Origin of the sequence: Bradyrhizobium sp. Arg816, from assembly GCF_029989365.1 — a bacterium.
Lineage (GTDB): Bacteria > Pseudomonadota > Alphaproteobacteria > Rhizobiales > Xanthobacteraceae > Bradyrhizobium.
In genome coordinates, this window is sequence record NZ_JAPRAQ010000016.1 from 1 (window position 1) to 115343 (window position 115343).

Consider the following 115343-nt stretch of genomic DNA (forward strand, 5'->3'; position numbering starts at 1 on the left):
CGTGACCGGCTTACCCGCGGCGCCCGAGGGCGTGCCGGGCGGCGTGCCCGCAGCAGGCGACGACGCGCCAGCCGGCTCGCGAGTTGCAGACTTGCCGCCAGCGGGCACGCCACCGGGCGGGGTCTGAGCAACCGGCGGCTTCGGCGGTTGGCCGGGCGCAGCCGGATTCGCGTTGGGCGCAACGGTCGTCGGAGTGCCGGCCGTTGGCGCGCCAGGATGGGGCGGCAGCGTTGTGCCGGGCGCAGCCGTGGTCGGCGCCCCCGGATGCGTCGGCGCGGGCGCGCCGGGTGCATTTGCCGTCGGCGCCAAGGGCCTGCCGCCCTGCGGCGTCCCTGCCCCAGCCGGCGGCCCGCCTTGGGCGCCGGGAACCGGCAGCGTGTTGGCCTGCGGCAGCCTGGTCGGCGGTGCGGGGGGAGGCGTGCCGGTCGGCGCGACATTGGCCGGCGTCCCGGGAGGTGTCCCCGGCCTCGCCGTCGGCTGGACCGTCGCGCTCGGCGGCATCGGCGCCTTGCCCTGCTGGATCAGCGCGGCGCGCTGCGTAGCGGCTTGCGGCAACACTGGCGCTACCGGGTTGGCGCGGTCGGCAATCGTCGGCCTCAGATTGCCGGGCCCGGCCCCTCCTCCCGCTCCCGCGGGCGGGGCGGGCGGCCGGTTGATCACGGTGTTGATGACGGTGGTGTTATGGATGTTGTTGAAGACGATGTTGTTCGGCGGCGGCGCGACATAGACCGACGGCCTGACGAACACCGGGATCGGCACGAACAGCGGCTGCGGCAGCACAAACAGGCCGACCACGGGCAGCGGCGGCTCCAGCACGATGAAATCCGGCGGCGGCGGCGGCAGATAATAGACCGGCGGTGGCGGTGGCGGCGCGAAGCCGAACACGGGGTCGCCGAACAGCAGCACGGGACGGTCGACATAGACGATCTCCTCCGGCGGCGGCGGCGGCACGTCATAGTCCATCATCGCGAAAGTCGGCGGCGGCTCGAGCGGCGCGGTCAGGATTGCAAGCCTGCGCCGTGCATCGCCGGCATGCGGACCGCGCGAATAACGACGCAGATACGACCAGTAGGCGTCCGGCGTATCGGCGCGATAGGTCCGCCGCCAGGTGATCGCCTCGCGGCGCGCCGCGACGATCGCCATCACGCGCTTCGACAGCGGGTCACCGGGATAGGCCGCGAGAAATTCTTCATAGGCCGGCAACGTGTCGCGCTCGAGCGCGGCCGCATAGGCGTCCTGCACGCCGAGATCGCGGATCGGCTTGTTGCGGATCGCGGCAACTTGGTCGGGCGCGGCCTCCGGCGGCGGCGCATCGGGCCCGCGCTCGAAGAACGAGAAGGGTGCCGATATCTTCGCCTCGTTCCAGGGCACCTGCGCGCCCTTGCTGGCCTCGTTGACGCGCAGGCGGACGCGGTCGAACACCTCCGCCAGCGGCAGACCGCCGGTGCGGATCATCTCCGCCAGCGATTGCGCATAAATGCCGTACGGGCCGGGCTCTTCCGGCGCGACCGTGCCGGGCGCGGCGTTGAAGGCGATCAGCATGTTCGGATCGGGCTCGACCAGCGCCAGTCCGCTCGCGATCGGCTGGCCGCCCTCGATGAAGGGCTGCGCGCGCGCCGCGTCGAGCACGACGATGTTGGCCTTGAGCGAAATGGAAGCGAGCTGGCGGGCGTAGTCGCTGATGCGCAGGCCTTCGGTCGGGATGTCGGTGTCGCGGGCGATGTTGGTATCGACCGGGATGAAATAGTTCTCGCCGGCAAGCTGCACGCCGTAGCCGGCCAGATAGATCATCGCGACGGTGCCGGGACCCGAGGCCTGCGCCTTCTGGATGAAATCGCGAAGACTCTTGCGCAGCGTGTCGCCGTCGAGATCGCGCGCGCCGACCACGTCGAAGCCCGCCGCTTGCAGCGTCTGCGCGATCAGGCCGGCATCGTTCGCGGTCGTCGCCAGCGGCGACTTGGCGTAGGCGCCGTTGCCGACCACGAGCGCGATGCGCTTTTCCTGCTGCTGCGCGCGCGCCGGATCGGGCGCGGCCGCAGCGAAGGCCAGGATCGGCAAGAGAAAACAGATGAAGGCCTTGTAGGTCCCACGCATGGCTTGCTTGCCCGCTATCGTTGTTGAGCTGCCACCGTACATGAGACGCGCGGCCGGCTGAATGGTTGTTGAACGAAAGGCGCGGATTGAGGCGGCGGCATGGCGCCCCCGCCCCATCAAGCCCCTGCGTCAGGCCCGCGTAAGCCTCACGACCGCATCGCGGCGCGAGCCGCGCTCAGCCCTGCGCGATCAGATCGACTGTTCCCGTGGTGAGCCGGTAGATGCCGCCGACGACCTTCAGCTTGCCCTGCTCCACCGCCGCATTGAGGATCGGCGCGGCCGTCTTCAGCTTGGCGATGTTGTCGACAACATTCTGCCGGATCGCCTTGTTGAGCACGTCACCACCCTGCTGCATCGCAGCCTTGGCGGCGGGCGCGATCGCATCGACCAGCGAGGGAATGTGGCCCGGCGGCGACGTGTTGTCCTTGATCGCCTTCAGCGTCGCATCGACCGCGCCGCAGGCATCATGACCGAGCACGAGGATCAGCGGCGCGTTGAGCACGGCGACTGCGTATTCCATGCTGGCGATGGTCTCGGTGCCGGCAAAGTTTCCGGCGACGCGGCAGACAAAGAGATCGCCACGGCCCGAGTCGAAGGCATATTCCGGCGCAATGCGCGAGTCCGCGCAGCTCAGCACGGCCGCGAACGGGTTCTGCCCGCCGGCCAGCGCTTCGCGCTCGTGCTTGAAATCGTGGCGCCGCGACACGCCGTCGACGTAGCGAGCATTGCCCTCCATCAACCGCTTCAGCGCCGCATCAGGCGGCAGCACGTTCTGCGGCTTTGGCGGCAGCTTGGCCTCCTTTGCCAGTGCGCCGTTGGCGATGGCTCCGCCGGCGAAGGCCATGCCAAACGCGGCGGCGCCAAACAGCATCGCGGACCGCCGCGACGGCGCGATGTCCTGATGCAGAGATTCAGAGCACTGGTCGCACATGTGATGTTTCCCCAGGGACAGTGGACGAATGGAAGCGTTGCGAGGATAGGTCCGCCGATGTGAAGAAATCACCAATGATAAATGATGCAACTGATGATTGCTGCACCGCGAACCATGCTGCAAAGCCGCAACGGTCGCTCGCCTCGCGCGCGATGACTGCACGAGCTTGCGCTCGTCTGCATATGTTTGCAATCGGCCGCTAAAGCTTGAACCGGAAAAAGCGCAGCAATTTTCCCTTGCGACAAACGCGGCACGCATTTGCGCGTAGATCAGGCCCCAACAACGATCCACGGCACGATGACGATTCTTCTAAATCTCATCGCGCTCTAGAGCTGCTGCACGTCCACCACGCCCGCGACCGCCTTGATCGCGCCGGCGATCTGCGGCGAGACCTTGAAGCGGCCGGGCAGCTTCATCTCGACCTCGGTCTCGAGGTCGAGCATCATCACCAGCGAGACCTCGCCGTCGCCGTTCGAGCGCGGCGCGATGCCGGGACTGCCGACTTTTGGCGCGGCGCCGTTCGAGGCCGCCATATCGGGTCCGGCCAGTCGCTTGGCGATCGACTCCAGCGGCTTGGTGTCGCGCACGAAGATGCGCAGGCCCTTCTGCGTCTTGGCGGCGGCGTCATCGAGCGGCTCGGCATGCAGCACGCGGGCGCGGACGTCCTCGCCCTGCAATTCCGCGCCCAACTGGAGCAGCACGGCGGCGCCCGGCTCGAGCACATCGCGGTATTGCGCGAGGCCTTCGGAGAACAGCACCGCCTCGAAGTGGCCCGTGGGATCAGACAGCCCCATGATGCCCATCTTGTTGCCGGTCTTGGTGCGCCGCTCCATGCGCGACACCACGGTGGCCGCGACCTTGCCGGCGGTGGCGCCGGTCTTCACCGCGCGCGAGAACTCGGCCCAGCTCTGCACGCGCAGGCGCTTCAGGACAATCGCGTAATCGTCGAGCGGATGGCCCGACAGGAAGAATCCGATCGCGTCGTATTCGCGGCGCAACCGCTCGGCCGGCAGCCAGGGCTCGATCTGCGGCAGCATGATGGTCGGCGCGTCCGCCGACATGCCGAACATGTCGTTCTGGCCGATGGTCTCGGCCTGATGCGCACGCTGGCAGGCGGCCAGGATCGAGTCAGCGCCGGCAAAGACCCGCGCCCTGTTCGGCTCCAGCGTGTCGAAGGCGCCGGCGGCAGCGAGGCTTTCGATGATGCGCTTGTTGATCGCGCGCGGATTGACCCGCGCGGCGAAGTCGGCGAGCGAGGTGAACAGCCCGCGCCTGGTCCGCTCCTCGATGATCTGCTCGATCGCCTGGATGCCGACGCCCTTGAGCGCGGCAAGCGCGTAGTAGATCGTCTTGTCGCCGACCTCGAAGGTCGGGCCTGAGCGGTTGATGTTCGGCGGCTCGACCTTGATGCCGAGGCGCTGCGCCTCGGAACGGAATTCGGAGAGCTTGTCGGTGTTGTTGAGATCGAGCGTCATCGACGCCGCGATGAACTCCACCGGGTAATGCGCCTTCATATAGGCGGTGTGGTAGGACACCAGCGCGTAGGCCGCCGCGTGGCTCTTGTTGAAGCCGTAGTCGGCGAACTTTGCGAGCAGCTCGAAGATGGTCTCGGCCTGCCCCTTCGGCACGCCGTTCTTGACCGCGCCGGCGACGAAGATGTCGCGCTGCTTGTCCATCTCGGCGCGGATCTTCTTGCCCATGGCGCGGCGCAGCAGGTCGGCGTCGCCGAGCGAATAGCCCGACATCACCTGCGCGATCTGCATCACCTGTTCCTGGTAGATGATGACGCCGAAGGTCTCCTTCAGGATCGGCTCCAGCACCGGATGCAGATATTCCGGCTCCTCGTCGCCGTGCTTGCGCGAGCAATAGGTCGGGATGTTCGCCATCGGGCCCGGGCGATAGAGCGCGACCAGCGCGATGATGTCCTCGAAACGGTCGGGGCGCATGTCGACCAGCGCGCGCCGCATGCCCTGGCTTTCAACCTGGAACACGCCGACCACCTCGCCCCGCGCCAGCATCTGGTAGCTTTCGGCATCGTCGATCGGCAGCGTCGCGAGATCGATGTCGATGTTGCGCGGCTTCAGGAGCTTCACCGCGACGTCGAGCACGGTCAGCGTCTTCAGGCCGAGGAAGTCGAACTTCACGAGCCCGGCCGGCTCCACCCATTTCATGTTGAACTGGGTCACCGGCATGTCCGACTTGGGATCGCGGTACATCGGCACGAGTTCGCTCAAAGGGCGATCGCCGATCACGATGCCGGCCGCATGCGTCGAGGCGTGGCGGGTCAGGCCTTCGAGGCGCTGCGCGATGTCGAAGGCGCGCGCCACCACCGGGTCTTCATCGCGGAACGCCTGAAGCTTCGGCTCGCTCTCGATCGCGGCGGCCAGCGTCACCGGCGCGGCCGGATTCTGCGGCACCAGCTTGGTCAACTTGTCGACCTGGCCATAAGGCATCTGCAGCACGCGGCCGACGTCGCGCAGCACGCCGCGCGCCTGCAGCGTACCGAAGGTGATGATTTGCGCGACCTGGTCGCGACCGTAGCGTTCCTGGACGTACCTGATCACCTCGCCGCGGCGGTCCTGGCAGAAATCGATGTCGAAGTCCGGCATCGAGACGCGTTCCGGATTGAGGAAGCGTTCGAACAGCAGGCCGAACTTGATCGGGTCGAGGTCGGTGATGGTCAGCGCCCAGGCGACCAGAGAGCCGGCGCCCGAACCGCGCCCCGGTCCGACCGGAATCCCTTGGCCCTTCGCCCATTTGATGAAGTCCGACACGATCAGGAAGTAGCCCGCGTACTTCATGCGCATGATGACGTCGAGCTCGAACGCCAGGCGCTTGTCGTAGTCCTCTTCCGTGGTGCCCTGCGACAGGCCGTGCACGCGCAGGCGATTGGCGAGCCCCTCCTCCGCCTGGCGCTTCAGCTCGGCCGCCTCGACCGACGCGGCGTCGGAGCTTGCGGCGGCGCCGACCGTGAAGAACGGCAGGATCGGCTTGCGCGTCATCGGGCGGAACGAGCAGCGCTCGGCGATCTCCACCGTCGAGGCCAGCGCCTCCGGAATGTCGGCGAACAGCACCGCCATCTCGGCGCGGGTCTTGAAGCGGTGATCGGGCGTGAGCTGAACGCGATCGGACTCGGCGATCAGCCGCCCGCCGGCGATGCAGAGCAGCGCATCGTGCGCCTCGTAATCGTCGGTCGAAGCGAAATACGGCTCGTTGGTCGCAACCAGCGGCAGGCCCTTTGCGTAGGCGATGTCGATCAGCCCGCTTTCGACGCGGCGCTCCTTGTCGATGTTGTGGCGCTGCAATTCGACATAGAGGCGGTCGCCGAACAGGCCGGCGAGACGCTCGCAGCGCGTCGCCGCAATTTCGGCCTGCCCGCTGGCAAGCGCGAGCGAGATCGGACCGTCAGGGCCGCCCGTGAGTGCGACCAAGCCTTCGGTCTCACCGTCGAGCCAATCGAACTTGATGAACGGCGCGTGGCTGTCAGGCGATTCGAGGAACGCACGCGAGTTCAGCCGCATCAGGCTGCGATAGCCGCGCTCCTGGGCCGCCAGCAACACCACACGCGACGGCAGCAGCGCATTGCGCGCATTGGGATCCTGGTCGCCGAAATCGATCGCGAGCTCGCAGCCGACGATCGGCTGGATGCCGGAGCCCGCCATCTTGTCGGAGAACTCCAGCGCGCCGAACATGTTGTCGGTGTCGGTCAGCGCCAGTGCGGGCTGGTGGTCTTTTTTCGCGAGCTCGGCGAGCTTGGCGATCTTGATCGAGCCCTTGAGCAGCGAATAGGCCGAGTGAACGTGAAGGTGGACAAATCCGGCGCTCGGCATGGTCGCGTGACGGCCTCTTGCAGATGAGATGGAGCGGTCGCCGGCTCCAGGGGGATCATGAGGACATCCAGCCGACTCGCCTCACAATGGTGGGGCGTCACCGCTTCAGAGTCCACGCCGGAGCGACCGATCGGCCGCGTCGTCCCGCTTTTCCCCAAGGGCACTCCTGAGGGGGCAAGTCGGGTTCCCGAGCATCGGTTTACAAAACCGAAGCTCTAGAGCTGCGGAATCACCTGCGCCCAGATTGCGATCATCCCGACGAACAGCGAGATCGAGGCGAGTGCGGCGGCTTCTTCCACGAAAATCCTGAACATGGCTTGCTCCATCACCAGAACGTATGAAGAACATTGTTCTCATTTCGTTCTTGAGAGTCAAGCCGTCTCAGCCACCTCGAAATGGGATGGTTAACTCGCTGAATTCAAACAATAAAAAAGCCCCGGCCAACGGCCGGGGCTTCGACAACCGCTCCACGGAGAGCGATCAGTCTCAGTCGTTTGCTTAGTAGCGACCGATCAGCGGGCCGCCGAACTTGTAGTTCAGGCGAACGAGACCCATGTCGACGTCCTGGCGGATGCGCTCCGAGCCGGCGAAGCCAGCGAAGGTCACGTCCTTGTCGGACAGGAAGATGTGGTTGTACTCGACGCCAACCGACCAGTTCGGCGCGAAGCCGTATTCGAGGCCGGCACCGACCGTGCCACCCCAGCGGCTGTCGCTGGACGAGGAGAGCAGCGCGCCCGCCGTGCTGGAGATCTCGTACTTGTTGCTGACCACAGCCGCACCGCCCTTGACGTAGACCAGGACGTTGTTCCAGGCGTAGCCAACCTGACCGGTGATCAGACCGAACGCATCGATCTTGGTGCGGTTGCGGGTGGCGAACAGCGCGCTGGTGTTGTCGCCCGAGAAATCGGCCCAGTTGCCCTGGCCTTCCACGCCGAACACCCACTGGCCGGACTGCCAGCGATAGCCGATCTGACCACCGACCGTGCCGCCCGTCGCATCGTGCGAACCTTCGCGGCCAACGCCGACGAAATCCCAGGTCGCGTGCGACGAACCGCCGCCGCCGTTGATGCCGATGTAGAAGCCGCTCCAGTCATAGACGGTCGCGATCATCGCAGGCGCCTTGGTGTAAGGCCGCGCAGCGAGGTCAGCAGCCAGCGCCGGCGCAGTCGCGCTCAACGCGACAAGGCTCACAGCAGCAAGCAACAGATTCTTGTTCATTTGATTCCCGTTCCAGTTTCGTCGTTAGGCCCCCGGGCCGTGGCGTCGTCATATCAGCGCTCGACGGAATTGCTGTAACTCCGACGCAACAGTCGGAGCCAAAGGGCTGTGCTGCGTTAATGAATGTTTAGCAGCGCGCGCGGGAAACCCTTTGAAACAAGGGTTTTCATGAGTTCCAATGTCGACTACACGACGTATGCTGCATCTGTGCTTGGACACCTGATGCACGCACGATTGTGTGATTGGAGATTGATATGCGTAGACAGATTGCCCTCCCCATTGTCGCCACACTTTCGCTCGCAATCGCCACATTCGCGCTCACGCTGAGTGCCAGCACGCCCGCACGCGCATTCGGCACGCATCACGCGTTCTGCCTGACCGGCCAGGAATGGCCGGGGCTGAGCAATTGCACGTTCGACAGTTACGCACAGTGTCAGGCAAGCTCGTCGGGCCGCGCGCTGACCTGCATCGCGAATCCGTATTTCACCGGCCAGAGCGACGATCCCTACGCCTATCAGAATCGTCCGCGCGCGCAGACACCGGGCTATTCACCCGGCTACTACCCGCCGCGCTGAGATGCGCCGCGCCCGCTTCGCGCTCGTCACCATCGGCCTGCTCTTCTCGGGCGTGCCGGCGCACGCGCAGACCTACGATCCCAGCTATCCCGTCTGCATGCAGATCTACGGCCCTGTCGGCTATTTCGACTGCCGCTACACTTCGCTCGAACAGTGCAGATTTCTCGCCGTCGGCCGCTCCGCGAGCTGCACGGTGAATCCGTACTTTCCGCAGAAGAAACCGGGAGCTCCTCGCCGATCGAGGCGCATCGACTAGTGTCACGCGCCAATCGGGACGCTGATATGCGGCGCGCCCTGCGTTGGGTCTCTGGTGTTGACGCCGGCTGATCCCGGTTTAAGTACGACAACAAATCTTGCAGGGGTGGCGACGTTCGCTGGGCTGGTTCCCGTTGACGCCACCAATGCAGGACACATGACGACCTCGCCTCACGCGACCTCGCCCCCCGCCTCAGCGCCCCCTCACCTCGCCATCGTCCTGTTCTCGCTCGCGATGGGTGGCTTTGCGATCGGAACCACCGAATTCGCATCGATGAGCTTGCTGCCGTTCTTCGCTGCCGACCTCGGGATCGACGAGCCGGCCGCGGGGCACGCGATCAGTGCCTACGCGCTCGGCGTGGTGCTGGGCGCGCCGCTGATCGCCGTGCTTGGCGCGCGGTTCGCCCGGCGCACCCAGTTGCTGGCCCTGATGGCCGTGTTCGCGCTCGGCAACGCGCTCACCGCGCTCGCGCCGGGCTTCGGCTGGATGATCGCGGCGCGATTTCTGTCGGGATTGCCGCACGGCGCCTATTTCGGCATCGCCGCGCTGGTCGCGGCCTCGCTCGTTCCGCAACACCGCCGCTCGCAGGCGATCGGCCAGGTGATGCTCGGCCTGACCTCTGCCACGATCATCGGTGTGCCCTTGGCCAATCTGATCGGCCAGGCGGTCGGCTGGCGCGCGAGCTTCGGCCTCGTATCGTTGCTGGCGTTGATCACGGTCCTGCTGTGCGCTCTGTTCGCGCCGCGCGACCAGGGCGGCCAATCGGATCCGCGGCGAGAGCTTGCGGCGCTCAGAAGCGGCCGCGTCTGGATCACGCTCGCGATCGGCGCCATCGGCTTCGGCGGCATGTTCGCCGTCTACACCTATCTCGCTACGACCCTGATCGAGGTCACCAAGGTCAGCCCCGCGGTCATTCCGTTCTTTCTCGCCGTGTTCGGCATCGGCGCCACGCTCGGCAATCTGTTCGTGCCACGCTTTGCGGACCGCGCGCTGATGCCGACGGCAGGCGTCATCCTGCTGTTTTCAGCGGGCGCGCTCTCGGTGTTTCCGCTTGCCGCCGGCAATCCCTGGCTGCTGGCGGCCGACGTCTTCGCGATCGGCGCCAGCGTCTCGCTCGGAGCCGTCCTGCAGACGCGGCTGATGGACGTCGCAGGAGACGCACAGGGGCTCGCTGCTGCGCTCAACCATTCGGCGTTCAACACCGCCAATGCGCTCGGCCCGTTCCTGGGCGGCCTTGCCATACGCGAGGGGTTGGGCTGGACCTCCACCGGTCCCGTCGGAGCCGCGCTCGCGCTTCTTGGCTTCCTGATCTGGATCGTCGCCTGGCGCGACACTGGGCCCGCGCCTGTCGAGATCACTCCAGCGAGCGACGGAGCTTCGCTGAAGAACGCTCCCACGAGGCCGGCGCCACCGCTGGCGCCGGATGACCGAAGCCGTTCGGATGCCGTCAGGGATCCCGTGGCTTGAGCGGCAGCTCAGCTCTGCCAGGGCGTATTGCGGATGCGCGTACACGCGTTGGGCTTGCGGAAGCTGGGATCGTGATCCTCGATGTAGTCGAAATTCACCGTCCCAAACGTCGTCTGGGGTTTCTTCAGGGCTGAACAGGTCTGCACCTTCAGGAACTCGTTCTTGAAATCACCGCGCGGAAACGCCGATATCACCTGGTCGCGCTGCTCCGGCGTGTAGTCGTCATAGCCAACGCCCACGACATCCACCAGGACGCCTGCGTTCGTCAGGGCGATTTCCGGCCTCATATGTTGCGGGATGCCGGGGGTGGTATGCAATGCGATCGCTTCCCACACCAGATCGGCCTGCGGCTCGGCAATGCCGCGCGCGCGGAGGAAGTCGCGCGCGGCGTCGGCCCCGTCGACCTCAAATCGTTTCGTCGCCGTATGGTAATGATCGACAAGGCCGAGGTCGTGAAACAGCGCCGCGACATAGAGCAGTTCGGCATCGAATTTCAGCTTCTGACGCAGCCCCTTCATCGCGCCGAACACGTAGACGCGAACCGAATGGTTGAACAGCAACTCGTCTTCGTAACTGCGCACCAGCTCGGTGGCTTCGCGCGCCAGCTTGCTGTCGGGGATTTTGACGCCGGAAATCACGCTCGTCATTTTCAAGCTCCTGCTTTGCATCTGTTTCGGCCGATGCCGTTCTTGGGCCGTCAGGCGGCCTTCTCGACGGCGGCCTGCGGCGTTCTACGGAAGCTGATCGCCATGCGATTATACGTGTTCATCAGACCGATCGCGATGGTGAGGTCGACGAGCTCACGCTCCTCGAAGACCGCGCGCGCGGCTTCATAGGCCTGATCCGGCACGCCGGTATCGGCGACGCGGGTCACCGTTTCGGCCCATGCGAGGGCGGCGCGCTCGCGCGCGTCGAACAGATTGCCGGCTTCCTCCCACGCCTGCAGCAGCGCGAGCTTTTCGATCTTCACCCCACTCTTGAGCAGATCGCGCATATGCATGTCGAGGCAATAGGCGCAGTTGTTGATCTGGGATACGCGCAGGTAGACGAGGTTGACCAGCGCCACTGGAAGATTGCTCTGCATGATGTAGCCGTAGACGCCGCCCAACGCTTTCACGCCGGCCGGCGCGATACGGTCGTAGTCGAGACGCTTGGTCATTGTCCTGCTCCTTGATGATCGATGCCCGGCCCTAGTCTCCCCCCATAGATGCCCCTGCCATGGTCCACAGAAAAGCACCAAGAACGCACGAAACTCGTGTACCAAGGGGCATGACCAAACCGCTGCGGCTGGAACTGGATCGCTCTGCGAAGACGCCGCTGGCCGAGCAGATCCATGGGGGCATCAGGGCCGCCATCTCGAGCGGCGTGCTCGCACCCGGAGCGCGCCTGCCCTCCTGGCAGGATCTGGCAGCCCAGCTTGGCGTCGCGCGGGGCACCGTGCGCGCGGCATATGAAAAGCTGGCCTCCGCCCAACTGATCGTCGCGTCACGCGCAACTGGAACGCATGTCGCGGATCGGCCGTCCTTTCCCGTTCGGAAGGACAAGGCCCCGGCCCCCGGCTCGTTCATGGAGATGTACCAGGAGCTCACGGCGGGGCCGGCGATCTTCCAGATGGGCGTGCCTGCGCAAGAGACTTTTCCTGCCACGCTGCTCGCAAGGATGCGCGCGCAGGCGGTTCGCGTCGAAATGAGCGCGCCGGCGATCTATCCGGATCCGCGCGGCGAGCTCGACTTGCGACGCGAGATCGCAGCCTACCTTGCGCTGGCGCGCGGGATCGAGTGCACGCCGTCGCAGATCATCATCACCAGCGGCTTCAGCGGCGGCCTCGGATTGGCGCTCCGTGTCCTCGGCCCCGAGCCAAAGACGAAGGTCTGGGTGGAGAATCCGGGCTTTCCCTTCACGCGGCACGGTCTCGCGCTTGCAAGACTGTCGATCGCGCCGATCCCGGTCGACGCTGACGGCATCGATGTCGATTACGGCCTGAAACATGCTCCCGACGCCGCGCTCGTCGTCGTGACGCCCGGACAGCAGGCGCCACTCGGATCCACATTGTCGCTGGCAAGGCGTTCGCGCCTGCTCGACTGGGCCACCCGGCGCAAGGCGTGGGTGATCGAGGATGACTATCTCAGCGAGCTTCAGCTCAAGGGCCGGGCCACGCCGGCACTCGCCTCGCTCGATCGCGCGGGCCGCGTCATCCACATCGGCTCTTTCAGCAAGACCGTCACCCCTGCCCTGCGGCTCGGCTTTGTCGTTGCGCCGGCGGCTCTCGCATCGCGATTTGCCGAAGCCGCGGCTTGCCTCGCACCGGCGCCCGGGCCCGCGGTGCAGCTCGCCACCGCCGATTTCATGCGCGAGGGCCATTATCTGCGGCATCTCCGGCGCACGAAGCGGGTCTATGCCGCGCAAGGCGATGCGTTGCTGAAAGAGCTTCGGACGCGCACCGCCAACGTTGCGCTTGCCGGATTGGCCGCGGTCCTGCGACTGCCGGATGGAGCGCCCGATCTCGCCATCGCCAGGGAAGCGGCATCGTTCGGACTGGCGCCTACTCCGCTGTCGCTGTGGTATGCGTCCACGGCTTCGGCGCGCCCCGGTCTGTTGCTGGGTATCGCCACATCGCCGCAAAAGCGGATCGAAGCGTCCTGCGACAGGCTCTTCGAAATCATCGATCGTCTGACGTGACGAACGCCCGTGCAGGTCTTTCGAGAAAGCACGGCGTCACGTTCCGTGACCCCGCAATCGCCGTTGGTGTGAATTTGCGTGATATAGCTGCGACGCGCCGCCCGACGCAATAACGCCGGCCGGCATGCCACCGAAAGTTGTATGCGCGCCGATCATCATGTAACGTCGGTGTGTATCTTCACCGCGCGTGGCCCAGTCGTTACATGCTTGCCCGTATTTTGTTTTTCGTGGCCATGCTGCTTCCATGCGCACTGCATGCCGAGGAAACGCCTTCCGAAAAGGCCGGATTTGCGCGCAAGCTGACGATCTACCTTGCCAAGGGGGCACCGGACGCGTGCGGTCCTGGCTGCGACCGCTGGATCGCCATCGAGGGCGAGATCGATGGGGACGCCAGCCAGCGCATTCGCCGTTTCCTGGCCGGCGTCAAGGACACGCAACGTCCGATCTACCTTCATTCGCCCGGCGGGAACGTGGAGCAGTCCTACGTCATCGGCCGGCTGCTGCGCAGTCGCAAGGCGGTCGCCCGGGTCGGCCGGACGATCGCGACGGCGTGCGCCGCCGGCACGCAGGTGGACGCCGCATGCCTGAAGACCAAGGCCGCCGGCGGCGAGGTCGAGGCGGAGCTCACGACCTATCATGCGATGTGCAACTCGGCCTGCGGCTACCTGTTTCTCGGGGCGACATCACGCGAGGTCGCTCCCGACGCCGCCCTGGCGGTCCATAACTCCAGGCTGGTCCTCGTCTTTCACGGGCATCCGGCGCCGCAGGCGGTCGCGGAATACAGGCAGCGCCGGATCGCGAACGCCGACCGCGACCGAGCTGCATTCATCGCGGCGATGGGGATCAGCCGCGAGCTCGACGGTCTCATCCGTACCGTGAAGTTCGAAAACCTGCATATGCTGACGCGACCCGAGCTCTATCGTTTCGGAATCGACACCCGACCGTTTGCCGAGGGGATGTGGAGGCTGGAGAAGGCAACGCGGCCGTTCATCAGCAAGATCGCAGTGATGAAGAAGGAGAGCGGCTCCTCGTTCCGAACGATGGAATGGCGCATGTTCTGCGAAACCAGGAATCGCATGCCGCTGATGTTCGCGGGCGAGATCGACGAGGCGAGCGTCGGCAAAAGTACGGTCATGATGACGGCAGACGCCGACAAGGACCAGGAAGCCGGAGGGTTTCCGGTGCGAGCCGCAAAGTACGAGATGTGGAGCGGCAGCATCGACCCTGACATGGTCAAGGCGATCATGGCCTCCCGCTCCCTCCATGTCCGGCGCACCACGCCGATGCCGGACGAAAAGGTGGACGTCGCGAAATTCGACATCGACCTGACGGGCCTGGCGTCGATGCGGACTGAGCTTGCGGCGGCGTGCTCGTCAGTCGCGGCAAAGCCGAACGGTCCCTGGCCGGCGAGCCCTCGGCCAGCAATTCCGCTGCCGAACGTCACCGCACCGCCTTCGGCAGCGCCGTCGCCGTAAGCGCAGGAGCGCAATTCGAAGGCCCGTGGCATAACGTAGCTTCACTCTGGGGCCGTTGCTGACTTCGCCTGCACCACCTCGGAAATACGCATTGGGCCCACGAGCGGATCTGTACGCCACCGGCTGAATGGACGAACCCGTCACCTTAAGGAGAACTCAGGGAACAAGCACCGCTGGCATTAATCCTGTCGGCAGCGGTACAAACTGATTCTGCTGCCCCCGAGCCATCGCCAGGATCGCCAATGCAATTGCAAGGACCGCCAAGAGTCTGGCCATCAATCAAATCCGCTGAAGATCTTGTTGGTACGTACGAGATGATCTTGGCTTTGCGCTCCTTTGGAAAGGCAATCGTTCGACAGCGACTGGGATCGACCGGTCACAATCAATACATGCATGCCGAAGAAACCAGCACCGTGAACATGTCGACGTCGAACTCGCTCTCCAGGCTAAGTCCGAACCGCTCCAGCCATTTATCCTGAGCCAGGTAGGCCAACTTCTCTCGCGCCTGTGGGCAATCAAATTTGAGCCTTCCAACATTCTGAAGGTGATGGACCATTTCGTGTACCAGGACCGATTGGTCGGTCGGCGAAGTGCCGCCCCAATCATCAGGAAGCAGGATCGTTCTCGTCTCGTTGTCGTAAAGTGCCACAACCCCGCGCTGCCCATCGCTTTCCATGAAGCCTTGCGAAAAAGTACGGTCTCTTGCGCGCAACCTCGCAAGCTCCATCTTCGACGCAAATTCAACGACGGGACGCTGTTTGATGGCAGGCAGGTCGAAATTCGATGAGAGCCAAGTCACAATGTCATCGAACTGGGCTTCCGCAAGTTGCGCTGCATCGGAATGCAACGAAACCGAACGCGACTTGGCGGACGCGCTGCGCTCCGAAGCATATTCGCAATCGGCTTTGGTGGACGTGGCTAACGTTAGGGAAGCTATCGCCGCGACCAAGAGGAATTGCTTGAACATGACCCTCTCCTCAGAGGCTGTTCGAAAAGAAACTCTTCAAAAAATCAGTCGGCCGTTGAATGGCTGGAACATAGCATTCGCCTGGCGACGTCGTTGTGAACCCATTCACATCCAAAGAACTCACAACGCCGGTCACATGCTGGTGAGCGGCGCGCCTCGTACTTGCTTCCTTCAGGTGATGTTGAGAACTATTGCGAGCAGAGCTCCATCGCCCGCTCTTCTTGAGTTACTTTGCGGCCTGCTGCGGCTGGGGTGGCGGCGGTTTGGGGACCGACGTCAGCATGCGAATCTTCCATTGCCCGTCCTCACGAACATCGAGAGCGGTCCAAACAACGGTGAAGTCTATGGGAGCGCCTGTCTCGCTGCTGCCAGTCACGCGAGATTCGCCGGTGACCAGAGCCATGTTTTCTGACAATGGCTGAACCTCGGTCGTCTTGACCTCGAGGCGACTAACTCCCGCCTTGAAAGCGTTCTCATAGTATCTGGTATTGTCCACTACGCCGTCTTCAGTCACTCGCATATAGTTCTTGGTATAAAGCGTAGTAATGCCGGCGGCGTCCTTGTTGCTGAAGTATTGCTCGTATGCTGAACCTATCTTTCCAACTTCCTCCTTGAGATTTTGATCTGACGCAGTCGCGGGAATTGCAGATAGTAACAGCGAGATAAATACAGCTCCAAATCTGCGCATGATGTCACTCCCTACTGTTGATACCTCGCCAGCCGAGAGGTCGCGCCTTTGCGGACCCCACTGTTTGCTCGAACTTTATTGGTTCGTCTTCATGGTGGCAGCAGAGCGGCCGCGATTCCGCCGCCAGGGTCAGGCGGCCGCACGAACAGAAAGCGGGAGGTCGCCGGTATTTCCGCGTCATCTCTGCCGTCCTGGCCGATCAGGATCAATCCGGCTCCGCCGTTTGCCACGTTGAAAACCACCGGCTCTCCGCTCCACGTCTTGATTGGCTGCATTCCCACGATGAGGAATTCGCCCATGGGCTGATCAAGATATTGAAGGCGCAATTGGGGACCGACCTCCGCTGCCGCAAGTTCAAAGCCGAGCTGTCGGGCCCGCGCGTAAATGACGGCCAGAGGCACGCTATCGGTTTTAAAGCCGAGCTCGACAGCGGATACCGCCACAAGCGCCACGTCTATCTTGTTGGCACTGACGGTGAAGGCCGGTCGAGCCAGAACTTCCGCGGCCAGCCCACCGATATTGCAACCTACGGCATCCAATGCATTGCGCAACGCAATGGAGTTGCCAAAGGTGCCGACTGCAATCGTCCTCCATGTCGAAACATCGCGGGCGGCCCCGATGAGTTTTTGCGGCAAATCAACCGCACGAACTTTGCCGAGCTTCAGTTGATTCTGTAACACGTCGCGCGCCGAGCATTGTCCCCACGCCTCGGGCGCGACCTGAAGCAGGGAAGCGGCACAGAGCAATGCAACCATCAGACAATGCCTGCCCCGCCCCGCGATGGGATGGTGATTTGGTGCGGCACGATCCGCATGGCTCGTCAGAATGCACATGTCGAAGATCGACTTGTTGCAAAGTTCGACTGAAAAAACCCGCCTCCGAGTCAATGGGAAGAACGGAGGCCCAATGAAAAACATTGTCCGACCGCACTCAAAAGGGGGGCCGGAGGCGGGGCACTATTGGCTCAAGTATTCCAATTTCAAATGAACGGGCGGCAGTCCGTAAGCCCGATCGCCCGTCGCATCAAACCGAAAACGGAATGACGTTGCTGAAACTAGCACCACGAGTCCGACGGTTCAATCTGCAACTCTGCCCACCAGCGTGCATAACGCGCTTCGCCGCGATCACATTCCTCGCGCCGTCGCGCGCCCGCCGGCCGCGCCCTCACCTGCATCGTCACTTCGTTTTTCACAGGGCAAAGTGACGATCCCCATGCCGGTCACAATCGGACGCACGTAGACGCCAGTGTATTCGCCGAGCCATCCTTGGGCGCGTTAAATGCGCTGCGCTTGCCTTGCTCCGCGGGGCTCCCTTGGCATCTGTCATTGCTGCCGGCCAACGGTTTCACTATCGACCCGCTTGATGGCCGGTGGATTCCACACGCCGGTCAATGCGTCCGACTTTGGCGCATAAAGGCGCATGGTGAGGTTGAACGGGCCTTTGGGCGCGGGCAGCCAGTTGGCTTCGCGATCGCCGCCGGGATTGTCATTCTGGAAGTAGAGTGTGAGCGACCCGTCGGCGTCGCGCTTGAACGGCATCCAGCTGCTCACCGCAAAGCGATTGAGTGGATTGGCAACCTGGAAGCCTTCATCGTCATACAGGGTGATTGACCAGAATGCCTCGACCGGCGGCACTGCGTCCTTGGCTAAGCGGACGATGTATTTGTTTGCGCCGTCGAGCGGCTTGCCGTTTTCATCGCCAACACTGTTCGGGTAGATCGCGTCCTCCGGCAGATTCGCGCCGAGTCCAAGCTGGGCGACGATCGCGCGCTTCAAGTAGTAGTTCCCGTAAACGCCCATCGTGTCCGTGTTCATGGACCAGTGATTTGCGACGCGCGCCAGCGTTGGGATTTTCCATGCCATCAGTTTCTGCGCCTGAGCCGGCGCATCCTCGATCGCTTTCCGTACCGTGGCATCGGCTTTGGTCATATCGAAGTTCTTGCCCGGTTCGAGCCCTATCCGCGCCATGCGCGCGATGATCGGCTCATCTGTGATGTGTGGCGGGTGGACCTTGGATAGCTCCGCCGCATAGGCAAAAAACTTATCGCCTGCCATCGTGTCGACTTGCAGCTTCGGCGGCGTCTTGACGTCAACGTTGGGATCGATCGTCTGTGTCACGGCGACCGGGGGCTTACCCCATCCAGATAGCGGTGTGATCTTGTACCCCTTCTGCACCTCGTGAACCGGAGCATAGTCGGCAGGACCATCGGTCTTGGTGCGCCCGATGATCCAGACATAAGGCGTCGGCGCGTCGATACGCGCGAAGCCCGCCGGCACGTTTCCGTTCCAGCCCGGCGGCACGACCAGGAAATTCGCTGCCTTGGTGCCTGTCGTACGCCATCCCGGCGACGCGAACACATCGGTCCACATGTCGAGCATCGGCAGCAGGTAGTAGCGGCCACCGGTATCAGGAACCGAAACGACCATGGGTTCGCGGGTCAGGTCGAGCCAAGCGCTCGAATACAGCGTGTCGAAATTGGGCCGCACCACCACCTTCATGTCTGCGGTCGGGTAGGCCTGGATATTGTCGAACGTGTTCGGAGGACCGCCTATTGCCGCAGTTTTAGGATCGGAATTGATGAGCTGCTTGCGCGTCAGGTCCATCGTCACGAGCGGATAGAAGTAAACATACGCCTCCGCAGCGATCGCTTGTGCCTCTTCCGCCGAAATCGATTGGGCGGCGCTCGGGGTCGAGGTTGGCACCATGAAAATCAGACCTGACAGGATCGCAGCAAGCGACGACAGTTGCCTTTTCATGAAGGTCCTCCCGAATATCCCTGCACCGGCGACCAATGGTCCCTGGGGATGAAATAGCACCCCGCTTTGGGGCTTTTCCCCACCTTCCAACTCAGGCAAAGAACGGACGGTGGGTAAGCCAGCTAAGAAGCGAAGCGCCGCGTTCTGGTTTGATTTAGATCAAAGGACGTCCGCTCTGGGTCCACGGGCGGTATTGCTCTGACCGATCGCGGCGCTCCCGCTTGCCCCTCGGAAGCTGGCACTTGGCGATTGTGAGCCGACGCCCGAGACCGGCGTGTAGATGACGAGCTTAGCGCCGGATCGTGATTGGCCTGAATGCTTTCCTGTTCAAGAGGCGTCTAGCTCTCACCTCATTCATTGCTCCCGCACGCCTCCCTTCCTCAGCCCACCGACAATGTCGTCGATCTCACGCCGAAACTGCGGGTTAGTTGAGAATGCATAAACAAGTTGACCGTACGCCTGCACGGTGAAGTTTGGTCGAACCTTGTTCAATTCGGCTAACGCCTGCCGGGCCTGCTCCAATTGCCCGGTAGTTCCGTAAGCCGAGACCAAATCTACATAGGCGTACCAGTACGAGTTGTTCAGATTGACCGAGCGCCTGCATTCCTCAATGGCTTCTCCATATTCGTGCAGATGCAAGTGTGCATGGCAGAGCCAGAAACGCCAAAGAAAAGCAAAAGGATCTTTGGGACTGAGACGGAGAGCCAACTGGGCCGGGGAGAAGGCTTCGCGCGCCCGCCCGGAGGCGATAAGTGTGATTGCTTTACTACCGTAGGCAGCTGGATAATTTGGATCAATTTCGAGCGCAGCATCGTATTCAGCCGATGCCTCCTCAGGGTGTCCAAAGAGAAGAATGTTTCCCTTGATCGCATGAGCCCTCGCGCTTGCCGAGCTTTTGGACAGAACTCTGTCGATGAGGTCGATCGCTTGCTTTTTGTCTTCAACAACGGACGCAGACCATCCGTTATTCACATCCGCAGCTAAACACTGCGCTTTCCCAACCATGGCCTCAACGTTGTCCGGATCGAGCCGTAGCGCGCTGTCGAACAAGTCCTTTGCTTGAGCATTTTCTGTCTTCTGCCGCGTCTCATAGAACTTTGCCCAGCCGCGCATACTGAAGTCCATGGCGTCAGGATTGCGTGATCGGTCTGTTTCGCTACGACGGCTTTCGGCCTGGATCAGTTCAACGTTGAGCGAGCGGGCGAGCCGCACCGTGATCTGGTCCTGCAAGGCCGCGACATTGGTACGATCGCCGTCGAAACGATCCGACCAGACGTCGCGCCCGCTCGGAAGATCAGTAAGGGATACGTTGACCCGGACCTGATCCCCGTTGCGCCGCACCGCGCCTTGGACTGCCCAGCGGATACCAAGGTCCTTGCCGAGCGCCCTAAAGTCGATCTGCTTGTTCTTGTATGTAAAGGCCGTTCCGCGTCCGATGACGAACGCGCCGGGCATTTGCGCGAGGTCGGTCGTCAGATCGGTCGCAATGCCATCAGCGAAATAGTCCTGCTCCGGATCGTTATTGAGGTTCGCGAACGGCAGGACGACGAGAGATAACCGGGGAGCGATGTCGGGCCGTACCGTAGCCTCCATCTGGGTCCTTTGCTTTTCCGGAAAAGCGTCCGTGCGAAGGGTCTTCCACGCATTCCAATACCCGACGAAGCCCCCCGCGATCGCGCCGACGGCGGCAATCGAGGCAAGCGCCCCGCCGATTAACTGCAATCGTGCCCGCAGGCGCCTCTTTAGATTGCGATCGGACGGCGGTTTCCCCGGTTGCTCCTTATCGGATGTCGCTTTGTCCGGTTGCTCGTCGGACATCGGTTTGTCCGGTGGGTCGTTGGATACTTCCGAGTTCGTCACCGTTGCCTCCCCGCAGGGGCCAAACGCCCGGATTCCGAAGAGTAGCAAATCTTCGCGTCTTCGTTTTGGTCAGGGTTGCAGACTAAGTTTACCTCCGCTCAGGTTGTTGCTTGGCAAGCGACGGTTCTTCCGCTTGCGAAGCCTGAACCTGGATCACGCCACTGAAGACGAACCTTCATCGAGATTGAACCGGAGGTTCGCTCCTCAAACGTCGCTCGATACATGCCTCTTGGACAGTTTACACAGCTATGGAGGTAGCCCATGCCGATCGTTCAATTTACTCGCTTCAAGACCGACAAGGTCGAGGAAACGGTCCAGATCATCAGGCAGGCGAAGAAGATCTTTGAAAAACACGGTGCCGAATTTCTTCGGCTCTCCCGTTTCCACACCGGTCCCTGGGCAGGAGAGTTGCTGGTTACGACGCGCTACTCCAGTTGGGAAGTTTACGGCAAGGTGCAGGAGGCCGTTTCAAAGGACCCGGAGTTTGCGCAGGTGCAGGCTGAAGGAATGAAGATTGCCGAACTACAGGGCCGTAACATCGCCGTCAGCATCGATCTCTAGTCGGGGCGCCGCCCCGCAAACCACAATAAGCGCGGAGGCCACGGGACATATGCCGGTGGCCTTCCCGATCTGATTGCAACGTTCTACGCCCTAGACTGGCGTGTAGATCACGAGCTTCAGCGCGGGATCGTCATTGGCCTGAAAACTCGTGTGCTCGAAATGGAGCACGCCCAGAGTCGGATGAGACATCGTCTTGAGGCCCGAGGCGGTGCTGCGGATCTCGTGGGCTTCCCACCATTTGACGAATTCCGGGCTGCCCTGCCGCAGCCGTGTCAGCAACTCCGCAAAGGCGGGATCGCCGGCCCAGACGTCGTGGGTGGCGCGAAACATCGCGACCATGCGCTTGGCGACCTCCGCCCAGCCCGCGCCGTAAGCCTTGCGCGTCTGCTTGTTGGTCATCATCAGGAGCATCGTGTTGCGATCCTCCTCTGGCAACCGGCCGAACGCAAAAACCTGCTCGGCGGCGTCGTTCCAGGCCAGCACGTCCCAGCGCCGCCCGGTGATATAGGCCGGATGCGGCAGGCTCTCGATCAGCCGCAGGATCGGCAGCGGCACGATCTCGCGCACGAACGCCCGCTTGTCGCCGTCGCGCGCCAGCGCCTTGAGATGCGCATGCTCGGTCTTGCTCAGGCGCAGCGCACGGGCGAGTGCGTCGACGGTCGTGACCGAGGGGCTGACGGTGCGGCCCTGCTCGAGCCGGATGTACCAGTCGACACCGATGCCGGCGAGCTGGGCGACCTCCTCGCGGCGCAGGCCCGCGGTGCGCCGGCGGCTGCCCGCGGGAAGACCGACCGTCTTCGGCGTCAGCTTTTCGCGGCGGGACCGCAGGAAGTCGCCGAATTCGATGCGGCGCGGGTCGGCCATGACGAGCGTCCTCGATGGAGGGCCTGAAGAATACTAGGATAATACCAGGCCTTCCTGACCTTTCCAAGACGGCGCATATGCCCGTTCACCCGACTTTGAGGTGAACATCATGAAAGCTGCCGTACTCAAATCCTTCGGATCGCCGCTGGTGATCGAGAATGTGCCGGAGCCGGTGCTCGGCACCGGCGAGGTCATCGTCGACGTCGTCGCCACGCGCGTCCTGTCCTACATGAACGAGGTTTTCAGCGGGATGCGAAACTACGCGCTCGACCTGCCGATCATCCCGGGTCCCGGCGGCATCGGCCGGGTGCGCGCGATCGGCCCGGACGCGACCAAGCTCGCCGTTGGCGACTGGGTGTTCTGCGACCCGACGGTGCGTTCGCGCGATGACATCGTGGCGCCCGATATCGCCCTGCAAGGGCTCACGGCCGCCGGCCCCGGCGGTATGCGCCTGCAACGGCATTTTCGCCACGGCTCCTATGCCGAGCGGATGCGCGTGCCGACCGAGAACGTGAAACGGCTTGGCGCGCTCACGTCCGCGGAAGCCTCGCAATGGTGCGCGATGGGGACGGCGCTGGTGCCCTATGGCGGCTTCCTCGCCGCCAACCTTCAGCCCGGCGAGACCGTGCTGGTGAGCGGCGCCACCGGCAATTTCGGCAGCGCGGCCGTCTCCGTCGCGCTCGCGATGGGCGCGGCCTGCGTGGTCGCGCCCGGTCGCAACGACAGGATTTTGGCCGACCTCGTCCGCCGCTTCGGCGATCGGGTGAAGCCGGTGAAACTCACCGGCAACGAGAGCGACGACTGCGAAAGCATGAAGCGCGCCGCACCGGGGCCGATCGACTGCGTGTTCGACATCATGCCGCCCTCGGTCAGCACGACCGTCGTACGCGCGGCGATCATGACGGTGCGCGCTTACGGCCGCGTCGTGCTGATGGGCGGTGTCGGCATGGCGGGCGGCGCCGGCCTCGAGCTGCCCTACCCCTGGATCATGCGCAACTGCATCAGCATCCACGGCGTCTGGATGTATCCGCCGGATGCAGCGAGCCGCCTGATCGCGCTGGTGCGCGCCGGACTGTTGCGGCTGGAGGAGTACGAGACCACGGCCTTCGACCTCGACCATGCCAACGACGCCGTGGCACATGCGGCCGCCAATGGCGGACCGTTCAAATTGACGGTGATCAGGCCGTAACGGCCCCTCCGCTGCGGCGATGCGCCGTCGCAGCCGATAGGCCCGACATGTCAAATGGCTGGAAGGCGTCACCCCGATCGTAGCCGGCCAAGGCCGGCTACTGTGCATGGGGTTGTTTTCGCACTTTTTATTATTCGAGCTCGACGACCTGGCCGTTCGACAGCGACACGCGCCGGTCCATGCGGCCGGCCAGCTCCATGTTGTGGGTCGCGATCAGCATGGAGACCTTGGTCGCCTTGACCAGCTGCATCAGGGCCTGGAAGACGTGATCGGCCGTGTGCGGATCGAGGTTGCCGGTCGGCTCGTCCGCGAAGAGCACCCGCGGCGCGTTGGCCACCGCGCGCGCGATGGCGACGCGCTGCTGCTCGCCGCCCGACAGTTCCGCGGGCCGATGGGTGATGCGGTCGCCGAGGCCGAGATAGCCGAGGATCTCCTTGGCGCGCTTGACGCTCTCCGACTTCTTCAGGCCGCGGATCATCTGCGGCATCATCACGTTCTCGAGCGCCGAGAACTCCGGCAGCAGCCGGTGCGACTGGTAGACGAAGCCGATATCGGTGCGGCGAAGCTGGGTACGCTCGATATCGGGCAGCTGCGAGGTCGGCGCACCATTGACATAGACCTCGCCGGAATCGGGCGCCTCGAGCAGCCCTGCGATGTGCAGCAACGTCGATTTGCCCGAGCCCGACGGCGCGACCAACGCCACCGATTGCCCGGCCCACAGCGCGAGCTTGGCGTTGTCGAGGATCGTCAGCGGCACCTCGCCCTGCAAGTACTGCCGCTTTATCTCGTGGAGATAAATGACCGGTACATCTTCCGCCCCCTGCTGGCTCTCCATCAGCCCCTCACTCGTACCGCAGCGCTTCGACGGGATCGAGGCGCGCGGCGCGCCACGACGGGTACAGCGTCGCAAGGAACGACAGCGTCAGCGCCATGATGACGACCGCCGTGGTCTCGCCGACGTCGATCTCGGCGGGCAGCTTCGACAGGAAGTAGAGCTCCGGCGAGAACAGCTCGGTGCTGGTCAGCCAGGACAGGAATTGCCTGATGGACTCGATGTTGAGACAGATCACGAGGCCGACGAAAAAGCCGACCAGGGTACCGACCACGCCGATCGAGGCGCCCGTGATCAGGAAGACGCGCATGATCGAGCCTTGCGAGGCGCCCATCGTGCGCAGGATCGCGATGTCGCTGCCCTTGTCCTTCACCAGCATGATCAGGCCGGAGACGATGTTGAGCGCGGCCACCAGCACGATCATGGTCAGGATCAGGAACATCACGTTGCGCTCGACCTGGAGCGCGTTGAAGAAGGTCGAGTTGCGCTGCCGCCAGTCGACCAGGAACACCGGCCGGCCCGCGGCCTCCGTCACCGCCTTGCGGAAGGCGTCGATCTTGTCGGGGTTGGTGGTGAACACCTCGATCGAGGTGACGTCGTTGCTGCGGTTGAAATAGGCCTGAGCTTCGGCCAGTGGCATGAACACGAAGCCGAGATCGTATTCGGACATGCCGATCTCGAACACCGCCACGATCTTGTAAGGTTTTATGCGCGGTGTCGTGCCCATCGGGGTGACCGCGCCCTTCGGCGCCACCAGCGTCACGCTGTCGCCGGCATGCAAGGACAGCTGGTCGGCGAGGCGGCGGCCGATCGCGACCCCCTGCCCGTCGTCAAAACCCTCGAGCGAGCCCTGCTTGATGTTCTTGGCGATCGAGGTGAGGTTGTTGAGGTCGTCGGAGCGGATGCCACGCACCAGGACGCCCGAGGCGTTCCACGGCGAGGACGCCAGCGCCTGGCCGTCGACCACGGGCGCTGCGAGCCGGATGCCCTGGACCTGGCTGAGGCGGTCGGCGACGTCCTTCCAGTCGGTCAGGGGCGATTCCAGCGGCTGCACCAGGATGTGGCCGTTGAGGCCCAAAATCTTGTCGAGCAGCTCCTTGCGAAAGCCGTTCATCACCGCCATCACGATGATCAGCGTCGCCACGCCCAGCATGATGCCGAGGAAGGAGAACCCGGCGATGACCGAGATGAATCCCTCCTTGCGGCGCGCCCGCAGATAGCGCGCCGACAGCATCCACTCGAATGGCGCAAAAGGCGCGGTTTGCTTGGTCTCGGTCATGGTCTCATCCATCGCTCGATAATCCCATGATTCGGGGTCAATTGTGGCCGGATTGGCGGCCGCGATATCGCGCGATGAACAATATTCAGCCGACCAGCCGCGCGACCGCGTCCGCAGGCGACATCGTCTCGCGGGAGCCGTCACTGCGCTTCTTGATCTCGACCTTGCCCTCGGCGAGGCCCTTCGGCCCGATCGTGATCTGCCAGGGGATGCCGATCAGGTCGGCGGCGGCGAATTTGGCGCCGGCCCGCTGGTCGGTGTCGTCGTAAAGCACGTCGACGCCCTTGGCGGTGAGCTCGGCATAGAGCTTCTCGCAGGCCGCATCGACCGCGGCATCGCCCTGCTTGAGATTGAGAATCGACACGCGGAACGGGGCCACCGCCTCCGGCCATTTGATGCCGGCATCGTCATGGCAGGCCTCGATGATGGCACCTAACAGGCGCGAGACGCCGACCCCGTAGGAGCCGCCATGGATCGGCACGTCGACGCCGTCGGGGCCCGCAACCAGCGCCTTCATCGCGTCGGAATATTTCGTGCCGAAATAGAAGATCTGCCCGACCTCGATGCCGCGGGTGTTCACCCGCTTGTCCGCAGGCACTTCCTGCTCGAAGCGCGCGGCGTCGTGGACGTCTTCCGTCGCCGCATAGACCGAGGTCCATTGCTTGATGATCGGCGTCAGGTCGCCGTCATAGTCGACGTCCTCGCCCGGCACCGGCAGGTTCAGCACGTCGCGATTGATGAACACGCCAGATTCGCCGGTCTCGGCGAGCACGATGAACTCGTGGCTGAGATCGCCGCCGATCGGGCCGGTCTCGGCGCGCATCGGGATCGCCTTCAGCCCCATCCGCGCGAAGGTGCGCAAATAGGCCACGAACATCTTGTTGTAGGCGACGCGCGCGGCGGCCTCGTTGAGGTCGAAGGAATAGGCGTCCTTCATCAGGAACTCGCGGCCGCGCATCACGCCGAAACGCGGACGCTGCTCGTCGCGGAATTTCCATTGGATATGATAGAGATTCAGCGGCAGGTTCTTGTACGACTTGACGTAGGCGCGGAAGATCTCGGTGATCATTTCCTCGTTGGTCGGCCCGTACAGCAGCTCGCGTTTGTGGCGGTCGGCGATGCGCAGCATTTCCGGGCCGTAGGCGTCATAGCGGCCGCTCTCGCGCCAGAGGTCCGCGAGCTGGAGCGTCGGCATCAGGAGTTCCAGCGCGCCGGAACGGTCCTGCTCCTCGCGCACGATCTGCTCGATCTTCTTAAGCACGCGGAAGCCGAGCGGCAGCCAGGCATAGATGCCGGCCGCCTCCTGCCGGATCATGCCGGCGCGCAGCATCAGCCGATGCGAGACGATCTCCGCCTCTTTCGGATTTTCCTTCAGGATGGGCAGAAAGAATCGCGACAACCGCATGGCAATACTCTGGGAATCAGTGATCGCCTGCAGTGAAAGCGGATTGGGAGCGAAAACACAAGACCGGGAATGAGGAAAAGCCGCTAAGGCGGCGGAATTCCTGTCATTTTTCCGTTGCCTTCAGGTTCAGCATGAACCGCACCGGCACGCTTTAAGGTAGCCCCAGATCGAGCTCGTCCTCCAGCGTGACCTTCTCGAAATCGGTCACCAGAGCGTCGATCCGCACATGCCAGCGACCGGCGAAGGGAAGCTCGACCTTGCGCACGTGCCAATAGCCGTCCGGCTCGAGCGAGGCGCCCCGGTCCATCGGCTCGATGCCACGCTCCGGCAGGCTCAGGGTCAGCGTCACCTCCTTCGCGATCAGCGGCGTGGCCTCGCCGGTCATCAGCTGGAGCACAAAATCGTCGAGCCCGGCCTTGCCCGGCGAGACCAGCACCTGGAACATCGCCCTGTCGCTGTGGATGTGGATCGCCAGCGGCGTCTCGGGAATGATCGTCCGCGGCGGCGGCGTGAAGCGCCAGCCGGCGACGACGGCAAGGATGGCGAGTGCGATCGCGCCTTCCAGCAGGATCGAGCGCTTGAGCGCGGGCGTCCCTTTCTCGTCCTGGGCCAGGGCCGGTGTCAGCCTGAACCGATTGAGCGCGGCGAGCGCCAGCAATCCTGTGACCAATGCAAGCTTGATCGAGAGGATGAGTCCGTAGCGGGTCTCGACCAGCGCCACCGGCTTTTCGAGCTGAACGATCGCGAGTGCGAGGCCGGTCAAGGCCAGCACGCCGACCGCCAGCGCAGCGATGCGGGAAAAGCGGTTCACGACGGGAAGCGTCGCGGTCGTCGGCTTCGACACCAGCGCGACCAGCGGGGCGAGAGCACCGATCCAGATGGTGACGCCGAGACCGTGGAGAAAGATCGCCGGCCGGGTCAACGCCTCCGGCGGGGCCGTTGCGGCGTGCCCGGTCATGGCAAGCGACAGGCCGACGCCGACGAGCGCGATGATCGCAAGAGCGCGCGCATACCATGCGCTGCGCAGCGCCATCAACGCGAGCAGCATCGCAGCAATCGCAACCAGCAGCGCGGGGCCGGCGCTGGTCGCGAACGCGACCTTCCAGGGGGCGGCCGTCGCGAGAGCCGCTGGCAGCAGCCCGAGAAGATCGAGGCCCAACGCACCAACGGACGCTGCGGCGCTCGGAATGCCGATGGCGAGCGCTACGCGCGGAACGGTCATGCCCGTCGTCGACCACGCAACCCAGCGCGCAAAGAACACGCCACCGACACCGACGAACAGCCCGACATAGAGACCGACCCGCGCCAGCCAGATCAGCACGTTCAACCCGCGATCCGCATTGGCGGGAGGTTGCGTCCCCGTCGGCATGCCGATCGAGAAGATCACCGATCCCGCGACGGGATGGCCATCCTGCGAGATCACGCGATAGCTGACGACCGCAGTGCCCTGCGGCAGGTCGGGCGGCATCGCGACCGAGATCGTTTCGCCCGACGCGCTGACGCGCGCATCGTCCCGCGCCCTACCCGCGCCGTCGATCAGTTGGATTGCGCCCGGCGTCACCGCCTCGTTGAAGCGCAGTTCCACCGCCTTCGGCGCGCTCGCAAGCATGCTCCCGCTCGCCGGCTCGACCGCGACGAGCGCCGCATGTGCCGACGCGCCGGTTGTGAAGCCGACAATGCAGAGGAGCGTCGCGAGCGCGGCGAGCAGGCGCATCAGGGCTTTGGCAGCAGCTTCACGCCCGGCGCCGGCGATTTGCCCTCATGCGAATGCCCCGCCCCGTCCGCCGGGATCTCGATCCAGCGGCTGACGCCAGTCTCGCACTCCTGAACGACAGGAAAATACAGCGTCGTGTCGGGCTTCAGGCTGTTGGTCAGGAAGCTGCTGATGACGAACTCGTCGTAATTGTGATCCGGCAGCTTGCCGCCGGACCAGGCCACCTCCCTGACGCCGGTGGAAAGCTTGTTGCCGTGATAGTCGTATTCATTGGCGTACTTGCCTTCGACGACATCAACGCTCCAGCCCGCCTTCGGCATCGGCTTCACCGCGATCACACCTTCCGGAATCTGCACCCTGATCTTCACCGTGGGCGAACCCGCGCAGCCGTGCGGCACGGCGAAGACGGCCTTGTAGTAGGAACCAACCGTCGCCTGCTTGGTCTCGAGCGTGATATGCGCCGATGCCGGCGACGCCGCCAGCACGGCGATCAGGAACAGGCAGGATTTCTTCGACATGTTTGGGTCCTTCTACATCGTCACTTGATCAGGATCGGCGATTCCACGCTGACATGATCGGCCTCGGAGATCGAAATTCCGAGACCCAGCATCCAGCGTCCGGGCGTCAATTGCGCGACCTTCACGTGCCAGCTGTCCTCGCCGTCGCGCAAGGCCTCGACCGGCGCGAGCTTCCGGCCGGACTGCGTGTCCACGAGCGTCACCGACACGGCTTTGGCCGTGAGCGGCGTCTCGTCCGTGGTTTCGAGCTGGATGGCGATCTCGACCGGGCCGGCGCGGCCCGGCGAGACCGTGACATTGGCCATGGCCTTCTCGGTGTGCAGATGCGTGAAGAAGCTGTCGTCGTCCGTCGCCGCCGCAAGCGGTGTCGCGGCAACCGACAGCAACGCAGCCATCGCGAGCGCAAGGCCTGTGAGGGATCGACGCGAGATCATCGGAGACTTGATCAGCTTCATCACATTTTCATTCCCGAATGATCCGGCATTTTCTTCATCATGTGCCCGCCATCGCCGGGCGCCTGCGCACCGACGCCCTGGACGTCGAGGGAGACGGCGACCTTGCCGGCCTTCTCGAACTCCAGCGTCACCGGTACCTTGTCACCCTGCTTGAACGGACCCTTCAGCTCCTGGAGCATCAGATGATTGCCGCCGGGCGCGAGCTTCACCGTCTTGCCGGCATCGATCACAAGCCCCTTGTCGAGCGGACGCATCTTCATCACACCGTTGTCCATCGCCATCTCATGGACCTCGGTCTTTCCCGCGATGTCGGCGGAAACGCTGACCAGCCTGTCCGCCGTTGTCCCCTTGTTCTCGATGGTGAGATAGCCGCCGGCGACCTTGGCGCCGCCCGGCGTCGCGCGGCTCCAGGCCTGCGAGATGACGAGATCGCCGGCCTTGACGTCCTCGGCCGCCGCTGGCGCTGTGCAGAGCGCGAGAGCGAATGCTGCGAGCAGCAGATCTTTCAACATGGTCTTCATATCGGTATTCCCGTTTGCAGATTGAATGTCAGTGTGTGGCGAGCTGTTGGCCCGACCATTTTTCGAGATCGGCCATCTCGGCCGAGCCTTCGATCGTCGTGATTGTCCCGTCCCGGGAGATGAGCATGGTACGGGGAATGTCGCCCTGCCAGGCGGGATCGATCTCGAACCTCAAACGCTCGACAAAACCATCGTTGAAGATGAAGTTCTCGGTCGACGACAGCCCCGCCTTGTCAAGCATCGACTGCGTTGCCGCGGGCAGGTTCGGCACGAGATCGGCGCTGATCGTGACCACGTCGATCCCGGGATGGTCCTTCGCAAACTGCCCGAGCAGCGGCAGCTCGACCTTGCAGGGCCCGCAGGTCACGCCCCAGAAATGCACGAGCGTCGGGCGGCCCGCATGCCCCCTAAGGACGCCTTGCCAGGTGCCGCGCTCGAACGGTTTCAGGGCCGGCGCTGCTCCGAGCGTGGCCGCTGACGCGATCAGGATACCCAGACCCAGAATGGCTGCAAATCCACGTTTCATGGCTGGTCCTCGATTGCTGTGAGCCGATAGCCATCCGCTTTCGTCATCCATGACAAATAGACCTGTCGGCCATTGGAAACGAGCAAGGGATGATCGGAGGTGTCGGTCGTGCTCGATATCGTCTTCGGCGGCGACCAGCTCTCGCCGTCGTCGCGGGAAATCATCATCTGGACCGAGGTCTTCTCGCCGTCGAACTCCTTCCAGACCATCACCGTTCCCGCCGCACCTGCGAGCACGTAAGGACGCGTCGGATTGCGGCTCGGCTGCCCCAGCGCCATGGGCGCAGAGAAGGTGCGGCCTTCGTCGCGCGAGTGGGCGTAGAACAATCCCTTGCGCGCCTTGCCGTTCGTGTACCAGGCGACGTGATAGGTCCCATTCGGCGCAACGGTGAGGCTCGGTCCGTGATGCGGGCAGGCGTTGATCTGCCAATCGTCATTGCTGACCCGATGGATTTCACCCGGCGTCGAGACGTCGGCGAAGGTCATGACCGCGTGATCGCGCACGCCGCCCTCGAAGATATTTCTGAAGATCACCGCCGGCCGCCCGGGCGCCGCGAATGTCAGCCCCAACCGGCAGCATTCGCAAGTGTTGTCACGCGCAAGCTTCGCCTCAGTATAGGTGGCGCCGCCGTCGCGCGACGAGGCAAAGAACAGCCCTGCTCCCTCGTACTTCCGTCCCGCCTCCTTCGCGGGAACGCGATTGCGCTTGTCCAGCCACGCCGCGAAGACCGTTCCATCCTGATCGAGCGCCAGCGCTTCAAAACGTTGGCTCTCATTGTTGGCGGTGATGGGCTTCAGCTCCGCAAAGCTCTTCCCGCCGTCGGCTGAGCGTGTGTAGAGCACCTGGCCGTTGAAAGCCTCATCCCTGAAGATCGAGAATGCGAGCGCGATGCCGCCCTTGCGATCGACCACGATCTTCGGCCGCGCATCCGGCCCCCAGTCGAGGTTCAGCCGCTTCGTCGTGACCTGGACGGGAGCCGAGAAACTGCGCCCCTCATCCTGCGAACTCGCAACGGAAACCTGCCCGCCCGCCATCCAGACCAGCCACAGCGTTCCGTCCGGTCCGAATGCGGGCGTCACTTTGGTCGCGCAGCGCAGTGTCGGCTCTTCGCACGCCGCTTCGGACGTGTGCTGACCATGCATCTGCGCGAGCGCCGCACCTTGCAATAAGGCGAGAGCAGCTATCCCGAGCAAGCCATTTCGGACCATGGCCCTATTCCCTTCGAGAGCCCGGATCATCTGAATGCCACCTTCATACCCGCAACGAACAGGCGCGGCGAGCCCGCGTAGATCGATCCCGTCGTGTTTGCGAGCACGCTCGCAGGATTTTGAAGGCCGGCCGCCGTCACCGTATTGGCGATGTTGTTTGCCGACGCGACGTAGGTACGGTCGAAAACATTCCTGACTTCAAGGAACAGGTTCAGGGATCTGAAGGTGTCGGACACCAGTTCGGTCTTGTAGTGGACGTTCAAATTGACCAGCTCATAACCCGGCGCCTTCAGCAGATTTGCATTGTCCATGTAGAAGGAGTCCTTCCACTGGACTTCCACGAAGCCACCGAGACCTGCCAGTGGCCCGGCAAATTCGTCGTAGCCGACCCGGGCTGTCAGCTCGTTGGGCGAGATGCCGGGGATCTTGTTGCCGGCCCGGTTGAAGCTGAAGACCGCACCATTGGTGATGTTCTCGACATACTCGGTATAGACCTCGTCGAGGTAGGTGTACGCCGCCATGAACCGCCAGCCCGGAGAGAACTTCCAGTCGGCCGCAAGCTCGATGCCGCGATGCTCCGAGCGCGGCGCATTGAACGTGTAGCTCGTGTTAGGTGAATTGACAGGCGTTGCCTGCGATACAAGTTCGTCGCGAAAGAACTCGTAAAAGCCCGTCGCGCTGACTTTGAGCGTGTTGTTCGGTATCCAGTCGAAACCGAGGTCGTAGCCCAGATTTTTCTGAGCCTGGAGCTGGGTATTGTTGCCCGACTGCCCACTCGGCAGGACAAACAGGTTCGAAACCTGCGGAGTGCCGTACCCCGTAGCAACCCGCCCCCTGAGCAGCCACTCGTTGTTCACCGCATAGAGCAACGCTAGTTCAGGCGCAGTGTTCTGGAATTGCCTGTCCGCGGTCGTCAGCGTCGTCGTGGTAATGCCTGTGGGGCCAGCGTACGCATACGCAGTGTTGATCCCCTTGAGAACGGTAGTTTCCCAGCCGATGCCTGCGACAGCCGTCAAGGATGTCGTCAGCTTGAGCTCTTCCCGCGCGCGAACGCCGTAATTGGTCGTCTGGCTATAAAGATTGCTCGACAGACTGCCGAGTGTGGCATTGCCCCCCGGCATGACGTTCCGCGTGTCGCTCGAGGCCGTCAGGGTGTTGTAGAAGGCACCGAAGAACGTGGTCGATTCCAGGCCGATAATCTCGCCCCGCTTGGTGACGTCGCTCATGAAATTGTACGAGGGAAAATCTCCGATCGCGCTGGTCGTGCCGGTCGGCTGATTGATGTTCCTGTCGTCGAACACGAACTGGTTGCGCCAGGTCGTGGTGTTGTCGAAATCGTGCTCCCAGCGGCCGCCGACGATGGTGCGGCGGTCGTTGCGGCCAAGCCCGGCCTGCACGGCCGTCTCCTTGTCGGTTCCAGCGGTTGCATTGAAGCCGTTGTTGAACAGTGTGACCGTGCCGCATCCGGCAGCGGCCGAGACGCCGGTCGCACAGCCCTGCTGGAAAGGGTTTTGATAGTACTGGTTCAGCGACTGCCGGATCGGCAACCGCGCGCTGAGGTCGTTGTTGATGATCTTGACCGTGAAGCGGTCGTCGGGCGTCGCCTTGAGCGTGCCGAGGAAGTTGACGGTCTGCGTATTGAACCAGCTGTTGCCGATATAGCCGTCGCCTCGCGTGTCGCTTGCGAACAGCGAGCCCTCGAAGTTCCCGACCTTCTTGCCGGCCGCGAAGTAATTGTTGAGATAGCCGTAGCTGCCGCCGTCGACGCCATATTCGACGCCGTCGATCGTGCCGCCCGGCCGTGTCCGGAAATTGAGCGCGCCGCCGGTCGCATAATTGCCGTAGAGCGCCGACGAGGGGCCGCGGATCACGTCGATGGCGGCATAGGCGCGCGGATCGATCAGGTCACTGCGCGATAGGCCGTCCGGCTGCGTCACCGGAAAACCGTCGTCGAAGATCACGAGATTGCGGATGCCGAAGCCGTTGCGGGCGTTGGAGCCGCGGATCGAGATGCCGATATCGCGGGGTCCGTTGCCCTGCTTCACCGATATGCCGGGGCTCTCGCGCAGCACGTCGGCCACGGTAACCGCCGGCCGGTTGTCGAACTGGCTGCGATAGATGGTCGTCTCGGTCTGGCCGGTTGGTGCCTGATTGAGACCGTCTCGCGCCGCGCTGGCCGTCACGGCCCGGTTTGGGGTCGATGCGCTGACGCCCGCACTCGGCGTAACGGGCCTCGCGGCGCGGCCGGCCGAAGCGGATCGCGGCCGCGAAGGCCGGGTGACTGGTTTGGCACGGCCAGTCTGCGGCGCCTCAACGGTCACCGCCGGCAGTTCCGTGTTCGTGCTTTGAGCAAAGACTCCGCTCGACGACGCAAGCAGCGCGGCCTGGACCGCGACGACGCTCACGCCACGGCGGGCATGACAACGTAACATGGGGCATTCCTGACGCCGGCTTTCTCTCCGGCCATTCGACAGCATCGATCGCCTACGGACGGACCGCGGCAATCACGAGGGTCGTCAGGAAAATTGAGGTGGCGCGCGCGCCTGGCCGCTTGTGCCCTTATGGATCGCGACGGCGGATACATCCGCCGCATGCCACACCACGCGCGCGGCGTGGCGGAAGGGAATGGCGAGCGCAACGTGCGGCGGCGAATCGAGCGATGCGCCTGCCTGCGCCAGGCAGCACAGCGCGCACGCGGCGCCATGTGCGGTCGGCGCGCCGGTTTGGTCGTTCAGACCGCCCTGCTCGCTGGCGCTGTGGCAGATGACGCCGGCAGACAACGGATCGGCCACGGCCTGGCCGGCCGCCAGACAGGCGGCAATCGGCGCCAGCACCTGCATCACCAAAGCGAGCAGGACCAGGGGTAGGAATTTTTGCAGCCGTGCGCGCATCCGCCGAACCATTCGTTCGCCTACGAACTAAACACCTCGCCGAGACCTGAGTCGAGGTCAGTTCCGCCGGCTTCTTGGCCCACCGCAAATTTCTCGAAAACTGTGGTCGGGCCGCCCCACCGAGGGGAAGACCGGCATTTGAGGCAGTCCGGCAATCCTGCCCCATCCACAGATTTCTTATATTTGTCATATGCTTACAAGGAAAACAGCCCGATCATTTCGTCAGCTGCTCTAATTTTGAACAATCGTTGCTGAAAATGATGACAAGTGAGAAAAGTTGATCTAGCATCCCTCTTGCTCAGGCCTGACCGTGAGGTCGAAGTCTGGTGGTCCAAGTCTCGGGAGGAGCCCCTGGCGCGCAAAACGCAGCGTCGCCCCGTCAATCAAGAGCAAATCTTAGAATCGGGGATAATAGGGTCGACACAATTTTCGAGCGGGGCTAGGGCCCCGCTCTTTTTTTGCCCGCAAGTCTTCTTTTGCCCGCATGGCTTCGATGCCGATGAGCGCTCCCTCTAATCCAATCGAAAACAGCTTCGAACTCGCAGCATCGCGTTGCGCGGATCTCACGCCACTCGTTTACCAACGGCTGTTCGAACAGCATCCCGAAACGCAGACCATGTTCCGCTCGCAGGGCAGCGAGCTGGTGATGGGATCGATGCTTGCGCTGACGATCGAGGCGATCCTCGACTTCGCTGGTGAGCGTCGGGGCCACTTCAGGCTGATCGCCTGCGAGGTCGCCTCGCACGATGGCTACGGCACTCCGCGCGAGCTGTTCATCGCGTTCTTCGCCGTCATCAGGGATACGCTGCGCGACCTGCTCGGCGACGAATGGTCGCCGGACATCGCACAGGCCTGGGACCGGCTGCTCGCCGAGATCGACGCCTTCGCCACCATTCCGGCCTGACGCTTTGCGCTGCACCAACACAAGCTGCGGCGATCTCGCGATCGATTGCAGATTGAGTGGCAGGAACTCTTGTGAGAGACTTTCGGACATCGGTCGCGCAATCAATGACGCGCCGACGAAAATTTTATGGGAGCGAGCGATGTCCGGGACGAAAGATTTCTCGACGACGAGGCGCGATCTTCTTCAGGCGGCGGCGACCGCCGGCGCCGCGACTGCCCTTCTCGGCAGCATGGGCATAAACCCCGCCCTTGCAGCCGAGGTCGGACGATCCGAGAAGCCGCTGAAGGCGGCCTTCTCCAATGCGGGCCTCCAGGCCACCTGGTGCGCCCAAGGCAAACAGGCGGCGGAATTCTGGGGCAAGCTGTTCAATGTCGAGGTGACCTGGTTCGATGGCCAGCTCGATGCGGTGAAGCAGCGCGCGGCGATCGACAACATGGCCTCGCAAAAATGGGACTTCGTCGCGATCCAGGCCTTCGGCATCGGCACCCTCACCCAGCCCGTGCAGAAGATGATCGATGCCGGCACGCCGGTGATCGACATGGACACGCTGATTGCCCCGCTCGACCAGATCAACGTCCACTCCTTCCTTGCCCCCGACAACGAGTTCATGGGCGCCTCGGTGACGCAGGCGCTGTGCAACGCCATGGGCGGCAAAGGCAAGATCATCATGACGCAGGGCGCGCTCGGCCATACCGGCGCGCAAGGCCGGGCCAAAGGCTTCAACACCGTCGTCAAGCAGTTCCCGAACATCGAGGTGCTCGACACCCAGCCCGCCGACTGGGACGTGTCGAAAACCGCGCGACTCTGGGAAACCTATCTGACCAAATATCCGCAGATCGACGCGGCATTCTTCCACAATGACGACATGGCGCTCGCCGCCGCCAACATCATGAAGGCGCGCAATCGCACCAACATCCTGATCGGCGGCGTCGATGCGATGCCACCGGCGATCCAGGCGGTGAGCGAAGGCCGCATGTTCGCGACCGTACGCAATCCGTCCTGCCGCATCCATGGCGGCGCCATCATCGCGGGCGTTTCCGCCGTGGTCGGCGGCGAGAAGAGCGGACAGGGCATTCCCAAGAACGTCGTCACCGACGGCCCGGTCGTGACCAAGGCCAACGCCGCCGGGATGCAGTGGATGCAGGATCACTTCCTGATCTGAGCCTCCATGCGAGAGGATCGTTCGCCCATCCTGGAACTACTGGGCATCACGAAGAGCTTCGGCGGCGTCGAGGCGCTTCGTGGTGTCGACTTCGCGCTCTCACCCGGCGAGATCCACGGTCTCGTCGGCGAGAACGGCGCGGGCAAAAGCACGCTGATGAAGATCATCGCCGGCGTGCACAGCGAATTCTCTGGCCGCTTCCTGATCGACGGGAAGGAGACGCATTTCCGCTCCGCCCGCGATGCGCACGCGGCCGGCATCGCCATGGTGCATCAGGAGCTCTCCGTCGCGCCCGATCTTACCGTCGCCGAGAACGTGTTCCTGGGCAACCAGCCGACCAACCGGTTCGGCCTCGTGCAATGGCGGCGCATGGCGCGCGAGGCCGGCGAGCAGCTCGCCCGATTCGGCATCGACGTCGATCCGATGTCCAGGCTCGGCGACCTCCCGATCGGGCTGCAGCAGCTGATCGAAATCGCCCGCGTGCTGTTCTCCGGCGCCCGCATCGTCATTCTGGACGAGCCGACCTCCGCCCTCTCCCCGCCCGAGGTCGAGCGGCTGTTCGCGACGCTGCGACGGCTGCGCGAGGAAGGCACTGCAATCGTCTTCATCTCTCATTTCATCGAGGACATCCTGCTTGTGTCCGACACGGTGACCGTGTTCCGCAATGGGCGGAAGGTCGCCGAGACAGCTAGCGTCGCGACCAGCAAGGGCGCGCTGATCGAGGCCATGATCGGCCGCGGCGGCGAGGCGCTCGAGCACAGCTACACCGATGACCTCATGTTGCCTCGGCCGAGCGACAGTTCCGTCGTCCTGAAGGTCGACCAATTGTCGCTGGCACGCAGCCTGAAGGACATCTCCTTCGAGGCGCGCGCCGGCGAGGTGCTCGGCATCTACGGGTTCATGGGCTGCGGCCAGCAGGAGCTGTCGCGCATCCTGTTCGGCAAGCTGAAGCCGGACGGCGGCACGCTCGCGGTCGAGGGCAAGCCAAGAACCTTCGCCAGCACGGCGGCGGCGCGGCGCGCCGGCGTGGCTCTGGTGCCCGAGAGCCGGCGCGCCATGCTGTTTCACCAGGAGCCGGTCTACAAGAACATCTCGATCAGCATTCTCGACCGCATCTCGTCGCTGCTGCTCAAGCCGGCGCAGGAGCGCGACATCGCCAGGCGCCAGGTCGAGCAGCTGCAGATCAGGCCGCCGGTGGTCGGCCTCGACCTCGGCATGCTCTCCGGCGGCAACCAGCAGAAGGTCGCGCTGGCGAAATGGCTGACCTATCCGCCGAAGCTGCTGGTGCTGTGCGAGCCGACCCGCGGCATGGATGTCGGCGCCAAGAACGACGTCATCAACATCGTCCGCGATCTCCGCGCCAAGGGGCTCGCGGTCATCGTCCTGTCGACCGAGCCGGAAACGGTGCTGTCGCTGGCCGACCGCATCCTCGTGCTCAAGCGCGGCGCATTGGTGCGGGAATTCAAGAACGAGCCGGTCAGCAAGGACCGCTTGCTGGAAGCGGCGTGACGGAGAAGCACCATGGCGAGCAGTGAGACGGCTTTGGCGGCGGGTCGGCGGCCGCGCGGCGTAGCGCCCTTCCTGCGCTCGCAGATGCGCAACATCGCGCCGTTCCTCACCCTGATCTTCCTGTCCGCCTTCTTCGCCTTTGCCAGCCCCTCCTTCGCGACGCTGGACAATCTCGGCAACATCCTCACGCAGGTGTCGGTCACCGGCATCATCGCGGTCGGCCTCACCTTCGTGATCCTCTGCGCCGAGATCGACCTCTCGATCGCCAGCATCGCCAACGTCACCGGCATCGCGGTCGCCTACTTCACGCTGCAGGAATCCTACGTCAACATCGCCAACATCCCCCTGCCCGGCGCGGTCGCGATCATCCTGTCGATCCTGCTCTGCGCGCTGCTCGGCCTCGTCAACGCGCTCGGCCTGACCGTGATCGGCATCCCCTCCTTCATCATGACGCTGGCCATGATGCAGATCGCGGCCGGCGTCTCGGCGCTGCTGGTGCGCGGCCAGATCGCCTACAAGGTGCCCGGCCTGATCACCACGCTCGGCTCGGGCTCGATCGGCGGCATCCCCTGGATCGTCATCGTCGCGGCCATCATGCTGCTCGGCGGCCATCTGGTGCTGACCTATACGCGCTTCGGCCGCTACGTCTACATGGTCGGCGGCAACCGTGAAGCGGCCGAATATTCCGGCCTCAACGTCAAGCTCATCCTCGGCGCCGTCATGGTGATCTCGGCCGTGTGCTCGGGCATCGGCGGCATGCTCGGCGTCGCCCATTTCGGGAGCGCGCAGCAGAACGAGTTCGACACCTATCTGCTCGACTCCATCGCCGCCGTCGTCGTCGGCGGCACCAGCCTGTTCGGCGGCCGCGGCGGCATCGGCAACACCATCGTCGGGCTGTTCGTTCTCGGTGTCCTGAATAACGGCCTCGACCACGTCAACATCGACAGTTTCCTGAAGATCCTGATCCGCGGCCTGATCCTGCTGGCGGCGCTGGTCATCAACGTCTACGCGCAGCGGCTGAGGGAAAAAGCGGCGGAGTAGACGGCCCTCAAAAACAAAAAACGCGAAAACAACCCCATGCACAGTAGAAGCTATGAGGAAGTTCAGCCCCTTACCAAACCCGCAATTGCGTGAGCGCGACCGCATCGACGTTTGACACGTCGGGCAAAACAGGAGCAGGATGTCATCATGGCGCCCGCTTCGAAAGGCCGGTATCTCCCCCGTCATTGCGAGCGCAGCGAAGCAATCCAGGAATCTATCCGTGGATACATGTCTGGCGCCGTCTCAGGCAGCCCGCTGGTTGTGTCGCGACGAGAGATCCGGGCACAGCACGAGCTTGCCCTCGAGGCCACCAGTCTCGAGGCGACGGTGAGCATCGGCGACCTCGTCGAAGGAGATCCGCTCGGCGACGCGCGGCCGGATGGCACCAGTTGCCAAAAGCCCGAACAGCCGCTCCAAGTCCTCCTTGAACCAGGTGGGATGTCGCGTCCGCATGGCATTTACCGAGTAAAACCGGGCCCGCTTGCCGCCGGGCAACAATCTCCACAGGTAAAGGCGCGCGATCTCCATCACGATAGGGAGCATGCGACGCTGTGCTTGCACGCTCGCCGAGAAACCGATGGCACAGAGCAGTCCGCCTGGCTTGAGCGCCGCGTATGAGCGGCGATAGCCGTCTTCGCCAACGCCGTCGACGATGACGTCGAACCCGCCCGGCAGGACCCGCGTGAAGTCCTCATGCTTGTAGTCGATCGGCGTTGCGCCTAGCTCTCGGACGAGCGCCATGTGCTCGCCGCGCGCGGTGCCCCACAGCTCGATGCCGGCCAGTCTCCCGAGCACGAGCAGCGCCTGGCCGACCGCGCCGGCGGCGCCGTGCACGAGCACGCGCTGGCCTCGCTGGACCCGGGCCGCGCGGTGCAGAAGCTGGTACGCGGTCGTCCAGCTCAAGATCAACGTGGCCGCCTCCGCCGCGTCTACGCCCTCCGGCACGCGGGCCACGTCGTTCGCCCGAAGCGTGCGATAGTCGGCGTTTGACCCGACCACCGTCATGTCGGCCACGCGGTCGCCAATCTGAAAGTCGTGCACGCCTTCACCGAGCTGATCGATTGCCCCGACCACGTCGTAGCCCATTACGAACGGCGGCCGGAGGCCCATCGTTTGCGGGTATAGATGGCGCCTGATCAACACCTCGGTGTAGTTGAGGCTCGACGCAAGTACACGGACCCGCAGCTCGCCCGGCTGGCGGTCGGCAAGGGAGCGTCGACCACCTCCAGCCTCTCGGGATCACCGAAGAGGCTGACTTGAACAACTCGATTGCGCGGCTCCATCATCGGCGATCTCCTTGCAATGTCGTGATCCAGCGCAAGGACGGGCACACTTCCGCAACGACTTTGCATCGCCACCTCGGCAAGCATTGAGGATATGGCCGGCCTGAAGTTCTACCTTGATCTGGCTCAAAGCAGCCAGTCCGATGGGGACGGCCCAGTAGAGCCGAAGGTCCATTTTGGTCCCGAGCCGAAGAAGCCCAAGAAGCCTCGCAGGTATCGGCTGTCAGGGGCAGACCGGACCTCTCTCGCGTGCCCCTCGGCCGCTGCTTCTGACCCCAAAGCTGACCTCGCCCATCGCGACAATTCCGAAGGCCGCCGCGCGATTCGGTGAACGATTTCGGGTTCAGGACCTCCGAAGAGACGGCTCTGGCCGGTGAGTTAGGGAACGATGCCTCGGCACGCCCACGCGACGTTTGCAAAGGACCTCGGGCCATCTGGCCGGCCGGCCTCGTAGGCATCGCGCACGGCGGCATCGGTGCGCGCTCGCTCCGCAGCGTCGAGCGCTGCCACATACGTACCGAGCGGACCTTCGCCAGCGGCAATCGGCGCCCAATAGTCGGCAAAGCTTTTGTAGTCCATGCGGATCATCAGCTCCACTTCCGCAATGTCCACGAGACCCTGTTCGGCAAAAGTCCGTCGCAGTTCGCCCGGCTGCATCATCGGTTGAAAGCAATAGCGACTGCGCAGCTGGCGCCCGCTTTCACCGAGTGCCGCGACCGTGTCGACCATCATTCGCATGCCGGGCATGCCGCCGAGATGATCCCACACCGCTGCCGCGACCACGCCGCCGGACCGAACGACGCGGCGCATCTCGGCTACTGCTTTGCCCGCTTCGGGAACGAAGTGGAGCACGAGAAGCGCCAAAGCGCGATCGAACGTGCCGCCCTCAAAGGGCAGTGCACAGGCATCAGCCTGCCGGACTTTTATTCGCGGGTTTGTGTTGCGCCGGATCACGTCCTCGACAAAGACTGGTGAATAGTCGATCGCGGTAATCTCGGCGAGGTCGGCGGCTCTGGCCAGCGTGAAGGTCAGGCTACCGGTGCCGCAGCCGATGTCGAGAATCCTTTCGCCGTCGGAAACCCCTGTGAAGTCGATGAAGAGCCCCGCGAGTCTTCGGCTCCAGCGGCCCATGAGCTGCTCATAGCCCGCGGCGTTGTGGACGTTGAATTCTGAGGTCATCGAAGTGTCCGTGCGCTTCCCAAATTTATAGATCCCCACGAGGTGGCTACATAGCCGCTAACACAATCGCGTTGCGATCGCGGCAAGCACGCCGTGCTGCTTGCTCTGTGATGCGTATGAAAATATCCGTCACGGCGAGCTCCTTTTGACGGCTACCATGCCTCATCGAGGCCGAGTTGCTCGAACACCTCGCGACGAAGCTCAACGAAGTGCGGATCGCCCCGGTGGCGAGGATAGGGCTGGCTGTTGACGACTTCGGCCTTGATCCGTGCAGGTCGGTCGCTCAGCACGATGACGCGGCCGGCGAGCAAGAGCGCCTCCTCGACATCGTGCGTGACAAGCAGCGCCGTGAAGCGCGAGCGCTGCCAAAGTGATACAAGTTCCGCCTGCATCGCGATGCGCGTCAGCGAGTCGAGCTGGCCCAAAGGTTCGTCGAGAATGAGCAGCTTCGGGTCGTTGACAAGCGCACGCGCCAGAGCGGCGCGTTGCGCCATGCCACCGGAAAGCTGGTGCGGGTAGGCATTGGCGAAGCCCGTGAGCCCCACCAGGCGCAAGGCGTCTTCGATACGCCCGCCATGAGTGCGTAGCAACCCGCGGGCTTCCAGACCGAGTGCAACGTTGCTCCGTACCGTCCGCCATGGATAGAGCGTTGGGTCTTGAAAAACGACGACGCGCGACGGATCGGGTGCTTCGATCTCTCTTCCCTCCGCTAGCAGGGAGCCGGCTGTTGGAGTGTCGAGCCCCGCGACCAGCCGCAGCAGGGTCGATTTTCCGCACCCACTCGGACCCAGGAGAGCGACAAATTCGCCGCGGCCGACCTGAAGGCTGATGCGGTCCAATACCGGCAGGGGCTGCCCTTCGAGATCGAAGCTGTGGCTCACTTCGCGGAGCGTTAGCGTCGATCCACGGACCGCGTGATCGCTTGCGATCGCCGCTACCATCGCACCAGACCTTTCTGCCAGGATAGCAGGCGGTCCCGCAAGCGGAACAGCAGCGTGATCAGCCCGGAGCACAAGAACGCCATAAGCAGCAGCGCGGCGTACATATTGGCATAGGCCGCCCAACCTTGCGCCCATTGCAGGTACCAGCCGAGCCCCGCCTTCACGCCCAGCATCTCGGCTACGACAAGAACCGCAAACGAGTTGCCGAGACCCATGAACAGGCCGACAAAGACATGTGGCATTGCCGCCGGAATGGCAACCTTGAGCACGAGGAAGCGCTGGGTTGCTCCCAATGTCCGCGCAATATCGTAATAGGCGCTCTTCACGCAGGCGACGCCCGACCAGGTCAGCACGGTGACCGGAAACCCGGTGGCGAGCGCAATCAGGAAAATGCTGGCGCTGAAGCTCGACGGGAAAACGAAAAATGCGAGCGGCAGCCAAGCTGTCGCGGGCAGCGGCCCGATGAACCGCAAAACTGGATGGATCCAATAACCGGCGAGCCGCGACCAGCCGATCGCCACGCCGGTTACGAACCCCACCGCCGCACCGAGAAAATAACCGGTCGCGAGCAGACGCGCTGAGGCGAAGATGCCTTCAGCCAGCCGCCCCCAATCATCGATTACGACTTCGACAATGGCCTGCGGCGGCGGAAAGAACGGCAACGGCAGCAATCCGAGCTTCGCCGTGACGGCCTCCCAGGCAGCAAAAAACAGCGCGAGCGCAAACAGCCACGGGGAGAGCCGCTGGAGACGCTGAAAAGCACCAAAACGAACGCCTGCAAAGGCTGCCAAGGCAAGGGCAACGGCCAATACGGCGCAGGCGATGGCGAAGCTGCCCGTGTAGGTCCAATCGCTTTCGGGCTTATCCGGCCAGAACGCAGTGAGCGCGGCAACCACAAGCCATGCGGCGGCCACAGACAGTCCGCCGATCAACGACCGAGTGGTCGAACTTTCAAAGAAGCCGAAACCAGATTTCTGTGATGGCCTCGGCACTTCATCGATGACCGAGCTCACTGCGAATCTTCCCAATCGGCTCAGCTTAGAACGTCAAGATAAATCCGGTCGGCGAACTTGGCCGGGTCAGTGCTTCGCTTCATGACGTTCACTGCCTTGAGTTCGTCGGTGTAGAGTAGAAGCTGCTTCTTGAGCGTGGCCCCGACCGGGTGATTGTGGTGAGTATGGCTGCGATACATGGTGGCGAGATCCCCTACGGATCCTCTCCCGCCGTAGCCCGAATAGATTGCTGCGGCATCGGCGGGATCGCTGGCAACTAGGTCTGCCCCCTCCAGTATCGATCGGGTCAGAGCGGCCGCCACCGGCATGTCGCTTCGGGTGAGGCTGCCACGTATCGCGAGAACGCAGCAGGTGCGGTCGGCGAATTCGCCCGTCAAGTTCGTCGCGATCTCGTTGAGTTTGCCTTCCTTGAGCCAGAGGTAGGGCAGCGGATCTATCTCGGCCAGCGCCTGCACTTCGCCCTTGTCGACGGCAAGCGCGAGCAGATTGGCCGGGTACTGGCGCCACTCTACCTCTTGGGCCGGATCGATGCCCTTTTTGGCGAGGTAGATCGAAAAAAAGTTCTTCGCTGGGCTCGATTGATCGCTAATCCCGATAGCCTTGCCGCGCAGGGATTCCAGGCTGTCAATATTCGCAGCCTTGGAGCCGAGGAGCCGGATGCAGCCGCCGTGCACACCCGCGGTGATCCGAACGTCGAAACCTTGCTCCAGCGGTTTGAGCCAGCGCAGGGCCAATCCCAAACCGGCATCCGCCTTGCCAGTTGCAATCGCCTCCAACAACTGGTCGGTCGAACCGCCGAAATTGACGAATTCGACATCGAGGTTGTGCTTGGCGAAGATACCCCGCTCCTTTGCGACTGCCGCAGCGACGGTGCACGCCGCGTTCGCATTCCAGGCAAGTTTGAGTTGACGGGGTGGGCCCTGCAGCTCTTCGCTGTTCGCTGCGGCGCGGCAAATAAGAGGCTCGCCAGGAATATAAGACAGCGATCCAGTCCCGGATGCCGTCAGCGCGCGAGCCGCTCCGAACATTCCAAACGGCGCCGCAGCGCCGAGGGTGCAAACCAACGTCAGCACCGAGCGGCGGGAGAAGGCGCCCCGCTTCGCTTCGGTCAGACCTTCCGTCAAGCTGTTGCCAATTTCGCGCTTTTCCATGTGTCACTCCCAAACTCGCGTGTGAATGGAATAGAACTGGGCGGCGCTTTGCGGGGCCTTAGCTCACCTCTCTTTGGGCATCATCCGAGCCCGTCTGCTACACAGGTGTGAAGAGCCTCACATTAACGCAAAAAATTGGAAGGAGATAGCTGCGCGGCGATTAAGGCTCTTGTCAATCGTGTTGACCTACTCACGGCGGCGTCTGTCGCATTTGATCGCGATCGGCGCGAGTAGATGGTCAATATCTGAATTGGGCACACGCACCAGCATGCATGAAGCCTGCGTTCCGCGAATTGAGCAACGCCTGTACCGAGATCACGCAGGATAGGCTGAACTTCGACGCTAAGTTCAGCATGCTCTGGAATGGTCGGCTTCCCGCTTCGCTAGCTTGATCCCGGGAATGGCATCAATGTTGCGCCGGGCCATACCTACAAGGAGGTCGCATGATTACCGCCATTGTACGATACACACTGCCGCCGAAGATCGACTACGCCGCGTGTCGCGAGCACTTTCACAAGATCGCCCCCAACTTCCGCGGGGTGACGGGGCTGATCAGCAAGCACTTCATCTGGTCCGAAAGCGGCTGGGCGGGTGGCGTGTACCAGTGGGAGCGTATCGAGGACGCTACGGCGTTCTATACCGGGCCGTGGCTCGAGGGCATCATCCAGCGCTACGGCATGAAGCCGCAGATCGATTTTTACGAGGTCTTTGCGCTAACAGACAACACGCACGGCAGGGTTGAGCTGTTCAAGGAGACCGTTGCCTCCAATGACCCCGAGCAGATCTAGCTCATCTGCTGCGCTAGCGCGTAGAGGTGACGGCGTGGCTGGCCAACTGCAAGAATGTCGAGATTGACCCCAAGGCGACATCGGCTGCCTGCGCGACGAAGTTCGGCCGAACTCACAAGAACCCTTCTCTCAGTGGCTACCGATGTTACGGACGAGCAGACACCGGCCTTAAATGGCATAGCGACGCGGATGACTCCATCCGGAGCGACCTCAAAGGCCGCTTCCGCGCCAACGTACTCGCCGTGATCCGCTATGCCAAGATCCATGGCGCCCGGCATCGGCCCTGGCTCACCGCGATGTTGGCGTGGCGACCCACCAAGCTCGCTGCCATCGCGCTCGCCAACAAACTCGCCAGGATGGCATGGGCGATGATGGCCAGGAACGAACGCTACCAGGTACCCGCCGCTCTCACGGCGTAAACGAGATTACAGCCGGACACACCGGTGTGACGTAACGGTTGGAAAGTTGGAAGGACGAACAGCACGTCATGCAGTGCCGGTCGATCGGCGATCAGGACAGCCCACTTGGGCCATGGCATCTTTGAATGCAGAGCGGACGCCGCCCGGTTTGGCCGCCCCATGGGCGGCTTTTGACCCACCTGAGACATGCGCGGTTCAGGACTGTTGCGGCGCAAATTGACCGTTGACCCCTATTTCTATGTTCGCAATTTCCTGATGTGATCGCCAATATTGCAAGCCAATTGCTATGATCCCCGCTCAGGGGCGCCGTGTCGATCACCATCATGTCGTGACTAAAACTATAGAACAGGAAGGACATCACATGCCTTCACGCCGTGGTTTTCTGACCGGCACCGTCGCGACCGGCGTCGCGCTGTCAATGCAGCACGCCACGGCAACAGTCGCGCAGCAAAAACGAGTGATCGTCGATTCGCAGGTTCACCTGTGGCCGGCGAACACCCCGGAAAGACCCTGGCTCGCCGGTGGCAAACCACAGCTTCCGGAGCCCTTCACCATCGAGCGGATAACTCCACTGATGGACGAGGCTGGCGTCGATCGCGTCGTCATCGTTCCGCCGGTGTCGCTCGAAGGCGAGCGCATCGACTATGCCCAGGAGGCGGTCAAACGGTCCCCGGGCCGCTTCGCCATCATGGCGCGTGTCGCCCTCGACAAGCCCGACCGCGCAGCACGGCTTGCGACTTGGCGCGACCAGCCCGGCGTGCTGGGCGTGAGGTTGAACTTCGGCCCCGGCGAAGCGGCGTGGCTGACAGACGGAACCGCGGACTGGTTCTGGCCGGCGGCGGAGAAGGCCCGCCTGCCTGTGATGTTTCTCACGTCGGGCCAGACGTCGCTGTTCGCGCGCATCGCCGAGCGACACCCGCAACTTACACTCATCATCGACCACATGGGCGTCGGCGCGGGCTTGCGCCCTCGTCCTGGTTCATCGGAATCCGGGAGAAACAACACGGTGCCGGAAGCCATCGCCCAGTCGGTCGCGCTCGCAAAATATCCGAATGTGTCGGTGAAGTTATCGTCGGTACCGCTGATTTCGACCGAGCCGTATCCATTCCGTGACGTGATCCCGCATATCCACCGCCTGTTCGACGCCTACGGCCCGGAGCGCTGCCACTGGGGAACAGATGTCACCAATTCATTCGCCCGGGCCACCTACCGGCAGCGCGTGACGCAATTCACGGAGGAGCTTCCGTTCCTCACCGAAAGTGACAAGGACTGGATCATGGGTCGCGCGATCCTGGCGCGGCTTCGCTGGACGTGAACCAAGCTTGCTGCGGTGCATGAGTCCACTTATGGCCCATCGCGTCATTTCGCTGCGATGCGCAATTTGATCGCTACCGAGGCATAGCGGACTTTCGCGAGCCGTCAGCGCGGCCGATTATGGGTTCACGGCCTCATCCGGCGGGAACCGCGAGAAGCGGAAATTGCAGTGGCTCGCGCCGCCCGCCAGCGTTTGTGTCCTTTCCAGGCGGATGCCGCGCGCTGCGTAGGCGACGAAATCGAGGCCGCAGATGTTCGGCAGGATGTCCTTGTCCCCGTGGCGCGCTGCGAGCTTGCAGAAGCCGCAGGCCGTGTAGTTGATGCCGAATTCGAAGCTGTCTTGCGGACCCGGCTCTACGAAATCGTAGACGAAGTCTTCCGGAAACTCCTCCTGATGAGCTTTTGTAACGCTCCTTGCCGCCTGCTCGCGCAGCAAGTCCTGGTTCCCCGGTGACATGAATTGCCGCCCTGAGGCGAGACGCTCCGCTTCTGATACGGTCAGCAATTGCGCCTTGTAGGTGTCTCGCTCGATCTCGCCAATCACAGGCACCGGCACCCCGTGTCGTCGCAGCACCCGGCTGACGGCCATAAAGCCCATGAGACGCATGAAGAAATCGCTCATGCGGCTTGCCGCGCCGCCGACATAGGGCATCTGGGTGAGGACAATCTCGAATTCGTCTATCACCTCCCGCCTGATCCCGTCGATGTCGACGAGATGCGTGCGCTCGCGCAGCATCGCTTCGGCAAGGTCGAGCCGCTCACGCATGGCGGTCTCCATTGCGCTCCGATGCGTCTGGTAGAAGGGATGGATCATCTCAGCCATTGGACACCTGACGGCTCGTTGCAAGGTTGGCGAAGCCGGCTTCATTCCGCGGCGATCGCCTCGATCTCCAGCAGCCATTTGCTGTCAACAGTCTCGACGACCACGACCGTCAACGCCGGCCGATGTTCGCCGAGCACCTTGCTGCGAATGGTGCGGTTAGTCACGACTTGAGTCCGGTCAGTCAGGAACGTGGTGACCTTGACCAGATGCTCGACGCCAAGGCCCGCGGCGGCGAGCACCTCGATCACGTTGCGCCAGGCCTGTGCGCACTGCGCCTCGAAACCTTCGGGCACGGCGCCGTCAGTTTTCTCGGGCACCTGACCACTGATGAACAACAGGCGACGATGCTGCGTCAATTCAAGTCCCATGCTGTAACCGCCGGCGGGAGGATGGACCGTCGCGGGATTGTGATTGACGATGTGAGCCATGTCAGTTTGCCTCCTGTTCGACGAATTCGAGCGCCAGACCATGCGCGGTGGCGGGTGGTACCAACAGCACGGCACCGGTCATCGCGAAGCCGACGCCGTTCTGTTTCAGCGTTCGCCCTGTCGCATCCAGATCAGCGACCGCCAGACGCGCCGCGCAAAAGCGCGGCGACGTGCTGTTCGCGAGGCACGGTAGCCGGCGTGCCAACTCGGACGGGTCAAGCAAGGTGATCTGATTGCCGCGCTCACCAATCGTCAGCCGCCCGGGCGCAAGCTCGGCCGTGCCTTCCGTGAGGCGCTCGAGGAAGCGGCGATGCGCCGCCGGCTCCGCCGCCGACATCACCACCTCGACCACACGGAGGGCACCGTTGGGATGGCGCTGATACTGCGCCTTCCAGAACAGTTCCGGCGGGTGACGCTGCTGGCAGGTGAAGAACGCGATCCCGGGCATGGCGGGATCGGTGGCAAAGGCCAGCGAAAACGCGACGCGCGCCGTTCCCCCGCCCGGGAGCACCGCGTCACGGCCGAAATCGAACGGAGCATAATCGCCGATGCGGTCGGCCCTGAAACGCGCGGCATCGGCATGGGCGTCGGTGCTGTGCAGGACCAGCATCGACATTCCCTCTGCGGTCTCAAGAAAATCGCGGTTGTGGGCCGCGAAGCTGAAATGGCTCGGCGTGGCAGGCGGCACCAACGCATTGTCGGTGACGGCCAGCAACTCCAGAAAATTGTCGGCGAACTGCGCCAGGCGGTTGCTCGTTCCGAACGGGTGCACGCCGGTCGGCGTGAGGTTGAAGCCAAGCCGCTGCCAATCCAGCGCGGCCTGTTCCAGATCGTGGACACAAATGACGAGATGATCGATTCGGCGCGGCATGGGGGGTCTCCGGATTGCAGGCCGACCGTATCCGGCGATATCGCCTCAGCGCAAAGCATCATTCCTGCGGTTCAGCGCAAGAAAATCTATTGCAAGCCCAAGGCCCATCGGTGTCAAACTGCGGTGCGATGACCTACGCCCTTCCCCCGCTCAACGCGCTCCGCGCATTCGAAGCCGCCGCCCGGCATCTCAGCTTCAAGCTGGCCGCGCACGAGCTGCACGTGACGCCTGCCGCTGTGGGGCAGCAGGTGAAAGCGCTGGAGGCACGCCTCGGCGTGCAGCTGTTCGAGCGGCTGCACAAGCAGCTGATCCTCACCGCGGCCGGTCAGGCCTATCTGCCCGGGGTCTCCGAAGGCTTTCGCCACATTGCGGAGGCAACCTCGCAATTGAAGCCGGCGGGTGCGGTGCTGCTGCAGTTGGGGGTCCATGGCAGCTTCGATTTGCGCCGCCTCGAATTGGCGGAGTTTCGCAGCGCGCATGTGGAGATCGGTTTGCGGGTGCTGCAGCCGGCCGGCCTGCACGAATTGGTCGAGGGCAAGGTCGACCTCTTGATCGCCCGCGGTCTCGGCCACCATCCGGGCTATCGCTGCGACCGGATCGATGAGGGATCAGGCCTCGGTGATTGGCTGATTGCGCCTGAAGGCACCGCGGATTGCCCCGAGATCGTCAGCTTCCGCGAATGGTTGCGCGCCCTGCCGGCCGAGAACTCGCTCGCCAATCGCCGCCCCCGTCTGGTCGGCATCAGACGATAGGCTTGACCGGCAATCCACAGCCTCGCCGCGACGACGTTGGAGACCTCGGGCAAAACAGGATCAGAACATCATCATGCGGCGATCGCGTGTCTGACGAGCGCTAAGCTCAAGCCCAGCTCGGTCGTTCGAGCCGCACTCGCCTCCTCATCGGGAGCTTGAATGACGGCTCGGCGGTCAGGATCAACCCAGCCTGCTACCGAGCGGATTGGTGGCAATTTGCCCGAAAGCAGACCTATTGTGCTCAGTTCGAGCTTTGTCGTTCATGACCCAAATCAGACATCCAGCCGCTAGGAAGCCCGCTAAACTTGGAATAGCCTGTAGTTGCAAGCACCGAGCGGAGAAATCTAAAACGTCGCACTTTGCGGAGACGCCTTAGCCTGGAGGCGGTATGAGACGCCGCGAGTTTATGACCCTTCTCTCCGGTGCGGCGATGAGCTCGAGCGTTGCACGAGCGCAACAGCCCGGGCGACAGTATCGCGTTGCAATCTTAGCAACAGCGGGACCGCAAACCCTCCTCGATGAACTTGGCCAGGCCGGATTTGTCGAGGGACATAATCTTGAGATCGATAGTCGGGCCATTGGCGTAGCCCCCGCCTCTTACGCGAAGGTCGCCGTTGAGTTGACCAAGGCGCTGCCGGATGTGCTCGTGGTATTCGGACCAGACGCGGCTCGTGCTGCACAGAACGCAACTCAGCGCGTTCCCATCGTTGCGCTTGCCGATGACTTGCTTGGCAGCAAACTGGTCGCCTCAATGCCGCATCCTGAGGGCAATACAACAGGCGTCGCGATCTTTGCATTTCAGCTCGATGTGAAGCGATTGGAGTTGCTGCATGAGGCACTTCCCGGAGCTCGAAGAATAGCTTTGTTTGCCGATCACGAGCCAATACGAAACTTCGAAGCTCTCGAAAGTGCTGCGCATGCATTCGGCATCGAGGTCGTTCCATTTTCCGCACGGTCCGAGACCGAAGCCATCCGTGCCATAGATGCTATGAAGGCGACGCCGGTCGACGCAGTTAATGTCTTGGCGTCCCCTATCCTGGGCGGCGCTCTTCGTTTTCTGATCCGCGACCGCTTTGCCTTGCATGCCTTACCAGCCATTTTGCAATGGCCCGAAGAAGCTGAGGCGGGCGGCCTGATTGCTTATGGGCCCCGATTAAGCGTGGTCTTCCGCCAATGCGCCCGTCAGGTCGCGAAGCTGTTGCGAGGCGCTAGAGTCGTCGATGTGCCCGTTGAGCAACCAACTGAGTTTGAGTTGATCATCAATCTCAAGTCCGCCAAAGCGCTGGGTGTGCAAATTTCACCGGCGCTGCTCGCCCGTGCCAATGCCACCATCGAATGAGACCGTGACTTCAGCTTTTGGCCCGAAGGCGATGTTCGCGATGACGTCCGAAGAGTCAGCCGTTGAGGTCAGACCGGACATGGTGCGGCAGGCGCTGTGGTAAGCTGCAACGCTCTGGCCCGAGCGGAGACAACGGTCACGGCAGACCTGAGTTTGGCTAGATCGGCTCCGCTGAGACCGACGCGAGCGGTCGTAAAGCGGATTGCGATTGTCCATCCCAGCGAACCGTGCTCGGGTCTTGCGACGTCGCGGCCTCGAGATGCTTGGGAGCGGCGTGCGCGCGGGCGCCGGTCTCGATGCGCTAACGCGCGAAGATGCCTCGTTTAGCGATAGTTGCGCGATATGGCGCCCGCCCTGTTCCTCGGCAGGAGGCGCATCACAACCGCAACTTCCAATTTAGGCAATCTTGGCGACGCGGCCGAGACTGGCCGCACCTGCGCCACAGGTGCGCCCCATTGTCATCCCCTCGCCTCCTTAATCTGCGTGCCAAGTCGGGGACATAAATGGGGGGACCGCGGCCGCGCGGCTGGCGACATTGAAGATTTGGCAAGCAAGCTGTATTGCCGGCGCGCTGACAGCGACTTCGCTTGCCGCGATTGGTCAGATCACGTTACCGCGCCCAAGCATCGCAACGCCGAATGCAAGAGTGGCTGATGCATTCAGCGGCATCCCGCTGAATGTGACGACGGTCCTGACAAATGCCGGCGCCGCGTTTCCGGCCCCAGCCATCGAGACGAAATTCGATACAGGATTGTCGGCTAATGCGATCGTTGCGGCGGGATTCAGCGCCGCGGCGCCGGACTCGGTGCCGCCGTCCGGTGTAACCACTTCGCAAGGGCCAATGTTGCAGGTCGCCAGCCTTGAGGCAGCGTCGCCCGAGAACTCGGCAACGCTACTGCAGGACCGTCCGCCCGTTGCTTCGCCCAATCCGGGCGAAGGCAAATCGTCGTATCTCAAATATTACGTCTACTCGGAAATTCCGCCGCCGGAGAAACCCGCAAAGATCGCCTTGTCGGCGTTGAGCGACGTTCCGCTCGGAACGCCCGTCCAGGAGATCGAACGTGCAGCCGAAGCGTTCGGTGTCGATGTCAATTTCATGAAGGCGGTCGCCAAAATCGAATCCGATTTCAATCCCAAGCAACGCACCGGCTCCTATATCGGCCTGTTCCAGCTGAGCAAGTTTGAATTCAGCAAATATGGATCGGGCGACATCCTCAATCCTCGCGACAACGCTATGGGTGCCGCCTACAAGTTTCTCAGCGAGGCTGCGCTATTCGAAATACTGACGCAGAAGAAGCCGACCTTTTCCGACCTTTACCTGATCCACCAGCAGGGCTGGGAAGGAGCCGCCCAACACATCAGCCGTCCGCAGCGGATTGCCTGGAAGTCGATGTGCGCAACCCAGGAGGGCTCGGCGAAGGGCGAGCGATGGTGCAAGCGCGCTATCTGGGGTAACACGCTGCCTGCGGTCAAACGCGAATGGAAGTCTGTCGATAGTCTCACCTCGGGTGCGTTCGTGGCGATGTGGCGGGACCGCGTCGACACGCTCTATGCCCGCTATCCTGTGCTAACTGCGGCGGCCGAACGCCCGAGATAGAACAGCTTGCGACTGCCCACACGCACACCCCTTAGCCCACATTCGTTTCGTCGAGAAACTGTGTCGGCAATCTAGTTTCCGGCGCCGGGTAGGTTTGCGTTCCGCTTAGAGACTGGGTGGTTGTTCGGCTCCGGCGGCCGGATGATCCAACACCTCGACCGGTGCCGCTCCGCGGCCCGGACTGCTAGATTATTCACAGGCAATCACGTCCGCCGATGGCCCTTAACAGACCTATGGACGCTGTAGTGGATTTGTCGGCTGCTGACCCAACTGAGACATTGGCGCGAGGCTTCTGTCCCGCGTTTTGTGTTTAGGACCACGGCGGCTCTTCGCTCTTCCCGACCGCCTCGTGGTGGGTCGTGACACCCGCCGAACGCAAGCCGGTCAGCAATACGGTTCTCACAGAGGCCGGATCGAATCCAATATCCTTGGCGTTTGGTGGATGAGCCTCGCTGCCCTTCAACCGGAGCGCCAAGTGCAATTGCTCGCAAAGGTGCTGAACGACGAGATTGACCTGATCGTCAGTCATGATCTGCCTTTCCTGCTACATCTTGCTACCGAACCATGTAGCACACATGAAAATAGGGCGGTACGCGATTGGACCGCGCCAAGGATCAACCCCACGCGATGGCTCATGGGCGGGCCCCAAAAATCGTCCGCCCGTCAGGGCGGACCGGGCGTGACTAGCGGGCCACTGGAGCGACGCTTCTGACCGCGACGAACGCGCCTTCCATCCCTAGGGATGCCCGCCCTCGGTCGAAGCCAATTGCATCTGCCCCGCAATCTCGTCAGCCCGCCAGCATCGCACCGCGTGCCCGTCGGCTCGCGTTTCCAGCACCGGCCCCGGCTCGTGGCGACACACGGCCTCCGCGTACCGACAACGCGGGCTGAAGGCGCATCCGTTCGGCGGATTGAGCGGATTGGGGAGATCGCCCCCTGTCGTCGCTAGCGGTGCATGACGCAGCGGATCGGGGATGGCGGCGATCAGGGCTTGCGTGTACGGGTGCGCCGGCCGCTCGAAAATCTCGCGCCAGTCGCCATTCTCGACGATGCGGCCGAGATACATGACGGCGACGCGGTCGCTCATGTGCTCGACGACGCCGAGGTCGTGGCTGATCATGATATAGGAAAGACCAAGCGTCTCCTTCAGTTCCAGCAACAGGTTGATGATCTGGGCGCGGATCGAGACGTCGAGCGCCGACACGGGCTCGTCGCAGATGACGATTTTGGGATTGAGAATCAGGGCGCGGGCAATCCCGATGCGCTGGCGCTGGCCGCCGGAGAATTCATGCGGATAGCGGTCGGCCTGCTCCGGCCGCAGGCCCACATGCCGCAGCATCATCGCAACACGGTCCTCGATCTCGCTTTTTGCGGTCACGCCATGCACACGCAGGGGATCTTCAAGCGTGCGGCGGACGGTCTGGCGGGGATTGAGCGAGGCGTAGGGATCCTGAAAGACGATCTGCACGGTGCGGGCCAGCGACTTTCGGTCGCCGGATTGCCTGTTCGTCACCACCTGCCCGTCCAGCACGATGCGACCGCGCGTCGGCGTCAACAGACCCAGGATCGACAATGCGACCGTCGACTTGCCCGAGCCGGACTCGCCGACGAGGCCGAGGCATTCGCCTCGTCTCAGCCTGAGATCGACACCGTCGACGGCACGGAGCACCCGCCGGCTGCGGCCGAGCCAGCCGCCCCCCATCGGAAAATGAACCGCGAGATCTTCGACGCTGAGAATGACATCGTCGTCCGGCCTCGCATCACTCCGCATGGATTGCGGCTCATGCATGGTGGTAACACCGGACGAAACCGCCGGCCTCCAGCAAATCCGTCTGCGGCGCAACCGTGCGGCAAATCCCGGTGGCCTGCGTACAGCGCGGATTGAACCGGCAGCCCTCCGGGAAATTCGTGATGGCTGGAACCACGCCCGCGATCTCCTTGAGCCTGGTGCGGCCAAGCGCGGCCCGACTGCCCAGCCGCGGCAGCGAGGCGACCAGGCCCTGCGTATAGGGATGCGAAGGCGCTCGAAAGATATCGGCCGAGCCGCGCTCCTCGACGATGCGGCCGGCATACATGACGGCGACGCGGCGGCAGACATTGGCGACGAGGCCGAGATCGTGGCTGATCATCAGGATCGCCGTCCCCCTCTCGGCGCACAGATTGCGCATCAGCTCGATGATTTCGGCCTGCACGGTCACGTCGAGCGCGGTGGTCGGTTCGTCGGCGATCAGAAGATCCGGACCGCATGCGAGCGCAATGGCGATCATGACGCGCTGACGCATGCCGCCGGACAGCTGGTGCGGGTAATCGTTGACGCGCCGCTCCGGTGCGGGGACGCGGACGCTCGCCAGCGCCTCGACCGCCAGCTTATTGGCTTCCCGCCAGCTCTTGCCCTTGTGCAGCACGAACATCTCGGCGATCTGCCGCCCCACCGGCGAGACCGGGTTCAGCGCCGTCATCGGCTCCTGGAAGATCATGGCGATGCGATTGCCACGCAGCTCCCGCTGCCTGGCCGCGGAAAGGTGCTGGATCTCCCGCCCCTCAAACCGGATGACGCCGCCGCCGATCGACAACGGTTGCCGCAACAGCCCGATCAAGGCGAGCGCCGTGATGCTCTTGCCACAGCCGGATTCGCCGACCAGCCCGAATGTCTCGCCTCGATCGATGCGGAATGAAATACCCTCGGCCGCCGCGACGCGCCTCACCCCGTCGTCGAGATCGATGCGCAAATCCTCGACTTCGATCAGCGGCGCGCCCGTCATGTCCGCCGGCTCCGCGACTGGGGATCGAGAATGTCGCGCAGGCCGTCGCCGAGCAGGTTGAGGCCGAGCACCGTCAGGAAGATGGCAAGGCCCGGAAAGACCGAGAGCCACGGCGCCGTCGTGATCTGCTCGCGAGCATCCGACAACATGCTGCCCCAGCTCGGAAAGGGCGGGCGGACGCCGAGGCCGAGGAACGACAAGGCGGCTTCGGACAGGACCGCGCTGCCCATGCCGAGCGTGCCGATCACGACGATAGGTCCGAGCATGTTCGGCAAGAGCTGCGTGATCATGATCCTGAGATCACCGTAGCCGAGCACGGTCGCCGCCTGCACATAGCCCTGGCTCCTCAGCGACAGCGCCGAGGCCCGTGCGATCCGGCAGGTAAAGGACCAGTTGGTCAGGCCGAGCGCGATCAGCAGGCTCGTGAGGCCGGGGCCAAGCACCGCCATGATGGCGAGCGCGAAGATCAGCGAGGGGATTGCGAGCATCAGATTGGTCAGGCCGTTGACGAAATCGTCCCACCAGCCGCCCCAATAGCCCGCGCTCAAGCCCAGCGCGACGCCGATGACGCTGTTGATGAGCTGCGAGACGATACCGACGGTCAGCGAGACGCGCGCGCCGTAGACGACGCGGGAATAGATGTCGCGGCCCTGGTCGTCGGTGCCGAACCACCAGGTCCAGCTCGGAGGCTCCTCCGCGTTCATGAGGTTGGCGTCCAGGACGGGATCGGTGTGCGCCAGCCAGGGCGCGAGCAGGCCAACCAGGATCGCGAGCGCGAACAACGCGCCACCGATGATGAGATTGGCGCGGAGCTTCATGCGTATCTGATCCTGGGATCGATCACGCCGTAGAGCACGTCGATCAGCAGATTGATCGCGAGAAAGGCCAGCACCACCACGAGAATGGAGCCCTGGACGGCAGGAATGTCGCGCTGGAGCACACTGTCGACAAGCAGCGAACCGATGCCCGGCCAGGAGAATAGTTTCTCGACCACGACCGCCTGCCCCATCAACCCACCGAACTGAAGGCCGACGGTGGTGAGAATGATGACGAGCGCGTTGCGCATCACATGCCACTTCACGACACGGGTCTCGCTCATGCCCTTCGAGCGCGCGGTGCGGACGAAATCAGCGGTCATGATCTCGAGGACCGCGGCGCGCGTCGTGCGGGCAAATAGCGCCATCGGCGAGACGCCGAGCGTCACGGCCGGCAGCAGCAGATATTTCAGCCCTCCATCGCCATAGCCGAAGCTCGGCAGCCAGCCGAGCTTCAACGCAAACAGATACATCAAAACCAGCCCGAGCCAGAATTTGGCAATGGAAAGGCCCGACACCGCCAGGACCATGGCAAGCGTATCGACGATGCCCCCTGGTTTCAGCGCTGCAATGAAACCAAGTGGAACACCGATCAGAATCGCAAACGTCATGGCCGTGAAGATGAGCTGCAGCGTCGGCCATGCCCGTTTGGCGATCATGGTCGTGACAGGCTCGCGGGTCCGGAACGAGGTGCCGAAATCACCTGTTACGAGCTTGGCGATGTAGACGCCGAAGCGCAGATAGAGGGGATCGTCGAGGCCGAGCTGCTTCTTCATGCGCAGCTCGACCTGGGGATCGCTGTCGTCGCTCATGGACGAGACGATGCTGCCGGGAACGACGCTGAACAGCACGAAGACCAGCAGCACGACGGCGAGCACGGTCGGAATGGTTTGCAGGAGACGGCGGAGCAGGAACGAGAGCATCCAGGCTTTTCCTCTCTCCCCCCACCGCTCGTCGCGATGGAGGGAGCGCGAGAGCGCATGTCACTTCGCGGGCGAGGTCTCGTCGACCCAGAGATCTTCGACGTTCTGATGGGTCAGCTCCGTCGCATTGAGCTGAACGCCCTTGAGCCACGGCTGCACCGCCATGACCGCCTTGTTGTAGTTGAAGAACCAGACCGGCGCTTCCTCATAGAGCAGCGCATTGGCCTTTTGCAGCAGCTCGGTGCGCTTTGCGGCATCGTCGGCCTGCCCTGCCGCATCGATCAGCTTGTCGAAATCGGCATTCTTGTAGTTCATGTAGTTGCAGGCCGGCTGCGGCGTCGAGGAGTGGAAGCATTTGAGCGCGGCCTGCGGATCCGGGCCGGTCGCCTGCGAATAGATGAAGGCCTGGTAGTCGCCGCTGCGCACCACTTCCGCCAGCACCGCGGTCTCGACCTGCTTGACCTTCGCCTTGATGCCGACCTTGTCCAGCATCGGGATCACGGCCGAGACGATCGGCAGGCCCCAGCTTTCGTTCTGGCTGGTGGTCCATTCGAACTCGAAGCCGGAGGGATAGCCGGCCTCGCTAAGCAGCTGTTTGGCCTTGGCGGGATCGTAGGGATAAGGCTTCATCGCCTTGTCGTAAGCGGGCGAGGTCAGCGGCAGCCAGCTGGTGGCGCGATAGGCTTTGCCTTTGACCAGCTTGTTGATGATGAGGTCGGTATCGATCGCGTAATTGATCGCCTGCCGGACGCGCTTGTCGGTGAACGGCTTGAACGAGGGATTCATGCCCATGTAGCGCGTGAAGACCTCGGCGACCTCGACGATGGTGCCCTTGAGGTCGGCGTCGGACTGATAGGCGACGTATTGCGCAGGGCCCAGCACCGAGGTGTCGATCTCCTTGTTGCGGAAGGCGACATCGCGCGCCGCGGCCTCACCCATGATCGACACGATGACCTTGTCGGCGTAGGGCTTGCCGGGCTTGTAGAACCGGTCCCACCGCTCCAGAACGATGCGCGAACCCGGCACGTGCTCGACGAATTTGAAGGGCCCGAGACCGATCGGCTTCTGGATGAAGCTCTCCTTGGCGGCCTCGTCGGCGGGATAGATCGAGGTCAGCGCCGTGAAGAAGTAGAAGCCCGGATCGACTTTCTCGGTCAGCTTCATCTCAACGGTGAAGTCGTCGATCTTCTTGAGGCCGGAGATCTCCTTGGCCTGGCCCTTCTCGACCGCGGCCGCGCCCTCGATCACGCGGACAAACCGCGCGCCGGGATAGGCCTTGGTGCCGTCCATGATGCGGTTGTAGGACCAGATGACGTCGTCGGCCGTCATCTTGCGGCCGTTGTGGAAATAGGCGTCGTCGCGCAGCTTGAAGGTGTGAACGAGACCGCCGCCCGAGACCACGTCCTCCTTGGCGAGCTCCAGAACCGGCTTGCCCTCCGCGGAATTCCAGATGTAGAGCGACCGGTGCAGCGCCTTGGCGTAGATCTCGTCCTGGGCGCGCTGTGTGGTGTGAATGTCGAGGCTGGTGAAGCTCGAGCCGTAGGGCGCCGTCATGCGGATGGTTCCGCCCTTGCGCGGCGCCTGGGTCTCTGCCGGGGCGGCGAGCGCCAGACCCAAGCCGGCGACAATCGCGATCATCCTGAACATCATGTGTTCCCCCAACAACGCAGGCATTCCGATCAGGGATTTGATCATTCGCAGCCTGTCGAATGCAAGCTCCGTTTTGGTGGCAGCCGATGCCGGTTCCTGAGGCAACCGGTTGACGCAGTGCGTCATCGAACGACCGGGACCAGTGAACATTTCTCGTGATCAACGCGACCAAGCTCAGGATCGTTATCTGAGCCCCAGGGATCGCGGAAAAAATGAATCGCCGAACGCTAGGTATCTTGCTTGCGGGCGGACTGGTCGCCGCCACGGCGGCGATGGCAAGCCCGGTCACGGCCAGCCTTGGCCGGTACAGCGAGGCGGACAGCATCCGGTTCAGCTGGAGTCGCACCACCGGCGTGAACGACTATCTTGACGAAACGTGGTGGGCGGTCCGGAGCCATGACACTCCGGATAATTTCGTCGAACGACTGCTCAGCATCCCCGTCGGCGCCGTCGCACGGGGCGCAAGTGCGGGTTTCGAAGCCAGGGTTTCCCAGGGCACCGGTCTGCCACTGCCCGAGAGCTGGAGCATCGCTACGGCGAAGAATTCGCCGTTCATCACGTCGGTCTACGCCGAGACCCCGCGCGATCTCGCGGCCGTGCTCGGCTTCTATCGCGCCGAGCTCGGCAAGCGTGGCTGGATCGAGACGGTGGTCGAACCGGACCGGGCCGTGATCACCTTCACGACGGCCCGTGGACCGGTCCTGCTCCGGCTTTCCCGTCAGGACGACAGGACAATCGCCGAACTTTCGCTGCGCAAGCCGGGTATCGCGAATGCCGGCCTCCTGCCGAGGCCGAGGCAGGCAAAGCTGATGCTCGGCAACAAGTCGGACGAGGCGGCGGTCATCACCGTCGCCGACCAGACCGTCAAGCTGGCGGCGCACGCCGGCGAGAAACTCGCGCACTCGGACTCCGCCGCAGCCGAAATACCGGACAGCCAAAAGATCGATCTGCCGCCCGGCAAGTACAAGGTCGCCCTCAAGGTCGAGGACGGCATGGTCCAGAGCCGGGAGTTCGAGGTCGCGGCCAACGAGACCTGGGGTCTGCTGGCCGGCACGGACGGCGTCCTGCTGCCGATGCGGCTTTATTGAAGCGCATCGGCCCCTAGCCGTTCGCAAACTCCGGCATCCAGTCCCGCAGCTTTCGTGCAGTGCCGGTGACGTCGGCAATCGTCCCAAATGCCCCCGTCTCCACCATCATCGCGCGCGCCAGCCGCACGGCGCGGGCCTCGCTGATCGCGCGCTTCTTCGGGTCCTCGATCAGCTCGAAGTCGATATTGTGGGCGAGGCCGAAGATGCGGCGGAGGGTTTTGGCGGCGGCGAAGCCGACGGTGTCAGTGAACAGCCGCTGCATGTAGGTCTGCCGCTCGGCTTCCAGGCGTGCGGCGCCCTTCTCGCCGGCGAAGAGCGAGGCCGGATAGGCGTCGCCGGTGGCGCCAGCGCGCCAGAGATCGAGGAACTTGCCGGCGAACCAGCTCCAGACCTGCTCGACCGTCTCCAGCACCCAGCTTTCGAACGCCTGCCGCTCGCCCGGCGCGCGCTCGTGGCCGGCGGAGGCGAAATAGGCCATCAGGAGGTTCGCAAGCACCGCGCCAACGTCGAATCCCATCGGGCCGTAGAATGCGAATTCCGGATCGATCACGCGCGTCTGGCTCTCCGTCACCATGATCGAGCCGGTGTGGAGATCGCCGTGGAGCAGTGCCTCGGGGCTTGCCATGAACTTCAGCTTCAGCCGGGAGATCGCGACATGCAACTCCATGTCATCGCGTAGCTCTGCGGCCAGGCCGTCGAGATAAGGCGCGGTCCAGCGGTTCTGCTCGGCAATGCGGTAGGGATCGGTGAAGATTAGGTCCTCGGTGATCTTGCAGAGCGCGTGGTTGCCGGCAAAGGCCGCGATGCCCTGCTTCTTCTCGGCCGCCGACAGCGCGAGGTCGGAGGTGAAGAACAGGGTGCGCGCCATGAAGGTGGTGATGTCGTCCACGAAACCGGGATATTGCGTTGCGGCGACCATCCCCTTGCGCATGATGATGTGGGGCTCGAGCAGCTCCATCACCGTCAGCGCCAGCGTCTCGTTGTGGTGCAGCAGGGCCGGCACGAGGCCGGGCGCGAGCTGGGCCTGCTTCGACAAAGCGAGATATTCGTAGTGGGCCCGCGACAGCGGCAGCGGCCAGCTCTCGCCGACGAGGCGGACGTAGGGCAGCGCCTGCTTCACGGCGACGCCGCCGCGCGCGCCCTTGACGATGAAGACGAGATTGAGATTGCCGTCGCCGACCTCGGTGATGCCCCAGGCGGCCGGCTCGCCGCCGAGGAGCGCCTTGAGGTCGGGAATGCCCGCGAGATAGGCCCGCAAGGCCGCCTCATGCAGAATCCGGTAGTCCCCCGCCTGCCCCTGCGCCATAACGATCCCATCCCATGCTTGGCATGGCCGGATCGTTACTCCCGCTCCAGGAAGCTCGAGCCGATCTCGGCCTTTCTTTTGATGGGATCGTAATCACAATAGATGCTGTCCGCCACCAGCGTGTAGCTGGCGCTGACGGTGTATTTGTCCAGCTTGACCGAGTTCAGGCCGATCACCGAGGTGCTCTTGCCCCCGTTCCACTTGAACGGCGTCGAGCTCTTGGCCTGCTCGCAGGCCATCACGGCTTCGTTGAAGACAGAGCCCTCGACGAATGCCTTCAGCGTTCGGACCTGCACGGCCATCCTCCACTCGAAATAGCCGATGGCGCCAAGGCCGGCGACGATCAACACCAGCAGCGCGATGACGATCCGCTGAAAAGTCATTCGTTCCCCCAACAACGATTTAACCAGGAAATCCCAGCAAGAAACCTAAAACGGCATTCCCATCAATTTGGACAAGCGCTCGATCGAGAGATAGCCCGCATGATAGGCCGCGATGCCGATCCCGTAGATGATCGCCGAGATGATCGTGGTCCAGATCAGCTTGCCTCTCATCCGCGTCAGAACCGGTGCGCCGGGGTCGGTGCCGGGCGCGCCGACGCCGTCCTCGTGCTGGCTGCGCACGCCGAACGGCAGCGTCAGGAACAGCGCGATCCACCAGATCACGAAGTAGATCGCAAGCGCGGTCGATATCTGGATGGCCATGATCCGGCGCCCTACGCCTGCTCGATTTCGACCAGCGCCCCGGAAAAATCCTTCGGGTGCAGGAACAGCACCGGCTTGCCGTGGGCGCCGATCTTCGGCACGCCGTCGCCGAGCACCCGCGCGCCCTCCTTCATCAGCGTGTCGCGCGAGGCGATGATGTCGACGACCTCATAGCAGATATGGTGGATGCCGCCGTCGGCATTGCGCTCGAGGAACTTCGCGATCGGTGAGGCCTCGCCGAGCGGCTCGATAAACTCGATCTTGGTATTGGGCAGCGTCGCGAACACCGTGGTGACGCCATGCTCGGGCAGCGCGACCGCCTCCGAGATCTGCGCCCCGAACGCCGCGCCATAGATCTTGGCGGACTTGACGGCGTCCTTGGTCGCGATCGCGACGTGGTTGAGGCGACCCAGCATGTTTCTTCTCCCTCAGCGCATGATCCGAAGACCATGCTCAACTACACCGTCAGGACGTGTACCAGACAGGGGGGCTTTTTGCCCCAATGTTCGTTGATGACGGCCCGGACAGCGCGTCGCACCGACTCGGCCAGGGCATCCGCATCGCGGCGGCGCGCCTTCGGCAGGCCCTCGATGGTGGAGACCACGGCGTCGAAGACGATGTCGTCGAAAGGCTCGCCGTCCCGGTTCTTCTCGGGAATGCCGACGAGATCGACCTCGGGATCGTCGGCAAGCTCGCCCTGCTCCGTCATCGCGACCGCGACGAAGGCGCAGCCGGAGAAGGCCATGCGGCGGCGCTCGACCACGGCGCGGGACTTGGAGTCCTCCAAGATCGTACCGTCCTTGTAGAGACGGCCGGAGGGCACTTCGCCGATGATGCCGGGATCGCCCGGGCCGAGCTTGATCAGGTCGCCATTGCGAACGACCAGCACGCGCGGCACGCCGGCGGCGCGCGCGAGCTTGGCATGCTCGTTCAGGTGCAGCGCCTCACCATGGACGGGGATCAGGAGCTGCGGCTTGGTCCAGGCGATCATGTCGCGCAATTCGTCGCGGCGGGGATGGCCGGAGACGTGGACCAGATGGTCGCGGTCGGTGAGGACCTCGACGCCCTGCAGCACCAGATTGTTGATGATCGAGCCGACGGCCTTCTCGTTGCCCGGGATGGTGCGCGAGGAGAAGATCACGCTGTCGCCGCGGTTGAGCGTGATCTCGGGATGGTCGTCATTGGCGATGCGCGCCAGTGCCGCGCGCGGCTCGCCCTGGCTGCCGGTGCACAGCGCCAGCACCTTGTCCTGCGGAAGATGGCCGTAGACCTCGGGCGAGCGGAAGTTCTGCACGCCGTCGAGATAGCCGGTCTCGCGTGCGACCTGCACCACGCGCTCCATGGCGCGGCCGACCACGACGACCTCGCGATCGGCAGCCCTGGCCGCGGCGGCGACGGCCTTGATGCGCGCGACGTTGGAGGCGAAGGTCGTCACCGCGACGCGGCCCTTGGCGGCCTTGACCAGGTCGATGATGGTTCGCGCGACCTCGGCTTCCGAGGGCGAGCGGCCGTCACGCACGGCATTGGTGGAATCACCGATCAGGGCCAGCACGCCCTCCTCGCCCAGTTCGCGCAGCCGCTTCTCGTCGGTCGGGCTCCCCAGCGTCGGGGTCGGGTCGATCTTCCAGTCGCCGGTGTGCAGCACCGTGCCCACCTCAGTGTGGATCGCCAGCGCGTGCGCCTCGGGAATCGAATGCGCGACGGGAATGAACTCGACGTTGAACGGGCCGATATCGACGCGGCCGCCCGACGGCACCACCGTCACCGGGATCTTCGGCGCGTTGCGCTCGGCGGCGCATTTGGCCTCGAACAGCGCCGCGCTGAACTGCGTGGCGTAGATCGGGCATTTCAGCTTCGGCCAGAGGTCGATGATGGCGCCGAAATGGTCCTCATGGGCGTGGGTGAGCACGAGGCCCATCAGATTCTTGCGTTCCTTCTCCAGGAAGCTGATGTCGGGCATGATCAGGTCGATGCCCGGCAGATGCTCCTCGTCGCCGAAGGAGACGCCGAGATCGACCGCCAGCCAGGCGCGCTGCTGGCGGTTGCCGAGGCCGTAGATCGACAAATTCATGCCGATCTCGCCGACGCCGCCGAGCGGCGCAAATACCAGTTCGTCAGGCCTTGCCATCACGCAGCTCCCACGGAGGCGGCCGAGCCGAAGAACACCTCGCCGGCCGCCACCGGCAGGCGTCGGCCGTCAACGGTGCGGACGATCAGGCAGCCGGTGTCGTCGATGGTGTCGAAAATGCCTTCCAGCGTCATCGTCCCCGTGTTGATCGCGACCCGTTCGCCGAGGCCGCAGGCGCGCTCCAGCCAGAGCCTGCGGATCTCCGCAAAGCCGCGGCCATTGTCCCAGATGCCGAGGAACTCGACCCAGGCGTCCGACAGCGCCGAGAACAGCTCTTCCGCGCTGATCTGGACGCCGAGTGCGGCCAACGAAACGGCCGGCGTCGGCGTCCCCTCCGGCGCCGCCACGACGTTGGTGCCGATGCCGACGACGACGGCGAGACGATCGCCGATAGCCTCGGCTTCGAGGCCGATACCGACCAGCTTCTTGCCGCCCGCAAGGACGTCATTCGGCCATTTCAGGGCGTATCTGGGCCGGTCAGGACCAAGCCGCAACGCGGCCTCGAGGCTGACCTTCTCCAGGGCGGCCTCTTCCGCAAGCCCCGCCGCAAACCCGATGGTGGCGGCAACAGCAGGCGCAATATCCAGGACCTCGAGGACGCTGGCGGCGAGATTGCCCTTCGGCGCGACCCAGGCGCGCTGGCGGCGCCCGCGGCCGGCGGTCTGGTCCGACGTCACGAACCACATCGACCCCGGTTCGCCGGCCCGTGCGTGCTCGATCGCGTCGGTGTTGGTCGAGCCGGTCCGTTCGAAAGCTGCGAGCCTGTAGCCCGCCGAGAGTGCGCGAGGACCGAGCGCGAACCCCATCCTAAAACAGCGACTTTGCCGCGGCGGAGGCGACGCTCACCACCGGGCCCGCAAACAGCGCGAACAGGATGTTGAACAGGCCAAAGACCGCCAGCACCGTCTTCACCTCGACGCGCACCGGATCGACCTGGCCGGCCGGCTCGTCGAAGTACATCGTCTTGACGATGCTGAGATAGTAGTAGGCACCCACCACGCTGGTCAGCACGCCGATGACGGCGAGCGTGAACAGGTTAGCCTTGATGGCGGCGACGAAGACGTACCATTTGGCGAAGAAGCCGGCGAGCGGCGGGATGCCCGCGAGCGAGAACAGCAGCATCGCGAACATGAAGGCGAGCAGCGGATTGGTCCGCGACAGGCCGGCGAAATCGCTGATCTGCTCCACGGCCTGGCCGTTGCGCTTCATCGCAAGGATGATCGAGAACGAGCCGAGCGTCATCGCCACATAGATCACGATGTACATCAAGACGCCCTGCGCGCCTTCGACCGTGCCGGAGGCGAGGCCGACCAAGGCAAAGCCCATGTGGCCGATCGAGGAATAGGCCATCAGGCGCTTGATGTTGGTCTGGCCGATCGCGGCGAAAGAGCCGAGCGCCATCGAGGCGATTGCCACGAACACCAGGATCTGCTGCCACTGCGAGACGATGCCGGGGAATGCGGTGAGCGTGACGCGGGTGAAGACCGCGAGCGCGGCGACCTTCGGCGCCGAGGCGAAGAAGGCGGTCACCGGCGTCGGAGCGCCTTCGTAGACGTCCGGCGTCCACATGTGAAACGGCACCGCCGAGACCTTGAAACAGAGGCCGGCGAGCAGGAAGACCAGGCCGAACACCAGGCCGATATTCGAGACGGTCGCGGCCGCGGCGATGCCGGCAAAGCTCACGGTGCCGGTGAAGCCGTAGATCAGCGAGGCGCCGTACAGCAGCATGCCCGACGACAGCGCGCCCAGCACGAAGTACTTCAGGCCGGCTTCGGTCGACTTGGCGTTGTCGCGGTTGGAGGCCGCCACGACATAGAGCGCGAGCGACATCAGCTCGAGGCCGAGATAGAGCGAGATCAAATCGCCGGCCGAGATCAGCACCATCATGCCGAGCGTCGAGAGCAGCACCAGGATCGCGTATTCGAAGATCCGGCGCGACGGGTCCGACAGGAACTCGGTCGACAGCACCAGCGTCACCGCCGAGCCGATCAGGGCCAGGATCTTCATGAAGCGGGCAAAATCGTCGACGATGAAGCTGCCGCCGAAGGTGACGTGCTTGCCAGCGGGCTGTGCGTAGACGAGCACGCCGACCACGACCAGCAGCAGGACCGCAAGCGTCGTGACGGTCCTGGTGGTCCCCTGCCCGCGATAGGCTCCCAGCATCAAGAGTGCCATCGCGCCGACCGCGAGCACAATCTCGGGCAGCACCGGCGCCAGTTGATAACCTGCAGTCTCAAAGCTCATGGCGATATCCTGACCTGCCCGATCACTGGAGCAGTGCGGCGGCCTTCACGGCCGTCACAGCGGTGTTGTAATTGTTGACGAGTTGCTGGACCGAGACGGCCGACATATCGAGCACCGGCTTCGGATAAACGCCGAACAGGATCGTCAGCGCGATCAGCGGGAACAGCGTCACGCACTCGCGGAAAGTGAGATCCTTCATGCTCGTCAGCGACGGCTTGACCAGCGCCCCGAACACGACCTTGCGGTAGAGCCACAGCGCGTAGCAGGCCGACAGGATCACGCCTGTCGTGGCGAAGAACGCGGTCGGGATCGAGACCTTGAAGGTGCCGAGCAGCGTCATGAACTCGCCGACGAAGCCGGAGGTACCGGGCAGACCGACATTGGCCATGGTGAAGACCATGAAGGTCAGCGCGTAGAGCGGCATCCGGTTGACGAGGCCGCCATAGGCCGCGATCTCGCGGGTGTGCAGGCGGTCGTAGACGATGCCGACGCAGAGGAACAGCGCGCCGGAGACGATGCCGTGCGAGATCATCTGGAACATGCCGCCGGCGACGCCCTGCATGGTGCCGGCGAAGATGCCCATGGTGACGAAGCCCATATGCGCCACTGACGAGTACGCGATCAGCTTCTTCATGTCCTCCTGCATCAGCGCGACCAGCGAGGTGTAGATGATGGCGATGGCCGAGAGCGTGAAGATCAGCGGGGCGAAGTCGTGCGAGGCCAGCGGGAACATCGGCAGCGAGAAGCGCAGGAAGCCGTAGCCGCCCATCTTCAGCAGGATCGCAGCCAGCACCACCGAGCCCGCGGTCGGCGCCTCGACGTGGGCGTCGGGGAGCCAGGTGTGCACCGGCCACATCGGCATCTTCACCGCGAACGAGGCGAAGAAGGCGAGCCACGCCCAGGTCTGCAGCGACCGCGGCACGGCGGTGTGCATCAGGGTCGGGATGTCGGTGGTGCCGCCGTTCCAGTACAGCGCCATGATGGCGAGCAGCATCAGCACCGAGCCGAGCAGCGTGTAGAGGAAGAACTTGAAGGACGCGTAGACCCGGCGCGGACCACCCCAGACGCCGATGATCAGGAACATCGGGATGAGGCCGCCCTCGAAGAACAGGTAGAACAGCACGAGATCGAGCGCCGAGAAGGTGCCGATCATCAGCGTTTCCAGGATCAGGAACGCCATCATGTATTCGCGGACGCGGTTGGTGATCGCCTTCCAGCTCGCGATGATGCAGAACGGCATGATGGCGGTGGTCAGGATCACCAGCGGCAGCGAGATGCCGTCGACGCCCATGTGGTAGGTGATGCCGGTGGCGAGCCAGTTCGCCTTCTCGACGAACTGGAAGTCGGCGCTCGACGGATCGAAGCGCATCACCAGGATCACCGACACCGCGAAGGTGATCAGCGTGGTCCACAGCGCGATCCAGCGCGCATTGCGCCGGGCCGCCTCGTCATCGCCGCGGCTGAGATAGACGATCAGCGCGCCAACCAGCGGCAGGAACGTCGTGACCGAAAGGATTGGCCAGGTTGTCATTTACTGGCCTCCAAAGCCGAACATGAACCAGGTGATCAGGCCGGCGGCGCCGATCAGCATGGCGAACGCGTAGTGATAGAGATAGCCGGTCTGGATCTTCACCACGTTGCGGGTGACGTCCAGCACGCGGGCCGAGATACCGTCGGGGCCGAGGCCGTCGATGATGAAGCCATCGCCCTTCTTCCAGAGCTGATATCCGATCCACTTCGCCGGACGGACGAAGATGAGATCGTAGAGCTCGTCGAAGTACCATTTGTTGAGCAGGAACTGGTACAGCATCGGCTGGGTGTTCGCGAGCTCGACCGGCAGATACGGCCGGCGGATGTAGAACAGGTACGACACCAGGAAGCCCAGCACCATCATCACCGTCGGCAGGAAGGCGATGGTCTCGGGGATGTGGTGCATCTCCTCGATGATGTGCGGGTTCATCTTCACGGACTCGCGGAAGAACTCCTCGACGCCGTGACCGGCGAACAGCTCCTTGAACGGGAAACCCGCGACGATCGAGCCGACCGCGAGAACGCCGATCGGGACCAGTATCCAGAGCGGAGCCTCATGCGCAGCCTCGTAGTGATGCTCGTCATGGGGCTCGCCGTGGAAGGTCTTGAAGATCAGGCGCCAGGAGTAGAACGAGGTCAGGCCGGCGGCGACGACCGTCATCACGAAGCCGTACATCGCGAACGGATTATGCGAGGCGTAGGCGGACTCGATGATGGCGTCCTTGGAGAAATAGCCCGCCGTGAGCGGGAAGCCCGTGAGCGCCAGCGTGCCGATCACCATCACCGCATAGGTGTAGGGGATCTTGCGCCAGAGGCCGCCCATGTTGCGGATGTCCTGCTCGTGGTGCATCGCGTAGATCACCGAGCCGGAGCCCAAGAACAGCAGCGCCTTGAAGAAGGCGTGCGTGAACAGGTGGAACATGCCGACCGAATAGGCCCCTGCTCCCATCGCCACGAACATGTAGCCGAGCTGCGAACAGGTCGAGTACGCGACGATGCGCTTGATGTCGTTCTGCACGAGGCCGATGGTCGCGGCGAAGAACGCCGTGGTGGCGCCGAAGAACATCACGACGGCCTGCGCATTCGGCGCGAGCTCGAACAGCGGCGACAGGCGCGCCACCATGAACACGCCGGCGGTGACCATGGTCGCGGCGTGGATCAGCGCGGAGACCGGGGTCGGGCCTTCCATCGCGTCCGGCAACCAGGTGTGCAGCAGGAACTGCGCCGACTTGCCCATCGCGCCCATGAACAGCAGGAGGCAGGTCAGGGTCAGCGCGTCGGCATGCCAGCCGAGGAAGTCGATGGTCTTGCCGGTCAGGCTCGGCGCCGCATGGAAGATGGTCTCGAAATCGGTCGAGCTCGTCAGCATGAAGATCGCAAAAATGCCGAGCGCGAAGCCGAAATCGCCGACGCGGTTGACCACGAAAGCCTTGATCGCCGCCGCGTTCGCCGACGGCTTCTGGTACCAGAAGCCGATCAGGAGATAGCTGGCGAGACCCACGCCTTCCCAGCCGAAGAACAGCTGCACGAGGTTGTCGGCCGTCACCAGCATCAGCATGGCGAAGGTGAACAGCGAGAGATAGCCGAAGAAGCGCGGCCGGTACGGATCCTCGTCCATGTAGCCGATGGAATAGAGGTGCACGAGCGAGGACACGGTCGTCACCACCACCAGCATGACGGCGGTGAGCGTGTCGACCCGCAGCGACCAGTAGACCTGGAGGTCGCCGGAGAGGATCCAGGGCAACAGCGGAATCCGCATGTCGTGGTGCATGAAGCCGACATCGACCAGCGTCATCCAGGACAGCGCCGCCGAGACGAACAGCAGAGCGGTCGTGATCAGCTCGGCGCCGCGCGAGCCCGCGGCCGGCGGCTCGACCGGGCCGTGGTCGTCATGCGCGTGATCGTCGTGGCCATGATCATCATGGGCAGCCGACGCGTGCGCGTCGCCGTGGCCATGGTCGCCGTGATGCTCGACCGCGTCACCCGAGGGGTTGCGGGCATGCGCGCCGAACAGCGCGATCAGGCCGGCAAGGATGGCGCCCAGCAGAGGCAGAAAGACAATCGCCTGAACCATGACTGAGCTCAGCCCTTCATCAGATTGACGTCCTCAACCGCGATCGAGCCGCGGTTGCGGAAATAGACCACCAGGATGGCGAGACCGATCGCGGCTTCCGCAGCCGCAACAGTCAGCACCAGCAATGCGAAGACCTGGCCGACGATGTCGCCGAGGAAGGTCGAGAATGCCACGAGGTTGATGTTGACCGAGAGCAGGATCAGCTCGATCGACATCAGAATGACGATGATGTTCTTGCGGTTCAGGAAGATGCCGAGGATCCCGAGCGTGAACAGGATCGCGCCGACCGCCAGATAATGTCCGAGCCCGATCGTCATTTCACCCACTCCGCCGCGTCGCTGTCCTGGAGCCCCTGCCCCGGCGCCACCTTGCGCATCGCCATCGCCATCTCGGGCGTGCGTGCATTCTGAACGTTGATGTCCTGCCGCTTCACGTTCGCCTTGTGGCGCAGCGTCAGCACGATGGCGCCGATCATGGCGACCAGCAGCACCATGCCCGAGAGCTGGAAGTAGTGGATGTACTTCGTATAGAGCACGAGCCCGAGCGCCTCGGTGTTGCTGACATTGGTCGGGATCGCCGCCGTGATCGTCTTGGAGACGCCGGGGTTGATGACCCAGAAGCCGACGGTGAGCAGCAGCTCGAACAGGAAGATGCCGCCGATCACGAGGCCCACCGGCAGGTACTCGATGAAGCCCTCGCGCAGCTCGAGGAAGTCGACGTCGAGCATCATGATCACGAACAGGAACAGCACCGCGACGGCGCCGACATAGACGACGATCAGGATCATCGCGAGGAATTCGGCGCCCATCAGCACGAACAGGCCGGAGGCGTTGACGAAGGCCAGGATCAGGTACAGCACGGAGTGCACGGGATTGCGCGAGACAATCACCATCACCGCCGAAGCGACGCAGACGCCGGCGAAGAGATAGAAGAACAGCGCGGGAAGGATCATGCTCTCATCTCACCGGTACGGCGCGTCGAGCTCGATCGCTTTCGCGATCTCGCGTTCCCAGCGGTCGCCATTGGCGAGCAGCTTGGCCTTGTCATAGAACAGTTCCTCGCGGGTCTCGGTCGCGAACTCGAAGTTCGGACCTTCGACGATGGCGTCGACCGGACAAGCCTCCTGGCAGAGGCCGCAATAGATGCACTTCACCATGTCGATGTCGTAGCGCACGGTGCGGCGGGTGCCGTCGTTGCGGCGTGGGCCGGCCTCGATGGTGATGGCCTGCGCAGGGCAAATGGCTTCGCACAGCTTGCAGGCGATGCAGCGCTCTTCGCCGTTCGGATAGCGGCGCAGCGCATGCTCGCCGCGGAAGCGCGGCGAGATCGGGCCCTTCTCGAAGGGATAGTTCAGCGTCGGCTTCGGCTGGAAGAAATAGCGCATGGCGAGGAAGAACGCCGAGACGAATTCCGACAGCAGGAGCGAGCGTGCAGTGGCGTTGACATTGATACCCATGACGGCCTCACTTCGGCGCGATGCCGGCGAAATGCAGCACGCCAGCCACCACGACCACCATCGCCAGCGACAGCGGCAGGAACACCTTCCAGCCGAGGCGCATCAGTTGGTCGTAGCGGTAGCGCGGCACGATCGCCTTTGCCATCGCGAACAGGAAGAACATGAAGAACACTTTGAGCGAGAACCAGATGATCCCCGGCACCCAGTTGAAGGGCGGCAGGTCCACCGGCGGCAACCAGCCTCCGAGGAACAGGATCGTCGCCAGCGCGCACATCGTGACGATCGCGACATACTCGCCGAGCATGAACAGCAGATACGGCGTCGAGCCGTATTCGACCATGAAGCCGGCGACGAGCTCTGATTCAGCTTCCACGAGGTCGAAGGGCGGACGGTTGGTTTCCGCCAGCGCCGAGACGTAGAAGATCACGAACATCGGGAACAGCGGCCACACATACCAGTTCAGGATGGTGAGCTGCGGCAACCCGATCAGGCTGGCGAGGCCACGGGCATGCTGGGCCTCGACCACGGCCGACAGGTTCAGCGTACCGGCGCAGAGCAGCACCGTGATGATGACGAAGCCGATCGAGACCTCGTAGGACACCATCTGCGCCGCCGAGCGCAGCGCGGCCAGGAACGGGTATTTCGAGTTCGACGACCAGCCGGCCATGATGATGCCGTAGATCGACAGCGACGAGATCGCGAAGATGAAGAGCACGCCGACATTGATGTCGGAGATCACCCAGCCGAGATTGGTCGGGATCACCGCCCAGGCCGCGAGCGCGAGCACGCATGAGACCAAGGGAGCAAGGAGAAACACGCCCTTGTTGGCGCCGGACGGGATGATCGGCTCCTTCAGCACGAATTTCAGCAGGTCGGCGAAGGACTGCAGCAGGCCCCAGGGGCCGACCACGTTCGGGCCGCGACGGATCTGCACCGCAGCCCAGATCTTGCGGTCGGCGAGCAGGATGTAGGCGATCGCGACCAGCAGGACGACGAGCACCAGGACGCTCTCCGCGACCATGATGATCAGCGGCCAGAGGAAACCGGTCCAGAATGCGCTTTCGAAGAATTCCATCGGCTCACTCCGCTGCGGTCAGCATCTGCCCGGAGGCAAGCCGCGAGCATTCCGCCATCACGGCGGACGCACGCGCGATTGGGTTGGTCAAATAGAAGTCCTCGATCGCCGCCTTGAACGGCGCCTTCTCGGGCGAACCGCCCTTCCCGGCCAGCTTCTTGATCTGGTCGGCGGAACCGGCCTCGATCTGGTCGAGACGGATCAGGTGCGGCACGGCCTTGAAGATCGCCTGGCGAAGCGCCGACAGCGAATCGTAGCCGAGCTTCTTGCCGAGCGCCTCCGACAGGGCGCGCACGATCGCCCAGTCCTCGCGGGCTTCGCCCGGCGGGAACGCGGCGCGGCCGGTCATCTGCACGCGACCTTCGGTGTTGACGTAGATCGCGGACTTCTCGGTGTAGGCGGCGGCCGGCAGGATGACGTCGGCGCGATGCGCGCCGCGGTCGCCATGGGTGCCGATATAGACGACGAAGGTGCCATCCGACGGCTTGATCTCGTCGGCGCCAAGCAGGAACAGCAGGTCCAGCGTGCCGAAGGTCGTCATCTGCGCCGCGTTCAGCCCGCCCCCACCGGCGACAAAGCCGATGTCGAGTGCGCCGACGCGCGAGGCGGTCTCGTGCAGCACGGCAAAACCGTTCCAGCCGTCCTTCACCGCGCCGACATCGAGCGCGAGCTTGGCGGCGGCGGCGAGAATGGCGGCGCCGTCGTGACGCGAGGCCGCGCCCGCGCCGACCAGGATGATCGGGTTCTTGGCGTTCTTCAGCACGTCCATGAAGGAGTGCTTGCCGGCCGCGAGCTCGCCGAGCGTGTCGGTGCCCGCACCCAGATGATCATAGTCGTAGGTCAGGTCGACCTTGGCGCCGATCACGCCGACCTTGAAGCCGCCGGCGCGCCAGCGCTTGCGGATGCGGGCGTTGAACACGGCCGCTTCCTTGCGCGGATTGGCGCCGATGATGAGCAGCGCGTCGGCCTGCTCGACGCCGACCAGCGTCGGATTGAAGATGTAGGAGCCGCGGCCGAGCGCGGGATCGAAGGCGTCGCCGCCCTGCACGGCCAGATTGCCCGAGCCGTATTTGGCGAGCAGGTCCTTCAGCGCGAACATCTCTTCGACGCCGGCGAGGTCGCCGGCGATCGCGCCGATGCGCTTGCCGTCGGTGCGCGCCGCCTTCGCGGCGATCGCGGCGAAGGCTTCGGGCCAGCTCGCAGCGCGCAGCTTGCCGGCTTCGCGGATATAGGGCCGGTCGAGGCGCTGGGTGCGCAGGCCGTCGACGACGTGGCGGGTCTTGTCGGAGATCCACTCCTCGTTCACGGCCTCGTTGATGCGCGGCAGCACGCGCATCACCTCACGGCCGCGGGTGTCGACGCGGATCGCCGAGCCGACGCCATCCATCACGTCGATCGACTGAGTCTTGCCGAGCTCCCACGGGCGCGCCGCAAAAGCATAGGGCTTCGAGGTCAGCGCGCCGACCGGGCAGATGTCGACGAGATTGCCCTGCAATTCGGACGTCAGCGCGTGCTCGAGATAGGTCGTGATCTCCATGTCCTCGCCGCGGCCGGTGGCGCCCATCTCGGGCGCGCCGGCGACTTCCGCCGAGAAGCGGACGCAGCGCGTGCACTGGATGCAGCGGTTCATCGAGGTCTTGACCAGCGCGCCGAGGTATTTGTCCTCGACGGCGCGCTTGTTCTCGGCGAAGCGGCTGGTGTCGACACCATAGCCCATCGCCTGGTCCTGGAGGTCGCACTCGCCACCCTGGTCGCAGATCGGGCAGTCCAGCGGATGGTTGATGAGAAGGAATTCCATCACGCCTTCGCGCGCCTTCTTCACCATCGGCGAACGCGTGGAGATTTCCGGCGGCTCGCCCTTGGGGCCCGGACGGCAATCGCGCACGCCCCAGGCGCAGCTTGCGACCGGCTTCGGGCCGCCCTTCACTTCGACGAGGCACATCCGGCAATTGCCGGCGATCGACAGCCGCTCGTGATAGCAGAAGCGCGGAATCTCGGCGCCCGCGGCTTCGCACGCCTGGAGCAGCGTGTACTCGGCGGGGACATCGATCTCTTTGCCGTCGATGATGAGCTTGGTCATTCTCTCTACTCCGCCGCGACCATGTTCACGGGATCGCGGACGCCGATATCGTCGATGTCAGCCTTGTGCGAATACTGGTCGATGCGCGCTTCGATCTCGTGACGGAAATGCGCGATCAGGCCCTGGATCGGCCAGGCGGCTGCGTCGCCGAGCGCGCAGATGGTGTGGCCTTCGACCTGTTTCGTCACCTCCAGCAGCATGTCGATTTCGCGCTTGTGGGCGCGGCCGTCGGCCATGCGGGTCAAGACGCGCCACATCCAGCCGGTGCCTTCGCGGCACGGCGTGCACTGGCCGCAGCTCTCGTGCTTGTAGAAATAGGAGATGCGGGCGATGGAGCGGATCAGGTCGGTCGACTTGTCCATCACGATCACGGCCGCGGTGCCGAGGCCCGAGCGCAGCTTGCTCAAGCTGTCGAAATCCATCGGCGTGTCGATGATCTGCTCGGCCGGCACCATGCGCACCGAGGAGCCGCCGGGGATCACGGCCTTGAGGTTGTCCCAGCCGCCGCGGATGCCGCCGCAATGCTTCTCGATCAGCTCACGGAACGGAATGCCCATGGCCTCTTCGACGTTGCAGGGCCGCTCGACATGGCCGGAGATGCAGAACAGCTTGGTGCCGACATTGTTCGGACGGCCGATGCCGGCGAACCAGGCCGCGCCGCGGCGCAGGATGTCGGGCGCAACCGCGATCGACTCGACGTTGTTGACGGTGGTCGGGCAGCCAAACAGGCCGACATTGGCCGGGAACGGCGGCTTCAGGCGCGGCTGGCCCTTCTTGCCCTCGAGGCTTTCGAGCAGCGCGGTCTCCTCGCCGCAGATATAGGCGCCGGCGCCGTGCGCGACGTAGATGTCGAACGGCCAGCCGTTGACATTGTCCTTGCCGACGAGCTTCGCCTCATAGGCCTGGTCGATCGCGGCCTGGAGATGCTCGCGCTCGCGGATGAACTCGCCGCGGACATAGATGTAGCAGGCATGCGCGTTCATAGCGCAGCTCGCGATCAGGCAGCCTTCGATCAGGAGATGCGGATCGTGCCGCATGATCTCGCGATCCTTGCAGGTGCCGGGCTCGGATTCGTCGGCGTTGACGACGAGATAGCTCGGCCGGCCGTCGGTCGATTCCTTCGGCATGAACGACCATTTCAGGCCGGTCGGGAAGCCGGCACCACCGCGCCCGCGCAGGCCCGAGGCCTTCATCTCGTTGATGATCCAGTCACGGCCCTTGTCGATGATATTCTTCGTACCATCCCAGGCGCCGCGGCGCCGCGCGCCCTCGAGCCCCCAATCGTGGAGGCCGTAGAGGTTCTTGAAGATGCGGTCCTTGTCCTCGAGCATTTCAGTGCTTTCCGATCAACGATTGGACTGCTTGTAGGCGAGTCCGGCGGCGCAGACGGCGAAGGTCAGCGCCCAGAGTAGACTGCTCTCCTGCGTCGCGTTCATCACGAAGCGCTGCAGCAGGAACATGAAGGCGGCCGCGACCGCGGCGTGCATGGCGACGAAGCCCCATTTGTTCACGGCCTCGTTCCCTCCAATTGCGGGGAGATCACGCATCAGGTGATCTCCTTCAGCGTGGTCGGCCCACCCGTCGGCGCCGAGAACTGGCGGCCGTTCTGCGGACCCGGCTTTGGCGGATTGCCCGAGGCGAAGCCGTCGAGCACCTTGCCAAAGGTCTCCTTGGTCAAATCCTCATAGGTGTCCTTGCCGATCAGCACCATCGGCGCATTCACGCAGGCACCGAGGCACTCCACCTCTTCCCAGCTGAAATTGCCGTCCTTGGACAGATGGAACGGCTCGTGGTGGATGCGATGCTCGCAGACGTGGATGAGATCCTCGGCACCGCGCAGGCGGCACGGCGTGGTGCCGCAGACCTGGACGTGGGCCTTCTTGCCGACGGGAGCGAGCTGGAACATCGTGTAGAAGGTCGCGACTTCCAGCACGCGGATATAGGGCATGTCGAGCAGATCGGCGACGGCGCGGATCGCGGCTTCCGACACCCAGCCGTCGTGCTGTTCCTGGACGCGCCAGAGGATGGCGATGACAGCGGAGGCTTGCCGGCCGGCCGGATATTTCGCGATCTGCTGCTTGGCGAATGCGAGGTTCTCGTCCGTAAACGCAAAGCTCGCGGGCTGGACTTCCTTCGGTGCTAATCGGCGAACAGACATCTCTTATCTCTCACTGCATACGGCGCGCGGTTTTCGCATTCAGGGCATCGATCCTGTCCTGCCAAAATGCGCTTGCGGTGCCGAAAACGTTGTAGCCGACGTGGGTCGAGACCTTGATGCGGTCGAGGATCGACAGCTCGGTCACGGTCTCCATCCGGTTGCTGCGCGGATCGAACACGATCAGCTTCAGCGGCGTCTGTTCGAGGATAAAGCGCGACACCGCATGGCTGCGATCGCTGCCGTGCTCTTCACACATGATGACGCTGTCGGTCTCGAGCAGCCGTGCGCCGCCCTTGATCGCCTCGATCTCGACGCCCTCGACGTCGAGCTTGATCAGGTACTTGCCGTGGGCCGCCACCTTGCCGTCGTCGATCAGATTGTCGAGCGCGATGACAGGCACGTCCTCGCCGCCCGCCGACGGTGCGCCGGCGATGCTGAAGGCCTCATGCTTGGTGCCTGACAGCCGCGCGGTGCCACGTGCCGCACCGATCGCGCATTTCAGGGTCTCGAAGCGGTAGCCGTTGACGCGGGCGTTGTTGGCGAGCTTCGGATAGTTCTGCCCCGATGGCTCGATCGCAATCGCCTTGTGCGACCCGAACGGCTTGCTCGAGACCAGCACCGACCAGTAGCCGTAATTGGCGCCGCAATCGAGCAGCGTGTAGTCGACGTCGATGGAGTCGGCGAACAAGACCTCCAGCTCGTCTTCGTAGTTGTACGAGCGGTTGAGCAGCTTGCTCCAATAGCCGTCGCCGTAGGGGAATTCGAACACGGCGTCGGGATTGAGCCTGATCGCGATGTTGCGCTCGGGCAGCGTTTTCCGCAGCAGGTTCGCGCAGGCGATGTAGCCCATATGCGAGAAGTGCGACGAGATCTTCGATCCCGTCACCAGCGCCAAGGCAGCCGTCCGCTCCCACAGGTTGGCCCCTTCAAGGGCCCCCGAGGCACGGTCAAACTGGATTGGCGCCTGCGCCATCACCGATCGACCTCTCCGAACACGATGTCGAGCGAGCCGAGGATCGCCGAGACGTCGGCGAGCAGATGGCCGCGGCAGATGTGGTCCATCGCCTGCAGATGGGCAAAGCCCGGCGCGCGGATCTTGCACTTGTAGGGCTTGTTGGTGCCGTCGGAGATCAGATAGACGCCAAACTCGCCCTTCGGCGCCTCGACCGCGGCATAGACTTCGCCAGCCGGCACGTGGACGCCTTCGGTGTAGAGCTTGAAGTGGTGGATCAGCGCTTCCATCGAGCGCTTCATCTCGCCGCGGCGCGGCGGGGCGACCTTGTTGTCCTCGACGACAACAGGCCCCTTCCCGTCGGCAGCATTCAGCTTCTGGATGCACTGCTTCATGATGCGCACGGACTGGCGCATCTCTTCCATGCGGATCAGGTAGCGATCGTAGCAGTCGCCGTTCTTGCCGATCGGGATGTCGAAATCCATCTCGGCGTAGCACTCATAGGGCTGCGACTTGCGCAGGTCCCAGGCCGCGCCCGAGCCGCGCACCATGACGCCCGAGAAGCCCCACTCCCAGGCTTCCTTGAGCGGCACCACGCCGATGTCGACGTTGCGCTGCTTGAAGATGCGGTTGGCGGTGAGGAGGCGGTCGAGGTCTTCCACGACCTTCAGGAACGGATCGCACCAGGCCTCGATGTCGTCGACCAGCTTCTGCGGCAGGTCCTGATGCACGCCGCCGACGCGGAAGAAGGCTGCGTGCATACGGCTGCCGGAGGCGCGCTCGTAGAACACCATCAGCTTCTCGCGCTCTTCGAAGCCCCACAGCGGCGGGGTCAGCGCGCCGACGTCCATCGCCTGCGTGGTGACGTTGAGGAGGTGCGAGAGGATGCGGCCGATCTCGCAATAGAGCACGCGGATCAACTGGCCGCGGCGCGGCACCTCGATGCCGAGCAGCTTTTCAGCGGCGAGACAGAAGGCATGCTCCTGGTTCATCGGCGCGACGTAGTCGAGCCGGTCGAAGTACGGGATCGCCTGGAGATAGGTCTTCTGCTCGATCAGCTTTTCGGTGCCGCGGTGAAGCAGGCCGATATGGGGATCGACGCGGGCGACGATTTCGCCGTCAAGCTCCAGGACCAGACGCAGCACGCCATGCGCGGCCGGATGCTGCGGGCCGAAGTTGATGGTGAAATTGCGAAGCTGTTCGGGTTGCTCGTTCATGATCAGACCTTCGGTCCCGCCTTCTCGTCACCGGGAAGCGGATAGTCCGCCCCTTCCCACGGCGAGAGGAAATCGAACTTGCGGAATTCCTGGTTGAGCCGGACGGGCTCGTACACCACCCGCTTCTCCTGGTCGTCGTAGCGAACCTCGACGAAACCGGTGGTCGGGAAATCCTTGCGCAGCGGATGACCCTCGAAACCGTAATCGGTCAGCAGGCGGCGCATGTCGGGGTGACCGACGAAGAACACGCCATAGAGATCGTAGGCCTCGCGCTCGAACCAGTCCGCGCCCGGGAACACGTCGATCAGCGACGGCACCTGCGTGGTCTCGTCGGCCTGCGCCTTGAGCCGGATCCGCGTGTTCAGGGTCGGAGACAGGAAGTGATAGATCACGTCGAAGCGTTTTTCGCGCGACGGATAGTCCGCGGCCGTGATGTCGGTGAAGTTGATGAACCGGCATTTCGGATCGTCGCGGAGGTACTTGACCACCTCGACGATCTTGCTGGCCTCGACATCCACCGTGAGCTGGTTGAAGGCAACCGAATGACCGATGGCGGCGCCCGGAAGCGCGCTAACGATCGTCTGCCCCAGGGCGTCGAGCTTGGCGTCGTCCATGACGTAAAACCTTAGCGTTCGATGGTGCCGGTGCGGCGGATCTTCTTCTGCAGCAGCAGCACGCCGTAGAGCAGCGCTTCCGCCGTGGGCGGGCAGCCCGGCACATAGATGTCGATCGGCACGATCCGGTCGCAGCCGCGCACGACCGAGTAGGAATAGTGGTAGTAGCCGCCGCCGTTGGCGCAGGAGCCCATCGAGATGACGTAGCGCGGCTCGGGCATCTGGTCGTAGACCTTGCGCAGCGCGGGCGCCATCTTGTTGGTCAGCGTGCCGGCGACGATCATCACGTCGGACTGGCGCGGCGAGGCCCGCGGGGCGAAGCCGAAGCGCTCGACGTCGTAGCGCGGCATCGAGACTTGCATCATCTCGACCGCGCAGCAGGCGAGACCGAAGGTCATCCACATCAGCGAGCCGGTACGGGCCCAGGTGATGAGGTCGTCGGTCGCGGCCACGAAGAAGCCCTTGTCGGACAGCTCGGAGTTGACCTCGAGGAAAAACGGATCATTGGCGCCAACCGGCCTGCCGGTCGACGGATCAAGGATGCCCTTGGGGGCCGGCGCGACGACCGGACCTGTGGACGATGCAGGGTTCAATCCCATTCCAGTGCTCCTTTCTTCCATTCATAGGCGAACCCGACCGTGAGCACGCCGAGGAACACCACCATGGACCAGAAGCCGGTCGCGCCAAGCTTGCCGAACGCCACCGCCCAGGGAAACAGGAACGCCACCTCGAGGTCGAAGATGATGAAGAGGATGGCGACCAGATAGAAGCGGACGTCGAACTTCATGCGAGCGTCGTCGAAGGCGTTGAAACCGCACTCATACGCCGACAGCTTTTCCGGGTCCGGCTGCTGGAACGCCACGATGAAGGGCGCGATCAGCAGCACGAGGCCGATGATAGCAGCTACCCCTATAAAGACGACGAGTGGAAGATAGTTCTGCAGAATGCCGCTCATTGACGAGCCCTTTTTCCCGTAGCCTCGGGACAGCCACGGATTCGTCCAGTTTGGAATTGTTCTGAGCCTTAGCGCAGTGCACCAATGGGCGCAAGACACGCTCTTTTTAGGCCCTTTGCCGCCCCCAGAACGATAGAAATCCCGGAATCACCCCGCGGCTGGTATGGAGCAGATCGCCAATCCCAGCAAGGGCGGCCACAGTTTTGCAGGGCAGCCGTTCGAGGATTGCGGCATACGGGCCGAGGCAGCTATTTGCCGCGTGTCGTCCGCGATAATTGCCCGGTTTTCTGGGTGCGGCAGCGCACCCAAACCCAGACAACGACCAGCACCGGGGCTCCCACCGTCACCCAGGCGACACTGGCCGACCGTTCCCCAGAGCAGCGCAGCCAGCAGCCCGGTGATGGTCGCAGCCGCGAGGAGGATGGGTGCAGCAAAGACACGTATCCACAGGCCCGAGCGGTCAGAGGAGCCATGCATCACGACGGGACCGGGGTTCGTCTGGCGAATGCGTCGGTCCGAGCGGGCGCGCGCTTGCGCCGCCGTGCCAGCCAGAGATAGAGGCCGCTGCCGATCACAACGATCGTAAGAATGTCGAGCACGGCCCAGATCACCTTGAGCGGCATCCCGCCATAATCGCCGAAATGCAGCGGCTGCGAGATCAGGAGCGCCTGGAGATAGACCGGCAGCGCCCGGCTGTCGGCGACCTCCCCTGTTTCGCCGTCTAGCAGGACCGGCTTGAGGAGCCGCGCCGTCAGCGCCGTATCGCCGCGCATGAAGGCGGCGAAGTGGTGCGAGGAGGTGAACGGCGTTCCCGGAAACGCGATGAAGGCAACCTCCATCCCGGGCGCCGCCTGCCTCGCGCGCGCCACGACGTCGTCGAGCGAGGCCAGATGCGAGGGCGGCGGCTTGCCGGCATAGGGCGCGACCATGCTGGCAAGCTCGGTGGCCTTCCACTGGTTGAGCATCAGCTCGGCCCAGGTGTTGACGACGCCGGTGAGGCCAACCACCAGTGCCCAGGCCACCGTCGCGACGCCAATCAGATTGTGCCAGTCGAGCCAGCGCACGCGGCGCGAGGCGTGATCGCGAATGGTGGCAAAGCGCAGCCGGCGGGTGAACGGCCAGTACAGCACCACGCCTGAGATGATGGCGATGGCGAACAGCAGGCCCATCCCGCCGAGGAACAGTTTTCCGGGCTGGCCGGCGAACATGTCGGTGTGCAGCTTGAGCATGATCAGCATCGGCCCGACACCGACCGGTCCGAGCAGCTTGGTCGACACCGCATCGAACGCGCGCACGGTGGTGTTGTCAGGCAGCCCGTCGGCGGCGCCGTTGGTGAACGCGGTCACGATCCCGGGCTCGTCCTTGTCCCAGGAGATATATTGCAGCACCCGGCCGGGATCGGCGGCGAGCGCGGCGTCGGCGACGGCTTGCGTCGTCGCGCGCGCCGCGCCCGCATGAGCTTCGGGCTGGGGGGCATAGCCCAGGAGCTCATCGATCTCGTGATGGAAGATCAGCGGCAGGCCGGTCAGGCAGAGCAGCAGCAGGAAGACGGTCGAGATCAGGCTGGTCCAGGTGTGGACCACGGACCAGAGCCTGACCGTGCGCGCCTTCACGAGCCCCTCCCCTCGCCCGCGCTTACCACTTGTAGGAGACGCTGGCGGTGACGCGCCGGCGGTCGCCGTAGAAGCAGGACGTCGGGAACGAGCAGCTCGCGACATAGATCTTGTCGGTTACGTTGATCACGTTGAGCGCCGTCCGCCAGTTCTGCCATTCGTAGTGGAGCGCGAGATCGCCGAGCACCACCGCGGGAACCTCGAGGGTGTTGGCGGGGTCGGCCCAGGAGGAGCCGACATAGCGCACGCCGCCGCCGATACCAAATCCGGCAAGCGGACCGTCCTTGAAGGTGTAGTCGGCCCAGCCCGACACCAGCAGCTCCGGCGTGTTGGTCGGCGTCTTGCCCACCAGGGACGGATCGAGGTCCCTGCTGTTGAAGAGATGATAGGCCGTGAAGGCGCCGATCAGCTTCAGCTCCTTCGTGGCGTTGGCGACCGCTTCGAGCTCGATACCGCGCGAGGTCACCTCGCCGGTCTGGTTCTGCAGGAACACCGTGCCCGCAGTGGTCGACACGTTTTGACGCTTGAGGTCGAAGACCGAGGCGGTGAAATAGCCGTCGAAGCCCTTCGGCGCCACCTTCACGCCGATCTCGGCCTGTTGTCCGGTCTCCGGCAGGAACAGCTGGTTGGCGGCGTTGAGGCCGATCACAGGATTGTAGCTCGTGGCGTAGGAGATGTAGGGCGCGATGCCATTGTCGAAATTGTAGATCAGTCCGGCGCGCCCGCTGAACTTGCTGTCATCACGATTGGCGATCGTGGCGCCAGAGTCACGGGCGGCCTGCGTCGTCTCGACCCAGTCGTTGCGGCCGCTCAGCACCAGCGTGAAATTGCCGAGCTTCATCTGGTCCTGCAGATAGGTGCCGGCCTGCTTCTGCGTGATCAGGAAGTTGCGGAACGGCGCGCCCGTCAGGGGGACGTTGACGCCATAGGCGGGATTGAAGACGTTGATCGACGGAACGGTGCCGAAATTGAATATCTGGTAGTCGTCGATCTGGTAGCCCTTCAGATCGACCCCGAACAGCATCGTGTGCCGGACAGGTCCACTGTTGAAGCGATACTCGAGCTGGTTGTCGAGATTGGCCTGATTGGCGGTGTTCTTCGCATACCAATTGTAGCGGCCCATCGTGGCCGTATTGATGTTGTCCCAGCCATTGCCGACATAGCCGCGATAGGTCAGGTCGATATGCGCAAATCGCGCATTCTGGCGGAAGGTCAAATCGTCGGTGAGATTGCGCTCGAACTGGTAGCCGAGCATCTCCTGCTCGCGCGTGAACTTGTCGACGCTGGGATCGCCGACGAAGAAGCTGGTCGGGATCTTGCCGAATGGCGCGTTGGTCACCGTGCCCTGATAGGGCAGGAAGTTGATGCCGCGCGTGTCCTGCTTCGAGGCCGAGGCCAGCACCGTGAACGTGGTGTCGGCATCCGGCTTCCAGGTGAACGACGGCGCGATGAAGTAATTGTTGTCGGGCGTGAAGTTGACCTGCGTCGGGCCGTTCTGGACCTGGCCGACGACGCGGTAGAACAGCTTGCCATCCTGGGGCTGTGTCGCGACGGGACCGCCGACATCGAAAGCGACATAGGCGTTGCCGAAATTGTTTACGCCGGTCTCGACGTAGCGAACCGGCTCGGCCGGCGGCAGCTTGCTGATGACGTTGACGATGCCGCTCGGGCTCGATCCGCCGTAGAGCACCGCCGAGGGGCCGCGCAGCACCTCGACACGCTCCATGTTCGGCGGTTGGAGCTTCCAGCTCGCATAGGAGGTGTAGAACAGCTGCATGCCGTCGAGGAACAGTCCGACATCGTCAGACTTGAAGCCGCGGATCAGCCACCAGTCGTTGCGGGTGTCGGCGCCGAAGGTGCCGGCCCGCACGCCGGCGGTGTAGCGCAGCACTTCGTCGAGCTTGTTCGGCTTCTGGTCGCGGATCTGCTCCGCGCCGATCACCGACACCGACTGCGGTGTCTCCATGATCGGCGTGCTGGTCTTGGTGCCGGACGAGCTGCGGTTGGCGACATAGCCGTTCACCGGACCGCGCGGCGTCTCGACGAAGCCGACATTGCGCTGCTGAAGCGGTCTGCGGCTGGCGGCGGTCGCTACCGACGGCCGCGCCGGGCGGCGCACGGCGGCAGCAGGCGCGCGGCGGCGTGCTTCCGGCGCGTTGACGGTCACTGACGGCAGATTTTGCGCGCCGCTTTGTGCCGAGGATTGTGCGAGTGAAGCCTGCGGCATCAATACGAAAGCGGACGCGGTCGCCAATACGGCCGACCGCAGCATACGAAGATTGTTCAACGCGCACCCCAAGATGTCTATTTGCTTACGTCATGCCATCGTTCCCCCAACGGCATGCGTTTGCGGTGACGCTTAGGTGAGCGCGCGCGAATTCCCTAATTGAAAAGGTCTTAGAAGGACTCTTAGAAGCGATCCAATATTTCCGGAGATTGCTGCGAGATCAGGGCGAAACTTTCTCGGCTTCGAGCATCTTCTCGGCTGTCGCCGTGAGACGGTCGATCTGCGCCAGCAGGGTCTCGAACTCGTCCTTGCTCAACTGTTCCAGCAATTGCCGATTGCGCTCCTGCGCGCCTTCGACGATCGCATCATGCGCTGCGAGCCCTGCCGCGGTCAGCGCAACCAGCACCTCGCGGCCGTCCTTCGGGTTCGCCGACTTCGCGATCAGCTTGCGCGAGACGAGCTCCGCGAGCGCGCGGCTGATCTGGCCCTTGTCCTGGCCGACGGATTCGGCGAGCCGCGCCACGCTCATCGGCGGACGGCGACCAAGCGAGGCGACGAGACCGAACTCGACCGAGGATAATCCGGCGAGGCGCTTGTAGCGCAGGATCGCGCCGCGCTTGAGCAAATTGGCGAGCACCATCAGCCGTGACGACAGCATCACGGTGATCGGCGCCGGCGAATGGCTTTCGTCCGCATCGGGCGCCGCGTGCCCGTCCCTGCTCGATGTCTGGCTCATGATCCACCTCTGCCAAGAAAGCCGGGGCGTGCCAAGCGCTGGTAGCGCAACCTCCCCAACCACTTCCAAATGCGATTAAGAGGCATTTTGAAAGATCTTTGACATTGTCATCGAATTAATTTTCACTGGGGCACCGCATCAAAAAACGACCCGGCCACCAAGGCCAGCGGCGGGGAGGAACAGCATGACGATGACCCAGCGGGATCGCGATCTCGGCACCGCCTATGCGATGAAGCCGGCACACACGCGCACCGAGCTCACCTCGGTCGTTCGCGGCACGCCGATGGGCGAGTTGCTGCGCCGCTATTGGCATCCGGTCGGGCTGGTCAGCGATGCCACCGACACGCCGAAGAAGGTCCGCGCGCTCGGCGAGGATCTGGTGCTGTTCCGCGACAAGCACGGCCGCGCCGGCCTGTTGCACGCGCGCTGCTGCCATCGCGGCACCACGCTCTACTATGGCAAGGTCGAGGAAGACGGCATCCGCTGCTGCTATCACGGCTGGAAGTTCGACGCCGAAGGCCACTGTCTCGAGCAGCCCTGCGAGCCCGACGGCGGCCAGTTCAGGGACAAGGTGCGCCAGCCCTGGTACCCGGTCGAGGAGCGCTACGGGCTGATCTTCGCCTATATGGGCCCGGCCGAGAAACGCCCGGTGCTGCCGGCTTACGAATGCCTGGAAAACATGGACGAAGGCGAGTTCGTCGAAGCCGACGATTCCTCGATCGGCGGCGGCGGCCCCGCGATCATCCCCTGCAACTGGCTCCAGCATTTCGAGAACGTGGTCGATCCCTATCACGTGCCGGTGCTGCACGGCTCGTTCTCGGGGCCACAATTCACCAACATGATGGCCTCGATGCCGGAGGTGAAGTTCGACAAGACGCTGCGCGGCATCGCCGTGCGCTCGATCCGCAAGCAGGACGACGGCAAGGTGTTTTACCGCGTCACCGAAGCCGCCCTCCCCACGCTCCGCGTCGTGCCCAATCCGCGCGTGGCGCAATTTGCCCGCGTCGAGTCGATCGGCTGGACGCTGCCGATCGACGACACCTCGTTCCGCATCTACGTCGCCGGACGCGTCAAGAACTCCGGCGACATCGGCCGCATGCGCTCGAAGTTCAATGGCAAATTCTGGTGGGACATGACCGAGCAAGAGCACCAGCAATTCCCCGGCGACTACGAGGCCCAGGTCGGCCAGGGCCCGCAGACCATCCACTCCGAGGAGCATTTCGGCCAGAGCGACCGCGGCATCCTGATGATCCGGCGCATGCTGAGCGAGCAACTGGAAGCGATGGAGGCGGACCGCGATCCGATCGGCGTGTCGTTCGATACAAGTACTGCGCCGGTCGAATTCGAAGCGGGGAATTACATCCGCGAAGGCTGAGTTTTTGTTTGGCGCGTTTTCTTCACGCGAACCGGTATCCACTTCGCTCGAAAACGCTCTCGACCAGCCCCACGAAGGGCTGGACCGGCAACGACAACAAAGACAAATTGGGGGGATGCGATGGTCGATGTGACATCACAGATGTCGGTGCAAACGACTGCGGCGGCAAAGCCCCCGGCGCAGCGCTATTACGTGCTGGGCCTGCTCACCATCATCTATGCGCTGAACTTCCTCGACCGCACGATCTTCAACGTCCTGATCGAGCCGATCAAGAAGGAGTTTCAGCTCAGCGACACCATGATGGGCCTGCTCGCAGGCTTCGGCTTCGCGCTGTTCTATTCCCTGCTCGGCATTCCCATCGCGCGCGTCGCCGACCGGCTCAACCGGCGCAACATCGTCGCGGTGGCCTTTGCGTTCTGGAGTGCAATGACGGCGCTGTGCGGGGCGGCCTCGAGCGTGACCTCGTTGGCGCTGGCGCGCATCGGCGTCGGCATCGGCGAATCCGCAGGCTCGCCCGCCTCGCAATCGATCGTCGCCGATCTCTTCACCAAGAACGAGCGGCCGCGCGCGCTCGGCATCTACGCCATCGGCACCTATCTCGGCGTCTTCCTCGGCTATTTCATCGGCGGCTACGTCAACCAGCACTATGGCTGGCGGATGGCGTTCTATGTCGCCGGCCTGCCCGGCATCCTGCTCGCATTGATCCTGTGGCTGACGATCTCCGAGCCGAAGCGCGGCGCGATGCAGGAGAGTTTCGTGCCCGAGCCGCTCGGGCCGACACTGCGCTTCCTGGCCTCGCAGCAGAGCTTCATCATCGTGCTGATCGGCTTCTGCCTCACCACCTACACGAACTACGCAACGGCGGCCTGGATCCCGCCATTCCTGGCACGCGTGCACCATCTGTCGAGCGCCGAGATCGGCACCTATGCCGGCACCTTCAAGGGGCTCGCCGGCATGGCCGGCACCCTGCTCGGCGGCTTCGTGGTGGCGCAGATCAGCCGCCGCGACGATCGCTGGAAGCTGTGGGCGCCCGCGATCACCTCCGGCCTCGCCGGCCCGGTGTTCGCGCTGTGCATGCTGATCCAGGATTTCGCGATGATGGTGGCCATGCTGGCGCTGACCTCGTTCCTGGTCGGCTTCCATCTCGGGCCGATCTTCGCGATCGCGCAGACGGTGGCCAAGCCGAGCATGCGGGCGCTCGCCTCCGCCCTGATCGCGCTCACCGCCACCTGCTTCGGCCAGGGCGTCGGCCCGCTCGCGGTCGGCATGGTCAACGACGCCCTGAAGGGCACCTATGGCGCGGACGCCGTACGTTATTCCCTGCTCTCGGCGGCGGTCACGACCACACTGGGAGCCCTGCTGTTCGTCTGGGCGGCCCGCACGATCCGGGACGATATCGGCCGGGCGGCCGCCTGAGACCCGTTCCGGCCGCCAGCCCTGCGAAACCAAGCGGGCGCATTAATGAAACCATTTTGCGGAACCCGCGAAACCATCCGGAAACAGATGGTCCTTAAGACATGAGCCGATAGACGGCGGCTAAGCCCGTCGGGAGGCTCATATGAACCACTCAATTCACTCGGCTGATCGTGGCACCCACCTGAAGATCGTGGTGGTGGCGCTGGTTGCCGGTATTCTGGTCGCCGGCTTCGGGATCGCAGCCCGCACCAATGTCGATACCAGCCAGACCGCCCAATCGGCTCACGTGATCAAGGCCGGTAAGCCGGTGGCCGTGACCAGCGCAGGCACGTCGGAGATTCGCTGACACGCCCTGTTTGGGGCTGACGGAGGCCGCCGCCTGGCGGCCTTTTTCGTTTTCCAGAGCAATGCTTAGCCGATGCGTCCTGACAAAGCGCAACGTCCTTGACTTCACCCAGCCCCGCCTTTAAGTCCCCCCTCGTTCCGCGCGCTTTCAGCGAACCACGCGGGAGTAGCTCAGTTGGTTAGAGCGCCGGCCTGTCACGCCGGAGGTCGCGGGTTCGAGCCCCGTCTCTCGCGCCATTTTGGCAATCCCTTCATAGTCTTAGCCCGAACTTTTCGACGCCTTTCGCGACACTGTCGGCGATTGCCGGCGTCCGGCGGGAACTCGTGGCATAGTCAGCCCGCGCCCGAATCGTCTACGCCTTCCAGGACTTGGAGGGATCCCCACGCTTGACCGGCTTTTCCGGGGCTTCCCTGTCATTGAGGAGGCCAGACATGGCTAAAAAGGATTCGGCCAAGAAGGATTCGGCGAAGAAGGCCGCCGCTCCCGCCACCGTCACGCTCAAGCACCTCGCCGCTGACATCGCGGAGAGCCAGGACCTCTCGAAAAAGCACGCCGAGGCCGTCCTGACCGACATGGTCGATCTGATCGCCAAGCACCTCAAGAAGGGCGACCGCGTCCGCATCGTCGGTCTCGGCATCCTCCAGGTCCGCAAGCGCGCCGCCCGCACCGGCCGCAACCCCACCACCGGCGAGGCGATCCACATCAAGGCCAGCAAGAAGGTTGCCTTCCGCCCGGTCAAGGAGCTCAAGGAAGCGATCTGATAGCTACGTTTCGTTAAGCCTGATCCGCTTCGTTCCGGCCGCATCACGGCCCGCTTTTCTGATATACCGCCTGCTCCCCAAAAGACCCGGCGGTTTGACCAGAAATGTCCTCCCTCACCTTCACGCACACCGTGACCGAACGCTTCCTGCGCTACGTCACCATCGACACCCAGTCCGATCCGGAATCCCCGGCCTCGCCCTCGACCGAGAAGCAGAAAGATCTCGGCCGCGTGCTCGCCGCCGAGCTGAAGGCCATGGGCGTCGCCGACGCGCATCTCGACGACTACGGCTACGTCTACGGAACGATCCCGGCCAATACGACCAAGAAGGTGCCGGTGATCTGCTTCTGCTCGCACATGGACACCTCGCCCGACGTGACCGGCAAGGACGTCAAGCCGCAGCTGGTGAAGGACTATCGCGGCGGCGATATCACGCTGCCGGGCGATACCAGCCAGGTGATCCGCTTCACCGAACATCCCGCGCTGAAGAACCAGATCGGCAACGACATCATCACCACCGACGGCACCACGCTTCTCGGCGCCGACAACAAGGCCGGCGTCGCCGAGATCATGGATGCTGCGCATTTCTTCATCAACAACCCCGATGTGAAGCACGGCACCATCAAGATCCTGTTCACGCCGGACGAGGAGATCGGCCGCGGCGTCGACAATGTCGACCTGAAGAAGCTCGGCGCCGATTTCGGCTACACCATGGACGGCGAGAGCGCCGGCAGCGTCGAGGACGAGACCTTCTCGGCCGACGGCGCCACCATCACCATCAACGGCGTCAGCGCCCATCCAGGCTACGCCAAGGGCAAGATGGAGCACGCGATCAAGATCGCAGCCGCCATCGTCGAGCGGCTGCCGAAGGAAGGCTGCTCACCCGAGACGACGTCAGGCAAGCAGGGCTTTCTGCATCCGATCGGCATCGACGGCGCGCTGGAGCAGGCGACGCTGTCCTTCATCGTGCGCGACTTCACCGAGGAGGGGCTGAAGGAGAAGGAAGTCCTGCTCGAGAATATCGTCAAGGACGTGATGAAGGAGTATCCGCGCTCGACCTACAAGTTCGAGGTGCGGGAGCAGTACCGCAACATGAAGCAGGTGATCGACCGTCACCCGCACATCCTCGAATACGCCATCGAGGCGATCCGCCGTGCCGGCCTGCGCCCGATGCGCACCGCGATCCGCGGCGGCACCGACGGCTCGCGCCTGTCCTTCATGGGCCTGCCCTGCCCCAACATCTTCGCCGGCGAGCACGCGTTTCATTCGCGGCTCGAATGGGTCAGCCGGCAGGACATGGAAAAGGCGGTGCAGACGATCGTGCATCTCGCCATGATCTGGGAAGAAAAGGCTTAGCACCTCTTCGTAGCGTCTCTCTTGGAGGTGATGTGGCCGGGCTTGCTCCCGGCCACTCTCGAGAGCTACGGCACCGGCATCGCGCGAGGGCTACGATGGAAGCGGTCCGAGCTCGCCATCCAGTCCGGCAGCGGCTCTCCATCGCGGTGCCGCCCGCCGGCAACCGCCGCGGCCCAGGCCACCATGGCTCCGATCAGGGCCGCCGCCGCCACCGAGAAGGCGACGATGACCGAATTGCGCCGTGCGCGGTTGATCGCGGTCCGCGCGTCCGCGATCAGGGCGTCGACCCGACGCTCGGAATCGGCGGCCGCCAGTCCGGTCAGCGCGGTGACCTGCTGCACGAGATAATTGCGATCATCGAGCGCGACGCCACTATGGCTCGATGACGTCATCAGGATGCGTCCGGCTTCGGCACGGGCTTCCCGCATGTCGACGGAAGGCCGCCGCGGCGCGCGGAACAGCTTGTCGAGCTCGTAGCTCAACAGCGGCTCGGCGGAGGTCGCATTCCCGGACGAGCTGCGTATCGGCGAACGGTCGATCGCGGCAGCACCGATGATCGCCAGCAGCGTCGCGCCGATCAGCACGGCCAGAGCCCAGGACGTCAGCCCATGAAGCCCGTCCCGCCGCTCGGCGTCGTCCTCGATCGTGGCCAGCACAGGCGCAGGTCGCGCCGTCCGGCCGGCGATATAGCCGCCAACGCCGAAACTGATAATCGCCTGAATGATCACGTAGAGCCCGGACAGCAGCGCCAGCGCCACAGAGGCATCACGCCATGTCGGCGAGGCCGAACTGACACCGAGGCCGATGGCGACGCCAAAGCCGACCAGGATGAATGACATCGCACCGGCGGCGAAAGCGCCCGCGAACACCGAGCTCCACTGAATGGTGCGGCGGCCCTCGGCAGCCGCTACGCCGCCTTCCATCGTGTTGTCCCGTACGAGTGTTTCCATTGCCGTTCTCAGCGCAGGCCGAAGAACGACAGGATCGCCATGATCACGACGATCAAGCCGATCAGATAGATCAGTCCGTTCATAGTCCATCCTCCTCAAATGCTCCGGGGCGCTAATGAGGTCGGCGGACGAACGTTCCTAATTTTCCCAGCCGGCGGGAACGAACCGGCGGGATGCGGATTGTCTGATCAAGTCCCAAGGATAGAGATTGTGAGCACAAGAGGCCTCAGCCGGTCAGCCCCGGGCTGGGGCCTTTTCGCGTTTGCAACCGCCTTACTGTCCTATGTTAACGACGCCGGCGCCGGGATCGTCAAAGATGCGATCGGGGCGAACCTCCAGATCGGGAGCGCCGTGTGGATCGCAGAACCGCGTGCCTGAATCAGGCGAATGCATCCCGGGAGAAGGCCATCGCCGATCCCGAGCACCACGACCAATGGATCGATGAAGCCATCGAATGGCTGAAGCAGGCCATGGAAGCGAGTCGTTGTGCCATTAATACCGTGGAGGCTGACGGCACGCCCCACGTTGCGGAGCCGGCCGGCACGGCGGCAATCGAGACCTTCGCCTCACCCTTGCGCGTCATCGCCCGGCAGTAAGAGGCGGTCGCAACCCACGGGCTGCTGCGGCAATTGTTCCAGGGACGTAACAATGTTGCGGGTCGACACTGTTCCCGGCCCCATGCTAGGCCGTGCACAGACCGCAACCAGAGTGACGTCGTGCCCGCGAACCGCCAGCCCTCAGGATTTTGCCGCCCGCGCAACTGGCGCGGACTGCTGTCTGTGCTGATCGCGGTTGTCTATCTGCTCGCGGGCGCGCTGCACGGCCTGCACGACATCGACGTGACCACGCCTGGCGGCGGCTCGGAGATCGCCTCGATTGTCGAAGACGGTTCTGCTGCGGGCCATGGCGATCACAAGGCGCTCGGCGGCCATCACTGCCACGGCTGCTTCTCGGTCGCCGTCGCGCAGCCGATGCTGGCTGCAGCTGCCGCTGACATCGTTGCCGCACCGATCGCGCAGCGCGAGCCTGCGCTGATCGGCGTTGCGCCTGACACCGACTCTCCGCCCCCCAAACACCTGACCTGAACTGATCAGCCGGGCGCCTTTGCGCCTACGATGCTATTGTTCACAGGTCACTTCATGTCTTGCAGACGGACTGCCGCGCGCCTTGCCTGCGCGATGGCGATCTTCGTTGGCCCCTGGCTGACGCAGCACACGCACGCCCAGACGCTTACGATGCGGAGCGCGTTGTCGCGCGCGCTGGCCGCGAGCCCGCGGCTCACCGCGGCAGAGCGCGACGTCGGCATCGCCACGGGGCAGCGCATCCAGGCCGGCGCGCTGCTCAATCCGGAACTGTCCTATGAACAGGACAATTCGTTCGGGTCAGGCATCTATCGCGGCACGAGATCGGCCGAGACCACGCTCCAGATCAGCCAGGCCTTCGAGCTGTTCGGCAAGCGTGATGCGCGGATCGCCGCGGGCGCCGCCGGCATCGAGGTGGCCGCGATCCAGCGCAAGGCCGTCAGGCTGGAGGTGCTGTCGGAAACTGCGATTGCCTTCCTCAGCGTGCTCGGCGCGCAGCGGCGCATCCAGATCCTCGACGAGCAGATCGCTGCGATCGACCGGCTGACGCCGCTGCTGCGCCGCCGCGTCGAGGCCGGCGCCTCCTCGCCGGCCGAGACCGGCCGCGCCGAGGTTGCGTCCGCCCTGGTGAAGGCCGACCGCGAACGCTTCAAGGCGACGCTGGCGAGCGCCCGGCGGGAGCTCGCGGTGCTGATGGGGGATCCCGCGGCAAAATTCGGCGAGGTCTCCGGCCGGCTCGACACCACGGGAAAGACGCCGACGTTCCAGTCGGTCGTCGCCGCCATCGATGCCAATCCGCAGCTGGTGCGCTGGACCGCGATCTATGCCCAGCGCAATGCCGAGCTGTTGATGGCCAGGCTCAGGCCCTATCCCGACGTGCGGATCGCCGCCGGCTGGCGCCATTTCAGCGAGACCAACGACGACGCGGTGCGCCTCACCGTCTCGGTGCCGATTCCCGTGTTCGACCAGAACCAGGGCAACATCCTCTCGGCGCAGGAAAGCCTCGCCAAGACCAGGGCCGAGCGCGAAGCCAACCGCAACACGCTGATCGTGGTCGCCGGCCGCGCCTACGATTCGCTCCAGGGCTCGCTGCGCGAGCTCGCGGTGCTGCGCGAGACCGCCATCCCCAAGGCCACAGAGGCGTCGGAAGCGATCGCGCAGGGCTACGGCCAGGGCCGCTTCACCCTGCTCGAAGTGCTCGACGCCCAGGCGAGCGTTACGCAAGCGCGGCTGCGCGAGCAGGAGGCGCTGCAAAACTTCCATGCCGGCGTTGCGACCATCGAAGGCCTCGTCGGCAATCCCTTTGCGCTGGCCCGGGAGAGCGCGCGATGAAGACATCCTCCACCATCCTGATCACCATCGTGGCCGCAGCACTCGGCGCTTACGGCTATTCCCTGCTCGCGCCCACCAAGGTCGCGCCGACGGAACATGCCGAGCATTCCGAACAGAAGAAGCCGAACGACCATGTCGAGCAGGACGAGCACGGTGCCGACCGCATCCGCATCTCCGACGTCAAGCTGGCCGCCGCCGGCGTGGTGCTGGCGGAAGCTGCGAGTGCGACGCTGACCGATACGCTGTCCTTCAACGGCATCTTGCGCGCTAACCAGGAAGCCGTCGTGCAGGTGACGCCGCGCTTTCCGGGGGTCGCCAAATCGATCCAGAAGCGCATCGGCGACAGGGTCGGCAAGGACGACCTGCTCGCCGCGATCGAGAGCAACCAGAGCCTCACCGTCTACGAGCTCAAGGCGCCGATCGCAGGCACCGTCATCGAGCGGCAGATCTCGCTCGGCGAATACGCCTCCGAGCAGAAGCCGGCCTTCGTGGTCGCCGACCTCTCCTCCATCTGGGTCGACCTGTCGATCTACCGGCAGGATCTGCGGCGCGTCCGCCTCAACGACGAGGTGCTGATCGATCCCGACGACGGCCGCGGCGAGATCAAGGGCACGATCTCCTACATGGCCCCGATCGGCAGTAGCGAGACCCAGACCGCGCTCGCCCGCGTGGTGCTGGCAAATCCGGACGGGCGCCTGCGTCCCGGCCTGTTCGTCACGGCGCGGCTGATCCTCGCCGCGCGCAACGTCGCGGTCGCCGTGCGCCGAAGCGCGATCCAGACGCTGGAGAGCAGGACCATCGTGTTCGTCCGCGAGGACGGCGACAAGATCGAGGCGCGCCCCGTGGAGCTTGGAGATTCCGATCCGCGCCATGTCGAGATCAAGGCGGGTCTTTCGGCCGGCGAGCATTACGTCGCGGAGAACAGTTTCGTCGTGAAGGCCGAGATGGGCAAGGGCGAGGCCGAACATGATTGAGCGTCTCATCGCCGTCTCGCTTCAGCAGCGCTGGCTGGTCCTCCTGCTCGCGCTCGGCGCCGTCGCTTTCGGAGCCTGGAATTTCCAACGCCTACCGATCGATGCCGTGCCTGATATCACCAACGTCCAGGTCCAGATCAACACCCGCGCGCCCGGCTATTCGCCGCTGGAAACCGAGCAGCGCATCACCTTCCCCGTCGAGACCGCGATGGGCGGCCTGCCGAAGCTCGATTACACCCGCTCGCTGTCGCGCTACGGCCTGAGCCAGGTGACGGTCGTGTTCAAGGACGGCACCGACATCTATTTCGCCCGCCAGCTCGTGGGCGAGCGCATCCAGCAGGTGAAGGACCAGCTTCCGGCGGGCGTCGAGATCGCGATGGGCCCGGTCTCGACCGGCCTGGGCGAAATCTTCATGTACACCGTCGAGGCCAAGGCGGGGGCGAAGACGCAAGGCGGTCATGACTATTCGCTGACCGATCTGCGCACCGTGCAGGACTGGATCATCCGGCCGCAGCTTCGCAACGTGCCTGGGGTGATCGAGGTCAACACCATCGGCGGGTTCGAGCGGCAGTTCCACGTGCTGCCGGACCCCGGCAAGCTGATGGCCTACCGGCTCGGCTTTCGCGACGTCATGACGGCGCTCGCCGCCAACAACGCCAATGTCGGCGCGGGCTATATCGAACGCAACGGCGAGCAATATCTGGTGCGCTCCCCGGGCCAGGTCGGCAACATCAGCGAAATCCAGGACATCGTGATCGGCTCGCGCGGCGGCAATCCCGTCAGGATCAGGGATGTCGCCACCGTCAAGGAAGGCCGCGACCTCCGCACGGGAGCGGCGACGCGCGACGGCGAGGAGACCGTGCTCGGCACCGCCATGCTGCTGATCGGCGAGAACAGCCGCAGCGTGGCGCGCCGCGTCGCAGCCCGTCTCGACGAGATCGCCAAATCGCTGCCCGACGGCGTCGTGACGCGGACCGTCTACGACCGCACCCATCTGGTTGAGGCCACCATCCGCACGGTCGAAAACAACCTCCTCGAAGGTGCGGCCCTGGTCGTGGCCGTGCTGTTCCTGATCCTCGGAAACATCCGCGCCGCGCTCGTGGTGGCCTGCGTCATTCCGCTCTCCATGGCCATGACGATCACCGGCATGGTCGAAACAAAAGTCAGCGCGAACCTGATGAGCCTGGGTGCGATCGATTTCGGCATCATCGTCGACGGCGCCGTGATCATCGTCGAGAACTGCCTGCGCATGCTGGCCGAGGCGCAGCGCCAGAAAGGCGGCCTGCTCTCCACCCCCGAACGGCTGCGCGCGATCCTGCGCGGGTCGCGCGAGGTCATCAAGCCGAGCCTGTTCGGAACGCTGATCATCGCGGTTGTCTACCTGCCCGTGCTGACGCTGACCGGCGTCGAGGGCAAGATGTTCACGCCGATGGCGCTGACCGTGCTGATGGCGCTGGGCGCCGCGGTGCTGTTCTCCATCACCTTCGTGCCGGCGGCGGTTGCCATCTTCGTCACCGGCAAGGTGTCCGAGCACGAAAACCTGTTCATGCGGGTGGCGAAGCGCATCTATCTCCCCCTGCTCCGCCTCGCGATCGACAATCGGGTCGCGGTCACCGTGATGGCCGCCATCATCGTGATCGCAAGCGGCATTGCGGCCGCGCGCATGGGGGGCGAGTTCATCCCGAGCCTGGACGAAGGCGACGTCGCGCTGGCCTCGATCCGGATTCCCGGTACCAGCCTCACACAGTCGCTGGATCTGCAAAAGGCGCTGGAAAAGCGCATCAAGGAGATTCCCGAGGTGAAGGAATTCTTCACCCGCATCGGCACCGCCGAGATCGCGACCGACCCGATGTCGCCGGCGCAGACAGACGGCTACATCATGCTGAAGCCGCGCGCGGAATGGCCCGACCCGGACAAGCCGAAATCGGAGGTGATCGAGGCCATCGACCACGCCGCCGACGACATTCCCGGCAGCGCCTATGAAATCTCCCAGCCGATCCAGTTCCGTGTCAACGAGCTGATCTCCGGCGTGCGCAGCGACGTCGGCATCAAGGTCTTCGGCGACGATCTCGATATCCTTCAGGGCGCAGCAAAGCAGGTCGAGGCCGCAATCCGCGGCATCCGCGGCGCCAGCGACGTCAAGATCGAGCAGGTCTCGGGCCTGCCGATCCTCACCGTCCGGCTCGACCGCCAGGCGCTTGCCCGCTACGGGCTCAGCATCGGCGAGGTGCAGGGCATTGTCGAAATCGCGGTCGGCGGCAAGTCGGCGGGCAAGCTGTTCGAGGGCGACCGCCGGTTCGACATCGTCGTGCGCCTGCCCGAGCACCTGCGCGGCAATCTCGAGGCGATCCGGGCCATCCCGATCCCGCTGCCGCCCAGCGAGGAAGCGGCAAGCGGCACCGCCGTTCGAACAGCGCTGACCGCCTCTCCCCTTGCCCAGATGCGCTATGTTCCGCTGTCGTCGGTCGCGACCGTCGATGCGACGCCCGGTCCCAACCAGATCAGCCGCGAGAACGGCAAGCGGCGCATCGTCGTCACCGCCAATGTCCGCGCGCGCGATCTCGGTTCCTTCGTGAGCGAGGCGGAAGCCGCGGTCGCCGAAAAGGTCAAGCTGCCGCCGGGCTACTGGATCGGCTGGGGCGGCCAGTTCGAGCAGCTGGTCTCGGCGACCAAGCGACTGACGATCGTGGTGCCGGTGGCGCTCCTGCTGGTGTTCCTGCTGCTGTTCATGGGCATGGGATCGGCGGCGGATGCAGCGCTCGTGTTCTCCGGCGTGCCGCTGGCGTTGACGGGTGGCGTCGCCGCGCTGCTGCTGCGCGGTATTCCCTTATCGATCAGCGCCGGCGTCGGCTTCATCGCGCTGTCGGGCGTCGCCGTGCTCAATGGCCTCGTCATCATCGCCTTCATCGAGCGGCTGCGCAGCGAAGGGAGGCCGATCGCAGAAGCCGTACGCGAGGGCGCACTGACCCGGCTGCGCCCGGTGCTGATGACCGCCCTGGTCGCCTCCCTCGGCTTCGTGCCGATGGCGCTCGCCACCGGCGCCGGCGCCGAGGTGCAGCGTCCGCTCGCGACCGTGGTGATCGGCGGCATCATCTCCTCGACCGTGCTGACGCTGCTGGTGCTGCCGGCGCTCTATGCGCTGTTCCGGCGTGACGCGGCAGGCGAAACGCCTACAATGGCGCCTGATTTGGCCGCGTCCGGGGAGCGCTAGATTTGGGCAGCCACGACCATCACGGTCACCACCACCATGATCATGCCGGCCATGGGCATGACCACGGGCATAACCACGGTCCTGGCCACGCGCATGTCCATGCGCCCGCCAATTTCGGCACGGCATTCGCGATCGGCATTTCGCTCAACACCGCGCTGGTCGTGGCCGAGGCGATCTACGGCTATATCGGCAACTCCACCGCGCTGCTCGCCGATGCCGGCCATAACCTCAGCGACGTGCTCGGCTTGGTCGTGGCCTGGTGCGCATCGATCGCGGCAAGGCGCGCGCCGAGCGGCCGCTTCACCTACGGTTTTCGTGCCTCCACCATCCTGGCGGCGCTGGCAAATGCAGTGTTCCTGCTGGTCGCAACAGGGGCGATCGGCTGGGAGGCGATCTTGCGGCTCCGCGAGCCGGAGCCGGTTGCGGGCGTCACGGTAATGGTGGTCGCCGGTATCGGCATTCTCATCAACGGTTTTACCGCCATGCTGTTCGCGCGCGGACGCAAGGACGACATCAACATCGAAGGCGCCTATCTGCACATGGCGGCCGACGCCGCGGTCTCGCTCGGCGTCGTGATCTCGGCAGCGCTGATCATCTGGACCGGCTGGCTCTGGCTCGATCCCGTCACCAGCCTCGTCATCTGCGCCACCATCCTCTGGAGCACCACCAGCCTGCTGCGCGGCTCCATCGACATGTCGATGGCCGCGGCGCCCAAGGGCACCGACATCGCCGCGATCAAGATCTTTCTGCTGGAGCGGCCCGGCGTCTCGGGAATCCACGATCTCCACGTCTGGCCGATCTCGACCACCGAGACGGCGCTGACCTGCCATCTCGTGATGCCCACCGGCGCCGGCGATGCATTCCTGATGGAGACGGCGCAGATGCTGAGGGCGTCCTTCCGCATCGGCCACACAACGCTTCAGATCGAGACGCATCCCGACAACGGCTGCGCGCTGGCGCCGGATGATGTGGTGTAGGCCTCACAGGCCCATCCACGCCGTCATTGCGAGGAGCAAAGCGACGAAGCAATCCAGACTGCCTCCGCGGAGGCAGTCTGGATTGCTTCGCTACGCTCGCAATAACGGTGGATAGAGCGCCGCCTACGCCGCCTTCGCCGTGACGATCCAGATCGCGCCCTGCAGCGCCACGTTCTGCCCCTTCATGAACGGCGCGAGCATCTCGCGGATCGAGGCTTTTGCCGCAGCATAGGTCTCCGGCGGATGGCCTTGCAGCGCGCGGCTGGCTGGGCCGATCTGGAGCGCGCCGTCGACGGCGGCATCGAGGCCGCCGCCGATGGCGACATCCATCGCGAGATTGTGCGGCTCCATCGCCACGTCCACGAAGCCGGCGCCCTTCAGGATACGCATCACGCGCTCCTCCGAGGCAAACGCGAACGGGCCCGGCTCTTCCGGCCCGACCGGCGGCATCTTCGGGACATGTTTGTAGACCGCCATCAGCGGCGCCATCATCCACGGATTTTCCTTTGGCTCGCGCCAGCAGGCGAAGGCGAGCCGTCCGGTCGGCTTCAGCGCGCGGCGGAGATTGGTGAAGGACGCAATGGGATCGGCAAAGAACATCACGCCGAAGCGCGACGCCAACAGGTCAAAGCTCGCCGGCTCGAACGGATGGACGGTCGCATCCGCCAGCACGAAATCGAGCGGCAGGCCTTTTGGGGCAAACGCGCGCGCCTGCGACAGCATGGGGTCGGAAACATCGAGGCCGAGCGCGAAGCCATCAGGCGCGACCGCCTTCGCGAACGCGAACGTCGTCGCACCGGAGCCGCAGCCGACGTCGAGCACGCGCTCGCCCGGCTTCGGCCTGGCGCGGTCGATCAGCACGTCGGCGATGGGTCCGAGCAGGCTTTCCTGGGCAGCGTGCCGATCGGCCCAGCGCTGCCCGCTCGGACCGTTCCAATAGGCGATCTGATCGGCGTTTTGCTCGTGTCCGCTTGGCTGTTCCATGGATCCCCTCCGGCAGCTTGGTCGAAAGACCCCGATGCCGAAAAGCAAGGACGCCGTCAACTGAGGCGGCCTGTTCGGTCCACCTGTCAGCGAGACGTTCTTGCGTTCACGCCGCACGGCACGGCGTCAGAGGTTGACGGACGCTGAGGTCTTCAACTGTCGACCTGCGCTACGCCGGATCATTCGGCCGCGAGCGAAACTCCGGTTCGCTTGGCAAGGACGCGGCGAAAGTCGGCTGCCAGCTCGTCGTAATAGTTGGCAAGCTCCTCGTAGAAGGCCCGACCGGCCTCATCAGAAGCTTCTTGAGCCGCTTTCATGCAGTGGGCGGCTTTCGACTCGTACCTTTCCAGCTTGATGCGAAGATCACTCATCACGGCGATACTCCACGCTGCCACAGGGAGCCGTAACGGTGGTTCGGATGGCGATCAAAAAGATGACCGAAAAAGGGCAATTTTGGACCCTTGGAGGGCGACTCGTGGGCGTCCGATGTCAGGCGCAACGAGGCAGACAGCCGCCAGATCGGCACGCCGTCAGCCGGAACTACCAAATTGGAATGATTGAGCCGCGGCGGCTCATGCGTCGCGCTTCGCGCAACACGCCCGGCAACAATGTCGGTAGATGAGGTCCAGCAGAGCACACATTGGCCACCCGTCCATCGTGAATTGCGGTGGACATTGGCCGACTCGTGGGCGGACGCCTGTGACAATCATCACAAAGCCGGTCTTTGCTCAAGCCCTATTTGCAATGCGCTCGGGTCTTGCTCGAACACCCGCGGGAGGGCTAAAGAGGCGCCTTGGGGCGGTTAGCTCAGCTGGTTAGAGCATCTCGTTTACACCGAGAGGGTCCGCGGTTCGAATCCGTGACCGCCCACCAGCCTGCGCTCGCGCAGCGACGCAGGCTGCCACGGCGGGCTTTTTGCGGCGAGCTTCGGCTTGCCAAGCCAGCCTAATCCCCCGGCCTCCCCGGCAGCAGCGGCACCGCGTCGATCCACACCGCCGCCGACTGGCACCAGATCTGCCTGACGGGACGCAATTTGTCGCGCTGGCGGATTGAGCCCCAGCGGATGCCCCAATCGTCGGCCTGGTCGCCCTCGCCGCTGGTGAACAGCGGGGAACCGCAGTCGGAGCAGAAGTGCTGGAAGCGCATCCGGCCGTTGTCGCCGCGCTTGCCGTAGACTTTTGGCGTACCGCTGATCACGTGCACGTCCGCCTTGGTGCAGATCGCGGTCACCCGGAACGGCGATCCCGTCAGGGTCTGGCAGTCCCGGCAATGGCAGACCGACACCGTCTCGGGGTCGATCTCAGCCTCAAAGGTGACCTGCCCGCAATGGCATTGCCCGTCGATCTGCATCGCCCTGATCCCCTGCGCCCCAAACAAAAACGGCGCCCGAAGGCGCCGTTTTATCATCTTTCGCTGAACCTTAGTGAGCGGTCAGTCCGCCGGCGGCCTCGTCCCCGTCCGGCTTCACCGTCACCTTGGTATCCTCTTCCCAGACGATCGGCACCGGCTTCTTCACCAAGGCCTTGGCGACGACGTCGTCCAGACGCGACACCGGGATGATCTCCATGCCGCCCTTGATCGCATCGGAAATCTCCGTGAGATCCTTGGCGTTGTCCTCGGGGATCAGCACCGTCTTGATGCCGCCGCGGGCAGCGGCCAGCAGCTTCTCCTTGAGGCCGCCGATCGGCAGCACGCGGCCGCGCAGCGTGATCTCGCCGGTCATCGCGACATCGTGGCGGACCGGAATGCCGGTCATGACCGAGATGATCGCGGTGGCCATCGCCACACCCGCCGACGGACCGTCCTTCGGCGTCGCGCCTTCCGGCACGTGCACGTGTATGTCGCGCCGGTCGAACAGCGGCGGCTCGATGCCGTAGACGATCGCACGCGAGCGCACGTAGGACGCCGCCGCCGAGATCGATTCCTTCATCACGTCGCGCAGATTGCCCGTGACCGTCATCTTGCCCTTGCCGGGCATCATGACGCCTTCGATCGTCAACAGCTCACCGCCGACATCGGTCCAGGCAAGGCCCGTGACGATACCGACCTGCGGCTCGCTCTCGATCTCGCCGAAGCGGTACTTCGGCACGCCGAGCAACTCTTCCAGAGTCTTCTCGGTGACCTTGACCGACTTCTTCTTGGAGATCATCAGCTCCTTCACCGCCTTGCGGGCGAGTGTGGAGAGCTCACGCTCCAGATTACGCACGCCCGCTTCGCGGGTGTAGCGGCGGATCAACAGCAGCAGCGCGTCGTCGTCGATCGAGAACTCCTTGGAGTCCAGGCCGTGCTTGGACACCGCGTTCGGGATCAGATGCTTGCGTGCGATCTCGACCTTCTCGTTCTCGGTGTAGCCCGCGATCCGGATGATCTCCATGCGGTCCATCAGCGGTCCCGGAATATTGAGCGTATTCGCGGTCGTGATGAACATCACGTTGGACAGATCGTAGTCGACCTCGAGGTAGTGGTCGTTGAAGGTCCCGTTCTGCTCGGGGTCGAGGACCTCGAGCAGCGCCGAAGACGGATCGCCGCGGAAATCGGCGCCCATCTTGTCGATCTCGTCCAGCAGGAACAGCGGATTGGACGACTTCGCCTTCCGCATCGACTGGATGATCTTGCCGGGCATCGAGCCGATATAGGTGCGGCGGTGACCGCGGATCTCGGCCTCGTCGCGCACGCCGCCGAGCGAGACGCGCACGAATTCGCGCCCGGTCGCCTTCGCGATCGACTTGCCGAGCGAGGTCTTGCCGACGCCGGGAGGTCCGACGAGGCACAGGATCGGGCCCGTCAGCTTGTTGGCGCGCGACTGCACCGCGAGATACTCGACGATACGGTCCTTGACCTTCTCCAGCCCGTAGTGATCGGCATCCAGAACCGACTGCGCGGCTTCCAGATCCTTCTTCACCTTGGACTTCTTGTTCCACGGGATCGACAGCAGCCAATCCAGATAGTTGCGCACGACGGTCGCTTCCGCGGACATCGGCGACATCTGGCGCAGCTTCTTCAATTCGTGCTGCGCCTTCTCGCGCGCTTCCTTGGAGAGCTTGGTCTTGGAGATCTTCTCTTCGAGATCGGCGAGCTCGTCGCGACCGTCGTCGTCGCCGAGCTCCTTCTGGATCGCCTTCATCTGCTCGTTGAGATAATACTCGCGCTGGGTCTTCTCCATCTGGCGCTTGACGCGCGAGCGGATGCGCTTCTCGACCTGCAGCACCGAGATCTCGCTCTCCATCAGGCCCAGCACCTTCTCGAGGCGCGTGGTGACGGACAGCGTCTCCAGGATGCCCTGGCGGTCCGCGATCTTGACGGCGAGATGCGAGGCAACGGTGTCGGCGAGCTTGGCGAAATCGGTGATCGCCTGCACGACGCCGACGACCTCGGCCGAGATCTTCTTGTTGAGCTTCACATAGCTCTCGAAGTCGGACACGACCGAGCGCGACAGTGCCTCCGCCTCGACCGACTTCGCATCGGTGTCGGCGAGCGCAATCGCGGTCGCTTCGTAGTACTCGCTGCGATCGGTGTATTTCTGCACGCGCGCACGCTCGAGCCCTTCGACCAGCACCTTCACGGTGCCGTCGGGAAGCTTCAAGAGCTGAAGCACGCTGGCGAGCGTACCGGTCTCGTAAATGGCGTCGGGCGCCGGATCATCGTCGGACGCGTTCTTCTGCGTCGCGAGCATGATCAGCGCGTCGTTCTTCATCACCTCTTCGAGCGCGCGGATCGACTTCTCGCGACCGACGAAGAGCGGAACGATCATGTGCGGGAAGACGACGATGTCGCGCAGCGGCAGCACGGGATAGGCGTGCGTTTCGCCATGGACGATGGTTGGCCGGGGTTTGGGATTAGTCATGGCCTTTTCCTTTTGCTTTGCCCCCTCGCACGCAGTCCGCTTCTCTCATGCGCAACCGCCACAAGGTGCCGAGGTGATCCAGAAAACCGGCCTACCATTCGAAGGTTGGACCGGGCTTGCCGGATCGGAACTGAGGCGAATCTTGAAGAGAATTCTCGCTCGCCGCCGACATTAGGTGGCTATCGACCGGGGGGGTGTCAAGTCATTGAAAGACGCGCGCCATCAGGCGCTTACGCACGCGTATAAGCGACGCAACATCGGCTGCGGAGAACCATTCCGCAGCCGCTACTGTCAAAGACGATTGGAGCGTTCCAGCGCCGCAAATCAGGCGCTGGCGTTCTCGACGGCGCGATCGGACCGATCGGCGTAGATGTAGAGCGGACGCGCCGTACCTTCCACGACTTCGCGGGAAATCACGACTTCTTCCACACCTTCCAGGCCCGGCAGGTCGAACATGGTCTCGAGCAGGATCGCCTCGAGGATCGAACGCAGACCACGCGCGCCGGTCTTGCGCTCGATCGCCTTGCGGGCGACCGCGCCAAGCGCCTCGTCGGCGAAGGTCAGCTCGATGTTCTCCATCTCGAACAGCCGCTGGTACTGTTTCACCAGCGCGTTCTTCGGCTCGGTCAGGATCTTCTTCAGCGAGGTCTCGTCCAGATCCTCGAGCGTCGCCACGACCGGCAGACGGCCGACGAATTCGGGGATGAGACCGTACTTCAGGAGGTCCTCAGGCTCGACGTGACGGAAGATCTCGCCGGTACGGCGATCCTCCGGCGCGAGCACCTGGGCGGCGAAGCCGATCGAGGTCGACCGCCCGCGCGCCGAGATGATCTTCTCGAGGCCGGCGAACGCACCGCCGCAGATGAACAGGATGTTGGTGGTATCCACCTGCAGGAACTCCTGCTGCGGATGCTTGCGGCCACCCTGCGGCGGGACCGAGGCCACCGTGCCTTCCATGATCTTCAGCAGCGCCTGCTGCACGCCCTCACCCGACACGTCGCGCGTGATCGAGGGATTGTCGGACTTGCGGCTGATCTTGTCGATTTCGTCGATGTAGACGATGCCGCGCTGGGCGCGCTCGACATTGTAGTCGGCGGCCTGGAGCAGCTTCAGGATGATGTTCTCGACGTCCTCGCCGACATAGCCGGCTTCGGTCAGCGTCGTTGCATCGGCCATCGTGAACGGCACGTCCAGGATGCGGGCGAGCGTCTGCGCGAGCAGCGTCTTGCCCGAACCGGTCGGACCGATCAGCAGGATGTTCGACTTCGCGAGCTCGACGTCGTTGTGCTTGGTCTGGTGGTTGAGGCGCTTGTAGTGATTGTGCACCGCGACCGACAGGACCTTCTTCGCATGGCTCTGGCCGATGACGTAATCGTCCAGGACCTTGCAGATTTCCTTCGGCGTCGGAATGCCGTCGCGCGACTTCACGAGCGAGGATTTGTTCTCCTCGCGGATGATGTCCATGCAGAGCTCAACGCACTCGTCGCAGATGAAGACCGTGGGACCCGCGATCAGTTTGCGGACTTCGTGCTGGCTCTTGCCGCAGAACGAGCAATACAGTGTGTTCTTGGAGTCGCTCGTACCGACCTTACTCATTCATGTCTCCGTCCGCGGTTCGATCCCGCTCCGCTCGATCGCTCCATTCCGGCACGCAGGCCGTATGAAGTTCAAATAGAGCAAATTCCGTACCAAAAAAGACCCTACGCGTTACATCCCGTGCGAATCACGGTCACTCGATTCTCCGCGATCATAGCCGATCAATCGTAGCCAACCATGCTGTCACCCGACTATCAAGAATTCGCTAATCGAGGGGGCGCTGGCTACCCGTGACAATACCGTGATTTCACGTCTTGGCACGGACGAAGTGATCGAAATCGCCCCGGAGTTGCTGGATTGCCACGAAAAACAAGCACGAAAGCGGAACTTTCTGCCTGTCGCGGGGCGCAAGACTGCTTTTTGCGCCCCTGCGTAGTACGCCGTTAACGTCAACGTCGCCCTGACGATCCCGGGAAATCCCCAAAGGTATTCCAGGGATCGATTTTGCAGCCGCGTTCGCGCTACTGCGGCTTCGCCGCCGGCTCCTCGGAGCGCTTGTCGATAACCTTGTCGACCAGGCCGAAGTCCCTCGCGTCGTTGGCCGTGAGGAACTTGTCGCGTTCCAGCGCGTCCTCGATCGTCTTGTAGGTCTGACCGGTGTGCTTCACGTAGATCTCGTTGAGCCGCTTCTTCAGGTTCAGGATTTCCTGCGCGTGCAGCATGATGTCGGTTGCCTGGCCCTGGAAGCCGCCGGAGGGCTGATGCACCATGATGCGCGCGTTCGGCAGCGAGAAGCGCATGTCCTTCTCGCCGGCGGCGAGCAGCAGCGAGCCCATCGAGGCGGCCTGGCCCGTGCACAGCGTCGAGACCGGCGGGCGGATGAACTGCATGGTGTCGTAGATCGCGAGGCCCGACGTCACCACGCCGCCCGGCGAGTTGATGTACATCGAGATTTCCTTCTTCGGATTTTCCGCTTCAAGGAACAGGAGCTGCGCGACCACCAGCGTCGACATGCCGTCCTCGACCGGACCGGTCAGGAAAATGATGCGCTCCTTCAACAGGCGCGAGAAGATATCGTAGGCGCGCTCGCCACGGTTGGTCTGCTCGACCACCATGGGCACGAGGTTCATGTAGGTTTCAACCGGATCGCGCATGAGTCACCTAGGGTTTTAGGAGGCGGACATTGCCAGTCTTGGCTGCCAGCTTGGCTGGGTTTGCCGGAAGGCCGATGGACGCCAGTGATGCAGGAAGTGGGTAGAGGTAGAACGCTTGGTATAAGACTTGGGTACAGGGCGTACCGACAGATATAGCCCAATTCGCGCCAGACAAGTGCGGAGCGAATTAAGGCTTAATCCACGGGGCACTTGAAGCTGATTCTCGCAAACAGGCCCAGCCAGCCAGATGGCTAGCCGGGCCCCTTCGCTGATCATCCTTAATGGAAGGCTTTTTCAAAGCCTTCAGGCCGCGGTCTTTTCCGCGTCCTCGTCCTTGTACAGGTCCTCGCGCGAGACCTTCTTCTCGGTCACGTTGGCGAGCTCGAGGATGAAGTCGACGACCTTGTCCTCGTAGATCGGTGCACGAAGCTGGGCCAGGGCCTGGGCGTTGTTGCGGTAATAGTCCCAGACTTCCTTCTCGCGGCCCGGCATCGAGCGCGCGCGCTCGATCACGGCGCGGCCGACCTCGTCGTCGGTCACGGTGATCTTGTTCTTCTCGCCGATCTCGGACAGCACGAGGCCGAGCCGCACGCGGCGGTCGGCGATCTTGCGGTACTCGTCCTTGGCCTTGTCTTCGGTGGTATCCTCGTCCGCGAAGGTCTTGCCGGCCGAATCCATCTCGGCCTTGACCGAGTTCCACATCAGATTGAACTCCTCGTCGACGAGCGACGGCGGCGCTTCGAAGCGATGCGCCTCGTCGAGGCGGTCGAGCAGCGCACGCTTGACGCGCTGGCGCGTCGCGCCGGCGAACTCGGCAGCCAGACGCTCGCGCGCGGCTTCCTTCAGCTTGTCCAGCGATTCGAGGCCAAGCGTCTTGGCGAACTCGTCGTCGATCGCGACGTCCTGCGGCGCCTCGATCGAGGTCGCGGTGGTCTCGAACTCGGCCGGCTGGCCGGCGAGCTTGTCGTTCATGTAGTTCTTGGGGAACGACACCTTCAGCGTGCGCGTCTCGTCCGCGCCGATGCCGGTGAGCTGCTCCTCGAAGCCGGGGATGAAGGTATTGGAACCGATCACGACCTGGATGCCCTCGCCGGTGCCGCCCTCGAAGACTTCGCCGTTGATGGTGCCCTTGAAGCTGATGGTGACGCGGTCGCCCGACTCGGCCTTGGCACCCTCGGCCTTGGCTGCATAGCCGCGGTTGGTGTCGGCGATGCGCTTGATGGCTTCGTCGACGTCGGTGTCGGACACGTCAGCGACGGGCTTCTCGACCTGGAAGGACTTGAAGTCGGCGAGCGCAATCGCGGGCACCACTTCGATCGCGACCGTGTAGGTCAGATCGGTCTTGCCGTTCAGCAGCTCCTCGACCTCGGCCTGCTCGCTCGGCATGGTGATCTTCGGCTCGGTCGCAAGCTTGAAGCCACGGTCCGAGAACAGCTGCGTGTTGGTGTCGCGGATGGTCTGGTCGATGGTCTCGGCCATCACCGAACGGCCATAGACCTTCTTCAGGTGAGCGACCGGCACCTTGCCGGGACGGAAGCCGTTGATGCGGACCTTGTCCTTGAGATCGACGAGTTTGGCACCGGCCTTGGCGTCGAGATCAGACGCGGGAACGCTGATCTTGAACTCGTGCTTCAAACCTTCCGAGAGGGTTTCTGTGACCTGCATGGCGTCCAATCTTCTTCTCGCTCGGTCCCGGCACGCATGCGTCGGGACGCTGTCATTAATCGAACCGGCGCGAGGCAAGACGCCTCAACGCCGGTGGTTCATCGGACCACTTCCGCCGGAAACACTCCGTGAGGAAGCAGCCCTTCGGTAATCCGTGCAAACGCTGAAAGCGCTTGGTGCGGGCGGAGGGACTCGAACCCCCACAACTTTCGTCACTGGAACCTAAATCCAGCGCGTCTACCAGTTCCGCCACGCCCGCGTGAATTTGCATCAAGACCGGCCGCGATGCCGCGGGCGGCCGGGCTTATAGCATGTGCCTGACTGTTCGCAGCAAAAAAATGGCCCGATAGAGACAGGCTTTAAGTAGGCGCGACGGCTGGACTTATCCAGCGCTTCATGGTCCGCATCGAGCCATGAAAACGCGGATCTTTGACCCGACCCGGCGCGAGGTTTTGGCCGGACTTGGAGCCGGACTTGGAGCCGGAATTGGAGCCTCCGCGGCCGGGCTGATCGCCGGCGGTGCGGCCCCCGCTGTCACCGCCCAGCTCACCCTGCAGGCAAGGCCGGCAACCCTGGCGCTCAGGCCGGGTCAGCCGGCGACACCGATCTGGGAGCTGGCCGCCGTAAGCCACATCGGGAACGTCCGTCTCAAGCGAGGCGACCGCTGCGAGGTTGTGTTTCGGAACGACCTGCCTGTCCCGCTTGCGCCAGTCTGGTACGGCCTGAACGGCCCGGCCGCGGCCGACCCGTTGCGAGGGCGTGCGCCGACCGCGCCGGATGTGACTGAAACCTCAATTGTTTCAATATCAAATGCAGGAACTTTGGCAGCCGACTTCCGCCTCTTCGAAGACGGTCTGAAGCTGCCCGCGCGCCCGCTTCCGATCATCGCCGGCGAGACGAATCGCGTCGCCGTCGACCGCGACGAGGTCTTGTTGATCGAGGAATGGCGGCTGCGGCCGGATGGGACCGCGCTTCCGCCCGGCCGCGCGCCCGAGAACACGACACCGCTCTTTACCCTCAATGGCCGGACTTCATTCGAACTCTCAGCCGCGGCCGGCGAGCGGCTGCGGCTGCGCTTTATCAACGGCTCGCGACGTTCTGTTCTGGCGATCAAATTGGAAGGCCACGAGGTCCAGGTGATGGCCCTGGACGGACAGCCGGCCGAGCCGTTCCCGGCGCGCAACGGCGCCCTGGTGCTCGCCCCCGGCGCGCGCGCCGACGCCTTCGTGGATGCGGCCAAATCGGCCCCACTCCTGTTGCATGACGGCAAAGAGGCGCGCCAGGTCGGGAGCCTCGCAATATCAGGCAAGCTCGAGCGGCGCGCGCCGCTGCTGCCGCCACAGCCGCTCCCCCTGAACGACCTCCCCGAGAAGCTCGACCTCAAAGGCGCCCTGCGGTTCGATGTCGCGCTCGGCGCGCCCGAGGCCGGCTGGACACGGCCCGCAAACTTCTCCGTCTCCTCCAATCCGGCCTTCCGCGCCAGGACCGGCCGCACCGTCGTGCTGGCCCTCAAGAACCCCGGACCGGTCACAACCGTGTTTCACCTGCACGGCCATCATTTCCGCCTGCTCGACAAGCTCGACGACGGCTGGAAGCCCTACTGGCTCGACACGCTCGCAATCGAGCCCGGCCAGACCCAGCGCATCGCGTTCGCGGCGACCTCACCCGGCCCCTGGCTGATCGAATCCGTCGTGACCGATTGGGCCGCACCGCGGCTGGTGCGCTGGTACGCGGTGGAGTGAGGGCACCGGCTTTGTAGGGTGGGCAAAGGCGCTCTTCGCGCCGTGCCCACCATTTCTTTCCTGATGTCGATAGGACGGTGGGCACGCTTCGCTTTGCCCACCCTACTTCGCGCAGGTGGCGGACGAGCTCAGTACTCCACCCCGAGCGCATTATAGATCCGCCGGTGCACGGCCGGCAGCGTCTCGGTGAGATCCTCCGCGATCAGCCCCGGGCCCGCCTCGCTTCCCGCCTCGCCATGCATCCAGACGCCGATGCTGGCGGCCTCGAAGGCCGGCACGCCCTGCGCCAGAAGTCCTGCGATGATGCCGGCGAGCACGTCGCCGGCGCCGGCGGTGGCGAGCCAGGGGGGCGCGTTGGCGGCGATGGTCGCGCGGCCGTCGGGGGCGGCGATCGTCGTGTCCGGCCCCTTCAGCAGCACGACCGCACCGCAGCGCTCGGCGGCGGCACGGACGCGCTCCAGCTTCGAGCGGCCCGGATGTTTATTGCTGAGGTCGGAGAACAGGCGCGGAAATTCACCCTCGTGCGGCGTCAGCACCACCGCACTGTCCTGCGAGGACTTGATCGATTCGAACAGCCGCTCGGGATTTGCCGCAAAGCTCGTCAGCGCATCCGCGTCCAGCACCAGATGCCGCTGCGCGTGAAGCGCGGTGTGGACCAGATCGCAGGTGCGATCGCCGACGCCCGCGCCGGGGCCGATCAGGCAGGTGTTGTAGTGCTTGTCGCCGAGCAGTTCGCCGAACTCGATCGCGGTGTCGACGGGACGCACCATCACCGCAGTCAGCGCGCTGGCATTGATCGCAAGCGCATCGCGCGGGCTCGCCAGCGTCACGAGGCCCGCCCCGGCCCGCAACGCGCCACGGGCAGCGAGCCGCGCCGCGCCGGTCGCGGCGGCATCGCCCGAGACCGCCAGCACGTGGCCCCGTGCGTATTTATGGCCGTCGATGCGCGGCACCGGAAAGGCGGTGCCCCAGAAATCCGGATCGTTCTCGAAGGTCCGCGGCGCGATCTCGTCCAGCACCTGCGCGTCGATGCCGATGTCGGCAACGCGCACGTGGCCGCAATGCATCCGGCCGGGCAGCAGCAAATGCGCCGGCTTCTTGCGGAAGAAGGTGACGGTCTCGGTGGCGTTCACCGCCGCGCCCATCACGGCTGCGCTGGTGCCGTTGATGCCGCTCGGCAGGTCGACCGCGAGCACCAGGGCGCCGTTGGCGTTGATCGCTTCGATCATCGCATGCGCCTCGCCGTCGACCGGGCGACTGAGGCCCGCGCCGAACAGCGCATCGATGATCAGCGCGGGTCTTCCGATCGCCTGCGGATTGAACGGCAGCACCGGGTGCTTCCAGCCGCGCGCCGCGGAGGCCGCGTCACCCTGGAGCTGGTCGCGCTCGCACATCAGGATCACCGAGACGTCGCGGCCTTGCGCGGCGAGCTCGGCGGCTGCGACAAAACCGTCGCCGCCATTGTTGCCGGGACCGGCCACGATCAGGATCGGCCCCTCCTCCACCAGCGCATTGGCGGCCTCCGCGACCGCCTGTCCCGCGCTGAGCATCAGCTTGAAGCCGGGCGTGCCTGCCGCAATACTGAGCTGGTCGGCACGCTGCATTTCAGCGTTGGTCAGAACTTCCATGCCACTTCCCTGGTCCAAACGCCTTTTCAACAGGCACGTTCCGTACCGACCCATCCGGCAGAACAGCGATTTGCACAGATATTGAACTGATTGCCTATTTCGTAGTCTGGGGTATTTTGTGCCAGTCGGCTCCACCTATCAGAGATGCACGTTAAAAGGCTGATAACGCTCCAATAATCAGGGCATTTGCAACTTGGCATAGACCCTGCTTTCGAGGAAGCCGCTTCGGTTCGTCGTGCTCACTGGCATTCTATCAGGGTGTGGCCGGCCGTTGTTGCCGGGCTGGTCAGGTATCCCGGCATAGCGAAGACAAGATCGTGCGTTAAGAAAAGCGCATCCTGACGAAGACGTTGCTATTTGATCGAAAGGCCGGGAGGCGCGCAGTGAAGAAAATCGAAGCCATCATCAAGCCATTCAAGCTCGACGAGGTGAAGGAAGCGCTTCAGGAAGTCGGCCTTCAAGGCATCACGGTGACCGAGGCCAAGGGCTTTGGCCGGCAGAAGGGTCACGCCGAGCTTTACCGCGGCGCAGAATACATCGTCGACTTCCTGCCCAAGGTGAAGATCGAGATCGTGATCGGCGACGATCTGGTCGAGCGCGCCATCGACGCGATCCGCCGCGCCGCGCAGACCGGGCGCATCGGCGACGGCAAGATTTTCGTCTCCAATATCGAAGAGGCGATCCGCATCCGGACCGGCGAATCCGGGCTGGACGCTATCTGAGCCGGGTGCTATCCCGCATTTTGCGACACTCCGACAAGAAAAAGGCTGCTTCGGCGGCCTGATTTCGTTTGTGCGGTCGCGCGCGAACTCGCCAAAAGCGAGAACAATCCTGCTCACCTGGAAACCGACCCGCAGAGCCAAAAGGGGTATGCATGAAGACCGCCAAAGACGTCCTGAAATCGATCAAGGACAACGACGTCAAATACGTCGACCTGCGCTTCACCGATCCGCGCGGCAAGTGGCAGCATGTGACGTTCGACGTCAGCATGATCGATGACGACATTTTCGCCGAAGGGACGATGTTCGACGGCTCCTCGATCGCCGGCTGGAAGGCGATCAACGAGTCCGACATGTGCCTGATGCCGGATCCGGTGACCGCGACGATCGACCCGTTCTTCGCCGAGACCACCATGGTCATCACCTGCGACGTGCTCGAGCCGACCACCGGCGAGCCCTACAACCGCGACCCCCGCGGCATCGCCAAGAAGGCCGAGGCCATGGTGAAGTCGATGGGCGTGGGCGACAGCGTGTTCGTCGGCCCCGAAGCCGAGTTCTTCGTGTTCGACGACGTGCGCTTCTCCGCCAACCCCTACAGCACCGGCTTCCGTCTCGACTCCTCGGAGCTGCCGACCAACTCCGACACCGAATATGAGGGCGGCAATCTCGGCCACCGCGTCCGCACCAAGGGCGGCTACTTCCCGGTGCCGCCGCAGGACTCCGTGCAGGACATGCGCTCCGAAATGCTCGGCGCCATGGCCAAGATGGGCGTCAAGGTCGAGAAGCATCACCACGAAGTCGCGTCCGCCCAGCACGAGCTCGGCATGAAGTTCGACACGCTGACGCTGATGGCCGACCACATGCAGATCTACAAGTACTGCATCCACCAGGTCGCGCACATCTACGGCAAGACCGCCACCTTCATGCCGAAGCCGGTCTATGGCGACAACGGCTCGGGCATGCACGTGCACCAGTCGATCTGGAAGGACGGCAAGCCGGTGTTCGCCGGCAACAAGTACGCTGACCTGTCGGAGACCTGCCTCCACTACATCGGCGGCATCATCAAGCACGCCAAGGCGATCAACGCCTTCACCAACCCGTCGACCAACTCCTACAAGCGCCTGGTCCCGGGCTATGAGGCTCCCGTGCTGCTCGCCTACTCCGCGCGCAACCGCTCGGCCTCCTGCCGCATCCCCTACACCGCTTCGCCGAAGGCCAAGCGTGTCGAGGTGCGCTTCCCCGATCCGCTCGCCAATCCCTATCTCGGCTTCGCCGCGATGCTGATGGCCGGCCTCGACGGCATCAAGAACAAGATCGATCCGGGTCCGGCGATGGACAAGGACCTCTACGACCTGCCGAAGGAAGAGCTGAAGCAGATCCCGACCGTGTGCGGCTCGCTCCGCGAGGCGCTCGAAAACCTCGACAAGGACCGCGGCTTCCTCAAAAACGGCGGCGTGTTCGACGACGACTTCATCGACGCTTACATCGAGCTGAAGATGACCGAAGTCGCCCGCTTCGAGATGACCCCGCACCCGGTCGAGTTCGAGATGTACTATTCGGGCTAAGCAGCCCACACTCTCTACGACAGGCAAAAGGCGCTCCGCGAGGAGCGCCTTTTCGTTTCGGGAGCGCAGGCTGGGTTACCGCTACCCCACCCTGCAGGATACGACCTGCCCAATCACCACGTTGCAGTGAAGGCGCGCTGGAGCTCGGCCGGCCCTGTCACCCCGCCCGCGATGAGCAATTGGGTGAGAACACGGGCCTTCTGCGGATTGAGATCCTCGGACACGACGAACCCGTTCTTGTCGTCGTCAACCTCGACATTCCGGGTGACGAAGCCGGATCGAACCCGCGTCGAGCGGACGACGATGATGCCCTTCTTCGCCGCCGCCTCGAGCGCATCGAGGGCCTGCTTCGAGGTGTTGCCGTCGCCGACGCCGGCCAGCACGATGCCCTTGGCGCCGTGGGAAATGGCGTCCTCGATCGGAACGGCGTCCATGTTGGCATGCGAATAGACGATCTCGACGCGGGGCAATTGCTCGCCTGCCGGGAGCTGATAGGTCGCGCGCTTGACGCCTCCGGCCTGGGTCATGAAACGGATGCCGCCGGCGGTGTCGACATAGCCGATCGGGCCGTCATTGGGGGAGCTGAACGTCTCGATGCTCGTGGTGTTGGTCTTGGTGATCGAGCGGGCGCTTTGGATTTTGTCGTTCAGCACGGCCATCACGCCGCGGCCGCGAGAGCGCGGATCGGCCGCCACCTGCACCGCTTCGTATAGATTGCCGGGGCCGTCCGCACTCACCGCCGTGGCCGGACGCATCGACCCGACGATCACCACCGGCTTGTCGCCGCGCACGACATTGTCGAGAAAGAACGCGGTCTCCTCGAGCGTATCCGTGCCGTGGGTGATGAGGATTCCATCGGCTTCATTCTTGTCGAAGGCGTCCTGGATGCGGCGGGCCAGGGCAAACCAGACCTTGTCGTTCATGTCCTGGGATCCGATCGACGAAATCTGCTCGGCGTTCAGCTTCGCGAGCTTGTCCAGGCCCGGCACCGACTGCATCAACTGTTCGCCAGTGATCTGGCCGGATTTGTACGCGCCGGTCGCGCGGGCGTCGGCCTGGCCTGCGATGGTGCCTCCCGTCGCAAGCACGAGAATGCGCGGCAGGCCGGCCGCCGTCGCGTCCTTGCCCGGCTCTGCGGCCTGCGCCG

103 protein-coding genes, 3 tRNA genes and 1 pseudogene (1 of these 107 running past the window's edge) are annotated in these 115343 nt (G+C 63.9%); 34 read left to right on the forward strand and 73 right to left on the reverse strand.

Annotated features, from left to right (window positions below; translation table 11 throughout):
• The 4 genes from OWC48_RS30850 to OWC48_RS30865 all read right to left on the reverse strand — a co-directional run.
• The coding region (locus tag OWC48_RS30850) for a caspase domain-containing protein (RefSeq protein WP_282523370.1) at positions 1-2094 on the reverse strand (2094 nt) is incomplete at its 3' end.
• Positions 2095-2269: 175 nt separating this feature from the next.
• Positions 2270-3025 (reverse strand): carbonic anhydrase, encoded by a 756-nt coding sequence (locus OWC48_RS30855; protein ID WP_282523371.1) that lies wholly within the window; start codon positions 3023-3025, stop codon positions 2270-2272.
• Between the two features lie 326 nt (positions 3026-3351).
• Complete coding sequence (gene dnaE / locus OWC48_RS30860; RefSeq protein ID WP_282523372.1) at positions 3352-6855, reverse strand: DNA polymerase III subunit alpha; 3504 nt, start codon at positions 6853-6855, stop codon at positions 3352-3354.
• 498 nt (positions 6856-7353) lie between these two features.
• Positions 7354-8073 carry an outer membrane protein gene (locus OWC48_RS30865; RefSeq protein ID WP_282523373.1) on the reverse strand — a complete coding sequence of 240 codons (720 nt, stop codon included), beginning with the start codon at positions 8071-8073 and terminating at the stop codon, positions 7354-7356.
• A gap of 254 nt (positions 8074-8327) precedes the next feature.
• Here OWC48_RS30865 and OWC48_RS30870 point away from each other — a divergent pair, with 254 nt between their 5' ends.
• The 3 genes from OWC48_RS30870 to OWC48_RS30880 all read left to right on the forward strand — a co-directional run bounded on the left by OWC48_RS30870 (position 8328) and on the right by OWC48_RS30880 (position 10371).
• On the forward strand, positions 8328-8648 hold the full coding sequence (locus OWC48_RS30870; RefSeq protein WP_282523374.1) for a DUF3551 domain-containing protein: 321 nt from the start codon (positions 8328-8330) through the stop codon (positions 8646-8648).
• Position 8649: 1 nt separating this feature from the next.
• Positions 8650-8904, forward strand: coding sequence for a DUF3551 domain-containing protein (locus tag OWC48_RS30875; RefSeq protein WP_282523375.1), 255 nt, complete (start codon positions 8650-8652; stop codon positions 8902-8904).
• A gap of 156 nt (positions 8905-9060) precedes the next feature.
• Positions 9061-10371: an MFS transporter gene (locus tag OWC48_RS30880; protein WP_282523376.1), complete on the forward strand. Its 1311-nt coding sequence runs from the start codon at positions 9061-9063 to the stop codon at positions 10369-10371.
• 8 nt (positions 10372-10379) lie between these two features.
• Here OWC48_RS30880 and OWC48_RS30885 read toward each other — a convergent pair whose 3' ends face one another.
• Together OWC48_RS30885 and OWC48_RS30890 are read right to left on the reverse strand one after the other, a co-directional pair.
• Positions 10380-11018: an HD domain-containing protein gene (locus OWC48_RS30885; RefSeq protein ID WP_282523377.1), complete on the reverse strand. Its 639-nt coding sequence runs from the start codon at positions 11016-11018 to the stop codon at positions 10380-10382.
• Positions 11019-11068: 50 nt separating this feature from the next.
• The gene (locus OWC48_RS30890) at positions 11069-11530 is read right to left on the reverse strand and encodes a carboxymuconolactone decarboxylase family protein (RefSeq protein ID WP_282523378.1); all 462 of its coding nucleotides are present in this window, start codon (positions 11528-11530) and stop codon (positions 11069-11071) included.
• A gap of 110 nt (positions 11531-11640) precedes the next feature.
• Here OWC48_RS30890 and OWC48_RS30895 point away from each other — a divergent pair, with 110 nt between their 5' ends.
• Positions 11641-13050, forward strand: coding sequence for a PLP-dependent aminotransferase family protein (locus OWC48_RS30895; protein ID WP_282523379.1), 1410 nt, complete (start codon positions 11641-11643; stop codon positions 13048-13050).
• 203 nt (positions 13051-13253) lie between these two features.
• Positions 13254-14525, forward strand: a complete 1272-nt coding sequence (locus OWC48_RS30900) for a hypothetical protein (protein WP_282523380.1) — start codon at positions 13254-13256, stop codon at positions 14523-14525.
• 382 nt (positions 14526-14907) lie between these two features.
• On the opposite strand, the gene OWC48_RS30905 is transcribed toward OWC48_RS30900, so the two are convergent.
• The 5 genes from OWC48_RS30905 to OWC48_RS30925 all read right to left on the reverse strand — a co-directional run bounded on the left by OWC48_RS30905 (position 14908) and on the right by OWC48_RS30925 (position 20754).
• On the reverse strand, positions 14908-15492 hold the full coding sequence (locus tag OWC48_RS30905; protein ID WP_282523381.1) for a DUF6647 family protein: 585 nt from the start codon (positions 15490-15492) through the stop codon (positions 14908-14910).
• Positions 15493-15718: 226 nt separating this feature from the next.
• Positions 15719-16180 carry a nuclear transport factor 2 family protein gene (locus OWC48_RS30910; RefSeq protein WP_282523382.1) on the reverse strand — a complete coding sequence of 154 codons (462 nt, stop codon included), beginning with the start codon at positions 16178-16180 and terminating at the stop codon, positions 15719-15721.
• 89 nt (positions 16181-16269) lie between these two features.
• Complete coding sequence (locus OWC48_RS30915; protein WP_306664559.1) at positions 16270-16935, reverse strand: hypothetical protein; 666 nt, start codon at positions 16933-16935, stop codon at positions 16270-16272.
• Between the two features lie 567 nt (positions 16936-17502).
• Complete coding sequence (locus OWC48_RS30920; RefSeq protein WP_282523384.1) at positions 17503-18936, reverse strand: DUF1254 domain-containing protein; 1434 nt, start codon at positions 18934-18936, stop codon at positions 17503-17505.
• A gap of 354 nt (positions 18937-19290) precedes the next feature.
• Positions 19291-20754, reverse strand: a complete 1464-nt coding sequence (locus OWC48_RS30925; protein WP_282523385.1) for a tetratricopeptide repeat protein — start codon at positions 20752-20754, stop codon at positions 19291-19293.
• Positions 20755-21057: 303 nt separating this feature from the next.
• On the opposite strand from OWC48_RS30925, the gene OWC48_RS30930 reads away from it, so the two are divergent.
• On the forward strand, positions 21058-21357 hold the full coding sequence (locus OWC48_RS30930; protein ID WP_282523386.1) for a hypothetical protein: 300 nt from the start codon (positions 21058-21060) through the stop codon (positions 21355-21357).
• A 90-nt stretch (positions 21358-21447) separates the two neighbouring features.
• Here the strand turns inward: OWC48_RS30930 and OWC48_RS30935 are convergent, their stop codons facing one another.
• Positions 21448-22221, reverse strand: coding sequence for a helix-turn-helix transcriptional regulator (locus OWC48_RS30935; RefSeq protein ID WP_282523387.1), 774 nt, complete (start codon positions 22219-22221; stop codon positions 21448-21450).
• A gap of 109 nt (positions 22222-22330) precedes the next feature.
• Here OWC48_RS30935 and OWC48_RS30940 point away from each other — a divergent pair, with 109 nt between their 5' ends.
• Entirely contained in the window at positions 22331-23410 is a 1080-nt protein-coding gene (locus OWC48_RS30940) for a zinc-binding alcohol dehydrogenase family protein (RefSeq protein WP_282523388.1), read from the forward strand.
• A gap of 130 nt (positions 23411-23540) precedes the next feature.
• Here OWC48_RS30940 and OWC48_RS30945 read toward each other — a convergent pair whose 3' ends face one another.
• The 11 genes from OWC48_RS30945 to OWC48_RS30995 all read right to left on the reverse strand — a co-directional run bounded on the left by OWC48_RS30945 (position 23541) and on the right by OWC48_RS30995 (position 34759).
• A complete protein-coding gene (locus OWC48_RS30945; protein WP_028153958.1) occupies positions 23541-24245 on the reverse strand; it encodes an ABC transporter ATP-binding protein in 705 nt (234 codons plus the stop codon).
• Positions 24246-24252: 7 nt separating this feature from the next.
• Positions 24253-25533, reverse strand: coding sequence for a lipoprotein-releasing ABC transporter permease subunit (locus OWC48_RS30950; RefSeq protein WP_014494909.1), 1281 nt, complete (start codon positions 25531-25533; stop codon positions 24253-24255).
• A 73-nt stretch (positions 25534-25606) separates the two neighbouring features.
• Positions 25607-26926, reverse strand: a complete 1320-nt coding sequence (proS, locus tag OWC48_RS30955; RefSeq protein ID WP_282523389.1) for a proline--tRNA ligase — start codon at positions 26924-26926, stop codon at positions 25607-25609.
• A 151-nt stretch (positions 26927-27077) separates the two neighbouring features.
• Positions 27078-28640: a CopD family protein gene (locus OWC48_RS30960; RefSeq protein WP_282523390.1), complete on the reverse strand. Its 1563-nt coding sequence runs from the start codon at positions 28638-28640 to the stop codon at positions 27078-27080.
• Complete coding sequence (locus OWC48_RS30965; protein WP_282523391.1) at positions 28640-29158, reverse strand: YcnI family protein; 519 nt, start codon at positions 29156-29158, stop codon at positions 28640-28642. Before OWC48_RS30965 ends, OWC48_RS30960 begins: the two co-directional genes overlap by 1 nt.
• Positions 29159-29178: 20 nt before the next feature.
• The gene (locus OWC48_RS30970; RefSeq protein WP_282523392.1) at positions 29179-29613 is read right to left on the reverse strand and encodes a hypothetical protein; all 435 of its coding nucleotides are present in this window, start codon (positions 29611-29613) and stop codon (positions 29179-29181) included.
• On the reverse strand, positions 29613-30134 hold the full coding sequence (locus OWC48_RS30975; protein ID WP_282523393.1) for a copper chaperone PCu(A)C: 522 nt from the start codon (positions 30132-30134) through the stop codon (positions 29613-29615). The genes OWC48_RS30970 and OWC48_RS30975 overlap by 1 nt, the downstream gene beginning before the upstream one ends.
• A 28-nt stretch (positions 30135-30162) precedes the next feature.
• Complete coding sequence (locus tag OWC48_RS30980; RefSeq protein ID WP_282523394.1) at positions 30163-30660, reverse strand: TlpA disulfide reductase family protein; 498 nt, start codon at positions 30658-30660, stop codon at positions 30163-30165.
• Positions 30657-31868, reverse strand: a complete 1212-nt coding sequence (locus OWC48_RS30985; RefSeq protein WP_282523395.1) for a sialidase family protein — start codon at positions 31866-31868, stop codon at positions 30657-30659. Before OWC48_RS30985 ends, OWC48_RS30980 begins: the two co-directional genes overlap by 4 nt.
• 26 nt (positions 31869-31894) lie before the next feature.
• Positions 31895-34300 carry a TonB-dependent receptor family protein gene (locus tag OWC48_RS30990; RefSeq protein ID WP_282523396.1) on the reverse strand — a complete coding sequence of 802 codons (2406 nt, stop codon included), beginning with the start codon at positions 34298-34300 and terminating at the stop codon, positions 31895-31897.
• Between the two features lie 84 nt (positions 34301-34384).
• Positions 34385-34759 carry a DUF2946 domain-containing protein gene (locus tag OWC48_RS30995; protein WP_282523397.1) on the reverse strand — a complete coding sequence of 125 codons (375 nt, stop codon included), beginning with the start codon at positions 34757-34759 and terminating at the stop codon, positions 34385-34387.
• A 499-nt stretch (positions 34760-35258) separates the two neighbouring features.
• On the opposite strand from OWC48_RS30995, the gene OWC48_RS31000 reads away from it, so the two are divergent.
• From OWC48_RS31000 to OWC48_RS31015, 4 genes are all read left to right on the forward strand, one after another.
• Positions 35259-35663: a globin gene (locus OWC48_RS31000; RefSeq protein WP_282523398.1), complete on the forward strand. Its 405-nt coding sequence runs from the start codon at positions 35259-35261 to the stop codon at positions 35661-35663.
• 139 nt (positions 35664-35802) lie between these two features.
• Complete coding sequence (locus OWC48_RS31005) at positions 35803-36825, forward strand: sugar ABC transporter substrate-binding protein (RefSeq protein ID WP_028155964.1); 1023 nt, start codon at positions 35803-35805, stop codon at positions 36823-36825.
• Positions 36826-36831: 6 nt separating this feature from the next.
• Positions 36832-38334 (forward strand): sugar ABC transporter ATP-binding protein, encoded by a 1503-nt coding sequence (locus OWC48_RS31010; protein WP_282523399.1) that lies wholly within the window; start codon positions 36832-36834, stop codon positions 38332-38334.
• 12 nt (positions 38335-38346) lie between these two features.
• Positions 38347-39375: an ABC transporter permease gene (locus OWC48_RS31015; protein WP_028149079.1), complete on the forward strand. Its 1029-nt coding sequence runs from the start codon at positions 38347-38349 to the stop codon at positions 39373-39375.
• A 243-nt stretch (positions 39376-39618) separates the two neighbouring features.
• Here the strand turns inward: OWC48_RS31015 and OWC48_RS31020 are convergent.
• The 5 genes and pseudogenes from OWC48_RS31020 to OWC48_RS31040 form a co-directional block, all read right to left on the reverse strand.
• Positions 39619-40661: pseudogene (locus OWC48_RS31020) on the reverse strand (medium chain dehydrogenase/reductase family protein).
• 375 nt (positions 40662-41036) lie between these two features.
• Positions 41037-41837 (reverse strand): class I SAM-dependent methyltransferase, encoded by an 801-nt coding sequence (locus OWC48_RS31025; RefSeq protein ID WP_282523401.1) that lies wholly within the window; start codon positions 41835-41837, stop codon positions 41037-41039.
• 152 nt (positions 41838-41989) lie between these two features.
• Positions 41990-42778 carry an ABC transporter ATP-binding protein gene (locus tag OWC48_RS31030; protein ID WP_259258893.1) on the reverse strand — a complete coding sequence of 263 codons (789 nt, stop codon included), beginning with the start codon at positions 42776-42778 and terminating at the stop codon, positions 41990-41992.
• A complete protein-coding gene (locus tag OWC48_RS31035) occupies positions 42772-43710 on the reverse strand; it encodes an ABC transporter permease (protein ID WP_404979841.1) in 939 nt (312 codons plus the stop codon). Before OWC48_RS31035 ends, OWC48_RS31030 begins: the two co-directional genes overlap by 7 nt.
• Positions 43711-43811: 101 nt before the next feature.
• Positions 43812-44942 carry an ABC transporter substrate-binding protein gene (locus OWC48_RS31040; protein WP_282523403.1) on the reverse strand — a complete coding sequence of 377 codons (1131 nt, stop codon included), beginning with the start codon at positions 44940-44942 and terminating at the stop codon, positions 43812-43814.
• A gap of 443 nt (positions 44943-45385) precedes the next feature.
• Here OWC48_RS31040 and OWC48_RS31045 point away from each other — a divergent pair, with 443 nt between their 5' ends.
• From OWC48_RS31045 to OWC48_RS31055, 3 genes are all read left to right on the forward strand, one after another.
• Positions 45386-45730 carry a hypothetical protein gene (locus tag OWC48_RS31045; RefSeq protein WP_282523404.1) on the forward strand — a complete coding sequence of 115 codons (345 nt, stop codon included), beginning with the start codon at positions 45386-45388 and terminating at the stop codon, positions 45728-45730.
• Between the two features lie 26 nt (positions 45731-45756).
• Entirely contained in the window at positions 45757-46149 is a 393-nt protein-coding gene (locus OWC48_RS47580; protein ID WP_404979839.1) for a hypothetical protein, read from the forward strand.
• A gap of 361 nt (positions 46150-46510) precedes the next feature.
• Positions 46511-47464 (forward strand): amidohydrolase, encoded by a 954-nt coding sequence (locus tag OWC48_RS31055; RefSeq protein WP_282523405.1) that lies wholly within the window; start codon positions 46511-46513, stop codon positions 47462-47464.
• Positions 47465-47581: 117 nt separating this feature from the next.
• Here the strand turns inward: OWC48_RS31055 and OWC48_RS31060 are convergent, their stop codons facing one another.
• From OWC48_RS31060 to OWC48_RS31070, 3 genes are read right to left on the reverse strand one after another with little or no spacing between them, the layout of a single operon-like run.
• Positions 47582-48286, reverse strand: coding sequence for an L-2-amino-thiazoline-4-carboxylic acid hydrolase (locus OWC48_RS31060; protein ID WP_282523406.1), 705 nt, complete (start codon positions 48284-48286; stop codon positions 47582-47584).
• Positions 48287-48327: 41 nt separating this feature from the next.
• Positions 48328-48714: a RidA family protein gene (locus OWC48_RS31065; protein ID WP_282523407.1), complete on the reverse strand. Its 387-nt coding sequence runs from the start codon at positions 48712-48714 to the stop codon at positions 48328-48330.
• A 1-nt stretch (position 48715) separates the two neighbouring features.
• Positions 48716-49585, reverse strand: coding sequence for a VOC family protein (locus tag OWC48_RS31070; RefSeq protein WP_282523408.1), 870 nt, complete (start codon positions 49583-49585; stop codon positions 48716-48718).
• A gap of 128 nt (positions 49586-49713) precedes the next feature.
• On the opposite strand from OWC48_RS31070, the gene OWC48_RS31075 reads away from it, so the two are divergent.
• The 3 genes from OWC48_RS31075 (at position 49714) to OWC48_RS31085 (ending at position 53273) form a co-directional block, all read left to right on the forward strand.
• On the forward strand, positions 49714-50337 hold the full coding sequence (locus OWC48_RS31075) for a LysR family transcriptional regulator (protein WP_282523409.1): 624 nt from the start codon (positions 49714-49716) through the stop codon (positions 50335-50337).
• A 388-nt stretch (positions 50338-50725) separates the two neighbouring features.
• Positions 50726-51676, forward strand: coding sequence for an ABC transporter substrate-binding protein (locus OWC48_RS31080; RefSeq protein WP_282523410.1), 951 nt, complete (start codon positions 50726-50728; stop codon positions 51674-51676).
• A 646-nt stretch (positions 51677-52322) separates the two neighbouring features.
• On the forward strand, positions 52323-53273 hold the full coding sequence (locus OWC48_RS31085) for a transglycosylase SLT domain-containing protein (protein ID WP_282523411.1): 951 nt from the start codon (positions 52323-52325) through the stop codon (positions 53271-53273).
• Between the two features lie 310 nt (positions 53274-53583).
• Here OWC48_RS31085 and OWC48_RS31090 read toward each other — a convergent pair whose 3' ends face one another.
• The 6 genes from OWC48_RS31090 to OWC48_RS31115 all read right to left on the reverse strand — a co-directional run bounded on the left by OWC48_RS31090 (position 53584) and on the right by OWC48_RS31115 (position 59423).
• The gene (locus tag OWC48_RS31090; protein WP_063982993.1) at positions 53584-53802 is read right to left on the reverse strand and encodes a hypothetical protein; all 219 of its coding nucleotides are present in this window, start codon (positions 53800-53802) and stop codon (positions 53584-53586) included.
• Positions 53803-54009: 207 nt separating this feature from the next.
• Entirely contained in the window at positions 54010-55062 is a 1053-nt protein-coding gene (locus OWC48_RS31095; RefSeq protein ID WP_282523412.1) for an ABC transporter ATP-binding protein, read from the reverse strand.
• Positions 55055-56035, reverse strand: a complete 981-nt coding sequence (locus OWC48_RS31100) for an ABC transporter ATP-binding protein (RefSeq protein WP_282523413.1) — start codon at positions 56033-56035, stop codon at positions 55055-55057. The genes OWC48_RS31095 and OWC48_RS31100 overlap by 8 nt, the downstream gene beginning before the upstream one ends.
• Positions 56032-56853, reverse strand: a complete 822-nt coding sequence (locus OWC48_RS31105) for an ABC transporter permease (protein WP_282523414.1) — start codon at positions 56851-56853, stop codon at positions 56032-56034. The genes OWC48_RS31100 and OWC48_RS31105 overlap by 4 nt, the downstream gene beginning before the upstream one ends.
• Positions 56850-57773 (reverse strand): ABC transporter permease, encoded by a 924-nt coding sequence (locus OWC48_RS31110; protein WP_282523415.1) that lies wholly within the window; start codon positions 57771-57773, stop codon positions 56850-56852. Before OWC48_RS31110 ends, OWC48_RS31105 begins: the two co-directional genes overlap by 4 nt.
• A 60-nt stretch (positions 57774-57833) precedes the next feature.
• Positions 57834-59423: an ABC transporter substrate-binding protein gene (locus OWC48_RS31115; protein WP_282523416.1), complete on the reverse strand. Its 1590-nt coding sequence runs from the start codon at positions 59421-59423 to the stop codon at positions 57834-57836.
• Between the two features lie 212 nt (positions 59424-59635).
• Here OWC48_RS31115 and OWC48_RS31120 point away from each other — a divergent pair, with 212 nt between their 5' ends.
• Positions 59636-60511, forward strand: coding sequence for a hypothetical protein (locus OWC48_RS31120; protein WP_282523417.1), 876 nt, complete (start codon positions 59636-59638; stop codon positions 60509-60511).
• A 13-nt stretch (positions 60512-60524) separates the two neighbouring features.
• On the opposite strand, the gene mtnK is transcribed toward OWC48_RS31120, so the two are convergent.
• From mtnK to OWC48_RS31245, 25 genes are all read right to left on the reverse strand, one after another.
• On the reverse strand, positions 60525-61817 hold the full coding sequence (gene mtnK / locus OWC48_RS31125) for an S-methyl-5-thioribose kinase (protein WP_282523418.1): 1293 nt from the start codon (positions 61815-61817) through the stop codon (positions 60525-60527).
• A 35-nt stretch (positions 61818-61852) separates the two neighbouring features.
• The gene (locus tag OWC48_RS31130) at positions 61853-62200 is read right to left on the reverse strand and encodes a hypothetical protein (RefSeq protein WP_282523419.1); all 348 of its coding nucleotides are present in this window, start codon (positions 62198-62200) and stop codon (positions 61853-61855) included.
• 45 nt (positions 62201-62245) lie between these two features.
• A complete protein-coding gene (locus OWC48_RS31135) occupies positions 62246-62521 on the reverse strand; it encodes a DUF1467 family protein (protein ID WP_038943027.1) in 276 nt (91 codons plus the stop codon).
• Positions 62522-62532: 11 nt separating this feature from the next.
• Positions 62533-62937, reverse strand: coding sequence for a methylmalonyl-CoA epimerase (gene mce, locus OWC48_RS31140; protein ID WP_282523420.1), 405 nt, complete (start codon positions 62935-62937; stop codon positions 62533-62535).
• A 41-nt stretch (positions 62938-62978) separates the two neighbouring features.
• Positions 62979-64649, reverse strand: a complete 1671-nt coding sequence (locus OWC48_RS31145) for a ribonuclease J (RefSeq protein ID WP_282523421.1) — start codon at positions 64647-64649, stop codon at positions 62979-62981.
• Positions 64649-65455, reverse strand: coding sequence for a biotin--[acetyl-CoA-carboxylase] ligase (locus OWC48_RS31150; RefSeq protein ID WP_282523422.1), 807 nt, complete (start codon positions 65453-65455; stop codon positions 64649-64651). Before OWC48_RS31150 ends, OWC48_RS31145 begins: the two co-directional genes overlap by 1 nt.
• 1 nt (position 65456) lies before the next feature.
• Positions 65457-66893: an NADH-quinone oxidoreductase subunit NuoN gene (gene nuoN, locus OWC48_RS31155; RefSeq protein ID WP_282523423.1), complete on the reverse strand. Its 1437-nt coding sequence runs from the start codon at positions 66891-66893 to the stop codon at positions 65457-65459.
• Between the two features lie 22 nt (positions 66894-66915).
• On the reverse strand, positions 66916-68424 hold the full coding sequence (locus OWC48_RS31160; protein WP_282523424.1) for an NADH-quinone oxidoreductase subunit M: 1509 nt from the start codon (positions 68422-68424) through the stop codon (positions 66916-66918).
• The gene (gene nuoL, locus OWC48_RS31165; RefSeq protein ID WP_282523425.1) at positions 68425-70497 is read right to left on the reverse strand and encodes an NADH-quinone oxidoreductase subunit L; all 2073 of its coding nucleotides are present in this window, start codon (positions 70495-70497) and stop codon (positions 68425-68427) included.
• Positions 70498-70505: 8 nt separating this feature from the next.
• Complete coding sequence (gene nuoK / locus OWC48_RS31170) at positions 70506-70814, reverse strand: NADH-quinone oxidoreductase subunit NuoK (protein ID WP_008547737.1); 309 nt, start codon at positions 70812-70814, stop codon at positions 70506-70508.
• Positions 70811-71449, reverse strand: a complete 639-nt coding sequence (locus tag OWC48_RS31175; RefSeq protein ID WP_282523426.1) for an NADH-quinone oxidoreductase subunit J — start codon at positions 71447-71449, stop codon at positions 70811-70813. Before OWC48_RS31175 ends, nuoK begins: the two co-directional genes overlap by 4 nt.
• Before the next feature lie 9 nt (positions 71450-71458).
• Entirely contained in the window at positions 71459-71953 is a 495-nt protein-coding gene (nuoI, locus tag OWC48_RS31180; protein WP_014494864.1) for an NADH-quinone oxidoreductase subunit NuoI, read from the reverse strand.
• Between the two features lie 7 nt (positions 71954-71960).
• Positions 71961-73028 (reverse strand): NADH-quinone oxidoreductase subunit NuoH, encoded by a 1068-nt coding sequence (gene nuoH, locus OWC48_RS31185; protein ID WP_063982981.1) that lies wholly within the window; start codon positions 73026-73028, stop codon positions 71961-71963.
• A 4-nt stretch (positions 73029-73032) separates the two neighbouring features.
• A complete protein-coding gene (gene nuoG, locus OWC48_RS31190) occupies positions 73033-75108 on the reverse strand; it encodes an NADH-quinone oxidoreductase subunit NuoG (protein WP_282523427.1) in 2076 nt (691 codons plus the stop codon).
• A 5-nt stretch (positions 75109-75113) separates the two neighbouring features.
• A complete protein-coding gene (nuoF, locus tag OWC48_RS31195; protein WP_014494861.1) occupies positions 75114-76439 on the reverse strand; it encodes an NADH-quinone oxidoreductase subunit NuoF in 1326 nt (441 codons plus the stop codon).
• A 15-nt stretch (positions 76440-76454) separates the two neighbouring features.
• Positions 76455-76655: a hypothetical protein gene (locus tag OWC48_RS31200; protein WP_028149053.1), complete on the reverse strand. Its 201-nt coding sequence runs from the start codon at positions 76653-76655 to the stop codon at positions 76455-76457.
• A complete protein-coding gene (gene nuoE, locus OWC48_RS31205) occupies positions 76655-77266 on the reverse strand; it encodes an NADH-quinone oxidoreductase subunit NuoE (protein ID WP_282523428.1) in 612 nt (203 codons plus the stop codon). The genes OWC48_RS31200 and nuoE overlap by 1 nt, the downstream gene beginning before the upstream one ends.
• 10 nt (positions 77267-77276) lie before the next feature.
• The gene (locus OWC48_RS31210) at positions 77277-78239 is read right to left on the reverse strand and encodes an FkbM family methyltransferase (protein WP_282523429.1); all 963 of its coding nucleotides are present in this window, start codon (positions 78237-78239) and stop codon (positions 77277-77279) included.
• Positions 78239-79435: an NADH-quinone oxidoreductase subunit D gene (locus OWC48_RS31215; RefSeq protein ID WP_282523430.1), complete on the reverse strand. Its 1197-nt coding sequence runs from the start codon at positions 79433-79435 to the stop codon at positions 78239-78241. Before OWC48_RS31215 ends, OWC48_RS31210 begins: the two co-directional genes overlap by 1 nt.
• Before the next feature lie 2 nt (positions 79436-79437).
• The gene (locus OWC48_RS31220; RefSeq protein ID WP_014494856.1) at positions 79438-80049 is read right to left on the reverse strand and encodes an NADH-quinone oxidoreductase subunit C; all 612 of its coding nucleotides are present in this window, start codon (positions 80047-80049) and stop codon (positions 79438-79440) included.
• Between the two features lie 11 nt (positions 80050-80060).
• Entirely contained in the window at positions 80061-80648 is a 588-nt protein-coding gene (locus OWC48_RS31225; RefSeq protein WP_061847881.1) for an NADH-quinone oxidoreductase subunit B family protein, read from the reverse strand.
• On the reverse strand, positions 80639-81004 hold the full coding sequence (locus OWC48_RS31230; protein WP_094977661.1) for an NADH-quinone oxidoreductase subunit A: 366 nt from the start codon (positions 81002-81004) through the stop codon (positions 80639-80641). The genes OWC48_RS31225 and OWC48_RS31230 overlap by 10 nt, the downstream gene beginning before the upstream one ends.
• Positions 81005-81480: 476 nt before the next feature.
• The gene (locus OWC48_RS31235) at positions 81481-82617 is read right to left on the reverse strand and encodes a PepSY-associated TM helix domain-containing protein (RefSeq protein ID WP_282523431.1); all 1137 of its coding nucleotides are present in this window, start codon (positions 82615-82617) and stop codon (positions 81481-81483) included.
• 22 nt (positions 82618-82639) lie between these two features.
• Entirely contained in the window at positions 82640-84889 is a 2250-nt protein-coding gene (locus OWC48_RS31240; protein WP_282523500.1) for a TonB-dependent siderophore receptor, read from the reverse strand.
• A gap of 175 nt (positions 84890-85064) precedes the next feature.
• Complete coding sequence (locus OWC48_RS31245) at positions 85065-85580, reverse strand: MarR family winged helix-turn-helix transcriptional regulator (protein WP_282523432.1); 516 nt, start codon at positions 85578-85580, stop codon at positions 85065-85067.
• 184 nt (positions 85581-85764) lie between these two features.
• Between OWC48_RS31245 and OWC48_RS31250 the strand changes: the two genes are divergently transcribed.
• From OWC48_RS31250 to pepT, 6 genes are all read left to right on the forward strand, one after another.
• Positions 85765-86955, forward strand: a complete 1191-nt coding sequence (locus OWC48_RS31250) for an aromatic ring-hydroxylating dioxygenase subunit alpha (protein WP_282523433.1) — start codon at positions 85765-85767, stop codon at positions 86953-86955.
• Between the two features lie 120 nt (positions 86956-87075).
• Positions 87076-88371: an MFS transporter gene (locus OWC48_RS31255; RefSeq protein ID WP_282523434.1), complete on the forward strand. Its 1296-nt coding sequence runs from the start codon at positions 87076-87078 to the stop codon at positions 88369-88371.
• 142 nt (positions 88372-88513) lie between these two features.
• A complete protein-coding gene (locus OWC48_RS31260; RefSeq protein WP_071913352.1) occupies positions 88514-88717 on the forward strand; it encodes a hypothetical protein in 204 nt (67 codons plus the stop codon).
• A gap of 159 nt (positions 88718-88876) precedes the next feature.
• Positions 88877-88953, forward strand: a tRNA-Asp gene (locus OWC48_RS31265).
• Positions 88954-89148: 195 nt separating this feature from the next.
• Complete coding sequence (locus OWC48_RS31270; protein ID WP_282523435.1) at positions 89149-89478, forward strand: HU family DNA-binding protein; 330 nt, start codon at positions 89149-89151, stop codon at positions 89476-89478.
• Between the two features lie 104 nt (positions 89479-89582).
• Entirely contained in the window at positions 89583-90833 is a 1251-nt protein-coding gene (gene pepT, locus OWC48_RS31275) for a peptidase T (RefSeq protein WP_282523436.1), read from the forward strand.
• A 65-nt stretch (positions 90834-90898) separates the two neighbouring features.
• On the opposite strand, the gene OWC48_RS31280 is transcribed toward pepT, so the two are convergent.
• Positions 90899-91783: a hypothetical protein gene (locus OWC48_RS31280; protein WP_282523437.1), complete on the reverse strand. Its 885-nt coding sequence runs from the start codon at positions 91781-91783 to the stop codon at positions 90899-90901.
• A 353-nt stretch (positions 91784-92136) separates the two neighbouring features.
• Between OWC48_RS31280 and OWC48_RS31285 the strand changes: the two genes are divergently transcribed.
• The 6 genes from OWC48_RS31285 to OWC48_RS31310 all read left to right on the forward strand — a co-directional run bounded on the left by OWC48_RS31285 (position 92137) and on the right by OWC48_RS31310 (position 99359).
• Complete coding sequence (locus tag OWC48_RS31285) at positions 92137-92379, forward strand: hypothetical protein (RefSeq protein ID WP_282523438.1); 243 nt, start codon at positions 92137-92139, stop codon at positions 92377-92379.
• A 120-nt stretch (positions 92380-92499) separates the two neighbouring features.
• Positions 92500-92868 carry a hypothetical protein gene (locus tag OWC48_RS31290; protein ID WP_282523439.1) on the forward strand — a complete coding sequence of 123 codons (369 nt, stop codon included), beginning with the start codon at positions 92500-92502 and terminating at the stop codon, positions 92866-92868.
• A 54-nt stretch (positions 92869-92922) separates the two neighbouring features.
• The gene (ihpA, locus tag OWC48_RS31295) at positions 92923-94197 is read left to right on the forward strand and encodes a divalent metal ion exporter subunit IhpA (protein WP_282523440.1); all 1275 of its coding nucleotides are present in this window, start codon (positions 92923-92925) and stop codon (positions 94195-94197) included.
• Positions 94194-95171 (forward strand): divalent metal ion exporter adaptor subunit IhpB, encoded by a 978-nt coding sequence (ihpB, locus tag OWC48_RS31300; RefSeq protein ID WP_282523441.1) that lies wholly within the window; start codon positions 94194-94196, stop codon positions 95169-95171. The genes ihpA and ihpB overlap by 4 nt, the downstream gene beginning before the upstream one ends.
• Positions 95164-98382 carry an efflux RND transporter permease subunit gene (locus OWC48_RS31305; RefSeq protein WP_282523442.1) on the forward strand — a complete coding sequence of 1073 codons (3219 nt, stop codon included), beginning with the start codon at positions 95164-95166 and terminating at the stop codon, positions 98380-98382. The genes ihpB and OWC48_RS31305 overlap by 8 nt, the downstream gene beginning before the upstream one ends.
• 2 nt (positions 98383-98384) lie before the next feature.
• Positions 98385-99359, forward strand: a complete 975-nt coding sequence (locus tag OWC48_RS31310) for a cation diffusion facilitator family transporter (protein WP_282523443.1) — start codon at positions 98385-98387, stop codon at positions 99357-99359.
• Between the two features lie 123 nt (positions 99360-99482).
• On the opposite strand, the gene OWC48_RS31315 is transcribed toward OWC48_RS31310, so the two are convergent.
• Positions 99483-100343 carry a class I SAM-dependent methyltransferase gene (locus OWC48_RS31315; protein ID WP_282523444.1) on the reverse strand — a complete coding sequence of 287 codons (861 nt, stop codon included), beginning with the start codon at positions 100341-100343 and terminating at the stop codon, positions 99483-99485.
• A 179-nt stretch (positions 100344-100522) separates the two neighbouring features.
• Entirely contained in the window at positions 100523-100714 is a 192-nt protein-coding gene (locus tag OWC48_RS31320) for a hypothetical protein (protein WP_282523445.1), read from the reverse strand.
• A gap of 425 nt (positions 100715-101139) precedes the next feature.
• Between OWC48_RS31320 and OWC48_RS31325 the strand changes: the two genes are divergently transcribed.
• Positions 101140-101216 (forward strand) — tRNA-Val (locus tag OWC48_RS31325).
• A 72-nt stretch (positions 101217-101288) separates the two neighbouring features.
• Here OWC48_RS31325 and OWC48_RS31330 read toward each other — a convergent pair.
• The 6 genes from OWC48_RS31330 to OWC48_RS31355 all read right to left on the reverse strand — a co-directional run bounded on the left by OWC48_RS31330 (position 101289) and on the right by OWC48_RS31355 (position 108801).
• Positions 101289-101693 carry a GFA family protein gene (locus OWC48_RS31330; RefSeq protein ID WP_282523446.1) on the reverse strand — a complete coding sequence of 135 codons (405 nt, stop codon included), beginning with the start codon at positions 101691-101693 and terminating at the stop codon, positions 101289-101291.
• A 70-nt stretch (positions 101694-101763) separates the two neighbouring features.
• Complete coding sequence (gene lon, locus OWC48_RS31335; RefSeq protein WP_282523447.1) at positions 101764-104187, reverse strand: endopeptidase La; 2424 nt, start codon at positions 104185-104187, stop codon at positions 101764-101766.
• A gap of 324 nt (positions 104188-104511) precedes the next feature.
• The gene (clpX, locus tag OWC48_RS31340; protein ID WP_014494834.1) at positions 104512-105783 is read right to left on the reverse strand and encodes an ATP-dependent Clp protease ATP-binding subunit ClpX; all 1272 of its coding nucleotides are present in this window, start codon (positions 105781-105783) and stop codon (positions 104512-104514) included.
• A 461-nt stretch (positions 105784-106244) separates the two neighbouring features.
• Positions 106245-106877 carry an ATP-dependent Clp protease proteolytic subunit gene (locus OWC48_RS31345; protein ID WP_282523448.1) on the reverse strand — a complete coding sequence of 211 codons (633 nt, stop codon included), beginning with the start codon at positions 106875-106877 and terminating at the stop codon, positions 106245-106247.
• Positions 106878-107180: 303 nt separating this feature from the next.
• A complete protein-coding gene (tig, locus tag OWC48_RS31350) occupies positions 107181-108542 on the reverse strand; it encodes a trigger factor (RefSeq protein ID WP_282523449.1) in 1362 nt (453 codons plus the stop codon).
• 174 nt (positions 108543-108716) lie between these two features.
• Positions 108717-108801: transfer RNA gene (locus tag OWC48_RS31355), tRNA-Leu, on the reverse strand.
• A gap of 154 nt (positions 108802-108955) precedes the next feature.
• Between OWC48_RS31355 and OWC48_RS31360 the strand changes: the two genes are divergently transcribed.
• Positions 108956-110284: a multicopper oxidase family protein gene (locus OWC48_RS31360; protein WP_282523450.1), complete on the forward strand. Its 1329-nt coding sequence runs from the start codon at positions 108956-108958 to the stop codon at positions 110282-110284.
• 128 nt (positions 110285-110412) lie between these two features.
• On the opposite strand, the gene OWC48_RS31365 is transcribed toward OWC48_RS31360, so the two are convergent.
• Positions 110413-111912 carry an NAD(P)H-hydrate dehydratase gene (locus tag OWC48_RS31365; RefSeq protein ID WP_282523451.1) on the reverse strand — a complete coding sequence of 500 codons (1500 nt, stop codon included), beginning with the start codon at positions 111910-111912 and terminating at the stop codon, positions 110413-110415.
• Positions 111913-112295: 383 nt separating this feature from the next.
• Here OWC48_RS31365 and OWC48_RS31370 point away from each other — a divergent pair, with 383 nt between their 5' ends.
• Together OWC48_RS31370 and glnA are read left to right on the forward strand one after the other, a co-directional pair.
• Positions 112296-112634, forward strand: coding sequence for a P-II family nitrogen regulator (locus OWC48_RS31370; protein WP_007603495.1), 339 nt, complete (start codon positions 112296-112298; stop codon positions 112632-112634).
• Positions 112635-112786: 152 nt separating this feature from the next.
• Positions 112787-114196: a type I glutamate--ammonia ligase gene (gene glnA / locus OWC48_RS31375; protein WP_254120141.1), complete on the forward strand. Its 1410-nt coding sequence runs from the start codon at positions 112787-112789 to the stop codon at positions 114194-114196.
• A gap of 113 nt (positions 114197-114309) precedes the next feature.
• Here glnA and OWC48_RS31380 read toward each other — a convergent pair whose 3' ends face one another.
• A protein-coding gene (locus OWC48_RS31380; protein ID WP_282523452.1) for an asparaginase crosses the window boundary here: on the reverse strand, positions 114310-115343 show its 3' portion. The gene runs 103 nt beyond the window's last position; only the last 1034 of its 1137 coding nucleotides appear in the window; its start codon lies beyond the right edge, outside the window; it ends in the stop codon at positions 114310-114312.

Bases quoted from the DNA above. Each gene is read 5' to 3' on its own strand.
- OWC48_RS31365 (WP_282523451.1), bottom strand. From the start codon at position 111,912: ATGGAAGTTCTGACCAACGCTGAAATGCAGCGTGCCGACCAGCTCAGT.
- OWC48_RS30940 (WP_282523388.1), top strand. From the start codon at position 22,331: ATGAAAGCTGCCGTACTCAAATCCTTCGGATCGCCGCTGGTGATCGAG.
- OWC48_RS31115 (WP_282523416.1), bottom strand. From the start codon at position 59,423: ATGATGTTCAGGATGATCGCGATTGTCGCCGGCTTGGGTCTGGCGCTC.
- OWC48_RS31075 (WP_282523409.1), top strand. From the start codon at position 49,714: ATGACCTACGCCCTTCCCCCGCTCAACGCGCTCCGCGCATTCGAAGCC.
- OWC48_RS31015 (WP_028149079.1), top strand. From the start codon at position 38,347: ATGGCGAGCAGTGAGACGGCTTTGGCGGCGGGTCGGCGGCCGCGCGGC.
- OWC48_RS31360 (WP_282523450.1), top strand. From the start codon at position 108,956: ATGAAAACGCGGATCTTTGACCCGACCCGGCGCGAGGTTTTGGCCGGA.
- OWC48_RS31255 (WP_282523434.1), top strand. From the start codon at position 87,076: ATGGTCGATGTGACATCACAGATGTCGGTGCAAACGACTGCGGCGGCA.
- OWC48_RS30920 (WP_282523384.1), bottom strand. From the start codon at position 18,936: ATGAAAAGGCAACTGTCGTCGCTTGCTGCGATCCTGTCAGGTCTGATT.
- pepT (WP_282523436.1), top strand. From the start codon at position 89,583: ATGTCCTCCCTCACCTTCACGCACACCGTGACCGAACGCTTCCTGCGC.
- OWC48_RS31025 (WP_282523401.1), bottom strand. From the start codon at position 41,837: ATGACCTCAGAATTCAACGTCCACAACGCCGCGGGCTATGAGCAGCTC.
- OWC48_RS31100 (WP_282523413.1), bottom strand. From the start codon at position 56,035: ATGACGGGCGCGCCGCTGATCGAAGTCGAGGATTTGCGCATCGATCTC.
- OWC48_RS30895 (WP_282523379.1), top strand. From the start codon at position 11,641: ATGACCAAACCGCTGCGGCTGGAACTGGATCGCTCTGCGAAGACGCCG.
- glnA (WP_254120141.1), top strand. From the start codon at position 112,787: ATGAAGACCGCCAAAGACGTCCTGAAATCGATCAAGGACAACGACGTC.
- OWC48_RS30975 (WP_282523393.1), bottom strand. From the start codon at position 30,134: ATGAAGACCATGTTGAAAGATCTGCTGCTCGCAGCATTCGCTCTCGCG.
- ihpB (WP_282523441.1), top strand. From the start codon at position 94,194: ATGAAGACATCCTCCACCATCCTGATCACCATCGTGGCCGCAGCACTC.
- OWC48_RS31065 (WP_282523407.1), bottom strand. From the start codon at position 48,714: ATGGCTCACATCGTCAATCACAATCCCGCGACGGTCCATCCTCCCGCC.
- OWC48_RS30965 (WP_282523391.1), bottom strand. From the start codon at position 29,158: ATGTCGAAGAAATCCTGCCTGTTCCTGATCGCCGTGCTGGCGGCGTCG.
- OWC48_RS31110 (WP_282523415.1), bottom strand. From the start codon at position 57,773: ATGCTCTCGTTCCTGCTCCGCCGTCTCCTGCAAACCATTCCGACCGTG.
- proS (WP_282523389.1), bottom strand. From the start codon at position 26,926: ATGCGGTTGTCGCGATTCTTTCTGCCCATCCTGAAGGAAAATCCGAAA.
- OWC48_RS30855 (WP_282523371.1), bottom strand. From the start codon at position 3,025: ATGTGCGACCAGTGCTCTGAATCTCTGCATCAGGACATCGCGCCGTCG.
- OWC48_RS30945 (WP_028153958.1), bottom strand. From the start codon at position 24,245: ATGGAGAGCCAGCAGGGGGCGGAAGATGTACCGGTCATTTATCTCCAC.
- OWC48_RS30935 (WP_282523387.1), bottom strand. From the start codon at position 22,221: ATGGCCGACCCGCGCCGCATCGAATTCGGCGACTTCCTGCGGTCCCGC.
- OWC48_RS31215 (WP_282523430.1), bottom strand. From the start codon at position 79,435: ATGAACGAGCAACCCGAACAGCTTCGCAATTTCACCATCAACTTCGGC.
- OWC48_RS31160 (WP_282523424.1), bottom strand. From the start codon at position 68,424: ATGACAACCTGGCCAATCCTTTCGGTCACGACGTTCCTGCCGCTGGTT.
- OWC48_RS31225 (WP_061847881.1), bottom strand. From the start codon at position 80,648: ATGGGATTGAACCCTGCATCGTCCACAGGTCCGGTCGTCGCGCCGGCC.
- OWC48_RS30875 (WP_282523375.1), top strand. From the start codon at position 8,650: ATGCGCCGCGCCCGCTTCGCGCTCGTCACCATCGGCCTGCTCTTCTCG.
- nuoI (WP_014494864.1), bottom strand. From the start codon at position 71,953: ATGGGTATCAATGTCAACGCCACTGCACGCTCGCTCCTGCTGTCGGAA.
- OWC48_RS31220 (WP_014494856.1), bottom strand. From the start codon at position 80,049: ATGGACGACGCCAAGCTCGACGCCCTGGGGCAGACGATCGTTAGCGCG.
- OWC48_RS30870 (WP_282523374.1), top strand. From the start codon at position 8,328: ATGCGTAGACAGATTGCCCTCCCCATTGTCGCCACACTTTCGCTCGCA.
- OWC48_RS30930 (WP_282523386.1), top strand. From the start codon at position 21,058: ATGCCGATCGTTCAATTTACTCGCTTCAAGACCGACAAGGTCGAGGAA.
- OWC48_RS30970 (WP_282523392.1), bottom strand. From the start codon at position 29,613: ATGAAGCTGATCAAGTCTCCGATGATCTCGCGTCGATCCCTCACAGGC.
- OWC48_RS31305 (WP_282523442.1), top strand. From the start codon at position 95,164: ATGATTGAGCGTCTCATCGCCGTCTCGCTTCAGCAGCGCTGGCTGGTC.
- OWC48_RS31345 (WP_282523448.1), bottom strand. From the start codon at position 106,877: ATGCGCGATCCGGTTGAAACCTACATGAACCTCGTGCCCATGGTGGTC.
- OWC48_RS31000 (WP_282523398.1), top strand. From the start codon at position 35,259: ATGAGCGCTCCCTCTAATCCAATCGAAAACAGCTTCGAACTCGCAGCA.
- OWC48_RS30950 (WP_014494909.1), bottom strand. From the start codon at position 25,533: ATGGATGAGACCATGACCGAGACCAAGCAAACCGCGCCTTTTGCGCCA.
- nuoL (WP_282523425.1), bottom strand. From the start codon at position 70,497: ATGGTTCAGGCGATTGTCTTTCTGCCTCTGCTGGGCGCCATCCTTGCC.
- OWC48_RS30865 (WP_282523373.1), bottom strand. From the start codon at position 8,073: ATGAACAAGAATCTGTTGCTTGCTGCTGTGAGCCTTGTCGCGTTGAGC.
- OWC48_RS31095 (WP_282523412.1), bottom strand. From the start codon at position 55,062: ATGCATGAGCCGCAATCCATGCGGAGTGATGCGAGGCCGGACGACGAT.
- mtnK (WP_282523418.1), bottom strand. From the start codon at position 61,817: ATGGCGCAGGGGCAGGCGGGGGACTACCGGATTCTGCATGAGGCGGCC.
- OWC48_RS31045 (WP_282523404.1), top strand. From the start codon at position 45,386: ATGATTACCGCCATTGTACGATACACACTGCCGCCGAAGATCGACTAC.
- mce (WP_282523420.1), bottom strand. From the start codon at position 62,937: ATGCTGGGTCGCCTCAACCACGTCGCGATCGCGACCAAGGACGCCGTC.
- OWC48_RS31315 (WP_282523444.1), bottom strand. From the start codon at position 100,343: ATGGAACAGCCAAGCGGACACGAGCAAAACGCCGATCAGATCGCCTAT.
- OWC48_RS30905 (WP_282523381.1), bottom strand. From the start codon at position 15,492: ATGTTCAAGCAATTCCTCTTGGTCGCGGCGATAGCTTCCCTAACGTTA.
- OWC48_RS31145 (WP_282523421.1), bottom strand. From the start codon at position 64,649: ATGGCAAGGCCTGACGAACTGGTATTTGCGCCGCTCGGCGGCGTCGGC.
- OWC48_RS31260 (WP_071913352.1), top strand. From the start codon at position 88,514: ATGAACCACTCAATTCACTCGGCTGATCGTGGCACCCACCTGAAGATC.
- dnaE (WP_282523372.1), bottom strand. From the start codon at position 6,855: ATGCCGAGCGCCGGATTTGTCCACCTTCACGTTCACTCGGCCTATTCG.
- OWC48_RS31120 (WP_282523417.1), top strand. From the start codon at position 59,636: ATGAATCGCCGAACGCTAGGTATCTTGCTTGCGGGCGGACTGGTCGCC.
- nuoH (WP_063982981.1), bottom strand. From the start codon at position 73,028: ATGGAATTCTTCGAAAGCGCATTCTGGACCGGTTTCCTCTGGCCGCTG.
- nuoG (WP_282523427.1), bottom strand. From the start codon at position 75,108: ATGACCAAGCTCATCATCGACGGCAAAGAGATCGATGTCCCCGCCGAG.
- tig (WP_282523449.1), bottom strand. From the start codon at position 108,542: ATGCAGGTCACAGAAACCCTCTCGGAAGGTTTGAAGCACGAGTTCAAG.
- OWC48_RS31060 (WP_282523406.1), bottom strand. From the start codon at position 48,286: ATGGCTGAGATGATCCATCCCTTCTACCAGACGCATCGGAGCGCAATG.
- OWC48_RS31330 (WP_282523446.1), bottom strand. From the start codon at position 101,693: ATGCAGATCGACGGGCAATGCCATTGCGGGCAGGTCACCTTTGAGGCT.
- OWC48_RS31040 (WP_282523403.1), bottom strand. From the start codon at position 44,942: ATGGAAAAGCGCGAAATTGGCAACAGCTTGACGGAAGGTCTGACCGAA.
- OWC48_RS31130 (WP_282523419.1), bottom strand. From the start codon at position 62,200: ATGACTTTTCAGCGGATCGTCATCGCGCTGCTGGTGTTGATCGTCGCC.
- OWC48_RS31250 (WP_282523433.1), top strand. From the start codon at position 85,765: ATGACGATGACCCAGCGGGATCGCGATCTCGGCACCGCCTATGCGATG.
- nuoN (WP_282523423.1), bottom strand. From the start codon at position 66,893: ATGAGCTTTGAGACTGCAGGTTATCAACTGGCGCCGGTGCTGCCCGAG.
- nuoE (WP_282523428.1), bottom strand. From the start codon at position 77,266: ATGTCTGTTCGCCGATTAGCACCGAAGGAAGTCCAGCCCGCGAGCTTT.
- OWC48_RS30890 (WP_282523378.1), bottom strand. From the start codon at position 11,530: ATGACCAAGCGTCTCGACTACGACCGTATCGCGCCGGCCGGCGTGAAA.
- OWC48_RS30995 (WP_282523397.1), bottom strand. From the start codon at position 34,759: ATGCGCGCACGGCTGCAAAAATTCCTACCCCTGGTCCTGCTCGCTTTG.
- OWC48_RS30910 (WP_282523382.1), bottom strand. From the start codon at position 16,180: ATGCGCAGATTTGGAGCTGTATTTATCTCGCTGTTACTATCTGCAATT.
- OWC48_RS30960 (WP_282523390.1), bottom strand. From the start codon at position 28,640: ATGCGCCTGCTCGCCGCGCTCGCGACGCTCCTCTGCATTGTCGGCTTC.
- OWC48_RS30900 (WP_282523380.1), top strand. From the start codon at position 13,254: ATGCTTGCCCGTATTTTGTTTTTCGTGGCCATGCTGCTTCCATGCGCA.
- OWC48_RS31005 (WP_028155964.1), top strand. From the start codon at position 35,803: ATGTCCGGGACGAAAGATTTCTCGACGACGAGGCGCGATCTTCTTCAG.
- nuoF (WP_014494861.1), bottom strand. From the start codon at position 76,439: ATGCTCGAGGACAAGGACCGCATCTTCAAGAACCTCTACGGCCTCCAC.
- OWC48_RS31210 (WP_282523429.1), bottom strand. From the start codon at position 78,239: ATGGCGCAGGCGCCAATCCAGTTTGACCGTGCCTCGGGGGCCCTTGAA.
- lon (WP_282523447.1), bottom strand. From the start codon at position 104,187: ATGACTAATCCCAAACCCCGGCCAACCATCGTCCATGGCGAAACGCAC.
- ihpA (WP_282523440.1), top strand. From the start codon at position 92,923: ATGTCTTGCAGACGGACTGCCGCGCGCCTTGCCTGCGCGATGGCGATC.
- OWC48_RS31090 (WP_063982993.1), bottom strand. From the start codon at position 53,802: ATGACTGACGATCAGGTCAATCTCGTCGTTCAGCACCTTTGCGAGCAA.
- OWC48_RS31320 (WP_282523445.1), bottom strand. From the start codon at position 100,714: ATGAGTGATCTTCGCATCAAGCTGGAAAGGTACGAGTCGAAAGCCGCC.
- OWC48_RS31070 (WP_282523408.1), bottom strand. From the start codon at position 49,585: ATGCCGCGCCGAATCGATCATCTCGTCATTTGTGTCCACGATCTGGAA.
- OWC48_RS30915 (WP_306664559.1), bottom strand. From the start codon at position 16,935: ATGGTTGCATTGCTCTGTGCCGCTTCCCTGCTTCAGGTCGCGCCCGAG.
- OWC48_RS31200 (WP_028149053.1), bottom strand. From the start codon at position 76,655: ATGCGTGATCTCCCCGCAATTGGAGGGAACGAGGCCGTGAACAAATGG.
- OWC48_RS31245 (WP_282523432.1), bottom strand. From the start codon at position 85,580: ATGAGCCAGACATCGAGCAGGGACGGGCACGCGGCGCCCGATGCGGAC.
- OWC48_RS31240 (WP_282523500.1), bottom strand. From the start codon at position 84,889: ATGCTGCGGTCGGCCGTATTGGCGACCGCGTCCGCTTTCGTATTGATG.
- OWC48_RS31105 (WP_282523414.1), bottom strand. From the start codon at position 56,853: ATGAAGCTCCGCGCCAATCTCATCATCGGTGGCGCGTTGTTCGCGCTC.
- OWC48_RS31010 (WP_282523399.1), top strand. From the start codon at position 36,832: ATGCGAGAGGATCGTTCGCCCATCCTGGAACTACTGGGCATCACGAAG.
- OWC48_RS30980 (WP_282523394.1), bottom strand. From the start codon at position 30,660: ATGAAACGTGGATTTGCAGCCATTCTGGGTCTGGGTATCCTGATCGCG.
- OWC48_RS31280 (WP_282523437.1), bottom strand. From the start codon at position 91,783: ATGGAAACACTCGTACGGGACAACACGATGGAAGGCGGCGTAGCGGCT.
- OWC48_RS31135 (WP_038943027.1), bottom strand. From the start codon at position 62,521: ATGGCCATCCAGATATCGACCGCGCTTGCGATCTACTTCGTGATCTGG.
- clpX (WP_014494834.1), bottom strand. From the start codon at position 105,783: ATGAGTAAGGTCGGTACGAGCGACTCCAAGAACACACTGTATTGCTCG.
- OWC48_RS31270 (WP_282523435.1), top strand. From the start codon at position 89,149: ATGGCTAAAAAGGATTCGGCCAAGAAGGATTCGGCGAAGAAGGCCGCC.
- OWC48_RS30885 (WP_282523377.1), bottom strand. From the start codon at position 11,018: ATGACGAGCGTGATTTCCGGCGTCAAAATCCCCGACAGCAAGCTGGCG.
- OWC48_RS31080 (WP_282523410.1), top strand. From the start codon at position 50,726: ATGAGACGCCGCGAGTTTATGACCCTTCTCTCCGGTGCGGCGATGAGC.
- OWC48_RS31055 (WP_282523405.1), top strand. From the start codon at position 46,511: ATGCCTTCACGCCGTGGTTTTCTGACCGGCACCGTCGCGACCGGCGTC.
- OWC48_RS30880 (WP_282523376.1), top strand. From the start codon at position 9,061: ATGACGACCTCGCCTCACGCGACCTCGCCCCCCGCCTCAGCGCCCCCT.
- OWC48_RS31030 (WP_259258893.1), bottom strand. From the start codon at position 42,778: ATGGTAGCGGCGATCGCAAGCGATCACGCGGTCCGTGGATCGACGCTA.
- OWC48_RS31150 (WP_282523422.1), bottom strand. From the start codon at position 65,455: ATGGGGTTCGCGCTCGGTCCTCGCGCACTCTCGGCGGGCTACAGGCTC.
- nuoK (WP_008547737.1), bottom strand. From the start codon at position 70,814: ATGACGATCGGGCTCGGACATTATCTGGCGGTCGGCGCGATCCTGTTC.
- OWC48_RS31175 (WP_282523426.1), bottom strand. From the start codon at position 71,449: ATGATCCTTCCCGCGCTGTTCTTCTATCTCTTCGCCGGCGTCTGCGTC.
- OWC48_RS30990 (WP_282523396.1), bottom strand. From the start codon at position 34,300: ATGTTACGTTGTCATGCCCGCCGTGGCGTGAGCGTCGTCGCGGTCCAG.
- OWC48_RS30925 (WP_282523385.1), bottom strand. From the start codon at position 20,754: ATGTCCGACGAGCAACCGGACAAAGCGACATCCGATAAGGAGCAACCG.
- OWC48_RS31230 (WP_094977661.1), bottom strand. From the start codon at position 81,004: ATGAGCGGCATTCTGCAGAACTATCTTCCACTCGTCGTCTTTATAGGG.
- OWC48_RS30985 (WP_282523395.1), bottom strand. From the start codon at position 31,868: ATGGTCCGAAATGGCTTGCTCGGGATAGCTGCTCTCGCCTTATTGCAA.